The sequence below is a fragment of the uncultured Merdimmobilis sp. genome, assembly GCF_902471145.1.
Classification (GTDB): Bacteria; Bacillota; Clostridia; order Oscillospirales; family Ruminococcaceae; genus Merdimmobilis; species Merdimmobilis hominis.
This window is the reverse complement of record NZ_CABRJC010000001.1, coordinates 1-115343: the sequence shown is the minus strand read 5'-3', so window position 1 is coordinate 115343 and position 115343 is coordinate 1. Positions and strand designations below refer to the sequence as shown.

105 protein-coding genes, 1 tRNA gene and 2 riboswitches (1 of these 108 running past the window's edge) are annotated in these 115343 nt (G+C 57.1%); of the genes, 80 read left to right on the top strand and 26 right to left on the bottom strand.

Annotated elements, in window-relative coordinates; all coding sequences use genetic code 11:
* On the bottom strand, positions 1-568 hold the 5' portion of the coding sequence (locus RDQ42_RS00530) for a hypothetical protein (protein WP_054331608.1). 59 nt of this gene lie to the left of the window's left edge; only the first 568 of its 627 coding nucleotides appear in the window; its start codon is at positions 566-568; its stop codon lies off the left edge, out of view.
* Between the two features lie 171 nt (positions 569-739).
* Between RDQ42_RS00530 and RDQ42_RS00525 the strand changes: the two genes are divergently transcribed.
* The 4 genes from RDQ42_RS00525 to RDQ42_RS00510 all read left to right on the top strand — a co-directional run bounded on the left by RDQ42_RS00525 (position 740) and on the right by RDQ42_RS00510 (position 3753).
* Positions 740-1093 (top strand): DUF2752 domain-containing protein, encoded by a 354-nt coding sequence (locus RDQ42_RS00525; protein ID WP_308588142.1) that lies wholly within the window; start codon positions 740-742, stop codon positions 1091-1093.
* Between the two features lie 78 nt (positions 1094-1171).
* Positions 1172-1942 (top strand): alpha/beta hydrolase family protein, encoded by a 771-nt coding sequence (locus RDQ42_RS00520; protein WP_054331610.1) that lies wholly within the window; start codon positions 1172-1174, stop codon positions 1940-1942.
* 54 nt (positions 1943-1996) lie between these two features.
* On the top strand, positions 1997-3268 hold the full coding sequence (locus RDQ42_RS00515) for a replication-associated recombination protein A (RefSeq protein ID WP_054331611.1): 1272 nt from the start codon (positions 1997-1999) through the stop codon (positions 3266-3268).
* An 11-nt stretch (positions 3269-3279) separates the two neighbouring features.
* Positions 3280-3753: a pyridoxamine 5'-phosphate oxidase family protein gene (locus RDQ42_RS00510; RefSeq protein ID WP_308588062.1), complete on the top strand. Its 474-nt coding sequence runs from the start codon at positions 3280-3282 to the stop codon at positions 3751-3753.
* Positions 3754-3799: 46 nt separating this feature from the next.
* Here the strand turns inward: RDQ42_RS00510 and RDQ42_RS00505 are convergent, their stop codons facing one another.
* Positions 3800-4639: a GNAT family N-acetyltransferase gene (locus RDQ42_RS00505; RefSeq protein WP_054331613.1), complete on the bottom strand. Its 840-nt coding sequence runs from the start codon at positions 4637-4639 to the stop codon at positions 3800-3802.
* A gap of 227 nt (positions 4640-4866) precedes the next feature.
* Complete coding sequence (locus RDQ42_RS00500; protein ID WP_054331614.1) at positions 4867-5793, bottom strand: S1 RNA-binding domain-containing protein; 927 nt, start codon at positions 5791-5793, stop codon at positions 4867-4869.
* 670 nt (positions 5794-6463) lie between these two features.
* On the opposite strand from RDQ42_RS00500, the gene RDQ42_RS00495 reads away from it, so the two are divergent.
* The 15 genes from RDQ42_RS00495 to metK all read left to right on the top strand — a co-directional run bounded on the left by RDQ42_RS00495 (position 6464) and on the right by metK (position 27318).
* Entirely contained in the window at positions 6464-6649 is a 186-nt protein-coding gene (locus RDQ42_RS00495) for a DUF951 domain-containing protein (protein WP_054331615.1), read from the top strand.
* A 62-nt stretch (positions 6650-6711) separates the two neighbouring features.
* A complete protein-coding gene (gene prfA, locus RDQ42_RS00490) occupies positions 6712-7791 on the top strand; it encodes a peptide chain release factor 1 (RefSeq protein ID WP_054331616.1) in 1080 nt (359 codons plus the stop codon).
* Between the two features lie 45 nt (positions 7792-7836).
* Positions 7837-8865, top strand: a complete 1029-nt coding sequence (locus RDQ42_RS00485; protein ID WP_231358244.1) for an L-threonylcarbamoyladenylate synthase — start codon at positions 7837-7839, stop codon at positions 8863-8865.
* Entirely contained in the window at positions 8862-9494 is a 633-nt protein-coding gene (gene coaE, locus RDQ42_RS00480; RefSeq protein WP_231358245.1) for a dephospho-CoA kinase, read from the top strand. Before RDQ42_RS00485 ends, coaE begins: the two co-directional genes overlap by 4 nt.
* Before the next feature lie 14 nt (positions 9495-9508).
* Positions 9509-10090: a lytic transglycosylase domain-containing protein gene (locus RDQ42_RS00475; RefSeq protein WP_231358246.1), complete on the top strand. Its 582-nt coding sequence runs from the start codon at positions 9509-9511 to the stop codon at positions 10088-10090.
* Between the two features lie 17 nt (positions 10091-10107).
* Entirely contained in the window at positions 10108-11511 is a 1404-nt protein-coding gene (locus RDQ42_RS00470) for an aminopeptidase (RefSeq protein WP_071428143.1), read from the top strand.
* 645 nt (positions 11512-12156) lie between these two features.
* Positions 12157-15888 carry a DNA-directed RNA polymerase subunit beta gene (rpoB, locus tag RDQ42_RS00465; protein WP_071428145.1) on the top strand — a complete coding sequence of 1244 codons (3732 nt, stop codon included), beginning with the start codon at positions 12157-12159 and terminating at the stop codon, positions 15886-15888.
* A gap of 17 nt (positions 15889-15905) precedes the next feature.
* Positions 15906-19454: a DNA-directed RNA polymerase subunit beta' gene (gene rpoC, locus RDQ42_RS00460; protein ID WP_071428147.1), complete on the top strand. Its 3549-nt coding sequence runs from the start codon at positions 15906-15908 to the stop codon at positions 19452-19454.
* Between the two features lie 182 nt (positions 19455-19636).
* Positions 19637-20062 (top strand): 30S ribosomal protein S12, encoded by a 426-nt coding sequence (gene rpsL / locus RDQ42_RS00455; RefSeq protein ID WP_054331622.1) that lies wholly within the window; start codon positions 19637-19639, stop codon positions 20060-20062.
* 136 nt (positions 20063-20198) lie between these two features.
* Complete coding sequence (gene rpsG / locus RDQ42_RS00450; protein ID WP_054331623.1) at positions 20199-20669, top strand: 30S ribosomal protein S7; 471 nt, start codon at positions 20199-20201, stop codon at positions 20667-20669.
* Positions 20670-20767: 98 nt separating this feature from the next.
* Entirely contained in the window at positions 20768-22849 is a 2082-nt protein-coding gene (gene fusA, locus RDQ42_RS00445; RefSeq protein ID WP_054331624.1) for an elongation factor G, read from the top strand.
* A 107-nt stretch (positions 22850-22956) separates the two neighbouring features.
* Positions 22957-24156, top strand: coding sequence for an elongation factor Tu (gene tuf / locus RDQ42_RS00440; RefSeq protein WP_231358248.1), 1200 nt, complete (start codon positions 22957-22959; stop codon positions 24154-24156).
* A gap of 239 nt (positions 24157-24395) precedes the next feature.
* Positions 24396-24526, top strand: a riboswitch (FMN riboswitch).
* A gap of 94 nt (positions 24527-24620) precedes the next feature.
* Positions 24621-25223, top strand: coding sequence for an ECF transporter S component (locus tag RDQ42_RS00435; RefSeq protein WP_071428151.1), 603 nt, complete (start codon positions 24621-24623; stop codon positions 25221-25223).
* Between the two features lie 12 nt (positions 25224-25235).
* A complete protein-coding gene (locus RDQ42_RS00430; RefSeq protein ID WP_054331625.1) occupies positions 25236-25802 on the top strand; it encodes an ECF transporter S component in 567 nt (188 codons plus the stop codon).
* A 126-nt stretch (positions 25803-25928) separates the two neighbouring features.
* Positions 25929-26029, top strand: a riboswitch (SAM riboswitch).
* A gap of 95 nt (positions 26030-26124) precedes the next feature.
* Positions 26125-27318: a methionine adenosyltransferase gene (metK, locus tag RDQ42_RS00425; RefSeq protein ID WP_071428154.1), complete on the top strand. Its 1194-nt coding sequence runs from the start codon at positions 26125-26127 to the stop codon at positions 27316-27318.
* Positions 27319-27372: 54 nt separating this feature from the next.
* Here metK and RDQ42_RS00420 read toward each other — a convergent pair whose 3' ends face one another.
* From RDQ42_RS00420 to RDQ42_RS00410, 3 genes are all read right to left on the bottom strand, one after another.
* Entirely contained in the window at positions 27373-28197 is an 825-nt protein-coding gene (locus tag RDQ42_RS00420) for a VanW family protein (protein ID WP_231358629.1), read from the bottom strand.
* A gap of 1 nt (position 28198) precedes the next feature.
* Positions 28199-28720: an AAA family ATPase gene (locus tag RDQ42_RS00415; RefSeq protein WP_071428155.1), complete on the bottom strand. Its 522-nt coding sequence runs from the start codon at positions 28718-28720 to the stop codon at positions 28199-28201.
* 70 nt (positions 28721-28790) lie between these two features.
* Positions 28791-29357 (bottom strand): hypothetical protein, encoded by a 567-nt coding sequence (locus RDQ42_RS00410; RefSeq protein ID WP_054331628.1) that lies wholly within the window; start codon positions 29355-29357, stop codon positions 28791-28793.
* Between the two features lie 299 nt (positions 29358-29656).
* On the opposite strand from RDQ42_RS00410, the gene RDQ42_RS00405 reads away from it, so the two are divergent.
* The 4 genes from RDQ42_RS00405 (at position 29657) to RDQ42_RS00390 (ending at position 34127) form a co-directional block, all read left to right on the top strand.
* On the top strand, positions 29657-30031 hold the full coding sequence (locus RDQ42_RS00405) for a hypothetical protein (RefSeq protein WP_071428157.1): 375 nt from the start codon (positions 29657-29659) through the stop codon (positions 30029-30031).
* Positions 30032-30066: 35 nt separating this feature from the next.
* Positions 30067-32292, top strand: coding sequence for an ATP-dependent RecD-like DNA helicase (locus RDQ42_RS00400; protein ID WP_231358251.1), 2226 nt, complete (start codon positions 30067-30069; stop codon positions 32290-32292).
* Positions 32279-33004, top strand: coding sequence for a ComF family protein (locus RDQ42_RS00395; protein WP_231358252.1), 726 nt, complete (start codon positions 32279-32281; stop codon positions 33002-33004). Before RDQ42_RS00400 ends, RDQ42_RS00395 begins: the two co-directional genes overlap by 14 nt.
* Before the next feature lie 103 nt (positions 33005-33107).
* On the top strand, positions 33108-34127 hold the full coding sequence (locus tag RDQ42_RS00390; RefSeq protein ID WP_152916844.1) for a rod shape-determining protein: 1020 nt from the start codon (positions 33108-33110) through the stop codon (positions 34125-34127).
* Positions 34128-34241: 114 nt separating this feature from the next.
* On the opposite strand, the gene RDQ42_RS00385 is transcribed toward RDQ42_RS00390, so the two are convergent.
* Positions 34242-35054, bottom strand: a complete 813-nt coding sequence (locus tag RDQ42_RS00385) for a CAP domain-containing protein (protein ID WP_231358253.1) — start codon at positions 35052-35054, stop codon at positions 34242-34244.
* 384 nt (positions 35055-35438) lie between these two features.
* Here RDQ42_RS00385 and RDQ42_RS00380 point away from each other — a divergent pair, with 384 nt between their 5' ends.
* Both RDQ42_RS00380 and RDQ42_RS00375 read left to right on the top strand, forming a co-directional pair.
* Positions 35439-35624, top strand: coding sequence for a hypothetical protein (locus RDQ42_RS00380; protein ID WP_054331633.1), 186 nt, complete (start codon positions 35439-35441; stop codon positions 35622-35624).
* 12 nt (positions 35625-35636) lie between these two features.
* Positions 35637-35906 carry a spore coat protein gene (locus RDQ42_RS00375; RefSeq protein ID WP_054331634.1) on the top strand — a complete coding sequence of 90 codons (270 nt, stop codon included), beginning with the start codon at positions 35637-35639 and terminating at the stop codon, positions 35904-35906.
* A gap of 61 nt (positions 35907-35967) precedes the next feature.
* Here RDQ42_RS00375 and RDQ42_RS00370 read toward each other — a convergent pair whose 3' ends face one another.
* Entirely contained in the window at positions 35968-36798 is an 831-nt protein-coding gene (locus tag RDQ42_RS00370) for a mechanosensitive ion channel family protein (protein WP_083386474.1), read from the bottom strand.
* 443 nt (positions 36799-37241) lie between these two features.
* On the opposite strand from RDQ42_RS00370, the gene RDQ42_RS00365 reads away from it, so the two are divergent.
* The 27 genes from RDQ42_RS00365 (at position 37242) to RDQ42_RS00235 (ending at position 67244) form a co-directional block, all read left to right on the top strand.
* Positions 37242-39605, top strand: a complete 2364-nt coding sequence (locus RDQ42_RS00365) for an ATP-dependent helicase (protein ID WP_231358254.1) — start codon at positions 37242-37244, stop codon at positions 39603-39605.
* A 148-nt stretch (positions 39606-39753) separates the two neighbouring features.
* On the top strand, positions 39754-40287 hold the full coding sequence (locus RDQ42_RS00360; RefSeq protein WP_071428165.1) for a hypothetical protein: 534 nt from the start codon (positions 39754-39756) through the stop codon (positions 40285-40287).
* Between the two features lie 2 nt (positions 40288-40289).
* Positions 40290-40664 (top strand): CidA/LrgA family protein, encoded by a 375-nt coding sequence (locus tag RDQ42_RS00355; protein WP_231358255.1) that lies wholly within the window; start codon positions 40290-40292, stop codon positions 40662-40664.
* Positions 40657-41358: an LrgB family protein gene (locus RDQ42_RS00350; protein WP_054331639.1), complete on the top strand. Its 702-nt coding sequence runs from the start codon at positions 40657-40659 to the stop codon at positions 41356-41358. Before RDQ42_RS00355 ends, RDQ42_RS00350 begins: the two co-directional genes overlap by 8 nt.
* A 216-nt stretch (positions 41359-41574) precedes the next feature.
* Positions 41575-42897 carry a recombinase family protein gene (locus tag RDQ42_RS00345; protein ID WP_231358256.1) on the top strand — a complete coding sequence of 441 codons (1323 nt, stop codon included), beginning with the start codon at positions 41575-41577 and terminating at the stop codon, positions 42895-42897.
* Positions 42898-42925: 28 nt separating this feature from the next.
* The gene (locus RDQ42_RS00340) at positions 42926-43261 is read left to right on the top strand and encodes a hypothetical protein (protein WP_054331641.1); all 336 of its coding nucleotides are present in this window, start codon (positions 42926-42928) and stop codon (positions 43259-43261) included.
* A 448-nt stretch (positions 43262-43709) separates the two neighbouring features.
* Positions 43710-44384 (top strand): deoxynucleoside kinase, encoded by a 675-nt coding sequence (locus RDQ42_RS00335; RefSeq protein ID WP_054331642.1) that lies wholly within the window; start codon positions 43710-43712, stop codon positions 44382-44384.
* A 9-nt stretch (positions 44385-44393) separates the two neighbouring features.
* Positions 44394-45290: a DUF2156 domain-containing protein gene (locus tag RDQ42_RS00330; RefSeq protein WP_231358257.1), complete on the top strand. Its 897-nt coding sequence runs from the start codon at positions 44394-44396 to the stop codon at positions 45288-45290.
* 24 nt (positions 45291-45314) lie between these two features.
* A complete protein-coding gene (locus tag RDQ42_RS00325; RefSeq protein WP_231358258.1) occupies positions 45315-46169 on the top strand; it encodes a GNAT family N-acetyltransferase in 855 nt (284 codons plus the stop codon).
* A 27-nt stretch (positions 46170-46196) separates the two neighbouring features.
* A complete protein-coding gene (locus tag RDQ42_RS00320) occupies positions 46197-46814 on the top strand; it encodes a 5-formyltetrahydrofolate cyclo-ligase (RefSeq protein ID WP_231358259.1) in 618 nt (205 codons plus the stop codon).
* 132 nt (positions 46815-46946) lie between these two features.
* Positions 46947-48077 (top strand): endolytic transglycosylase MltG, encoded by a 1131-nt coding sequence (gene mltG, locus RDQ42_RS00315; RefSeq protein WP_231358260.1) that lies wholly within the window; start codon positions 46947-46949, stop codon positions 48075-48077.
* Between the two features lie 17 nt (positions 48078-48094).
* Positions 48095-49327 (top strand): U32 family peptidase, encoded by a 1233-nt coding sequence (locus tag RDQ42_RS00310; protein WP_231358261.1) that lies wholly within the window; start codon positions 48095-48097, stop codon positions 49325-49327.
* Positions 49324-49500: a DUF4177 domain-containing protein gene (locus tag RDQ42_RS00305; RefSeq protein WP_231358262.1), complete on the top strand. Its 177-nt coding sequence runs from the start codon at positions 49324-49326 to the stop codon at positions 49498-49500. The genes RDQ42_RS00310 and RDQ42_RS00305 overlap by 4 nt, the downstream gene beginning before the upstream one ends.
* Positions 49501-49665: 165 nt before the next feature.
* Complete coding sequence (locus tag RDQ42_RS00300) at positions 49666-51063, top strand: MATE family efflux transporter (RefSeq protein ID WP_231358263.1); 1398 nt, start codon at positions 49666-49668, stop codon at positions 51061-51063.
* Between the two features lie 595 nt (positions 51064-51658).
* Positions 51659-52078, top strand: coding sequence for a division/cell wall cluster transcriptional repressor MraZ (gene mraZ, locus RDQ42_RS00295; RefSeq protein ID WP_054331649.1), 420 nt, complete (start codon positions 51659-51661; stop codon positions 52076-52078).
* A gap of 28 nt (positions 52079-52106) precedes the next feature.
* Positions 52107-53060, top strand: a complete 954-nt coding sequence (gene rsmH / locus RDQ42_RS00290; RefSeq protein WP_054331650.1) for a 16S rRNA (cytosine(1402)-N(4))-methyltransferase RsmH — start codon at positions 52107-52109, stop codon at positions 53058-53060.
* Between the two features lie 67 nt (positions 53061-53127).
* Positions 53128-53616: a hypothetical protein gene (locus RDQ42_RS00285; RefSeq protein ID WP_054331651.1), complete on the top strand. Its 489-nt coding sequence runs from the start codon at positions 53128-53130 to the stop codon at positions 53614-53616.
* 97 nt (positions 53617-53713) lie between these two features.
* Entirely contained in the window at positions 53714-55963 is a 2250-nt protein-coding gene (locus tag RDQ42_RS00280) for a penicillin-binding transpeptidase domain-containing protein (protein ID WP_195254282.1), read from the top strand.
* Between the two features lie 211 nt (positions 55964-56174).
* The gene (locus RDQ42_RS00275) at positions 56175-57626 is read left to right on the top strand and encodes a UDP-N-acetylmuramoyl-L-alanyl-D-glutamate--2,6-diaminopimelate ligase (protein ID WP_231358265.1); all 1452 of its coding nucleotides are present in this window, start codon (positions 56175-56177) and stop codon (positions 57624-57626) included.
* Positions 57627-57639: 13 nt separating this feature from the next.
* Complete coding sequence (gene murF / locus RDQ42_RS00270) at positions 57640-58998, top strand: UDP-N-acetylmuramoyl-tripeptide--D-alanyl-D-alanine ligase (protein WP_231358266.1); 1359 nt, start codon at positions 57640-57642, stop codon at positions 58996-58998.
* Between the two features lie 74 nt (positions 58999-59072).
* On the top strand, positions 59073-60080 hold the full coding sequence (mraY, locus tag RDQ42_RS00265) for a phospho-N-acetylmuramoyl-pentapeptide-transferase (protein ID WP_231358267.1): 1008 nt from the start codon (positions 59073-59075) through the stop codon (positions 60078-60080).
* A gap of 129 nt (positions 60081-60209) precedes the next feature.
* Positions 60210-61301 (top strand): putative lipid II flippase FtsW, encoded by a 1092-nt coding sequence (gene ftsW / locus RDQ42_RS00260; RefSeq protein ID WP_071428459.1) that lies wholly within the window; start codon positions 60210-60212, stop codon positions 61299-61301.
* A gap of 72 nt (positions 61302-61373) precedes the next feature.
* The gene (murG, locus tag RDQ42_RS00255; protein ID WP_231358268.1) at positions 61374-62495 is read left to right on the top strand and encodes an undecaprenyldiphospho-muramoylpentapeptide beta-N-acetylglucosaminyltransferase; all 1122 of its coding nucleotides are present in this window, start codon (positions 61374-61376) and stop codon (positions 62493-62495) included.
* A 101-nt stretch (positions 62496-62596) separates the two neighbouring features.
* Positions 62597-63850, top strand: a complete 1254-nt coding sequence (gene murA / locus RDQ42_RS00250) for a UDP-N-acetylglucosamine 1-carboxyvinyltransferase (protein ID WP_231358269.1) — start codon at positions 62597-62599, stop codon at positions 63848-63850.
* A 9-nt stretch (positions 63851-63859) separates the two neighbouring features.
* Positions 63860-64759 (top strand): cell division protein FtsQ/DivIB, encoded by a 900-nt coding sequence (locus RDQ42_RS00245; protein ID WP_231358270.1) that lies wholly within the window; start codon positions 63860-63862, stop codon positions 64757-64759.
* A gap of 337 nt (positions 64760-65096) precedes the next feature.
* Positions 65097-66206: a cell division protein FtsZ gene (gene ftsZ / locus RDQ42_RS00240; RefSeq protein WP_054331705.1), complete on the top strand. Its 1110-nt coding sequence runs from the start codon at positions 65097-65099 to the stop codon at positions 66204-66206.
* Between the two features lie 87 nt (positions 66207-66293).
* Entirely contained in the window at positions 66294-67244 is a 951-nt protein-coding gene (locus tag RDQ42_RS00235; RefSeq protein ID WP_071428189.1) for a 1-phosphofructokinase family hexose kinase, read from the top strand.
* A gap of 94 nt (positions 67245-67338) precedes the next feature.
* Here RDQ42_RS00235 and RDQ42_RS00230 read toward each other — a convergent pair.
* Positions 67339-67414: transfer RNA gene (locus RDQ42_RS00230), tRNA-Val, on the bottom strand.
* 334 nt (positions 67415-67748) lie between these two features.
* Here RDQ42_RS00230 and ruvC point away from each other — a divergent pair.
* The 13 genes from ruvC to RDQ42_RS00165 all read left to right on the top strand — a co-directional run bounded on the left by ruvC (position 67749) and on the right by RDQ42_RS00165 (position 80689).
* Entirely contained in the window at positions 67749-68264 is a 516-nt protein-coding gene (gene ruvC, locus RDQ42_RS00225; protein WP_054331659.1) for a crossover junction endodeoxyribonuclease RuvC, read from the top strand.
* A gap of 31 nt (positions 68265-68295) precedes the next feature.
* The gene (gene ruvA / locus RDQ42_RS00220; protein ID WP_054331660.1) at positions 68296-68898 is read left to right on the top strand and encodes a Holliday junction branch migration protein RuvA; all 603 of its coding nucleotides are present in this window, start codon (positions 68296-68298) and stop codon (positions 68896-68898) included.
* Positions 68899-68940: 42 nt separating this feature from the next.
* Complete coding sequence (ruvB, locus tag RDQ42_RS00215) at positions 68941-69999, top strand: Holliday junction branch migration DNA helicase RuvB (protein WP_071428460.1); 1059 nt, start codon at positions 68941-68943, stop codon at positions 69997-69999.
* Positions 70000-70010: 11 nt separating this feature from the next.
* Positions 70011-71360: a phosphoglucosamine mutase gene (gene glmM / locus RDQ42_RS00210; RefSeq protein WP_071428193.1), complete on the top strand. Its 1350-nt coding sequence runs from the start codon at positions 70011-70013 to the stop codon at positions 71358-71360.
* A complete protein-coding gene (locus RDQ42_RS00205; RefSeq protein WP_308588050.1) occupies positions 71361-72224 on the top strand; it encodes a class I SAM-dependent methyltransferase in 864 nt (287 codons plus the stop codon).
* Between the two features lie 11 nt (positions 72225-72235).
* Complete coding sequence (locus RDQ42_RS00200; protein WP_071428195.1) at positions 72236-73114, top strand: energy-coupling factor transporter ATPase; 879 nt, start codon at positions 72236-72238, stop codon at positions 73112-73114.
* 15 nt (positions 73115-73129) lie between these two features.
* Entirely contained in the window at positions 73130-73999 is an 870-nt protein-coding gene (locus tag RDQ42_RS00195) for an energy-coupling factor transporter ATPase (protein ID WP_071428199.1), read from the top strand.
* Positions 73992-74804: an energy-coupling factor transporter transmembrane protein EcfT gene (locus RDQ42_RS00190; protein ID WP_071428201.1), complete on the top strand. Its 813-nt coding sequence runs from the start codon at positions 73992-73994 to the stop codon at positions 74802-74804. The genes RDQ42_RS00195 and RDQ42_RS00190 overlap by 8 nt, the downstream gene beginning before the upstream one ends.
* Positions 74805-74808: 4 nt before the next feature.
* On the top strand, positions 74809-75582 hold the full coding sequence (truA, locus tag RDQ42_RS00185) for a tRNA pseudouridine(38-40) synthase TruA (protein ID WP_071428203.1): 774 nt from the start codon (positions 74809-74811) through the stop codon (positions 75580-75582).
* A gap of 18 nt (positions 75583-75600) precedes the next feature.
* Positions 75601-76803 (top strand): DUF5711 family protein, encoded by a 1203-nt coding sequence (locus tag RDQ42_RS00180; protein ID WP_231358273.1) that lies wholly within the window; start codon positions 75601-75603, stop codon positions 76801-76803.
* 10 nt (positions 76804-76813) lie between these two features.
* The gene (locus RDQ42_RS00175; protein WP_054331664.1) at positions 76814-77539 is read left to right on the top strand and encodes a CvpA family protein; all 726 of its coding nucleotides are present in this window, start codon (positions 76814-76816) and stop codon (positions 77537-77539) included.
* A gap of 114 nt (positions 77540-77653) precedes the next feature.
* Positions 77654-78184, top strand: a complete 531-nt coding sequence (locus tag RDQ42_RS00170) for a CDP-alcohol phosphatidyltransferase family protein (protein WP_231358274.1) — start codon at positions 77654-77656, stop codon at positions 78182-78184.
* Positions 78185-78388: 204 nt separating this feature from the next.
* On the top strand, positions 78389-80689 hold the full coding sequence (locus RDQ42_RS00165; protein WP_308588047.1) for an ATP-dependent Clp protease ATP-binding subunit: 2301 nt from the start codon (positions 78389-78391) through the stop codon (positions 80687-80689).
* Between the two features lie 164 nt (positions 80690-80853).
* Here RDQ42_RS00165 and RDQ42_RS00160 read toward each other — a convergent pair whose 3' ends face one another.
* Genes RDQ42_RS00160 through RDQ42_RS00150 form a run of 3 tightly spaced genes read right to left on the bottom strand, consistent with a single transcriptional unit; the run spans position 80854 to position 84843 of the window.
* A complete protein-coding gene (locus RDQ42_RS00160; RefSeq protein WP_071428208.1) occupies positions 80854-82191 on the bottom strand; it encodes an ABC transporter permease in 1338 nt (445 codons plus the stop codon).
* Positions 82178-83968 carry a hypothetical protein gene (locus RDQ42_RS00155; RefSeq protein WP_231358276.1) on the bottom strand — a complete coding sequence of 597 codons (1791 nt, stop codon included), beginning with the start codon at positions 83966-83968 and terminating at the stop codon, positions 82178-82180. Before RDQ42_RS00155 ends, RDQ42_RS00160 begins: the two co-directional genes overlap by 14 nt.
* On the bottom strand, positions 83965-84843 hold the full coding sequence (locus tag RDQ42_RS00150; protein WP_071428212.1) for an ABC transporter ATP-binding protein: 879 nt from the start codon (positions 84841-84843) through the stop codon (positions 83965-83967). Before RDQ42_RS00150 ends, RDQ42_RS00155 begins: the two co-directional genes overlap by 4 nt.
* A 455-nt stretch (positions 84844-85298) precedes the next feature.
* On the opposite strand from RDQ42_RS00150, the gene RDQ42_RS00145 reads away from it, so the two are divergent.
* The 5 genes from RDQ42_RS00145 (at position 85299) to RDQ42_RS00125 (ending at position 91114) form a co-directional block, all read left to right on the top strand.
* Positions 85299-86519, top strand: coding sequence for an efflux RND transporter periplasmic adaptor subunit (locus RDQ42_RS00145; protein ID WP_308588045.1), 1221 nt, complete (start codon positions 85299-85301; stop codon positions 86517-86519).
* A gap of 25 nt (positions 86520-86544) precedes the next feature.
* Entirely contained in the window at positions 86545-87747 is a 1203-nt protein-coding gene (locus tag RDQ42_RS00140; protein ID WP_083386479.1) for an ABC transporter permease, read from the top strand.
* A gap of 123 nt (positions 87748-87870) precedes the next feature.
* The gene (locus tag RDQ42_RS00135; RefSeq protein ID WP_071428214.1) at positions 87871-88740 is read left to right on the top strand and encodes a radical SAM/SPASM domain-containing protein; all 870 of its coding nucleotides are present in this window, start codon (positions 87871-87873) and stop codon (positions 88738-88740) included.
* Between the two features lie 106 nt (positions 88741-88846).
* Positions 88847-89767, top strand: a complete 921-nt coding sequence (locus RDQ42_RS00130; protein ID WP_231358278.1) for a D-2-hydroxyacid dehydrogenase — start codon at positions 88847-88849, stop codon at positions 89765-89767.
* 36 nt (positions 89768-89803) lie between these two features.
* On the top strand, positions 89804-91114 hold the full coding sequence (locus tag RDQ42_RS00125; protein WP_071428216.1) for a hypothetical protein: 1311 nt from the start codon (positions 89804-89806) through the stop codon (positions 91112-91114).
* A gap of 125 nt (positions 91115-91239) precedes the next feature.
* Here RDQ42_RS00125 and RDQ42_RS00120 read toward each other — a convergent pair whose 3' ends face one another.
* Both RDQ42_RS00120 and RDQ42_RS00115 read right to left on the bottom strand, forming a co-directional pair.
* On the bottom strand, positions 91240-92706 hold the full coding sequence (locus RDQ42_RS00120; RefSeq protein WP_071428217.1) for a sodium:glutamate symporter: 1467 nt from the start codon (positions 92704-92706) through the stop codon (positions 91240-91242).
* Positions 92707-93549: 843 nt separating this feature from the next.
* The gene (locus RDQ42_RS00115; RefSeq protein ID WP_231358280.1) at positions 93550-94728 is read right to left on the bottom strand and encodes a hypothetical protein; all 1179 of its coding nucleotides are present in this window, start codon (positions 94726-94728) and stop codon (positions 93550-93552) included.
* A gap of 346 nt (positions 94729-95074) precedes the next feature.
* On the opposite strand from RDQ42_RS00115, the gene RDQ42_RS00110 reads away from it, so the two are divergent.
* The 8 genes from RDQ42_RS00110 (at position 95075) to RDQ42_RS00075 (ending at position 102369) form a co-directional block, all read left to right on the top strand.
* Positions 95075-95983, top strand: a complete 909-nt coding sequence (locus tag RDQ42_RS00110) for a substrate-binding domain-containing protein (protein WP_054331680.1) — start codon at positions 95075-95077, stop codon at positions 95981-95983.
* Between the two features lie 248 nt (positions 95984-96231).
* Positions 96232-97101 carry a phosphate ABC transporter permease subunit PstC gene (gene pstC / locus RDQ42_RS00105; RefSeq protein ID WP_308588043.1) on the top strand — a complete coding sequence of 290 codons (870 nt, stop codon included), beginning with the start codon at positions 96232-96234 and terminating at the stop codon, positions 97099-97101.
* 3 nt (positions 97102-97104) lie between these two features.
* A complete protein-coding gene (pstA, locus tag RDQ42_RS00100) occupies positions 97105-97974 on the top strand; it encodes a phosphate ABC transporter permease PstA (protein ID WP_054331682.1) in 870 nt (289 codons plus the stop codon).
* Positions 97974-98732, top strand: a complete 759-nt coding sequence (pstB, locus tag RDQ42_RS00095) for a phosphate ABC transporter ATP-binding protein PstB (protein WP_071428219.1) — start codon at positions 97974-97976, stop codon at positions 98730-98732. The genes pstA and pstB overlap by 1 nt, the downstream gene beginning before the upstream one ends.
* A 19-nt stretch (positions 98733-98751) precedes the next feature.
* A complete protein-coding gene (gene phoU / locus RDQ42_RS00090) occupies positions 98752-99408 on the top strand; it encodes a phosphate signaling complex protein PhoU (protein ID WP_071428220.1) in 657 nt (218 codons plus the stop codon).
* 18 nt (positions 99409-99426) lie between these two features.
* Positions 99427-100113 carry a winged helix-turn-helix domain-containing protein gene (locus RDQ42_RS00085; protein ID WP_071428221.1) on the top strand — a complete coding sequence of 229 codons (687 nt, stop codon included), beginning with the start codon at positions 99427-99429 and terminating at the stop codon, positions 100111-100113.
* A 3-nt stretch (positions 100114-100116) separates the two neighbouring features.
* Positions 100117-101835 carry an ATP-binding protein gene (locus RDQ42_RS00080; protein WP_054331683.1) on the top strand — a complete coding sequence of 573 codons (1719 nt, stop codon included), beginning with the start codon at positions 100117-100119 and terminating at the stop codon, positions 101833-101835.
* 126 nt (positions 101836-101961) lie between these two features.
* On the top strand, positions 101962-102369 hold the full coding sequence (locus RDQ42_RS00075) for a helix-turn-helix domain-containing protein (protein WP_231358283.1): 408 nt from the start codon (positions 101962-101964) through the stop codon (positions 102367-102369).
* 79 nt (positions 102370-102448) lie between these two features.
* Here RDQ42_RS00075 and RDQ42_RS00070 read toward each other — a convergent pair whose 3' ends face one another.
* The 10 genes from RDQ42_RS00070 to RDQ42_RS00025 form a co-directional block, all read right to left on the bottom strand.
* A complete protein-coding gene (locus RDQ42_RS00070) occupies positions 102449-102919 on the bottom strand; it encodes a GNAT family N-acetyltransferase (protein ID WP_231358284.1) in 471 nt (156 codons plus the stop codon).
* Positions 102920-102934: 15 nt separating this feature from the next.
* Complete coding sequence (locus tag RDQ42_RS00065) at positions 102935-103597, bottom strand: thymidine kinase (protein WP_074026332.1); 663 nt, start codon at positions 103595-103597, stop codon at positions 102935-102937.
* Between the two features lie 124 nt (positions 103598-103721).
* Complete coding sequence (locus RDQ42_RS00060; RefSeq protein WP_054331686.1) at positions 103722-104492, bottom strand: SDR family NAD(P)-dependent oxidoreductase; 771 nt, start codon at positions 104490-104492, stop codon at positions 103722-103724.
* A gap of 217 nt (positions 104493-104709) precedes the next feature.
* Positions 104710-105432 carry a hypothetical protein gene (locus tag RDQ42_RS00055; protein ID WP_231358285.1) on the bottom strand — a complete coding sequence of 241 codons (723 nt, stop codon included), beginning with the start codon at positions 105430-105432 and terminating at the stop codon, positions 104710-104712.
* Positions 105433-105447: 15 nt separating this feature from the next.
* Positions 105448-106152: a DUF5058 family protein gene (locus RDQ42_RS00050; RefSeq protein ID WP_269215286.1), complete on the bottom strand. Its 705-nt coding sequence runs from the start codon at positions 106150-106152 to the stop codon at positions 105448-105450.
* Positions 106153-106711: 559 nt separating this feature from the next.
* A complete protein-coding gene (locus tag RDQ42_RS00045) occupies positions 106712-107677 on the bottom strand; it encodes an ABC transporter substrate-binding protein (RefSeq protein WP_231358631.1) in 966 nt (321 codons plus the stop codon).
* Positions 107678-107761: 84 nt separating this feature from the next.
* Positions 107762-108574 (bottom strand): ABC transporter permease, encoded by an 813-nt coding sequence (locus RDQ42_RS00040; protein WP_308588040.1) that lies wholly within the window; start codon positions 108572-108574, stop codon positions 107762-107764.
* Entirely contained in the window at positions 108567-109331 is a 765-nt protein-coding gene (locus tag RDQ42_RS00035) for an ABC transporter ATP-binding protein (protein WP_054331687.1), read from the bottom strand. The genes RDQ42_RS00040 and RDQ42_RS00035 overlap by 8 nt, the downstream gene beginning before the upstream one ends.
* A 173-nt stretch (positions 109332-109504) precedes the next feature.
* A complete protein-coding gene (locus RDQ42_RS00030) occupies positions 109505-110011 on the bottom strand; it encodes a DNA-directed RNA polymerase subunit alpha C-terminal domain-containing protein (RefSeq protein WP_071428226.1) in 507 nt (168 codons plus the stop codon).
* Positions 110012-110236: 225 nt separating this feature from the next.
* Positions 110237-110482 carry a sporulation initiation factor Spo0A C-terminal domain-containing protein gene (locus RDQ42_RS00025; protein ID WP_054331690.1) on the bottom strand — a complete coding sequence of 82 codons (246 nt, stop codon included), beginning with the start codon at positions 110480-110482 and terminating at the stop codon, positions 110237-110239.
* Between the two features lie 523 nt (positions 110483-111005).
* Between RDQ42_RS00025 and RDQ42_RS00020 the strand changes: the two genes are divergently transcribed.
* Positions 111006-111161 (top strand): ribbon-helix-helix protein, CopG family, encoded by a 156-nt coding sequence (locus RDQ42_RS00020; RefSeq protein ID WP_054331691.1) that lies wholly within the window; start codon positions 111006-111008, stop codon positions 111159-111161.
* 351 nt (positions 111162-111512) lie between these two features.
* Here the strand turns inward: RDQ42_RS00020 and RDQ42_RS00015 are convergent, their stop codons facing one another.
* Together RDQ42_RS00015 and RDQ42_RS00010 are read right to left on the bottom strand one after the other, a co-directional pair.
* On the bottom strand, positions 111513-112658 hold the full coding sequence (locus RDQ42_RS00015; protein WP_054331692.1) for a DUF3810 domain-containing protein: 1146 nt from the start codon (positions 112656-112658) through the stop codon (positions 111513-111515).
* 111 nt (positions 112659-112769) lie between these two features.
* A complete protein-coding gene (locus RDQ42_RS00010; RefSeq protein WP_308588037.1) occupies positions 112770-114296 on the bottom strand; it encodes a hypothetical protein in 1527 nt (508 codons plus the stop codon).
* A 394-nt stretch (positions 114297-114690) separates the two neighbouring features.
* Between RDQ42_RS00010 and RDQ42_RS00005 the strand changes: the two genes are divergently transcribed.
* Positions 114691-115343: YibE/F family protein (locus RDQ42_RS00005; protein ID WP_308588036.1), on the top strand; the 653-nt coding region annotated here is incomplete at its 3' end.

Here is a 115343-nt window from a genome sequence, read left to right as displayed (position 1 = left end):
CCGGCGGGTTGGTGACAACCGTGGAGGATGCGGAGCTTGCAGCGTCGCCATCGCCTTCCGCAGGCTCATCCCCAGTTTCAGAGGAATCGCCCTCGGGGGTGGATTCCTCCCCATCCCCTTCATCGGATGTGCTGTCATCCAGGCTGTCCTCGGTTCCATCCCCATCGGGATTGTCCACTTCCCCGTTGACCCCAATGGAGGGATCGCCGGTGGGATCGACGGGCTTCTCCTTTTTGGGCAGGGCCAAAATTACGATCAGAACCATGGCCGCCGCTAAAACACCGATGTAGATGGTCCGCTCCTTTTTGTTGAGGACGCTGGGTTTGTTGGGATCGGGATACATGACCCGCCCCACCACCTGGCCGATGACCCAGCCCAAAAGGAGGGAACCTAAAATTACCGCCGCCGCAGTCACCGCCACCTGAAGCCACGAGGGCATTGTAGACATCAGGGTGCTGATCATTCCGCTTTCCTCACCGCCCATGCCGCCGCCTGACGAACCGCCCACATAACCGCCCCCAGCGTAGCCGCCGGCGACTACCATGCCTTTCACCAATAAACCGTTCATACGCAACCTCCGTCATTTCACATTCTCATCTATTGTAATCCCAAAGGGGTATATCAGCACGGAACACTCTTATTCTATAGCAAAACCTTCCAATTGTAAACTGCCCGATTTGCGCGCCGGCGGCAAAATTGCTATACTACAAGAAAATAGCATCCGAAAGGGGGGCTCACCATCCAATCCCATCGGTTTGACCAGCGGCATGGCTGGCTGTTTTTTGCAGCGGGTGCCCTGCTCATCCTCCTGCCAGGGGACTATAACTGCACCATCCGCCGCTTGACCGGTGTGCCCTGTCCGGGCTGTGGGATGACCCGGGCGGCCCTGTGCCTCTTGCGGCTGGACTTTGCCGGAGCATGGCGGCTGCAGCCCATGATTTACCTGTTGATCTTTTATATAGTGCTCCTTTCCCTGCGATCTATTGCAGGCCGCCCCATGAGAAATTGGCTGATTTTCTGCGGGGTGAGCTACTGCCTACTGGCTTTTTTCTTGTGGGGGTTCCGCTTTTTTGCGGGGACGCTGCCCTATTGATGGGATACCGCTGGATTTATTTGTCAAAACCAGGTATACTGAATACAACGATCGAGTGAAAAATGGGGGAATACAACAATGGCTATTTTTCGAGGGGAGATCCGCTCCCGCACCATGGAGATGGACACTGGTTTGGCGGTGATCCTGCCCTATGACAGCTTCCAGGAGATGCCGCCCGCCAAAACCCTGTACCTGCTCCACGGGTTGAAACAAAGCGCCGGCGCCTGGCTGAATATGAGTTCCATTGGCCGGTATGCCAAGGAGCATAACCTGGCGGTGGTGATGCCGGAGGTACAGCGCAGCTTTTACACCGATATGGAGATGGGCCTTGCCTATTTCACCTATGTGTCGGAAGAACTCCCAAAGCTCTGCCAAAAGCTCTTCCGCCTGAGCCCCAAAAGGGAGGACACCTTTGTGGCCGGCCTCTCTATGGGCGGCTATGGGGCGGCAAAATGCGCCCTGGCCCGGCCGGACGTCTTTTCCGCTTTTGGCTCCTTTTCCGGGGCGCTGGACATCGCCATGCTGAAGGAGGGGGCCAAATATGCCCCCCAGATGCTGCCGGAGATGCAGGCCGTCTTCGGGATGGATCTGGTGCTGAAAGAACAGGACGACCTGTTTGCCCTGGCACAGAAGGCCGCGGCCCTGCCCAAAGAGCTGCGCCCCCGGGCTTACATCACCTGCGGCAGCGACGACCATGGGGACTATATCATCGAACAGAACCGGAAGTTCCGGGATCACCTGTCCGCCCTGCCGCTGGAACTGCGGTATGAGGAGTTCCCCGGGGGCCACGAATGGCCGCTGTGGGACAAGTCGGTGGAGCGGGCCATCCCCTTCTTCCTGGGGGAGTAGGGGACATTGATGGAATACCAAAGACCTGAATTTTCTAGGAAAGGGGGAGGGCCTATGGAATCCCCATTGGCAGACCGCCTGCGCCCCACCACCTTGGATGAAGTGGTTGGCCAAAGGCACCTGCTGGCGCCCGGCCGGGTGCTGCGCAACATCGTGGACAGTGGCAACCTGCCCAATATGATCTTTTATGGCCCTTCGGGAGTGGGCAAGACCACCGTCGCCCGAATCATCGCCGAAAAAGCGGGCAAGCGCCTGCACAAGCTCAACGGGACCACCGCTTCCACCGCGGACATCAAAGGGGTGGTGGAGGAATTGGACACCTTCGCCGGCCGCAACGGGGTGGTGCTCTACCTGGACGAGATCCAGTACCTCAACAAAAAACAGCAGCAGACCCTTCTCGAGTTCATCGAAAACGGGTCGATCACCCTCATTGCCTCCACCACTGAGAACCCTTATTTCTATGTGTACAACGCCATCCTGAGCCGCTCCACCGTCTTTGAATTCCAGCCGGTGGAGCCCCAAGAGGTGGAAAAAGCGGTGGGCCGGGCTTTCCGCCTGGCGGGGGAGATCTACGGCGCCGGCATCCGGCGGGAAGAAGGGGTGGAGAAACACATCGCCTTGGCCTGCGGCGGGGATGTGCGCAAGGCCATCAACGCGGTGGAAATCCTCTCCCTCTCCGCCTTGCGGGGGAAGGAGGAGCCGGTAGTCACTTTAGAGGAGGCCCAGGAGGTATCCCAGCGGTCCTCCATGCGGTACGACCGGGATGGGGATGTCCACTATAATATCCTATCGGCGTTCCAGAAATCCATCCGCGGGTCGGATGAAAACGCCGCCCTCCATTACCTGGCCCGTCTGCTGACCGCCGGGGATCTTTTGTCCCCCTGCCGCCGGCTTTTGGTCACTGCCGCTGAGGACATCGGCTTGGCCTATCCCCAGGCCATCCCCATTGTGAAGGCTTGTGTGGACAGCGCCCTCCAGCTGGGCCTTCCGGAGGCCCGCATCCCCTTGGCGGACGCGGTGATCCTTTTGTGCACCGCGCCCAAGTCCAACTCGGGCATCTTGGCCATTGACGCCGCCCTAAAGGATGTGAAAGACGGCAAATACGGCGATGTGCCCGATTCCCTGAAGGATGGCCACTACGGCGGGGCCAAAAAGATGGGGCACGCCATCGGCTACCAGTATGCCCATGACTTCCCGGGCCACTATGTGGTGCAGCAGTACCTGCCCGATGCCATCAAGGATCGGGAGTACTACCGGTTTGGAGACAATAAAACCGAACAGGCGGCCCTTGCTTACCGCCAAAAAATCCGGTCGATGGACCGGTAGAGGAGGAGCCTATGCAGCACAAGATGAGAGAAAACCCCCTCGCCCCCGAAGGGGTGAACCGGCTGTTGGAGAGGGCTATGGTAGGGCGGGTCTCCACCAACGGATCGGACGGCTACCCTTATACGGTGGTGGTTCACTTTGTGTACCGGGAAGGGGCTGTCTACTTCCACGGCCTGCCAAAGGGGGAGAAGCTCTGCAACATCGCCCGGGACCCCAAGGTCTGCTTTGAAGTGGATGAACTGCTGGGCATCCGCAAGGAGGGGGTCACTGTCCCCTGCAAAGTGGGCTCCGGCTATGAGAGCGCCGTGTTGCGGGGGAGGGCTTCCCTGGTTGACGACCCGGGGGAAAAGGAGGACATCCTGCGGGCCATCACAGCCAAATACGCCCCGGAGCTTGGGGAGGCACCCATCCTTCCCCAGGCAGCAGCGGGCACTGCTGTGGTGAAAATCCAGGTGGAATCCTGCACCGGGAAATACCATACATAAGAAAAAACGCCTTTGCAACTGGTTGCAAAGGCGTTTTTGATGGGATCTAGCGGTACATCCCCATGGAGATAAAGTCGCTGGGGGCAGTTTCAAACCCCAGGGAGGCCAGCTTTTCCTCCAGCACTTGGTTGTCATAGGGGAACATCACCGTCAGCTGGGGAATGCCCCGTTCCCTGGCGATGGTTTTAGCAGCGGCGATGCAGCGGTCCACATCCCCCTCCACCAGCGCCACATGGAGGGCCTTTTTGTGTTGAAAGCGGGTGCCTGCCACCAGGATGGAGCCGGAAGCTTCCTCCCGGTAGACCTTGCCCTCATAGGCGAGGCCCCGGTATAAGGGCTCATTCATGGCGTAGAAAGTCCGGTTGAAGCAGAGGAACCCTCTCCAGGCGTCTGCCAAAGGGGCCAGCAGCCGGCAGGCGGTATCCTGGCCCACCCGGTGGAACCTGGTCTCCAAAATCGGGGAGTCGTCCAGCCGAAGGGTCATCTCCCGGCAGGTGCAGTGGATGGTGAAACCATGCCGCCGGGCAAGGCCGGCGCTCACTGCGTTTTTTACCCCGGTGTACATCCGAAGAGCGGGGGCGTTCAGTTCCGCTGCTTCCTCCAAGTACCGGCGATAGATGGCTTTGCCCACCCCGTTGCCCTGGTAGGCGGGATCGACCCGCAGGGTCTCCAGCCAGGCGGAGCCATCGTACAGAAGGGTCAGTTTGCCGATGCCTACAATTTTGCCGTCCACCTCTGCAACGGTCAGGTCGCCCACGGTGCCATTGAAGTAGAGGTCGGCCACGTCGGCCAGGTAGTGGTTTGCCTTCATGGCGGCGTGCTCCACTTCCAAGCAGGCGGGGAGGTCTGCCCAGGTGGCGGGCCGGGTCACAATGCTGTCATACATGAGGTTCAAACGCTCCTTTTCCCGCGCTGTATTATTTTAGGATAAACTGCCACGCCCCAACTGCGCGGAAGAAGGAGCGGTTTGGGGAGCCCTGTTTGCCGCGGAACCAGGGCGGCAAGAGTCCGAATGCCGGAGAAACTGCGCAAAACACGCAGAAAAATCCCCCCTGTAAGCTGCTTAACTAAACCGTAGCACAAACAGGAGGGACTTGTCAATTGGAAAAAGGATTAGTCGAACCGGCTTTCCAACAGCCGTTCTGAGGAATCGGGGGAATACTGCCACCGGCTGATGTGGCCGCCTTCGATGAAATACCGCGGGGGCTGGATGCGGTAGGCGGCGTCAAAGGAATCCACAATGATGAGTTTGACCTTCATCTTTTCGGGGATCAGGCTTTTTATGTAGACACTGGCGTGCTGGCCGGGAAAGACGTTCTCCTTGGGTTCGGCAAGGCCCGCCAAGTTGGGGGAGAGTTCCACAAAGATGCCATAACTCTCCACCGAGCGGACGATGCCAGCCACCGTCTCCCCAGCACAGAAGAGGGCGGCGTTCTCTTCCCAGGTGCCCAGCAGCTCTTTATGGGAGAGGGAGATCCTCCCCCCGGGCTCCACCTGGCGCACCACCGCCCGGATGTCCTGCCCCACATGGAACCGGTCCCGGGGATGGGAGATGCGGGAGACCGAAATGGAGTCGATGGGGATGAGGGAGCTGATGCCGCATCCCACGTCTACAAAACAGCCGAAAGGCTCCAGGTGGGTGACCCGTGCGTCGATGATGTCCCCAGGGCGCAGCTGGGTCAGATACTCCTCCATACAGGCTTTCTGCACCAGGCGGCGGGAGAGGATGGGCCGCGGCGCACCGTCCCCCTGCCGGTCGATGGCGATAACCTGGAAGGCCACCGGCTTGTTCACCCGGGAGATGATGGCGATGTCCCGGGTGGAGCCGTCCTCAATGCCCAGGGCGCCCTCCTCCCGGGGGATGATGCCCCGGGTACAGCCCAGATCCACATATAAATTGTGGGCGGAATCGCAGACCACAGCCCGGCCCTCCAGGCAGCGGCCTTCCCGCATGGCTTCTTCCAGGGCGGATATGCTTTTTAGATAGGCGCAGTTTTCCGGGGTGTCGATCAAAAGGCCCTCCGGCCGATAGGTTGTCATTTCAAATACCTCCTCTTTTGGGATACCATCCTCGGCCGGTGTTCGGCCTTTTTGGAACCGTTACCATGTATATTCACCGGGGGGATGGCTCATGCATTTTTCTTTTTGGGGTTTTGTTCCTCAAGATTTCATTTTGCAAGTGGTCTAGCAGGGCGCCTGGCACCCATGCATCCCGCGCTCCCTTTTTTTGTGTGAAAAAGGGGAGGGAGAAAGCGCATTTAAGAGGGGCCGAACTATTCGCGGTGCAGTTGAAGTCAGTGCGGTCAGCGTCAGCTAACTATGCCCCCTCAAAACTCCCACTGCTCCTGGGTGGGGCTATTTCCCCCAACTGTTTTTCAGATTAAGCTGCCCTATGTAGAGGGGGATTTTTAAGGGGGAATAGGCTTGCACCGTGTCGCGAGGGTTGCCTATTCCCCCTTAAATGTGCTTTTCGTCAAGGGTTTTTCACATAAAAACCCTTGCACGGGGGTGTGGGGGCGTGCAGCGCCCCATAAATCCAGTTCTAAGATGGAATCTTGAATAAGGGCCGGAGGTTCAAGGGGCCGGCACAAGGCCCCTCGTCCCTAAAAGTACGGGGGCTGAAAGCCCCAAGGATAAAAACAAAAAAGCGATTGCCAGGCTGGTGGGCCCTGTGGTAGAATAAGGGATGAATACAAAGGAGCTGATGGGGATGGATGTGCGCGTTGGGGATATTCTAGTGATGAAAAAACAGCACCCATGCGGTGAGAACACATTTTTGGTACTGCGCTCTGGCATGGATTTTCGCATCCGCTGCACCGGCTGCGGGAGAGAAGTTATGGTCCCCCGGGCCAAAGCGGAAAAGAACATCAAATCCATCATCCGCAAGGACGGTTAGCGCGCTGCGAGCCAGACCAGTGCTTTTTTGAAATAGAACCAGGACAACACAAGGAGAATTGTATGTTTGAGAAATTAAAGTTGACCGAAGAGCGTTACGAGGAGATTAACCAGCAGTTGGCCGACCCCAGTGTGGTCAGCGATAACGAACGGTTTAAATCCTTGATGAAGGAGCATAAAACCCTGACCCCCATTGTGGAAAAATACCGGGAGTACGCCAAATACCAGCAGGACTTTGAAGAAGCCAAGGAGATGCTGAATGACGGCGGCCTGGATAAGGACTTCAAAGAGATGGTGGAGGAGCAGTACAAATCCAGCCAGGAGTCTATTGAACGGTGCAGCGAAGAGCTGAAAATCCTCCTGCTGCCCAAGGACCCCAACGACGACAAGAACGTCATTGTGGAGATCCGGGGCGGCGCCGGCGGCGATGAGGCCGCCCTGTTTGCCAACTCCCTGTATCGGATGTACTCCATGTACGCCGAATCCAAGCGGTGGAAGACCGAGGTCCTTAACGCCAACCCCACCGAGTTGGGCGGCTTTAAGGAGATCAGCTTCTCCATCAGCGGCGAGGGGGCCTACTCCCGCCTGAAGTTTGAAAGCGGCGTCCACCGGGTCCAGCGGGTCCCTGAGACCGAGACCCAGGGCCGCGTCCACACCTCCACCGTCACGGTGGCGGTGCTCCCCGAAGTGGAGGATGTGGAGGTGGAGATCAACCCCGGCGACCTGCAGATCGATACCTACCGGGCCAGCGGCGCCGGCGGGCAGCACGTCAACAAGACCGAGTCCGCCATCCGCATCACCTACCTGCCCACCGGCCTGGTGGTGGAGTGCCAGGACGAGCGCAGCCAGTTCAAAAACAAGGACAAGGCCATGAAAATCCTGCGCTCCCGGCTGTATGAGGAAAAACTGCGGGAACAGAACGACAAAATCGCCTCGGAGCGCAAGCTTCAGGTGGGAACCGGCGACCGCTCCGAGCGGATCCGCACCTACAACTACCCCCAGAGCCGGGTCACCGACCACCGCATCGGCTTGACTCTGTATAAGCTGGAGCAGGTGCTCAACGGCGACCTGGATGAATTGACCGACGCCCTGATCACCTTTGACCAGGCGGAAAAACTGCAGGCACAGGGGGAGAATTACTAAATCCCCTTGCCGCTCCACCACAATTGTGACAGGAGATGTACCACGGTGGACACCAAACTTTTTGTTGTACAGGATATCGAGAAAGACGCGCCCCTTCTTCAGGAGGCGGCGGATATTTTAAAGAGGGGAGGCCTGGTGGCCATCCCCACCGAAACGGTTTACGGCCTGGCGGCAGATGCCCTCAACCCGGAGGCGGTGAAGAAGATTTTTGCCGCCAAAGGCCGCCCGGCGGACAACCCCCTCATCGTCCACATCGCGGAGTTTGAGGAGATCTACGGCCTGGCCTCCCAGGTGCCGGAATCGGCCAAGATTCTGGCCGAGCGGTTCTGGCCCGGCCCTCTCACCATGATCGTCCCCAAAGGGGAGAGCATCCCGGATATCACCTCGGCTGGGCTTCCCACCGTGGCCATCCGGATGCCATCCCACCCCATCGCCCGGGAGATCATCCGGAGGTCCTGCCCCTTGGCAGCGCCGTCGGCCAATCTGTCTGGCAGCCCCAGCACTACCACCGCCCAGCATTGTATCCACGACCTGGGCGGCCGGGTGGATGCCATCGTGGACGGTGGGGAATGCCGGTTCGGGGTGGAATCCACCGTCATCACTTTGGCGGGGAAGAAGCCCCGGCTGCTGCGGCCCGGCGCCATCACCTTAGAAGAGCTGCGGGATGCCTTGGGGGAAGTGGAGATGGACAAAGCGGTTCTCTCCCAGATTGACCCGGGGGAACGGGTATCCTCCCCTGGCATGAAGTACAAACACTATGCCCCCAAGGCCAAAGTGGTCATCGTGGATGGGGACAGCGAGAGCTTCCTTCGGTTTTTGAACGAGCAGACCGGCGAAGGGATTTTTGGCTTGGTCTTCTCCGGCGAGGAGGAGAGGGCAAACAAGCCCTGCGTGGTTTACGGCGAGAACGATGAAGACGTCACCCAGGCCCACCGGCTGTTCGCCGCCCTGCGGGAACTGGACGAGCGGGGGGCAAAACTGGTCTATGCCCGCTGCCCCCACAAGGAAGGGGTGGGCCTGGCGGTTTACAACCGGCTGCTGCGGGCGGCGGCCTTTGAGGAGATCACACTATGAGCAAGACTACGGTATTGGGCTTAACCGGCCAGACCGGCGCGGGCAAAAGCACTGTCTCCGCCATTTTCTCCGAGCGGAAAATCCCTGTTGTGGACGCCGACCAGGTGGCCAGGGATGTGGTGGATAACGGCAAGCAGTGCCTGGCCGATCTGTGTTTGGCCTTCACCATTGACATATTAAACGGGGACGGCACCTTGAACCGGCAGAAGTTTGCCGACCTTGTGTTTGGCGACAAAGCCAAGCTGAAAAAACTCAATTCGATTATTTTCCCCTACATTATCGAGGAGATTGGGGATACAATAAAACAATACCGCGAGGCCGGGGAGCCTTTGGTGGTACTGGATGCCCCCACCCTGTTCGAAAGCGGGGCGGACCGGTTCTGTGATCTGGTGGTCTCGGTGATCGCGCCGGAGAATGAGCGCCTCAACCGGATCATCGTCCGGGATAGGATCAGCGACACCCAGGCCAGAACGCGGATGAAAGCCCAGCACAACGATGCGTTTTACACCTCCCGCTCCAAGTATGTCATCGTCAACGACGGGGACTTGGACACTTTGCGGGAAAAGACGCTGGATGTACTGGATCATGTCCGGGTGGATGGCATCGACCTCCACCCGGCCGAGGAATAACCGGAGGAATGCCCATGAACCACCGTACAGGGGGGAAGCTGTCCCTGGCGCTGTTGACGGTTTGCACCCTTCTCCTGTTGGGGGCGATGGCCCAGGCGTTGGGTTTTTACCACCGGATGGCCTATCCCTTGGAGTACCAGGCCCTGATTGAGGCCGCCGCGGCCCAATACGACCTGCCGCCGGAACTCCTCTACGCGGTGACCCGCACCGAGAGCAGCTTCAACCCCCAAGTGGAATCCAGCGTGGGAGCCCGGGGGCTGATGCAGATCACCCGGGACACCGCCGATTGGGCAGAGTTCCGCAAGGGGACCGGCCAGGATTTGGACGTTGCCTATGACCGGCTGTTTGAGCCGGAGGCCAATATCCAATGCGGCGCCTTTATCCTGCGCCTATTGATTGACGAATTCGGGACGGTGGACAACGCTCTGGCCGCCTACCATGCAGGCTGGGGAAATGTCAAAAAGTGGCTGGCCGACGAGGAGCACTCCTCCGACGGGGTCAACCTGTCAAGTATCCCCTTTGGGGACACCGCCCGCTATGTAAAAAAGGTCAATGAGACCTCCCGCATCTACCGGGAGCTGTACCAATTTGAATAGAAAGGATGGGCCCTGTTATGAGCGAAGAGAAAACCCGGGGCGAACTGCTGAAAAAGGAACTGTTTTTGGAGAGAAAACACGCCGGTGAGCAGTTTTCCGAGAAACAGATGGAGCTGGCCGACCAGTTCTGCGAGGACTACAAAACCTTTTTGGATGAGAGCAAAACCGAGCGGGAAGCGGTGGCCTCTGCCGTCGCCATCCTGGAAAAAGAGGGGTACACCCCCTTTGACCCCAGCCGCAAGTATGAGGCGGGGGAGAAGCTCTATTACAACAACCGGGGCAAAGCCCTGATTTTTGCCACCATGGGCCGCAAGCCCTTGGCCGAAGGGGTCAAGATCCTGGTGAGCCACATCGACTCCCCCCGCCTGGATTTAAAACCCAACCCCCTCTATGAGGACAAGGAGATCGCCCTCTTTAAAACCCATTACTACGGCGGCATCAAAAAATACCAGTGGACCGCTATCCCCCTGGCCCTCCACGGGGTGATCGCCCTAAAAAATGGGGAGACTATCATAGTGAAGATCGGCGACAACGAGGAGGAGCCGGTGTTCTGTGTCACCGACCTGCTCCCCCATCTGAGCAAGGACCAGAACTCCCGCCCCCTCAAAGACGGCATCAAAGGGGAGGAGCTCAACGTGCTGGTGGGCTCCCTGCCTTTCAAAGACGACAAGGTCAGCCAGAAGGTGAAGTTGAACATCCTCAATCTGCTCCATGAGAAGTACGGCATTGTGGAGGAGGACTTCCTCTCCGCCGACCTGACTATGGTCCCCTCTTTCCGCGCCCGTGATATCGGCTTTGACCGCAGCATGATTGGCGCATATGGCCACGATGACAAGGTTTGCGCCTACACCTCTATGCGGGCGGCCCTGGAGGTCCAAGACCCCGCTTACACAGTGGTCACCGTCTTCGCCGACCGGGAGGAGATCGGCTCCATGGGCAACACCGGCCTCAACTCCGATTTTGTCCGCTTCTTCATCGAGGATTTGGCTGCGCCCCACGGCATCGCCGGGCGGACGGTGCTCTCCCGCTCCAAATGCCTCTCCGCCGATGTCAATGCGGCCTTTGACCCCACCTTCCCCGATGCAGTGGAGAAGAACAACATCGCTTACATGAACCACGGGGTGGTAATCACCAAATACACTGGCGCTGGCGGAAAATCCGGCACCAGTGAAGCCCCCGCCGAGTTTATGGCGGAGGTCCGCAAGGCTTTGGATGACGCCGGAGTGGTCTGGCAGACCGGCGAGCTGGGCAAGGTGGACCAGGGCGGCGGCGGCACCGTGGCCCAATATGTGGCCCATATGAATGTGGAAGTGGTGGATGTGGGCGTCCCCATGCTGTCGATGCACGCCCCCTTTGAACTGGTGGCCAAAACCGATGTGTATGAAACCTACCGGGCGTTTCTGGCCTACATCAGCTTATAAACCCGATAAAAAGCGCTGGGATGTTGTATTCCCGGCGCTTTTTTGCTGGGCTGCGGTAAAAACTGAAATATTTGGCTGTCAAGGTGCGCATGAATGGGGAGGTCTCGTCCCATCCTTAGCATAGGGGGGAGACTCCGTCTTTTCCGGTACAAAAAAACGGAGGCCGAAGCCTCCGTTTCAGATGATAACTGATTGTCTCCAGCAAAGGGAATCCCCGGCCAGTTTTGTCCGCCGAAATTACATAAAAAGGCGCCATTTCAAGGATACTCAAGGCGTTTCGCATGGGAGAAGGGAATGGGGAACCTCCCAAAAGGGGGAGGGAAGCGGGCCGGGCAATGGGGGAATTCCCCGTGCGGGTGTTTGGGCAACCCTACAAAAATGCAACGGGAAATGGAAATTTCAGTTAGATGCACAAAAATGCGAAAAAAAATACACCGTTTCCTACAAAAAAGTAGTTGACAGATGCACTTTAGTGTTATATAATATTATACTGTATCAAAATGGCTATTTATACCTCTTTTGAGAAGTATTATAGCACATGGAAATCAAGATGGCAATAGGTTTTTGCAGATTCAACGAAGCGAATCGCAATTCGCTTGTTGCAATTGCACAAGCGCATAGAGATAGAATGGAGTGAGTGAGCCTATGGTAAATGTCAAGCCTGTACAGCTGGGTAAAAATGTCCGGATGAGTTTCGCTCGGATCAACGAAGTCCTGGACATGCCAAACCTGATCGAGGTGCAGAAGAATTCCTACAAATGGTTCCTGGAAGAGGGATTGAAGGAAGTCTTCCACGATGTCTCTGCGATCACCGACTACCAAGGCAACCTGGTTCTTGACTTTATTGACTACCGCCTGGACGATACCCCTAAGTATTCCATCGCCGAGTGCAAGGAGCGGGATACCACCTATGCCGCCCCCTTGCGGGTCCGCGCCAGCCTCTTGAATAAAGAGACCGGCGAGGTCAAAGAGCAGGATATTTTTATGGGGGATTTCCCCCTGATGACCGACAGCGGCACCTTTATCATCAACGGCGCCGAGCGGGTCATCGTCTCCCAGTTGGTCCGTTCCCCTGGCGTTTACTACTCCTCCACCAGAGATAAGGCGGGCAAAGAGCTGTTTGCCGCCACCGTCATCCCCAACCGCGGCGCGTGGCTGGAATATGAGACCGATTCCAACGATGTGTTCTATGTGCGCATCGATAAGAACCGCAAACTGCCGGTGACCACCTTTATCCGCGCCCTGGGCCTTGGCACCAACGACGAGATTGTCAACTTCTTCGGCGAGGACGCCATGCTCCGCGCCACCCTGGACAAGGACAGCACCAAGAACACCGAGGAAGCCCTTCTGGAGGTCTACCGCAAGCTTCGCCCCGGCGAACCCCCAACGGTGGAGAGCGCCCAGTCCCATCTGGATGCCCTCTTCTTTGATGCGCGCCGGTATGACCTCTCCCGGGTGGGCCGGTACAAATACAACAAAAAATTGGCCATCAGCCTGCGCATCAGCGGCAGGGAACTGGCCGAGCCAGTCGCCAACCCCCTGACCGGGGAGCTGATGGCGGACAAAGGGGAAATCCTCACCCGGGAAAAAGCCCACGAGATCGAGCGCGCCGGCGTGGACACCGTCTACCTGCAGGTGCGGGACAGTGTCGTTAAGGTTATTTCCAACGGCATGGTGGATATTCGGGATTTTGTGGATTTTGATTGTGCCGAGCTGGGCATTAATGAGAAAGTCCGCTTCTCGGTGCTCTGCCAGATCCTGGAGGAGAATGAGGACGAGGAGTCCCAGAAGGAAGCCATCCGCCAGCGGATGGACGACCTGATCCCCAAACACATCATCAAAGACGACATCTTTGCCACCATCAACTACCTGCTCAACCTGAATTTTGAGGTGGGCACCAAAGACGATATCGACCACCTGGGCAACCGCCGCATCCGTTCGGTGGGCGAGCTGCTGCAAAACCAGTTCCGCATCGGCTTCTCCCGCATGGAGCGGGTCGTCCGGGAGCGGATGGCCACCCAGTCCCAGGATATGGAATCCATCACCCCTCAGGCGCTGATCAACATCCGCCCGGTGGTGGCCGCCATCAAGGAGTTCTTTGGCTCCTCGCCCCTGTCCCAGTTCATGGACCAGAACAACCCCCTGGCTGAGTTGACCCATAAACGGCGCCTTTCCGCCCTGGGCCCCGGCGGTCTGTCCCGTGACCGCGCCGGATTTGAGGTCCGTGACGTCCACTACAGCCACTACGGCCGCATGTGCCCCATCGAGACCCCTGAGGGCCCCAACATCGGCTTGATCTCCTACCTGGCTTCCTTTGCCCGGATCAATGAGTACGGGTTCATCGAGGCCCCTTACCGCCGTGTTGACAAAGAGACCGGCGTTGTCCTGGACGAGGTGGTCTACATGACCGCCGACGTGGAGGATGAATACATCGTGGCCCAGGCAAACGAACCCCTCACCGAGGATATGAAGTTTGCCCGGCCTAAGGTCACCGCCCGCTTCCGCGACGCGGTTATCGAGATTGAGAACAACAAAGTTGATTTTATGGACGTCTCCCCCAAGATGGTGGTTTCGGTGGCTACGGCCATGATCCCCTTCCTGGAAAACGACGACGCCAACCGCGCCCTGATGGGCGCCAACATGCAGCGGCAGGCTGTTCCGCTGCTGGTCACCGAATCCCCCATCGTGGGCACCGGCATGGAGTACAAGGCCGCCGTTGACTCCGGCGTCTGCGTGCTGGCCAAAGCCGACGGTGTGGTGGAGCGGGTTTCCGCCACCGACATTGTGGTCCGCCAGGACGACGGGTTTGTGGAGACCTACCACTTGATTAAATTTATGCGCTCCAACCAGGGAACGTGCGTCAACCAGCGCCCCATCGTGGAAAAAGGGGAGCGGGTGACCAAGGGGATGGTCATCGCCGACGGCCCCGCCACCTCCAACGGTGAGATCGCACTGGGCAAAAACGCCCTCATCGGCTTCATGACCTGGGAAGGCTACAACTACGAGGACGCCGTCCTGCTCAACGAGCGGATGGTCCGGGATGATGTGTACACCTCCATCCACATTGAGGAGTATGAAATTGAAGCCCGTGACACCAAGCTTGGGCCGGAGGAGATCACCCGCGACATTCCCAACGTGGGCGAGGATGTCCTCAAAGAGCTGGATGAGCGAGGCATTATCCGGGTGGGCGCCGAGGTCCGTGCCGGCGACATCCTGGTGGGCAAGGTGACCCCCAAGGGCGAGACCGAGCTCAACGCTGAGGAGCGCCTCCTGCGGGCCATCTTTGGTGAGAAGGCCAGGGAAGTCCGCGACACCTCCCTGCGTGTCCCTCACGGCGAATACGGCATCATTGTGGATGTCAAAGTCTTTACCCGGGAAAACAGCGATGAGCTCTCTCCCGGCGTCAATATGGTGGTCCGCTGCTATATCGCCCAGAAGAGAAAGATCTCGGTGGGTGACAAGATGGCAGGCCGCCACGGCAACAAGGGTGTTGTCTCCCGGATTCTGCCCCAGGAGGATATGCCTTATCTGCCCGATGGACGTCCTCTTGACATCGTCCTGAACCCCCTGGGCGTACCTTCTCGTATGAACATCGGCCAGGTGCTGGAGGTCCATCTGGGCCGCGCCGCCGCCGCTCTTGGCTGGAAGATCATGACCCCGGTGTTCGACGGCGCCCATGAGGAAGATATCCGCGATGCCCTGCGGGAAGCTGGCCTGAGGGAGGACGGCAAGACTGTCCTGTACGATGGCCGCACCGGCGAGCCCTTTGACAACCCGGTCACCGTGGGCTACATGTACTACCTGAAACTCCATCACCTGGTTGACGATAAGATCCACGCCCGTTCCACCGGCCCCTACTCTTTGGTCACCCAGCAGCCTCTGGGTGGTAAAGCCCAGTTCGGCGGCCAGAGATTCGGTGAGATGGAGGTCTGGGCCCTGGAGGCCTACGGCGCCGCTTATACCCTTCAGGAGATCATGACCGTCAAGTCGGATGACGTGGTGGGCCGCGTCAAGACCTTTGAATCCATTGTCAAAGGCCGCAACGTGCCCAAGCCCGGCATCCCCGAATCCTTCAAGGTGCTGATCAGCGAGCTCCAGTCCCTGGCCTTGGACGTCAAGGTCCTGGATAAGGAGGGCGAGGAGATCGACCTGCGCCAGAACTTTGATGAGGATGAGGATATGGGCCTGCCCCACGGCGACGAGGATTTGTTTGAATCTACCAACGTGGAGGTAGAGGGCGAGCTCAACGAAGGCTTTGCCATTGAAACCCCGGATCTTGATGATCTGGAAGAGCCGGAGACCCTGGACCCCGACCTGTTCGAGGGCTTTGACGACGATCTTGGGCTGGATGACGATCTGTCTGATGATAAATTCTAAAAGGAGGGGTCGTGTATATGGAATTTAACGTGTTTGACTCAATTAAAATCGGTTTGGCTTCGCCGGAAAAAATCCGGGAGTGGTCCTATGGCGAGGTCAAAAAACCCGAGACCATAAATTACCGCACCTTAAAGCCGGAGCGGGACGGCCTGTTCTGCGAGCGCATCTTTGGCCCCACCAAGGACTGGGAGTGCTATTGCGGCAAGTACAAACGCATCCGGTACAAGGGCAAGATCTGTGAGCGCTGCGGCGTTGAGGTCACCCGTTCCAAGGTGCGCCGGGAGCGGATGGGCCACATCGAACTGGCCGCACCGGTTTCCCACATCTGGTATTTTAAGGGAACCTCCTCCCGGATGGGTCTACTGCTCAACATGTCCCCCCGCCTTTTGGAAAAGGTGCTGTACTTCGCCTCCTACGTGGTGATCGACCCCGGCACCACCAACCTGAAAAAATACACCCTCCTCACCGAAAAGGAATACCGCGACATGCGGGAAGCCTATGAGGATGACTTTGAAGCGGGCATGGGCGCCGAGGCAGTCAAACGCCTGCTGGAGGATCTGGACCTCGACAAGCTGAGCGAGGACCTTCAGCTGGAGCTGAAAACCGCCGCCGGCCAGAAGAGGGCGAAGCTCCTCAAACGGCTGGAGGTGGTAGAGGCGTTCCGCACCTCTGGCAACAAGCCCGAGTGGATGATTCTGGATGTGGTCCCGGTCATCCCCCCGGACATCCGCCCCATGGTCCAGCTGGACGGCGGACGCTTTGCCACCAGCGACCTCAACGACCTGTACCGCCGGGTGATCAACCGGAACAACCGCCTCAAAAAGCTGCTGGAACTGAGCGCACCCGATATCATTGTCCGCAATGAGAAGCGGATGCTCCAGGAGGCGGTGGACGCCCTGATCGACAACGGCCGCCGCGGCCGCCCGGTCACCGGCCCCAACAATCGTCCCCTGAAATCCCTCTCCGACATGCTCAAAGGTAAGCAGGGCCGCTTCCGCCAGAACCTGCTGGGTAAGCGTGTCGACTACTCCGGCCGTTCGGTTATCGTGGTCGGCCCCGAGCTGAAAATGTATCAGTGCGGCCTGCCCAAGGAGATGGCCCTGGAGCTGTTCAAACCCTTTGTCATGAAGCGCCTGGTGGATCAGAAGGTGGCCACCAACATCAAAAACGCCCGCAAGATGGTGGAGCGGGCCACCGTCAAGGATGTGTGGGATGCGCTGGAAGTGGTCATCAAGGACCATCCCGTCCTGATGAACCGCGCCCCAACGCTGCACCGCCTGGGTATCCAGGCCTTTGAGCCCATCTTGGTCGAGGGCCGCGCCCTGAAGCTGCACCCTCTGGTGTGTACCGCTTACAACGCCGACTTTGACGGTGACCAGATGGCCGTCCACGTGCCCCTGTCCGCTGAGGCCCAGGCCGAGGCCCGCTTCCTGATGCTGGCCGCCAACAACCTGCTCAAACCCTCCGACGGCCGCCCGGTGGCAGTGCCCTCTCAGGATATGGTGCTGGGTTCTTACTACCTGACCATGGTCCGGGAGAACGAGAAGGGCGCCGGCAAGGTGTTCCGCGACTTCAACGAGGCGTTGATGGCTTACCAGTCCGGTGTGGTGGGATTGCATGCCCCCATCAAAGTCCGCGTCTCCCGGGAGATCGGCGGCACCAAGGTGACCAAGATCATCGACGCCACCGTGGGCCGGATCATCTTCAACGATCCCATCCCCCAGGACCTGGGCTATGTGGACCGCACCGATTCCGACAAGCAGTTTAACCTGGAGATCGCTTTCCTGGTCCGCAAAAAGGAGCTGGGTAAGATCATCGACCGCTGCATCCGGGTCCATGGCACCAGCCGCACCAGCGAGGTGTTGGACCGGGTGAAAGCCCAGGGCTTCAAATACTCCACCCGCAGCGCCCTGACCGTCGCGGTCTGCGACGCCATCATCCCGCCCACCAAGAAGGATCTTTTGGAGCAGGCGGAGAAGCAGGTGGACAGCATCCGCCGCCAGTACGAGCGCGGCTTCATCTCCGACGATGTGCGGTATGAACGGGTCGTCAAGACCTGGAACGACACCACCGCCAAGGTCAAAGACGAGCTGGGCAAATACTTCGGCGAGGATAACCCCATCTACATGATGGCCGACTCCGGTGCCCGTGGTTCTATGGACCAGATCCGCCAGCTGGCCGGTATGCGCGGCCTGATCGCCAACACCTCCGGCCGGGCCATCGAGATCCCCATTCGATCCAACTACCGGGAAGGCCTGAACATTTTGGAATACTTCCAGTCCTCTCGAGGCGCCCGCAAAGGCTTGGCTGATACCGCTCTGCGTACCGCAGACTCCGGTTACCTGACCCGCCGCCTGGTAGACGTCTCCCAGGATGTCATCATCCGGGAGCACGACTGCGGCACCCATGAGGGCATTGTCGCCGTGGATATCATCGACAGCGGCCGTCCCATTGAGGAGCTGTCCGAGCGTCTCCTGGGCCGCTATGTGGCTGATGACGTGGTGGATCCCAAAACCGGCGAAGTGCTGGTCACCCGGGATAAGATGATGGATGAAAACGACGCCAAACGGATTGTAGCCGCCGGCATCACCGAGGTGAAGATCCGCTCCATCCTCAACTGCGAGGCGAAAAACGGCGTCTGTGCCAAGTGCTACGGCTCCAACCTGGCCAACGGCCAGCCGGTGGCCATCGGCGAGGCAGTGGGCATCATCGCCGCCCAATCTATCGGTGAACCCGGTACCCAGCTGACCATGCGTACCTTCCACACCGGCGGTATTGCATCCGCTGCGGATATTACCCAAGGTCTGCCCCGCGTTGAGGAGCTGTTCGAGGCGAGAAAGCCCAAGACTTCCGCCATCATCAGCCATTTGGACGGCGTGGTTTCCTTTGAGAAGGACCCCAAGGGCAACGATTTTGTCTATGTCACCAACCCTGAGACCGGCGACGTCTTTGAGCGTCAGGTTGTCTACGGCTCCACCCTGCGGGTGAAAGAGGGCGACCGTGTCAAGAAGGGCGACCAGATCACCGAAGGCTCCATCGAGCCCAACGAGATCCTCTCGGTTATGGGCGATTTGGCGGTGCAGGATTACCTGATCAAGGAAGTCCAGCGCGTCTACCGCACCCAGGGTGTTGACATCAACGACAAGCACATCGAGGTCATCGTCCGCCAGATGATGCGCAAAGTCCGCATCGACGACGGCGGCGACACCAGCCTGATCGCCGGCAGCCAGGTGGAGAAATCCGAGTTCCTGCGCATCAACCAGGAAATCGACCAGCTCAACGCCCAGGACGGCGGCAACCGCCAGAAGGCCACCAGCACCCCTGTTCTGCTTGGTATCACCAAGGCCTCCTTGGCCACCGAGTCCTTCATGTCTGCGGCCTCCTTCCAGGAGACCACCCGCGTGCTGACCGAAGCCGCCATCAAGGGCAAGGTCGACCCGCTGATGGGCCTCAAAGAGAACGTCATCATTGGTAAGCTGATCCCCGCCGGTACCGGACTTGTGGACGAAGAGGATGTCTATATCAAGACGCAAAACGATCCCGTGGCCTCTTTAATCGGCGAATAGGCGAAATTTACCAAAGAAAATCAGTATTTTAACCAAAAGATAGGGCGATTCCCTGTTGACAAGCACTGCTGCACAATGGTAGAATAGCAGGGTGAGAGTGCTCATATCTGGTCAAGCGCGGCCATGGGCAATCTGTCCATGGCCGCTTTTGATATATATTACAGATGCAAGGAGGTGCAAATATGCCAACCTTTAACCAATTGGTCCGCAAAGGCAGAGAGGTTATCGAGAAGAAATCCACCGCTCCCGCTCTTCTGAGAGGATGGAACTCCAAAAAGAGAGTTGCCATTGAGCAGAATTCTCCTCAAAAGAGAGGCGTTTGTACAGCAATCAGAACACAGACACCTAAGAAGCCCAACTCCGCTCTTCGTAAAGTTGCAAGAGTTAAACTGACCAACGGCATCGAGGCTACCGCTTACATTCCTGGTATCGGCCACAACCTGCAGGAACACAGCGTGGTGCTGATCCGTGGCGGCCGTGTAAAGGACCTTCCCGGTGTGCGTTACCACATCATCCGTGGTACTCTGGATGCGCAGGGCGTAGCCAAGAGAATGCAGGCCAGATCCAAATACGGCGCCAAACGTCCAAAGGCTGGTGCCAAGAAGTAATAAAACCTCGTATTAGATGAATAAAGTCATCTGCCGCAAGGCATTTTATGAATATAAAATGGCCTTTTTGCGGTGCAACGGGAGTTTTGTCGCTTTCGAGTACCTATGATATCATTCTATGAAGGAGGGAAGCGAAGTGCCAAGAAGAGGTCAAACAGCAAAACGTGATGTTTTGCCAGATCCACTGTACAATTCCAAAATGGTGACCCGCCTGATCAACAACATCATGTATGATGGCAAAAAAGGCGTCGCCCAGAAGATTGTATACGGTGCATTCGACATTGTCCGTGAAAAAACAGGAAAAGAGCCCCTGGAAGCTTTCGAGCAGGCTCTTGAAAACATCATGCCCGTGCTGGAGGTAAAAGCCCGCCGTGTCGGCGGCGCCACCTACCAGGTTCCCATGGAGGTGCGTCCTGAGAGAAGACAGACCCTGGGTCTGCGCTGGCTCACCACCTACTCCAGAAGCCGTTCTGAGAGAACCATGAGAGAAAGACTTGCCGGCGAGATTATGGACGCTCTGAACGGAGCGGGCGGCGCCTGCAAGAAGCGTGACGACACCCACAAGATGGCTGAGGCCAACAAGGCTTTTGCTCACTACAGATGGTAGTCGTATCCCGCTAATAGCAATTGCTTTATGGTATGCTGCCTCATGGACCCATGGGGCAGCATATCGTAAAATTGAGTCGAGATTTTAAGGAGGACTATATGCCAAGAGATGTCTCTTTGGAAATGACACGTAACATCGGCATAATGGCCCACATTGACGCTGGTAAAACCACCACCACTGAGCGCATCCTGTATTACACAGGCATCAATCACAAGATTGGTGAGACCCACGACGGCAGCGCGACCATGGACTGGATGGTTCAGGAGCAGGAGAGAGGTATTACCATCACTTCCGCTGCTACCACCGCCTACTGGAATGGCCACCGCATTAATATCATCGACACCCCCGGTCACGTTGACTTTACCGTAGAGGTTGAGCGTTCTCTTCGAGTACTCGATGGTTCTGTAACAGTTTTCTGTGCCAAGGGTGGCGTTGAGCCCCAGTCTGAAACCGTATGGCGTCAGGCAGATAAATATCAGGTTCCCAGAATGGCCTATGTCAACAAGATGGACATTATGGGCGCTGATTTTTACAACGTAATTAAAATGATGAAGGCCCGGCTGAAATGCAACGCTGTCCCGATCCAGCTGCCCATCGGCTCGGAGCAGTTCTTCAAAGGCATCATCGACCTGGTGGAGATGAAAGCCTATGTGTACTACGATGACCTGGGCAAGGATATCCGTGTGGAAGAGATCCCCGAGGATATGCTGGAGCAGGCCAACGAGTACCGCGCTGCTATGATCGAAGCCGCTGCTGAGCAGGATGAAGAGTGCATGATGAAATACCTGGAGGGTGAGGAACTCACCGTCGAGGAGATCAAAGCCTGTATCCGCAAAGGCACCCTGGCCAACACCATGGTCCCCGTTTGCTGCGGCACTTCTTACCGCAACAAGGGCGTTCAGAAACTGCTGGATGCCATTATCGACTACATGCCTTCTCCCACCGACATTCCCGCCATCAAGGGCGTGAACCCCGAAACCGGTGAAGAGGAAGAGCGCCACGCTTCCGACAAAGAGCCCTTCTCCGCTCTGGCGTTTAAGATCGCAACCGACCCCTATGTGGGCAAGCTGTGCTTCTTCCGTGTCTACTCCGGCACCATCAACGCCGGCGGCAGCGTGTACAACTCCACCAAGCAGAATCCTGAGAGAATGGGCCGTATTCTGCAGATGCATGCAAACCACCGGAAGGATATTGAGGTTTGCTACGCAGGGGATATTTATGCCGCAGTTGGCCTGAAAAACACCACCACCGGCGACACCCTCTGCGATCCCAAATACCCCATCATCCTGGAGTCCATGGAGTTCCCCGAGCCGGTTATTGACCTGGCTATCGAGCCCAAGACCAAAGCCGGCCAGGAGAAGATGGCCATCGGCCTGGCCAAACTGGCTGAGGAAGATCCCACCTTCCGGACCTACACCGACCAGGAGACTGGACAAACCATCATCGCCGGTATGGGCGAACTACATCTGGAAGTTATCGTGGACCGTCTGCTCCGCGAGTTCAAGGTGGAAGCCAATGTGGGTAAACCCCAGGTTGCCTACAAAGAAACCATCCGCAAACTGGCCGACGTGGATCACAAATACGCCCGTCAGTCCGGTGGTAAAGGCCAGTACGGCCATGTAAAAATCAAAGTCGAGCCCAACGAGTCCGGCAAGGGCTACGAGTTCGTCAACGCCATCGTGGGCGGTGCTATCCCCAAAGAGTACATTGGCCCCATTGACCAAGGTATCCAGGGCGCTATGCAGGCCGGTGTTTTGGCTGGCTACCCGGTGGTTGATGTCAAAGTCACCCTGTACGACGGCTCTTATCATGAGGTCGACTCCTCTGAGATGGCGTTTAAGATCTGTGCGTCCATGGCCTTTAAAGAGGCTTGCCGCAAGGCTGACCCCTGCATCCTAGAGCCCATCATGAAGGTGACGGTCAACGTCCCCGAGGATTACATGGGCGACGTCATCGGCGATCTGAACTCCCGCCGCGGCCAGATCCAGGGCATGGAAGCCGTGTTCGGCGCCCAGGAGATCCGTGCGTTCGTTCCTCTGTCTGAGATGTTTGGCTACTCCAACGACCTGCGTTCCAAGACCCAGGGCCGCGGCCAGTATGTCATGGAGCCTTCTCATTACATTGAAGTGCCCAAATCCATCGCAGAGAAAATCATCAGCACCCGAACCAAAAAAGACTAATTCTGTGTTTTGGGCTTGCTTTTTTAGCGCATACTTGCTACAATACAAATTGTAGTGCAATCCTGAAACGGAAGCTATTTTTACCTGATATAAGGGAGGAAACATTCATGGCAAAGGCACATTTTGAAAGAACAAAGCCCCATGTCAACATTGGTACCATTGGCCACGTTGACCACGGCAAAACCACTCTGACCGCTGCTATCACCAAGACCCTTGGTCTGCAGGGCAAAGCGGAGTTCGTTGACTATGCGAACATCGATAAAGCTCCCGAAGAGAGAGAGCGCGGCATCACAATTAACACCTCTCACGTTGAGTATGAGACTGACAAACGTCACTATGCTCACGTTGACTGCCCCGGACATGCTGACTACGTCAAGAACATGATCACCGGTGCTGCTCAGATGGACGGCGCTATTCTGGTTGTTTCTGCGGCTGACGGTCCCATGCCTCAGACCCGTGAGCACATCCTGCTGTCCCGTCAGGTAGGTGTTCCCTACATCGTCGTATTCATGAACAAAGCCGACCAGGTTGACGATCCCGAGCTGCTGGAGCTGGTTGAGATGGAGATCCGCGAGCTGCTGTCCTCCTACGACTTCCCCGGCGACGATATCCCGATCATCAAAGGTTCCGCTCTGCAGGCTCTGGAAGCTCCCAACGATCTGAGCGATCCTGCTTACAAACCGATCCTGGAGCTCATGGACGCTGTCGACGCTTACATCCCCACCCCTGAGCGCAAAGCCGACCTGCCCTTCCTGATGCCCATCGAGGACATCTTCACCATCACCGGCCGCGGCACCGTCGCCACCGGTAGAGTGGAGAGAGGCCAGCTGAAAACTTCCGATGAGGTTGAGATTGTTGGTCTGACCGATGAGAAGAGAAAAGTTGTCGTTACCGGCATCGAGATGTTCCGCAAGATCCTGGATTACGCTGAGGCTGGCGACAACATTGGTGCCCTGCTCCGCGGCGTTCAGAGAACCGAGATCCAGAGAGGTCAGGTTCTGTGCAAACCCGGCTCCATTCATCCCCACACCAAATTCCGTGGCCAGGTTTACATCCTGAAAAAAGAAGAGGGCGGCCGTCATACCCCTTTCTTCAACAACTACAGACCTCAGTTCTACTTCAGAACCACTGACGTTACCGGCGTTGTCGCTCTGCCCGAGGGCGTTGAGATGTGCATGCCTGGCGATAACGTGGAGATGGATGTTGAGCTGATCACCCCCATCGCTATTGAGGAAGGTCTGCGTTTCGCTATCCGTGAGGGTGGCCGCACCGTAGGCTCCGGCGTTGTCATCAAGATCAACGAATAGTCTTTGGATTTTCAAACAGGCGTCCCATTTGGGGCGCCTGTTTTCTTTGTTCGCGGCTGTATCTTTGGATGTAAAGAAAGGGCGGAAGAGTGTCACGGGGCGGGGGATTGCCCCGCCTCCACATATGGCGAGAGAGGCAGAATAGAAGAAGACGCACCAGAAAAATTTCCAGCAGCGGGGGAAATACCTGTTGACAACAAGGCGGGAAAAGGCTATACTGATAGCCGAAATACATATATTGTCTGTTTCAGGGCGGGGTGCGATTCCCCACCGGCGGTGATGGGCCGATGGCCACAAGTCCGCGAGCTTTTTAGCAGGATTCGGTGCGATTCCGAAACCGACGGTACAGTCCGGATGAAAGAAACAGGTGCATTTTTGCATCCATGGCGCCTGGGAACTTTTGGGTTTCCAGGCGCATTTCATTCCCCCGAGCAGACCTCTTATCAGAAAGGGGTTTTATCCAAATGACAAACACCGTTTACTCCTCAAGGACCCGGAAAACCCGCAAGATGGTGATGACTGCCATGCTGGCGGCTGTCTCGTCGGTGCTGATGTTTTTCAGCTTCAATGTGCCGCTGATGCCCGGCTTCATCAAGATGGACTTCTCCGAATTGCCGGCTCTGATCGCCTCCTTTGCCCTGGGTCCTGTCTCCGGCGTGGCCGTCTGCCTGGTGAAAAACCTGGTCAACCTCTTTTTCACCACCACCGGCGGGGTGGGGGAACTGTCCAATTTCCTGCTGGGTTCGCTGTTCGTGGCGCCCGCCGGGATTGTCTACCGCAAAATCAAGGGCCGCAAAGGGGCGCTGGTGGGCTCCCTCATCGGGGCGGCGGCTATGGCGGTGTGCAGCGTCTTTTCCAACTATTATGTGGTCTACCCCATCTACACCGCCTTCATGCCCATGGAGGCCATTCTGGGGATGTACCGGGCCATCAATCCCCATGTGGAGAACCTGTGGCAGGCTCTTCTATGGTTTAATATGCCGTTTACCTTTCTAAAAGGGATGTGCAGTGTGGCCATTACCTTCTGCATCTACAAAAAGATTTCACCCATCATCAAAGGACAATAGGAGGGGATTTATATGGACCGGACTACACAGAAACACACCTCCAACCCCATCCGCAGGCTGACCACTATGGGAATGATGGCCGCCATTTCGGTGGTTCTGGTTTACCTCGTCCATTTTCCCATCTTTCCCGTCGCCCCTTACCTGGAATATGACCCGGCAGACATCCCGATTTTCATCTGCACCTTTTTGTATGGGCCGGGGGCCGGTTTCCTGCTGACCGTGCTGGCGAGCACCATTCAGGGGGTGACAGTCAGCGCCGCCAGCGGATGGATTGGGATTTTGATGCACATCTTTGCCACCGGTTCCTTCACCCTTGTGGCCGGCAACATCTACCGCCATGGCAAGAGCAAGCGGACAGCGGTCCTGGCTCTGGTGGCCGGGGTGCTGACCATGACGGGGATGATGGTGGTTTGGAATTTGGTCTTCACCCCCATCTTCACCGGTATGCCCCGGGAGGGGGTCTTGGAGATTCTGGTGCCGGTTATCATCCCCTTCAATTTGATAAAGGCGGGGGCCAATGCAGGGATCACCATGCTGGTGTACAAGAAGATTTCCGGCATTATCGCCCATGGGGATTAAAATAGAGCGGGTTCCTTCCCATTTTTTGGTGGAACCCGTTCCCTTTAGGGAGAAGAAGAGGAAAAGTTTTCCCTTGACAAATGCCATAAAATCTTGTAGAATATTGTCTTGTAAATTGAATATTGCCCCTTATCAAGAGTGGTGGAGGGAACAGGCCCTATGATACCCGGCAACCTGCACAGTGTGCAAAGGTGCTAAATCCTGCGGATAAAACCGAGAGATGAGGATTCTGATAGATGCTCGGTTTTTGCCGGGCATTTTCTTTTGCCCGGGGAAACAGGAGGCAATTTCACAGGCTTTTTAAACCAAAAAGGAGGACCCCATGGCAAAATATCTATTTACATCCGAATCGGTGACCGAAGGCCACCCCGATAAAATCTGCGACCAAATCTCCGATGGCATCCTGGATGCCATGCTGGAAAAGGACCCTTACGCCCGGGTGGCCTGCGAGACCACCTGCACCACCGGCCTTGTCTCCATCATGGGCGAGATCTCCACCAGCTGTTATGTGGACATCCCCAAGCTGGCCCGGGAAATTGTCAAGGAGATCGGCTATGACCGCGCCAAATACGGCTTTGATTGCGACACCTGCGCGGTGATCACCACCATCGATGAGCAGTCCACTGACATCGCCTTGGGTGTGGACAATGCCCTGGAGGCGAAAAACGCCCAGATTCAGGACGACCTGGTCACTGGAGCCGGCGACCAGGGGATGATGTTCGGTTATGCCTGCGATGAGACCCCGGAATTGATGCCCATGGCCATCAGCTTGGCCCACAAACTGGCCAAACAGCTTGCAAAAGTCCGCAAAGACGGCACCCTCTCCTACCTGCGGCCCGATGGCAAGACCCAGGTCACCGTGGAGTATGAAGATGACCGCCCGGTGCGGATTGACACCATTGTCATCTCCAACCAGCATTCCCCCGAGGTCACCCTGGAACAGATCCGGGAGGACATCCTCAGGGAAGTGATCCGACCCATTATCCCCGCAGAACTCCTGGATGGGGAGACCAAGTACTACATCAACCCCACCGGCCGGTTTGTCATCGGCGGGCCTCAGGGGGACAGCGGCCTCACCGGCCGGAAGATTATTGTAGACACTTACGGCGGATACGGCCGCCACGGCGGCGGTGCCTTCTCCGGAAAGGACCCCACCAAGGTGGACCGCTCCGCTGCCTACGCCGCCCGTTATGTAGCCAAGAACATTGTGGCGGCCGGCTTTGCCCATAAGTGTGAGATCCAGCTGGCATATGCCATCGGCGTTGCCCATCCCGTTTCCATCAATGTCAACACCTTCGGCACCGGCGCCGTATCCGATGAGATCTTGGAAAAGGCAGTCGCCCAGGTGTTCGACCTGCGCCCAGCGGCCATCATCAAGGACTTGGACCTGCGCAAACCCATTTACCGCAAACTGGCGGCCTACGGCCACATGGGCCGGGAGGATCTGGGTGTTGCCTGGGAAAACCGGGACAAGGTGGACGCCCTGAAAGAGGCAGTTGCCGCCCTGACCAAATAGTATTTGACAGCACAAAGCCCCCTGTTCCCAGCTGGGAACAGGGGGCTCTTTGGTTTACTGCACAGAGAGAAACCGTTCCGGGTCAACAAGCCCTGGGTCGTACAGCACCCGGGAATGGTTTTCCAGCAACAACTGGTCAAACAAGATGCTGCCGGTGGCTTTATCCACCCCTCTGCGGTAGACCTTGTTGTGGCGGTAGACCCCATCCGCCTCCCGGGTGAAATAGCTTTCCTCCTCCCGGATGTGGTATTTCACTGGCAGAGGGAGGCTGCACCGCAGCTCCCCGCACAGATACTCCCCCTCCACCCAGGCAAACAGTTGGAAGGTGGCATCGGTGGGGTTGTACAGCCGGTAATCCAGGTAGTTGTAAAAAATGCTGGTGCCCACCCCAAAAGGCAGCTGCCGCCCAAAGTCGGGGAAGAGGTCGATCCCGTTGTGGTGATGGTGTTCCGCCACCTCCAAAGGGCTGTGGAGGGCCATCCAGTGGATAAGGTTGGTAAACTGGCACATCCCGCCGCCGATCCCTTGGGAGGGGACGCCGCTTTCGATGGTCAGCCCTTCCCGGTAGCCTTTTTTGGCGGTCAGGCTCCCCACCAGATGCCAGAAGGAGAGGGTCTCCCCCGGGCGGATAAGGATGCCGTTCACCTTGGGTGCCGCCAGGGAGAGATTTACCGCCTTGTTCTCCTGAAGCTGTAAATCCACGTTTTGCAGCCGCCGCCGGATCAGCGACCGGTGGCTGTAGCAGCAGTAGGGGAGGGGCCGCAGGGAATAGTTTTTAGCAAAATGGACGTGGGAAAACAAGTCCTTGAGGTTGCGAAGGAAAATCCCCTTCTGTACCGAGATCTGATAGGTGAGGGGGGAGATCTGGCAGAACAGCATCCTACCCACAGGTGCCATCCCCTTCCTGAACAAAGGAAGCGATCCATTGGGCAGCTTCCTCAGGGGTGCGCCGGCTCACATCCAGGTGGACGGTGTCCATCTTCTCATAGAGGGGCAGGCGGGCGAGGCTCCGCTCAATGACGTCCTCCTGCCGCACCCCGGCCCGTACATCCCCCAGGAGGCGCTGACACAGGGCGCCGGGGGAGACATCCAGGGTGATTTTCACCGGCTGGTATTCCATCCCCTCCAGGCGGGAGAAGATCTCCTCAAATATTTCCTCCTGGTGGATCACCCAGCAGAAGATGACATATTGGTACCCGGAATTGGACAAAAAGGACCGCAGTAAATAGGCGATGTTGTCAAGCACCATCGCCTTATTTTCCCCATTTGCCACAAAGGGGTTCATATTCCAGCACCAGTCCCCATCCAGGTAAACCGAAGGGGCCAGCAAGCGCAGAAGCTGATTGGATACGGCGCTTTTCCCCGCGCCCATAGTCCCGTTTATGAGGATGAGCTGTTTCACGGCCATCGCCTCCCTTTGTTTGATTCCCTTTCATTTTACTAGAAAGGGATAGTTTTGGGAAGGTGGGGGACTACCTGGTCAGGAAGCGGAAACTTTCCGACACCGCCGCCAATTCTTTAGGTAGCTGGTTAAAGAGGTCATACGCTTCCTCCGACTCGCTGAACGGATTGGATTGGAGGGTGGTCATAACCGCTACCCGCCCATCCTCGGAGGTGGTCAGTTCGGTGCCCAAGGGGCCGCCTTCTGCTTTTGTTTTTTCCCAGCACTGCTGGCTCATGATTTCGATGGTTAGGATGTGGACATCCGATTCCGGGAGGTTCGGCCCTTCCATGTAGTAAAGGGAAACAACATCCACCGTTTCCCCATAGGCTTCCCGTTGGCTCGTCAGGATTTTGGAATGGCCGCGCAGTATTTCCGGAAGGCTGAAGGCGATGCCTAGGTCATCGCTGGAATAGGTGAGATCCGAGGAATCGGACTTGCCATCCTCTTGCGGTTGTTGGCTGCTGCCGGAGGAGACATCGGCCTCGCTGGACTGGGGCAGGGAGCTGGATGAATTCCCCCCGCTGGGGTTGGAACAAGCGGCAAGGCCCATGGTTAAAATAGCTGCGGCAATCAGTGTAGTGATAAAACGTTTCACAAAAATTCCTCCTTTTTATGAGAAAGGTTTCCCCCCTACTTTGGTGGAAAGGGGTAGTTTCTTATATGGTGGGCAAAAATAGACCGATTGCTCCCCGGCGAATTTCCCAAAAAGAAGGGCCTTCTGTAGGGGATTTAGACCAATGGCCATAGCCCAAAGAAAAAGGCATTTTCCCAAGATAGGGTGGTGTTTTTCCGCAAAACGGTGGATTTTTCAAAAACAGCCTTTTTCACCAAAGGGGATGCCCCCTCATAAGATGCACCACAGGGGATTTTTTCCCCGAGAATGGAGGAAACGGTATGACCGAACTCATTTTTTGGCTGACAGTGGGCATCCTCTTCTGCCTGGGCCTGGTGCAGGTGATCGGCTATGTGTGCCAGTGGATGCTTCGCCCCAAAGGGATGCACCGGTTTTACACCATGATCCCGGTCAGCGGCCACATGGAGGATGCGGAGCAGGTGCTGCGGTGGGCCTTTTCCACTATGCGGTGGGATTATTGGGCCAATGCCAACTGGCTGCTCATCCTGGACATGGGGGCGGATGAGGAAACCCTGGCGATTTGCCGGGCGTTCTGCACCCAGGAGAGCGGGGCCCGCATCCTGACACCCCAGCAGCTGTTGGAGCTGATGGAGGGAACAGAGGTTTGCAAAACCTTCCGAAGTATACTATACTAGGGAAAGAGCAAACGGAATAAAGGGGAAAAAGCGGGATGGCAGAGAGCAAAATTACAACAATTGAGGGCAGCGTGGAGGAGGTTGTCTTCCACAGTGAAGACACCGGCTTTACTGTGTTGGAGCTGGCCACCGATGAAGAGCTGCTGACGGTGGTGGGGGAACTGGTCCAGGTGGACATCGGGGAGGCTTTAAAGGTCACCGGCCAGTTTGTCACCCACCCCACCTATGGCAGCCAGTTCAAGGCCGCCATTGTAGAGCGCACCCTGCCCGCCACCTCTGGGGCGATTTTAAAGTACCTCTCCTCCGGGGCGATCAAGGGGATTGGCCCGGCCATCGCCCGCCGCCTGGTGGACGCCTTTGGGGACCAGACCCTGGAGGTAATTGAAAAACAGCCCCGCCGCCTCACCGAAATCCGGGGCATCTCCCCCAAAAAGGCAGAGGAGATCGAGGAGGAGTACAAGCGGATCTTCGGCATCCGGGCGGTGATGCTCTTCCTCTCCCGCTTCCGCATCGACCCCGCCGCCTCCATCCGGGTGTGGAAGCTGTGGGGCACCCTGGCCACCGACATCATCTCCGAGAACCCTTACGCCCTCTGCTGCGAGGAGATCGGACTCAAATTTGAGGAGGCCGATGCCATCAGCACCCAACTGGGCTTGCCTATGGACAGCCGCTGCCGGATGGCAGGGGCCATTTTGTATGTGCTGCGCCACAACACCTTCAGCGGGGGCCACTGCTGCCTGCCTCAGAACAAGCTGCTGCGGGCCACCCGCTCCCTCTTGGGAGATGAGGAATTGGAGCTGGATTCCCTGGTGGACGAGCTCGTGGAGGAGAAGAGCCTGGTCAGCGACACGGTGGAGGGCCAGCGGTTTTTGTACCTTCCCCAGTTTTACCAGGCGGAGACCTACGTGGCCGGTCGCCTTGCCATGATGGAGCAGCTGACCATGAACCCCCCGGAGGATTTGAACAAAGACATCGACGCCTTGGAGAAAAAGCTGGGCATCGCCTATGCCAAGCTGCAGCGCAAGGCCATTGAGACCGCCTTTTTCCAGGACGTTTTGATCCTCACCGGCGGCCCCGGCACCGGCAAGACCACCACCTTAAACGGGATCATCACCCTATTGGAGCAGCGGGGGTTCAAGGTGGCCTTGGCCGCCCCCACCGGCCGGGCCGCCAAGCGGATGAGCGAGGTCACCGGCCGGGAGGCCAAGACCATCCACCGGCTGTTGGAGGTGGACTTCCAGGATGAGAGCGGAAAAAATAAATTTAAGCGCAACCAGAAGAACCCCCTCCCCTTTGACGCAGTGGTGGTGGATGAGATGTCCATGGTGGACATCCAGCTGTTTGAATCGCTGATCAAGGCCCTGCGCCTGGGCAGCAAGCTGATCCTGGTGGGGGACCCAGATCAGCTCCCCTCGGTGGGGGCAGGCAACGTCCTCAAGGATTTGATCGACTCGGACGTCATCGCTGTGGTCCACCTCAGCGAGGTGTTCCGCCAGGCGGCTGAGAGCCTGATCGTCACCAACGCCCACGCCATTGTAAGCGGGGAACTACCCGACCTCTCCCACAAGGACAACGATTTCTTCTTCCTCCCCCAGCCCTCTTCTGACCGGGCGATGGCCACAGTGCTGTCCCTGTGCAGCGTCCGTCTCCCCAAGGCCTACGGGTGCTCCCCCATGTGGGATATCCAGGTGATCTCCCCCAGCCGGGTGGGCGCCCTGGGGACTGTGGAACTGAACCGCCAGCTCCAGCAGGTGTTAAATCCGCCCTCCCCGCAAAAGACCGAGTTTAAGTTCGGTTCCTCCATCTTCCGGGAGGGGGACAAGGTGATGCAGATCCGCAACAACTATGACATCGTCTGGAGCCGGGATGACGGCGATGAGGGCATGGGGGTGTTCAATGGGGACATCGGGGTAATCGAGATGATCGACCGGCCTTCCCAGTCCATTTTGGTGCGGTACGACGACCGGATGGCCCAGTATGTCTTCGACATGGCCGACGAGCTGGACCTGGCCTACGCCATCACCGTCCACAAGAGCCAGGGCAGCGAGTTTGAATCGGTGGTGATGCCGCTGATGGGCTACCACAGCAAGCTCCACTACCGGAATCTGCTCTACACTGGGGTCACCCGGGCCAAAAAGAGGCTGATCCTTCTGGGACAGGCATCTACTGTGGCACGGATGGTCCAGAACGACAAAAAGACTCTGCGCTACACCAATTTAAAGACCTATTTGATCCAGGCGGCTGGCCATGGGGAAGGATAACCGGCGCGGGCTGTGGTCCCGCTTTCTCGATGCCCTGTTCCCGCCCCGGTGTGTGTTCTGCGGCCGCTTGACCACCCGGGAAGAGCCCTCCTGCCCCCGATGCCGTCCCTATCTGCCTTGGCTGGGCGAAGGGGAGTGGGACAACGCCAGATACCAGGCCTTTGACGGCTTCTGCGCCCCATTTTATTATGAGGGAAGGGTGCAGCGGGCCATCCTCGGGTTTAAAGACACCGGCCGTGATTGGGAGGCGGACTGTTTTGCCAGCCTGATGGTGGATGCCTTAAAAAGGGCTTACCCAGAAGAGGCGTTCACCGCCGCGGTGCCGGTGCCCACCACCATGGAAAAGCTGATGAAGCGGGGATTCAACCAAACCGAGCTTCTCTCCCGCCGGGTGGCGGAGGCGCTGGGAATTCCAAACCTGCCCCACGCTCTCCTGCGGCTGGAGGAGACCCGGACCCAGCACCATCTCTCCGCCCTGGGGCGGCGGCTCAACGCGGTGAGCAGCTACCGATCCGGAGAGGGGAAATTGGAGGGTTCGGTGCTTTTGATTGACGACGTGGCCACCACTGGGGCCACTCTCCACGCCTGTGCCCTGGCCCTGAAAGAGATGGGCGCCCAGAGGGTGGTGGCCCTCACCTTGGCGGCAACCTTAAAGAAAACGGGAAATCCAGTTGAAAAACTGGACAAAAACCAGTATAATGATCTTTTGTGAATAGGTTGTTTATACAAGCTGGGCTGGCGGCAAAGAAAGCCGTGGATTGCCCAGGGCCTTCTTTGCAGGGAACAAGCGCCGCTAGGTGGAAAGGATGATAGATATGGCTTCTGTAGATCTGGGAATTGACCTTGGCACCGCGACTGTCGTGGTCTATGACAGCACCCAGGGCATTGTGCTCAAAGAGCCTTCGGTGGTGGCCATCAACACCAAAACCGACGAGGTCCTCAGTGTAGGGGAAGAAGCGTACCGGATGTTGGGCCGCACTCCGGATAAGATTCGGGCAGTCCGCCCCTTGCAGGATGGGGTCATCAGCGATTTTAACAGCACCGAGAAGATGATTCAGTCCTTCCTGCGCAAGGTGGGGGGAAACCAGATCATCCGGCCCCGGGTGGCCATCTGCGTCCCCTCCGGCATCACCGAAGTGGAATCCCGGGCTGTGGTGGATGCCGCTGTGGCCGCCGGCGCCCGGAAGGTCTATTTGATTGAGGAGCCGGTGGCAGCTGCCCTCGGCGCGGGGATCGACATCTCCAAGCCCAACGGACACATCATTGTGGACATCGGCGGAGGAACCACCGACATCGCCGTCCTCTCCCTCAACGGGGTGGTGTGCAAAACCTCCCTCAAGGTGGCAGGGGACAAGTTCGACCAGGCCATTGTCCGGTATGTCCGCTCCACCTATGACGTGCTCATCGGGGAAAAGATGGCCGAACGGCTGAAAATGGAGATCGGCAGCGTTTTCTTTAACGAGGACGAGGATATCTCCACCGACATCAAAGGCCGCAACCTGCGCACCGGCCTGCCCCAGAAGCTGACCATCACCCGGTCAGAGCTGAAGGAAGTGCTGCTGGAACAGGCGATGAACATTGTAGTGGCCGTCCAGCAGATTTTGGAGAAGACCCCGCCGGAGCTGGCAGCGGATATTTCGGTGAACGGCTTGGTGATGACCGGCGGCGGATCAATGCTCCATGGCTTGGACCGGCTGATCTCCCATTACACAAAGGTAAACGCTTTCCTGGCGGAGGACCCGGTGGACTGTGTGGCCATCGGCACCGGAAAGGCCTTCCAATACCTGGGGGATTTTTTCGATGGTTTTGTCACCTCCTCCACCCACAAACACTGATTGCGGCAGCCCTGGGGGAATTCCCTTGGGGCTGTTTTGGCGTTTGGATGATCGAAGGCAAGAGCCCCCTTCCAGCCGGAAGGGGGCTCTTTCACTACAGGGAGGTATCCAAAGTTAGTAGGTGAACAGCTGGGTCCAATAGAGGGTGCCACCAGCGCCCTGGTAACAGCCAACGCCGATGGAGGTGTAGCTGCTGTTTAGGATGTTGGCGCGGTGGCCGGAGGAATTCATCCAGCCCTCCATCACTTTTTCGGGGGAGGACTGGCCATAGGCGATGTTCTCACCGGCGCCGCGGAAGCTGACACCAGCCTCTGTCAGGGCAGAAGAAAAGCTGCTGCCGTTGGGGCGGGTGTGGGAGAAGGAGGAGACGATCTCCTTGGCGCGGACCTGAGCCGCAGATTGTACAGTGACATCCACCTTCAGCGGGGAGAGGCCGGCCTTGGCCCGCTCCTGGTTTACAAGGTCCGCCACCTGTTTGGCATAGGCCGCCAAGGTGTCGCCATCGTCGGGGACATTGGGTTTATCCGGTGTTTCCGGTGTCTCCGGCTTGTTCGGCACATCGGGAACCTCTGGCCGATCGCCGCCGATGATGTCATCATCGCCGGGAAGCTGGCCACAGCCCGGATAGCTTGGCCGGCAGGAACCCCAGTGGTTGCCGCTGCAATTGGAATTCCCAGTGCAGCCGCTTCCAATGATGTTCTGAACCCAGCCGAACCCGCCTAGTTGGGGACGGCAGTTTTTCAAAAGATCCTGTAGGGAGGATGTATTGTACCCACTGCCTTGGTAGGTCTGGGTGGAATTAGAAAAAATGGTCGTACCCCATCGGAAGTCGGCCACCTGAGGCTGTGCAAATGCGGTGACCGCCATAGAGGAGGTTGCCAGAGCCGCACAGCCCAGCAGGAGCAGTTTTTTTGAAATTGGTTTCATTTTTTTCCCTCACTTTCCTAGGTTTGTTGCCATTATACCGTCCAAAAAAGGAATTTTCAAAGTTAAGTTTTGGTAAGGGAAATCTTGGCCCAATCCCTTGGAAGGCCTTAACCAAAACTTATGTCAGATGCTGGAAGGGGAGGGGAATCCCACCAGATTCACGGCTGGTTCCAGCGGGATTGGCAAAGCCTTTGCAAAGATCTGGCAAATCCTCCAAAGGGCGGAGGAAGGGGAATTTTTTGTCTCGGCTAGCTGCGCTTTCAAGGGGAAATCTAACAAAGCGGCGCTGTGCGGCCGAATCGACTGCCAGGGAAGACCGTTCCCGCAACCGAGTGTTTTCGGCGGCAAGGTGGCGCAATTCCAAAAAAATTGGGAGGGACCGATATGGCCAACCTGACTTCCAAAGAACTCTCCGCCCTTGAAGATCAGCTGTCGGTGGAGCAAAACCTGGTTAAGAAATACAAGTTGTATGCACAGCAGTGCACCGATCCCCAGATCCGCACCAAGTGTGAGGAGATCGCCTCCAAACACCAGAGCCACTTCTCTCGCCTGCTGAGCCACTTGAACTAGGAGGGAAACCAAATGCCGAACAACTGCAATTTTTCCGACCGTGAAATGATGGATGACGCCCTTTCTTCCCAGAAGTTTATTACCGATGGGTACAACGCCTTTGCCAACGAGTGCGCCACCCCCGCTTTGCTTGCCGAGTTTATGAACCTCCTGGATGAGGAGCATCAAATCCAGCACGACGTGTTTGCCGAGATGCAGAAACGGGGCTGGTACGCCACCGAACCCGCTGACCAAAACAAGGTCAACCAGGCAAAACAGAAATTCCAGGGGATGACCCTCTAGTTTTAGGGAATAAAGGCAAAATAAAAGGGATGGGCAGACGCCCATCCCTTTTATTTTGCCTTTATTTCGTTTCATTATTTTTGATGTGCACATCCATTTGCGGGTAGGGGATATTGATCCCCGCAGCGTCAAAGGCCAGTTTGACCTCCTCCAGCAGGAAGAAGTGGAGGGTCCAGTAATCCGCGCTGTTGACCCACACACGGCAGGTGAGATCGATGCTGTTTTCCCCGTGTTTGGAAACCCGGATAAAAGGAGCGGGATCGGTGAGAGCCAGGCCGCTCTTCTCCACCTGCTGGGCAATAATCGCTTCCGCCTGCTTGAAGTCATCCCCATACCCGATGGAAAAGGTCAGATCCAGCCGGCGGGTGGGTTCGCTGGAAAAGTTGGTGATCTTCGCCTTGGCCACATCCCCATTGGGCAGGTAGACCCGTTTGTTGTCCACTGTGGTCAAGATGGTGTGGGTGATGCCGATCTCCTTGACGGTGCCGTCAAACCCGTCGGCGGCGATGTAATCCCCCACGGCAAAGGGCTTGGTCAGCAATACTTGGATGCCGCCCGCCAGATTGGAAAGGCTGTCCTTGACCGCCAGGGAGATGGCTAAGCCGACTGCGCCCAAAGCGGTGAGCAGGGTGGTGATCTCAAACCCTAGAATCTGCAAACAGGTCAAAGCCAACAGTACAATCAGTGAGATGCGGACAATCGACAAGATGAAGGCATGCAGTGTGACGTCGATCTTGGAGCGGCGCAGCAGGTTCTGCACAAAAGAGATGGCCGATTTGATCAGCGCCCAGCCAATGGCGAATACCACAACGGCCTTTAAAAGGCTGAAAAGGAAGGGGAGAAGCATGGCCCCTAAAGTGGCCCCCGTTACATTCCATGCGAAGGAAGACATAATTTCACCTCATTGTAAAATATTAGTAGTTCTTGCCGATTTTTAGTATAACGATTTTCTTTGCAAAAAGCAACGGCCCACCGGGAAAAAATCCGGGCGGCGGTCCGGCAAAAAAGAGTGTGGATTGGCAAAACTCCTGCTGGAATGAGGGCTGCGCTCTTTCAATTTGCCCTGTTTTGTGTTATAATAACGGCAATGGCAATTCGTATGCCTTTTCTAGGTTCGCCGGCCTGCCTTTTACCCCACAATCGAGGCGAAGGAGGCATGGGGACCATTTGCCGGACCTCCCGCTCTGCCCTTTGGGGGTAGGCGCAGCCCAATGCAGAAAAGAGGGAGGGCCCCTGAACCGGGATGCGGGGAGAAGTTCCGCTGCATCTCTTTTTTTGAGCCAGGAAGCCATAGGACTTGGCTGCCCATGCAGCCGCAGCAAGGGAGTTCCATCTATGATCACAGAATGTTCCAATCGTTTTCAATTGTATAAGCAGAAAATCCTGACCCAGCGCTTTGCCCGGATGAACGATATGCAGCGTCAGGCGGTGTTCCAGGTGGAGGGGCCGCTGCTCATCCTAGCGGGTGCGGGCAGCGGCAAAACCACTGTTTTGGTCAACCGGATCGCCAATCTGGTGGAGTTCGGCAACGCCTATTGGGAGGAGGACGTCCCCCCCTATATCACCGAAGAGGACATGGACTTCCTGGAGCGTGTGGCAGACGGCTCTGAGGAGGACGACGGCCGCCTGCGGGAGCTGATCGCCTGCCGCCCAGCTAAGCCTTGGCAGATTTTGGCCATCACCTTCACCAACAAGGCCGCCGGGGAGCTGAAAGAGCGGCTTTTTGCCATGCTTGGGGAGGATGCGGCGGACATCCAGGCGTCCACCTTCCACTCTGCCTGCGTGCGGATCCTGCGCCGGGAGATCGAGCACCTGGGGTATGGACGGAGCTTTACCATCTATGATACCGACGACTCCATCCGGGTGATCAAAGAGCAGCTCAAAGCGCTGCGGGTGGATGAAAAATCCTTCAGCCCCCGGTCGATCCTCTCCTTTATCGGCCAGGCCAAGGACCGGATGACTACCCCGGAGGAGATGCTAAGTGCCGCCGGCGGGGACTATCGCAACGAAGTCATGGCCAAGGTTTACGACGGGTACCAAAAGCAGCTGAAAGCCGCCAATGCCCTGGATTTTGACGATATCATCACCTTGACGGTCCGCCTGTTTTTGGAGAACCCAGAGGTTCTGGAACACTATCAGAACCGGTACCGTTACATCATGGTGGACGAGTACCAGGACACCAACCACGCCCAGTATATGCTGGTTAGTCTATTGGCCCAGCGCCACCACAATATTTGCGTGGTGGGGGATGACGACCAAAGCATATACAAGTTCCGCGGGGCGACCATTGAGAATATCATGAGCTTTGAGAAGCAGTTCCCCGGGGCCAAGGTCATCCGCCTGGAGCAGAATTACCGCTGTACCCAGACCATCCTGGACGCGGCCAACGCGGTGATTGAAAACAACACCGAGCGCAAGGGCAAAACCCTGTGGACCGACAATGGGGCCGGGGAGAAGGTCACCGTCTACCGGGCCAATGACGAGCTGGAGGAATCCAAGTTCGTGGCGGAGACCATCATGGCTGGGGTGAACGAGGGCGGCAAATTCTCCGACAACGCCATCCTTTACCGGATGAACGCCCAGTCCAATGCCATTGAGCGGGCCTTTGTCAAATCCGCCATCCCCTACCGGATCATCGGCGGGGTGAAGTTCTATGAGCGCAAGGAGATCAAAGACGTCATCGCCTATTTGAGCGTCATCAACAACCCCCGGGATACCCTGCGGCTGAAACGGATCGTCAACGAGCCCAAGCGGGGCATCGGCGACGCCACCTTGGCCACCTGTGAGGAGATTGCCGCCCAGCTGGACATGGGCCTCTTTGAAGTGATGGCGGAAAGCGACCAGTACGCCCCCCTCTCCAAGAAATCCCGGCCGCTGTTGGAATTTGCCCGGATGATGCAGGACCTGATGGCCCAGGTGGATGAGGTTTCCCTGGTGGAGACCCTGGACGGCCTGCTGGAGAAGACCGGCTACCTCACCATGCTGCGGCAGCAGGGGTTTGAGGGCCAGGGCCGGATCGAAAACATCGAAGAATTAAAATCCAACATGGTCAAATACATGGAGGAGAACGAGGACGCCACCCTCTCCGGCTTCCTGGAGGAGATCGCCCTTTACACCGATTTGGACAGCTATAACGCCGACACTGACGCGGTGGTGATGATGACCCTCCACTCTGCAAAAGGGCTGGAGTTTCCCAACGTCTTTATTGTGGGGATGGAGGAGGGGATCTTCCCCGGTATCCAGGCCATGCACCACCCCGCCGAAGTGGAGGAGGAGCGGCGCCTTGCCTATGTGGGCATCACCCGGGCCAAAAAGCGGCTCTACCTGTGCAACTCCTCCCAGCGGCTGATCTTTGGGCAGACCGCCCGCAACCGGCCAAGCCGCTTCTTAAAAGAGGTGCCCCAAGAGCTGTGCGACGTCCACGACCAGACCCTTCTGGCCCGCAAGTTGACCGGCAGCAACAAGGTGGCCCCCAAGCGGCCCCAGCACGCCCAAAACAACATCGGCGTGGCCGCCCAGCACACCGGGACCACTATCGCTCTTTCCCCGGGGGACCGGGTAAAGCACAAGGTCTTCGGGGAGGGGATGATCCTCTCGGTCACCCCCATGGGCAACGACCATCTGGTGGAGATTGCCTTTGAAAAGGTGGGCACCAAAAAGATCATGAGCAACTTTGCCAAGCTGACCAAGCTGTCCTGACCTGGGTGGGGAAAATCCCCTATTTCCGGCCGAACGCTGGCTGCCTGGGCCCTTCCAGCGGGCTTTTTTCCAGAAGCTGTCACAAAATCCCCCTACATTCATACAATGATATTGAGCAAAACTCAAATCTATGAGTAGGAGGATTTCTATGGCTGTTTCAAATGAATACCAGGCACAGAGCGCGGGCTCCGGTTGCTTTAAAGAAGCGGTCTGCATCGATACCAAGCGGATCTATGACTCTTGCAGCGACAAGGACTGTTTGGAGGATTTGCAGGTCTTTTTTACAACGGCCCAGCAGCCCATTGTCGACCAGGCCATCTCGGTAAAAGCGCGGAAGGTGGAGGTTCTCAACGTATACTTAGCAGTGGAGCCGGTCCCCTTTAACAAAGGGTTCTATTCGGTGGATATGACCTTCTTTTTTGGGGTCAGCTTATCCTGCTACACCTCACCCCTCTCCCCGTCGGTACCAGTAGAAGGTTTGGCTACCTTCTCCAAGAAGGTTATCTTGTACGGCAGCGAGGGCAATGTGAAGGTATACACCTCAGATCTGACCCGCAGCGACGACTGCCGCGTCAACAACATGCCTAAGGCAAGTGTACAGGTGTGTGCCCACAAACCGCCGTTTTCCCTTGGAAATATCAGTTTGGGGAGAGGATTTTCCCCGCAATTTGGAGGGATTTGAAGTTGAAATATCTGAAACAGTTTGGACTCATCTGCGCCATCGCCCTGTGCGGGGATCTGGTCAAAGAGGCCACCGGCCTGCCCATCCCCGGCAACATCATCGGGATGCTGATGCTCTTTTTCCTGCTGCTCACCGGCTTGGTGAAGCTGGATGCAGTGGAGGACACCGCCGAGTATCTGATGAGCATTATGTCGGTGATGTTCATCCCATTGGGGGCGGGTATCCTCACCAACTTCCACCACATTCAAAACGACCTGCTGGGCATTGTGCTGACCCTGGTGGCCACCACGGTGGCCACCTTTACCGTCACCGGCCTGGTGGTGGAGTTTTTGAGCCGTGCCAAAGAGAAATCCAAGGGGGAAACCGCCCATGAATAACCTGTTTGCCTATCTAACCACCAACCCTTATTTTGGACTTGCCCTCACCTTTGGGGCGTTCTTCCTGGCGGACTTCCTCTGCAAAAAGCTGAAGATCACGTTTTTAAACCCCCTTTTAATCGCCATTGCCATAGTAATTGGGGTGTTATTGGCCTTTGACATCCCCTATGAGGATTATAACCTAGGCGCTTCCCAGTTCTCCTTCCTGTTGGGGCCGGTGACGGTGGCTTTCGCCGTGCCGCTGTACAAACAGCTGGATGTGCTTAAAAAGAACTTCGCCGTCATCATGACCGGCATCGTCTCCGGGTGCTTGGCCTCGGTGGCCAGCGTCTTTGCCTGCTGCAAGCTGCTGGGCCTCTCTCCGGTGATCTACTACTCCCTGATCCCCAAATCCATCACCTCTTCCATCGCGGTCAGCGTGTCGGAGGAGATTGGCGGCATCTCGGCGCTGACGGTGGCGCTGGTGGTGCTCACCGGCCTTCTTGGGGCGGCCATCGCCTCCGGAATGGTCAAGCTCCTCCATCTGAAGAACAAGGTGGCCATCGGCCTTGCCATCGGCACATGTTCCCACGCCATCGGCACCAGCCGCGCTATGCAGATGGGCGAGGTGGAAGGCGCCATGAGCAGCCTGGCTATTGTGGTGGCTGGCGTGGTGACGGTGTTCCTCGCCCCGGTTGCGGCCATGCTGCTGTAGGGAAGCCAGAATCTTTTCTCCCTTTTTTCCATACAAGTAAAGCGTATACCCCCTGTGGGGAGGTATGCGCTTTTTCCTTTTATATCGCTTGAAAGGGGGAATCCTTGTGGAAACAAAGAAAGAAGAGACGTTGGAAATCCGCTTTGAGGACCCCAACCCGCCCGGCAGGCTGGAACAGCTGCTGCGCAAACTTCTGCGGGGGGAGGAGCTATGAGGATGGCCGCCTATTGCCGGGTCTCCACCGACCGGGAAGCCCAGCTGGAATCCTTGGAAAACCAAAAGCGGTTCTTTGAGGATTTTGCAGAAAAACAAGGCCACCAACTGGTGAAAATCTATGCGGATGAGGGGATATCCGGCCGGCAGATGAAGGGCCGGGAGCAGTTTTTGCAGATGCTGCGGGATGCACAGGAAGGGGCCTTTGACCTGGTGACCGTCAAGGATATCAGCCGGTTTTCCCGCAACACCGTGGACTTTTTAAACGCTTTCCGGCGGCTCAAATCCCTGGGGGTTGCCGTGTGGTTCCTCTCGGGGAGCCAGGGGCTTTTGGGGGACTCTGAGTTTGTCCTCACCATTTTTGGGGCGCTGGCCCAGGAGGAGAGCGCCAACCTTTCCCGCCGGGTGAAGTTCGGCAAGCAGGAAGGGGCAAAGCGGGGCAGGGTCCCGCCGGAACTCTACGGCTATGACCGGGTGGACGCCTTCACCCTGCGGATCAACCCGGCGGAGGGGGAGACGGTGAAGCGGATCTTCCATTGGTACACCGGGGAGGGCATCGGCTGCCGGGCCATCGCCCTGCGGCTCACTGCCCTGGGCATCCCCGCAAAACGGGGCGGCGATTGGAATGCCAAAGGGGTGCGGCGGATTTTGGGCAACCCGGTTTACGCAGGGGAACTGGTCAACAACCGGTTTGAGACGGTGGACTTCCTCTCGGGGAAGACGGGGACCCGCCCCCAAGGGGAGTGGCTCCGCCACCCAAGACCGGAACTGGCCCTGGTGACCCGGAAGGAGTTTGACGCCGCCCAGAGGATACTGGAAAGCCGGGCTGTCCCCAAGGCGGGATCCCCCAAGGGGAGGTACCCTCTCAGCGGACTCCTCTGCTGTGCCTCCTGTGGGGAGCCTCTTGTCCGCCGCAAGCGCAAGGCGGGGGCCCGGTGGCTCTGCCCTACTCCCGGCTGCCCCGGCCACCCTTCGGTGGGGGAGGAGGAGCTGAACCGGGCCTTGGGAATGTATTTTTCGGCCCGCCTTCCGGGGGAGACGCCCCGTCCCAACCGGGGAGAGTCCGCCTCCGCGGCACTGCACCAACGGGAAGAACGGGTGAAGACCCTGTTCCAGGCGGGGATCATCTCCCTGGAGGAACTCAAAGAGCGACTTGCCCAGCTGGAGAAGATGGGGGAAGAGCTGCAAAAATGGGAGGGGATTAACCGCCCGGTTTTCTCTGCCGGGGAGCGGTTTTCCCATCTCACCCGGCCGGAGCTCCACCGGCTGGTGGAGCGGATTGACGCAGATCAAAACAGGGTGACAGTACATCTCAAACAGCTGTGACGGCGGCGATGGAGGGGCAAAAACACAGGTGGTTGACCCCATCTGCCTCTCCTGCCGCATCTGCGAATGCCCCCAGTATAACTGCGAGCCCTTAGGCGTCCTGCCCGATTGCATCACAGCCCAGTTTGACGGGGTGTTCCAGGGCGTCACCCCCAGCCGGGTAGTGTATATCAGCCTGGGCCTGTTCACCATCGTGCAGATCGAGCGCTGTGTCCAGATGATGATCCCCGCCTACGACTACTGCGTGCCGGATAAGGAGAGCGTCTGCACTACCGACGACCCCTGCGAGCTTTTCAAACGGATCAAATTCCCCACCGATGAATTTTTCCCGCCCAAGCTCAGCGACCTCACCTGCGAGGAGTAGTCCCCCACAGGCAAAATAGCGGCGAGCCGCCGCGGGCAATTGGCGCACTCGCTTTTGTGGGTGCGCTTTGCTTTTGTACTCGCGCTATAAATCGGGATTTTAACTGTCCTTTCCCCATCCCCCAAAGGGTGAAACAGCCGCGGCAGGCCAGAGAGGTGCCATGCCGCGGCTGTTTTGCGGGGCCAAGGGGAGTGAAACGGTGGAAGGAGGATGGATTTACCCAGGAAAGGGCAGGCTCCCCTTTTTAGGTCCGAGCCGGCCATGGCCTTGTGCGGGCTTCTATTTTTTTCAGGGGAAAGCAAGGGGGAGAAACGCACAAAACGAAAAAGAGAGTTTTTTGTTCCCTGGTGGTTTTTTTTGGACTTATATAGTATAATATTTCTGTATGAATTGGCTAGGCTTTTCTATTTGGGCCAAAACTTGCCAAAGAAACAAGGGAAGTGGCATATTGAACACGCACAAGGGAAAACTGATTGTAATTGAAGGGCTGGATGGCAGCGGCAAAGCGACCCAAAGCGAGCTGTTGTATCAATCGCTTCTGGAAGTGGGCGATCCGGTCCGCAAAATCTCCTTCCCCGATTATGGGCAGCCCTCCTCCACCTTGGTGAAAATGTACCTCTCGGGGGAGATCGGCAGCTTAGAGGAGGTCAATGCCTATGCGGCCTCCAGTTTTTACGCAGTGGACCGGTATGTCAGCTACCAAACCCAGTGGAAAGACGATTACTTGGGAGGGAAGCTGATCATCGCAGACCGCTACACCACCAGCAACGCCGCCCACCAGATGGTGAAACTCCCCAAGGAACAATGGGACGGGTTCCTCTCCTGGCTGGAAGAGTATGAGTATAACCTCCTGGGCATCCCTTGGCCGGACGGGGTCATCTATCTGGATATGGAGCCGGAGACCTCCCGAAGGCTGATCGAGGGCCGGTACCAGGGGGATGAATCCAAAAAAGACATCCATGAGGCCAATTTTCAGTACCTGCTGCGCTGCCGGGAAGCTGCGTTGTACGCTGCCCAGCGCCTGGGGTGGAGGACGGTCCGCTGCTGCGACGGCATATCCCCCCTGCCTATTGAGAAAATTGCGGAATCTGTTCGCAGAATGTCGGTAGAAATTTTAAAATAAGGTGATATTATGGTAGAGTTCCATCCAATCCAGCTTTCCGACCGCACATGGATCGGGGAGCTGTTCCACCTCTCCCAATACCGGGGGAGCGAATATTGTTTTTCTAACAGTTACAACTGGCGCAAGGCCTATCAAATTGAATGCACCCGCCTGGGGAACCGGGCGCTGATCCGCTCCGATGGGGGGCATGGCCGAAATTACCTGTATCCAGCCGGCGACGGCGATTTAAAAGAGGCTATCCTCGCCATGAAAGCGGATGCGGACAAAGACGGCCTGCCCTTCCGCCTCAACGGGGTCACCGATGAGATGCGGGACTGTCTGGAGGAGAACTTCCCCGGCGCGTTTGAATTTAGCGAGCGCAGGGATCAGTTTGACTACATTTATTCGGTGGACAAGCTCTCCAGCCTCTCGGGCAAGAAGCTCCACGGCAAGCGCAACCATATCAACCGGTTTTTGGAGACCTACGACTGGCGGTTTGAACCCCTCACCCTGGACAATCTGCCCTACGCCTTTGAGATGAACCAGCAGTGGAAACAGATCATCGCACAGGAAGGGGAGGACAACCAGAGCCTGGATCAAGAGGGGGAGGCGGTGAAGAGCGCCTTTGACCACTTCACCGACCTGGGGCTCAAGGGGGGCCTGCTCATCGCCGATGGCCGCCCGGTGGCCTACACCATGGGAAGCCCCTTGACCGAGGACACCTTCATCGTCCACATTGAGAAGGCGTTCTGGGATGTGCCCGGCGCTTACCCCATGATCAATCAGCAGTTCGTCCGGTATGCCTGCGAGGGGTTTACCTACGTCAACCGGGAGGACGACACCGGAGATGAGGGCCTTCGCAAGGCCAAACAATCCTATTACCCTGACATCCTGCTGCGCAAATTCCACGCCGTCTGGCGGGGATAAACGCGCCCGAAAGGAGACGACGCCATGATCGCATTTGCCGACCGGTCGATGGTACCCGCCCTCAAGGAGCTGTGGAAACTCTCCTTCGGCGACCCCGAGGGTTACATCGATCTGTTTTTTGAACACCGCTTCCGGGATAAGGAATGCCTGGTGGATGTAGAAGGGGAGAGGGTAGCGGGAATGCTGTTCCTATTGCCCATCACAGTCATCACCCCCCTGGGCGAGATGGATGCCCGGTACATCTACGGGGTGGCCACCCATCCGGATTTCCGGGGCCGGGGGATCAGCACCCGGCTGCTCCACCGGGCCCACCGGGAGATGGAAAAGGAGGATGTCATCCTCTCCATCCTGGTGCCGGCCACCAAAGAGCTGTTCCAGTTCTATGAGCACCGGGGTTACGCCATCGAGTTTAACTGCCGCCGCATGGCCCTTCCTGCCGGCGAGATCCCCCCAGGGGAAGGGGTACCTCTCGCTGAAAGTTCCTTTGCAGGGGAGGCGGCCCTGCGCAACCGGTATTTCAATCGGTGCCACATGTTCGGCCGGTGGGATACCAGGGCTCTTTCCTACCAGGATATTGAGGCCGGGTACACAGGGGGAGAAGTCCTCTCCTTCCCCGGGGGATACGCCTACTGTCTCCCCGATGGGGACAAGGTGCTGGTCAAAGAGCTGGTGCTGCCCAAGGATGTGGATTTTTATGAAGTGGCCAAAGCCGTCCACCGGCGCTATGGGGCCAAGGAGTACCAGTACCGGCTGTGGGAGGACATCCCCGCCGGGGAGCTGGCCCCCTATGCCATGGCCCACTGGATCAAAGAAAAACGACAGAAGAAGCTGGAAGACGTAGAGGGCCGCGCCTCCTATCTGGGACTGACCTTGGATTAAGCGGCCCCGACAGAGAGGTAAAACAGGATGAAAAACATAGACTTACGGGAATACAAAGGGGCCTTGCGCCGGGAATCCAAGGCGTACCGGCAATCCCTTCCCGCCGAGGCCAAGGCCAAAAAAGACAGCGCCATCCTGCGCCGGCTGCTGGCGCTGCGGCAGTATCAGCAGGCTTCTTTGGTGCTGACCTATGTGTCCACTGCCATTGAGGTGGACACCCGGGAGCTGATCCGCCAGGCGCTGGCAGACGGCAAGCGGGTGGGGGTCCCCCGGTGCATCGACGGCACCCGGCTGATGGAGTTTTACGAGATCGGCTCGCTGGACGACCTGGAAAAACGCACCTTCGGGGTGCTGGAGCCGGTGCCGGAACGCTGCGCCCTCATCACCGATTTTTCCAAGAGCATCTGCGTGGTGCCCGCCCTCCTCTACGATCTGTCCGGCTACCGCATCGGGTATGGCGGCGGCTACTACGACCGCTTTTTGGCCCATTACCCGGGGTATAAAGTGGGGGTGACCTATGTGAAGTGCATCCGCAGGCGGATTCTCCACGGGCGGTATGACGTGCCGGTCAGCGCCTTGGTCACCGAACGGTATGTCAACTTTTTGAAAAGCCCCGCCCTGCGCAGAGGTTCCCCTCGGGAGTGAGAGGCAGGTACGGGCTACATACTACTGCCTACGCAATCCGGCAATTGATTCTCATGAAAAAATGCGGTATGATACCAACATAAAATCGAATCCGGTCGAATAGCCGGGAAATGGTACCGCAGGAGGAATGTTATGGATAGAAACAACCAAAATCCCCAGGATAGGCGCCGCCGGCCCAGCCGTAAGCCCAGCAAGGTGAGCCGCCGCTTACTTACCATCGCCGCCGTGGTGGGGGTGTCCATCTTTTTGGCGGTCTTTGCCTTGCAGAGTTTTTCTGACCTGTTTGGGCTCAACCAAAAGGACCAGCAGATTGAAATCACCGTGGAGAGCGGCATGTCCTCCAGGCAGATTATCAACCTGCTCAAGGACGAAGGGGTCATCTCTCAGAAGCTGACCTTCCAGCTGTACGCAGGCCTTCGCAACTCAACCTCCAAGTTTAAACCGGGGGTCTACCTGCTCAACTCCAATATGAGCTACGACGAAATCATTGTGGCCTTGCAGACGGGCAACGAAAAGCAGAATACCGTCCGCATCACCTTCCCAGAGGGGATGACTTTGCGGGAGATCGCCAACCTCCTGGAGGAGAAGGGGGTCTGCAAAGCCCAGGATCTATATAACTACTTGGAGACCGCCAATTTGGAGGAGAAGTACGATTTTGTGGAGAAGATCCCCAAGGAGGAACACCGCTTCCGCCGGTTTGAGGGGTATTTCTTCCCCGACACCTACGACTTCTTCCTGGGGGAGAGCCCGGAGAGGGTCACCGCCCGGTTCTTGGACAACTTTGAATCCAAGATCACCGATGAGATGTACGCCCAGATGAAAAACCAGAACCTGACCCTGGATGAGACCATCACCTTGGCTTCGATGATCCAGGAGGAGTCTTCCGGGCATGAGGAGATGGGGCGGGTGTCCTCGGTGTTCCACAACCGCTTGGATAATTCCGTCACATACCCTCGCCTCCAGTCCGATGTGACCATCTTCTATGTCAACCGGGATATCAAACCCTTTTTGCAGGTCAACGATCAGGAGATGTACGACGCCTACAACACCTACAAATGCACCGGCCTGCCGGTGGGTCCGGTGTGCAATCCGGGGATTGACGCCATCAAGGCCGCCCTTTACCCGGAGGACACCGACTACTACTTCTTCCTGACCGATGCGAACGGCAAGTTCTATTATGCGAAAACCGCAGACCAGCACTACCAGAATGAGCGGATCGCCGCCCAGACCGGCGAGGTCCACGGAACCGATACCCAGGATTAGAAGGGGGACAGTTTAGGATGACAGACCCAATCAAAAAGCCCGAGGTCCTCGCCCCCGTGGGAGATTCGGAGCGGCTGGAGGCAGCTATCCGCTATGGGGCGGATGCGGTGTACTTGGGGGGCAAACAGTTCGGCATGCGGGCGAATCCCGCCAACTTTGACCAGGATGAACTGCGGGATGGGGTGGCCCTGGCCCACAAGCATGGGGTGAAAGTCTACCTGACTTGCAATACCCTGCCCCTGAACAGGGAGATCCCGGAGCTTCCAGACTTCCTGCGCTATGCCAGGGATGTGGGGGTGGACGCCCTCATTGTCGCCGATGTGGGGGTGCTGATGGAGGCCAAACGCACGGTGCCGGAGGTGGACATCCACATTTCCACCCAGGCAGGTGTGGTCAATTACCTCACCGCCACCGAGCTGTACCACCTGGGGGCTAAGCGTGTGGTGCTGGCCCGGGAGCTCTCCATCGAGGACGTGAAATACATCCGGGACCACACCCCGCCGGAGCTGGAGATTGAAGCCTTTGTCCACGGGGCAATGTGCATGTCCTTTTCCGGCCGGTGCCTCCTGTCCAACTACATGACCGGGCGGGACGCCAACCGGGGCGAATGCGCACAGCCCTGCCGCTGGTCCTACCACCTGATGGAGGAAAAGCGCCCCGGCGAGTATTTCCCCGTGTTCGAGGACGAGCGGGGCAGCTACATCCTCAACGCCAAGGACTTGTGTATGATCGAGCATATCAAGGAGTTGGTGGACGCCGGGGTAAGTTCCCTCAAAATCGAAGGGCGGGCCAAATCCGCCTACTATGTGGGGGTGATCACCAACGCCTACCGGGCGGCGGTGGACTTGTATGCCCAAAACCCGGGGGAGTTCCAGCTTCCCCAGTGGATTGCCGATGAGACCCGCAAGGTCTCCCACCGGGAGTATTCCACTGGGTTTTACTTTGGCCGGCCGGACCAGTGTTACAAGAGCGGCGGCTATGTGCGGGAGTGCGACATCGTCGCCAATGTGGATTCTTGGGAGGAGGGCCTTTTGACCCTGACTCAGCGCAACTACTTTAAGCCCGGCGACCGGGTGGAGGTGCTGGAACCCAAGTCCCAGCCGGTGGAACTGACGGTGAAAAAAATCCTTTCCCTGGAAGGGGAGGAATTGGACGCCGCCCGCCACCCCATGCAGAAGGTTCGGATTCCATGCAGCCGGGCCTTTGCCCCCGGCTCCATTGTCCGCAAAGACAAGGAGGAGTCCCGATGAAACGGTTTGAATACAAAACGGTGGATTTGAGCCCCACTTGGTCTTTGGACCCGGAAAAAAAGAACGCGGAGCACCTGGAACGCCTAGCTAAGCTGGGCCAGGAGGGATGGATGCTGGTCTCCGGTAATGAGAATTGGAAATACTCCCTATTTGTGCGGGAGATTGAAGAATAGCTGTAGAGACAAGGGCCTTTCCCTATTGGGGAAAGGCCCTTGTCTTATTCTCCCCCCAAGGGACATCCCCTTTTGCGCTGCGTTTTTGGGAGAATTTCCCACGGCAAATCGCCCCATTCGGTGGAACGCTAAACAGGATGAACCATTTAAAAGGGGAGTGATTGGATGAGCAAAGACCACAGCCGGTCAAAAACCGGGGTGGATCTGGGGAAAGACAGCATCGGCAAACTGCTGCTGCGGCTGTCCTTGCCTGCCATTTTAGCCCAATTGACCAATGCGCTGTACAGCATTATCAACCGTATGTATCTGGGCAACCTCCCGGGGCAAAGCCATTTGGCCCTCTCTGCCCTGGGGGTCTGCATGCCGATTTTGATTTTGATCACCGCTTTCAGCTCCCTGGTGGGGATGGGCGGTGCGCCGCGGGTCTCCGCCCGTATGGGAGAGGGGGACTATGCCGGTGCGGAGCGGATTCTCGGCAGCTGTTTTACCACCATCCTGCTGATCTCCGCCACCATCACCCTGGTGCTGCAGCTGTTTATGGCCCCCATTCTGCAGATGTTTGGGGCCAGCGGCGAGACCCTGCCCTATGCCATGAGCTACCTGCGGATCTACTCCCTGGGTACCGTCTTTATGCAGATTAGCCTGGGGATGAACTTTTTCATCAGCGCCCAGGGGTTTGCCAAAACCAGCATGATCACCATTCTGTTGGGTGCAGGGCTCAACATCGTCCTGGACCCCATCCTGATCTTTGGGCTGAGAATGGGGCTGCCGGGGGCTGCGCTGGCCACAGTCATCTCTCAGGGGGTGGCGGCTGCCTGGGTGATGCGGTTCCTGCTGGGGCCCAAAACCCAGCTGAAAATCCGCAGGGAAAACATGCCCATACGCTGGAAGATCCTAGCCCCGGTGCTTCTTTTGGGGCTTTCACCCTTTGCAATGCAGTCCACGGAGGGCATGGTCAGCATCGCCTTTAACATCCGCCTGCGGGATATGGGCGGCGATGTGGCCGTGGGGGCGATGACCATCCTGACCAGCATCCTCCAGGTGGGGATGATGCCGGTTTCTGGCATGAGCCAAGGGGCCCAGCCCATCCTGAGCTTCAACCTTGGCGCCCGAAAAGCCGACCGGGTCAAGGAGGCATTCCGCATCCTGCTGTTTTCCAGTCTGGGGTGGTCAGTCACTTATTGGGCCGTCTTAATGTTGTTCCCCGGGTGGTTTGCCGGCCTTTTTTCCAGCGACCCGGCCCTCTTGGAAACGGCGGTCTGGACCATGCGGATTTATCTGGCCGCCCAGTTTATCAGCGGGGCACAGATCGCCTGCCAGCAGACGCTGGTGGCGGTGGAGCAGGCAAAAGCTTCGCTGTTCCTGGCACTGCTGCGCAAACTGTTTCTGCTGGTGCCGTTGATGTTCATCCTGCCAAGCATTGCTGGACTGGGGCTCACCGGTGTGTTCCTCGCCCAGCCCACCGCCGACCTGGTGGCCTTTACTATCACGGCCCTGGTGTTCTACACCAGGTTTAGCCGAGTACTCCGCGGGCTTCGGGAGGGGCGCGTCCAGGAGGAATAGGGGACTGCTATCAAATTTTAGCAAGCATTTTGGACAGGCGCGTGAAAACGCGCCTGTCTTTCTGTTTCCAAGCCTTGCTGAGGGCCCCTGTTTTTCAGCGCCCAATTGCCAGGCTGCCACTGCACAAAGCCGAGGGACAGCCTCTTCCGGCACCAGGGTCCGTTTGCGGCAAGAGGTTGCCGCGACTGGATGCAAAGAGCACTGTGGGAATGCCAGTTTTTCCACACCGCGCGGTGGGGAAAATCCCCAATGGATGGGAGGGGATCCAACCTTTAGGTGGTTGTTTCTAAACAATTTGAAAAGGAATATTTTCCCAAATTTGGTAAAGGTGGGAGAGGGATAATTGCGAAAAAACAATAAAATTCGACATATGGTTTGAGGCGAATGAATGTTCTTGCATGTCCATTTTATGCGGGTTGGCATGGTTTTGCACCCAATCTGCTCCAGGAAGGGGGAAGGAAAAAAAGCCCGGGATTTTTTTGGGAAAAGTGTGGACACACTATTGCAATTTCCTTATACCACATGTATAATTAGAACAACAGTGGTGAAAAGTGGGTAAAAGTGGTTTGAAAATTGCAAGAAGGGGGCGGAAAGAATGTTGATCGGCGAGTACCAGCATACGCTGGATCCCAAAGGCCGCGTCAACTTCCCCGCCCGTCTGCGGGAATCGCTGGGCTCCACCTTTATCATCACCAAAGGGCTGGACAACTGCCTGTATGTCTATTCCATGGAGGAATGGAAGGTGCTGGAGGATAAGATCCGTGCCCTGCCCATGAGCAAATCCCGCAACTTGCAGCGTTTCTTTTTTGCTGGGGCCGCTGAAGCGGAGCCGGATAAGCAGGGCCGGGTGCTCATTCCCGCCCATCTGCGGGAGTACGCCGGCCTCACCAAAGACGTAACGGTGATCGGCGCGTCGGTGCGGGCGGAGATCTGGGACAGCGAACGTTACCAGTCCAGCTGTGAGGAACTGACCAGCGACTCCATCGCCGAGTCGATGGATGAACTGGGATTTTAACAAACGAAGGGAAAACGGAGGGGAAAAGATGGAATTCAGCCATGTGCCGGTGCTCCTGGAGGAGTGTATTCAGGGCCTTGCCATCCGGCCCTCCGGCATCTATGTAGACGGGACCGCCGGCGGGGCAGGCCATTCCCGGGAGATTGCCAAGCGCCTGGGGCCCCAGGGGCGGCTCATCGCCATTGACAAGGATCCGGACGCCGTCGCCATCGCGGGGGAGCGGCTTCGGGAATTCCCCCAGGCCACAGTGGTGCAGAACGATTTCGCCAACATCCCCCTGGTTCTGGATGAGCTGGGTATTGACCGGGTGGACGGCATCCTCTTGGATTTGGGGGTGTCCTCCCACCAGCTGGACACTGCGGAGCGGGGCTTTTCCTACAACTTTGACGCCCCGCTCGACATGCGGATGAGTCAGAGCGGCCTATCTGCCTACGACATTGTCAACACCTACTCGGTGGAGGACATCACCCGCATCCTGCGGGAGTTCAGCGAGGAAAAATTCGCCTACCGCATCGCCCAGAACATTGAGAAAGCCCGGCAGCAAAAACCGGTGGAAACCACCTTTGAACTGGTGGAGATCATCAAGCAGTCCATCCCGGCGGCGGCGCGCAGGGAAGGGGGCCATCCGGCCAAACGGACTTTCCAGGCGCTGCGGATCGCTGTCAACCAGGAGCTGGATCACCTGTCCATCTGCCTGGACGACGCTTTTGAACGGCTTGCCCCCGGCGGCCGGTTCGCCGTCATCACCTTCCACTCCCTGGAGGATAGGATGGTGAAGCAGAAATTCGCCGCCTTGGCCAAAGGCTGTATCTGCCCGCCGGACTTCCCGGTGTGCGTCTGCGGCCACAAACCCCGGGCCAAGCTGGTCAACAGAAAGCCCATTGAGGCCACAGCGGAGGAATTGGCTGCCAACAAGCGCAGCCACAGTGCCAAGCTGCGGGTCTGCGAACGGCTCCCGGAAGGGGAAGAGCAACAAGGATAATAAGTGCCTGGACACAACCTCCAGGGACGTATCATAATCATTCGGATGAGAAAGAGAGGGACTTATCTTGGATTACGCAAGACAAAGCACGGCTTATGATCTATCCCGCTATGAGCAGCATCTGCGGCCTCAGCCGCCGGAACTTCATGTGGTTGGCAGGGGCAATTCCCGGGCGGCGGCCAACCGCGCCCTCGGCCTGCGGCTCGCCTGCACCGCGCTGGCGGTGGTCTCAATGCTGGCGGTGATGCTGTATAACAATGCCATCCTCACCGAACTCACCGAGGAATACAACGCCCAAAGCACCAGATATGAGGAGCTGAAAAGCGAAGGGGTGCGCCTGCAAAGTGAATTGGAAGGGAAGATGAGCCTGCGCAACGTGGAGGATTACGCCTCTGCCAACATGGGCCTTTCCAAAACCGAAGCTTACCAGATTGAATATGTCCAGCTCAACAAAGGCGACCGGGTGGTGCTTGCCCAAAGCCCGGCAAATGCGGGGCCGTGGGGACGGATCCAAGAGGGGTTCCAAGCTTTTTTGGAATACCTGATGCCAAATTAAAATACCTATGATACAGCTAAGAGTTAAGAGACTTTCATCTTAGCTCTTAATTTCTTTTTGGCGGAAAACGCTCTCACCGCCCAATGGAGGAACGAACATGGCAAATGCTCCCAGCAATAAAATGCAGCGTCGGATCCAGGTGATCTTGTTTTGTATGGCGGTGGTGGGATTTTCCATCCTGCTGGGCCGGCTTTATTATTTGCAGATTGTCGAAGGGGATAAATATCAAAAGCTGGCCCTCTCCCAACAGATGCGCTCCACCACCATCAGCGCCGAGCGGGGGGAGATTTTAGACACCAACGGCAAGGTGCTGGCCCGCAGCGCCCAGGTGTGGAACGTGATCCTCTCCCCGGCGGATGTGAAGGACGATGCCCAGCTAAACCAAGTGGCGGACTTTTTGTCCGAGCTATTGGATGTGGATCGGCAAAAGATCATCGACAAAGGCAAAAACAAAAAAATGTACTACGAGCGGGTCAAATCCAAGGTGGAAAAGGATGTGGCCGACCAGATCACCCAGTTCTGCGTCGACAACAAGATCACCTGCATCAACCTGGAGGAGGACACCCGCCGCTACTACCCCTATGGCCATTTGGCGTCCACTGTGCTGGGCTTTACCGGCAGCGAAAACAAGGGCGCCTATGGCCTGGAAGCCTATTATGACAAGTATTTGAGCGGTACCCCCGGCCGTGTGGTGGCAGCGAAAAACGCCTGGGGCTCCGACCTGCCCTACCGCTACCAACAGCTTTACGACGCCCAGGATGGATGCTCCATCGTGCTGACCATCGACGAGGTGGTTCAGCACTTCCTGGAGAAACACCTGGAGACCGCCGTCACCGAGCACAACGTCCAAAACCGGGCGGCGGGGATTGTGATGAACGTCAAAACCGGCGAGATTTTGGCCATGGCCACCAAGCCGGACTTCGACCCCAACGAGCCGCTGGTCATCGCCGACCCCAAAACCGCGGCCGCCTTGGAGGAACTGAAAAAGACCGCTACCGATGAAGAGTATGCAAAAGCCCTCCAGGAAGCCCAGTTTGTCCAGTGGAACAACAAGGCGGTCCAGGAGCCCTACGAGCCCGGTTCGGTGTTTAAAATCATAACCGCCGCTGGGGCTTTGGAATCGGGCGCGGTCCACGGCGGAGATGTGTTCAACTGTCCAGGTTACCACATTGTGGCGGGCCGCAAGGTCCACTGCTGGAAGAACGGCGGCCACGGGACCATCACCTTTGTGCAGGGCATCATGGGTTCCTGCAACCCCACCTTCATGATGGTGGGGGAAAAGATGGGCGCTGAGACTTTCTACGAATACTTTGAAAACTTCGGCTTAACCGAGCCCACCGGCATCGACTTCCCCGGCGAGGCGGACAGCAACTACCACAGCATGGAGCGGCTGCGGGACGAAGGCTCGGGGGCGTACCTGGCCTCCAGCTCCTTTGGCCAGACCTTTAAGGTGACCCCCATCCAGCTGATCACAGCGGTTTCCGCAGCGGTCAACGGGGGAAAACTGATGCAGCCCTACTTGGTCAAACAGATCCTGGACGCCGACGGGAACGTGATCAAAACTACCCAGCCGGTGGTCAAGCGCCAGGTGATCTCTGAGAGCATCTCCAAAGAGCTGGCCGGCTACTTGGAACTGGTGGTCTCGGGGGACGGCGGCTCCGGCAAATCCGCCAAGATCCCCGGCTACCGCATCGGCGGTAAGACCGGTACCTCGGAAAAGCTGGATAAACTGGATGAGTATGGCCAGGTTCAGGAACGGGTAGCCTCCTTCTACGGCTTCGCCCCGGCCGACGACCCTCAAATTGCGGTGCTCATTCTCCTCGATGAGCCCCACATGGACAACATCTACGGCTCAGTTATCGCCGCGCCGGTCGTCCAGGGTATCCTGGCCGATGTGCTCCCCTATATGGGCATCGACCCGGTTTACACCGCCGAGGAATTGGAGAAGAAAGAGGTTTCTACCCCCTACCTGTTGGGCTACCGGCCCCATGAGGCCACCAGCGAGCTGATCCAACAGGGCCTGAAGAGCAAAGTGGTGGGCGATGGGCCCACCGTCCTCAAACAGATCCCCGCCGTCAGCCAGCCCATCCCCAAGGGCGGAACAGTCATCCTGTACACCGACGAGTCGGAACTCTCCAAGACGGTCACCGTCCCCAATGTGGTGGGACTCTCCGGCCAACAGGCCAACCGCACCATCCTCAACGCCGGCCTGAACATCAGTGTCAGCGGGGTGGAGATCGACAGCGCCGGCTGCATAGCCGCCAGACAGAGCCCGGAGGCGGGCACCGAAGTGGAGATCGGCACGGTGGTCACCGTGGAATTTATCAACAAGGATTTGGCGGGATAATCTGCCTGTTTTTGCCGATGCTAGTGTATATTGGAAATCCCTGCGCCGCTGAAGCTGCGGCATGGGCAACTGCGGGGAGGGGCCATTGTTTGGCCAAAATCCCGCTCGCATACATGAAATATCATCTTATCAACCCCGTACTTCGCGTGATGAGATGAGCGATTCCCTCACAAATATGTGCCGGCGCGAAGCGGCGGAATGGATGATCAGCATGAACCTCTATCGTCTGTTGGAAGGGCTGGAATGGAAAGGCAGCGTCCCGGACCAGGATATCCCTTCCCTCACCTGCGATTCCCGCCAGGTGGAGCCTGGAAGCCTCTTTTTCTGTATCAAAGGCGGCCAGTCTGACGGCCACGATTTCGCCAAGGCCGCCTGTGAAGCCGGCGCCGCCGCCGTGGTGGTGGAACGGGATTTGGGCATCCCAGGCCAGATTTTGGTGGGAAACAGCCGGCTGGCCTACAGCATCGTCTGCGGCAATTATTTTGGCAACCCAGCCCGCAAAATGAAGCTGGTTGGCATCACCGGGACCAACGGGAAGACCACGACAACCTATTTGATCAAACATATTTTGGAGACCACCGGGGCCAAGGTGGGGCTGATCGGCACCATCCAGATCGAGGTGGGGGACCAGCCCCTGCTGGCCAAATACACCACCCCGGACCCCTACCAGCTGCACACCACCTTCGCCCAGATGGAAAAGGCGGGCTGCGAGTACGTGGTGATGGAGGTTTCCAGCCATTCCCTGGATCAGAATCGGGTGGCGGGCCTCACTTTTGAAGTGGGGGTCTTTACCAACCTGACCCAGGACCACCTGGATTACCACGGCACCATGGAGAATTATTACCAGGCCAAACGCAAGCTGTTCGACCACTGCCGCGCGGCGGTGGTGGATGTGGATGACGCCTATGGCAAGCGCCTGGCCGGGGAATGCCCCTGCCCGGTGAAGACCTATTCGGTCCAGGGTAATCCGGCGGATTATATGGCCGGGGAGATTGTCACCTTTGCCGACGGCAGCGCCTATATCCTGTCCGCGAAGAACCGCCGGGAGCAGGTGAAAATCGCCATGCCGGGGGCATTTTCGGTGGCAAACGCAACCGGGGCTGCCGCTGCTTGCCTCGCCTTGGGGATGGGGTGGGAACGGGTGCTTTACGCCCTTTCCACCTGCCCAGGGGTAAAGGGCCGTCTGGAGGTCCTCCCCGCGCCAGGCAAGGATTTCACCATCCTGCGGGATTACGCCCACAGCCCCGATGGATTGGAGAAGATGCTCACCGCTGTGCGGAATTTCGCCCCGGGGCGGATTCTCTGCCTCTTTGGGCCGGCCGGCTGCCGGGATCGCACCAAGCGGCCGAAGATGGGCAAAATTGTCGCCACCTTGGCGGACTTTGTCATCCTCACCTCCGATAACCCCCGCACCGAGGACCCGCAGCAGATTCTAAACGACACCCTGCCCGGCATCTTGGAGGTGGGTACCCCCTACAAGATGATCGTCAACCGGTATGACGCCATCGAATGGGCGCTTCACAACGCCCAGAAGGACGACATCCTGGTCTTGGCGGGCAAGGGACATGAGGATTACCAGGTGCTGGATTACGGCACCATCTACTTCGATGAAAAAGAGGTCGTCGCCCGGCTGCTGGCCGAGGAAGCGGCCGATGCCAAATAGACGAGGATTTGCCATGGAAAAACTACCGATCAACACCATCGCCCAGTGGATTGGGGCGGATTTTCACGGGGAAGGGGAAATTGACACCTTCACCAACGACTCCCGGGCCGTCACACCAGGCTGTCTGTTTGTGGCGATGGAGGGGGAAGTGACCGACGGCCACAAATACATCAACCAGGCCCTTGCAAAGGGGGCGGCTTACGCCGTGGCCCACAAGCCGGGGGATTACCGCCCTGCGGACCGGGTGCTCTATGTAAAAAACACCCGGGAGGTGCTTCTCTCCATCGCCTCCCATTACCGGGACAGTTTTGACCTGAAGGTGGTAGGGGTCACCGGCAGCGTGGGAAAAACCACCACCAAGGAGTTTATCTGGACGGTATTGAGCGCAAAATATCACACGTTGAAAAACCTGGGAAACCAGAATACCGAGGTCGGCCTGCCTCAGACCATCTTCCGGCTGGGGCGCAGCCACCAGGCCGCGGTGCTGGAAATGGGCATGTGCGCCCTGGGGGAGATCGAGGAACTGACCCGGGTGGCCAAACCGGACATTGGGGTAATCACCAATGTGGGGGTCGCCCATCTGGAGAAGCTGGGCAGCCGGGAGAACATCCTCAAAGCCAAAACCGAAATCGTGCTGGGCATGCGCCCAGGCTCCCCCCTCATCCTCAACGGGGACAACGACCTGCTGGGCACTTATGAAAACCCGGATTTTGAGATCATCCGCTATGGCGTCCACAACCCGGCTTGCCAGGTTCGGGCGGAGGGGATCGTCCAGGAGGGGACCTCCACCCGGTTTCTCATCCGGCGGGGGGAGGAGTCCATCCCTGCGGTGATCCCCATCATCGGGGAACACAATGTCCTCAACGCCCTGGCCGCCTATGCGGTGGGCCGGGAATTGGATATTTCGCCTGAGGACTGCGCAAAGGCCCTTTCTTCTTACCAAACCGCCGGAATGCGGCAAAAAATCGTAGAACACCAGGGCTATACTGTAGTGGAGGATTGCTACAACGCCAACCCGGATTCCATGCGGGCTGCCCTCACTGCTTTTGCCGCCTATCCCTGTAAGGGGCGGCGGATCGCCCTGCTCTCCGACATGCTGGAGATCGGACCCAACTCCTATGAGGATCACAAGGAGATGGGCCGCCTCTGCGCCAAGCTGGGCATCCAGCAGGTATGGGCCGCCGGCCGGGACGCCAAAGGCTATGCCGAGGGCGCCCAGGAAGCCGGTGTGCAGGAGAGCTGCTTCTACCCGGATAAAATGGAGTTGGCCCGCGCCTTAGCCCCCACTCTGCGGGAGGGGGATCTTGTGTGGGTCAAAGGAAGCCGCGGGATGGAGATGGAGGAGATTTTCCCCATCCTATACCGCCCATAAATCGAGCCGGGCACTTGCCCGGGGAAGGAAATTTTGCCCGCCCCAGGGGCGGTGCAGCCTGGAGGTTTCACACCATGGATGGATTGACAACGGCGATTGTGACGGTGACCGCCTTTGCGGTGACTGCTGCCTTGGGGATTTGGATGATCCCCTTTCTGCACAAGTTGAAGTACGGCCAGACCATTTTGGACATCGGCCCCAGCTGGCACAAGAACAAACAGGGAACCCCCACTATGGGGGGATTGATGTTCATTGTGGGGATCTTAGTCGCCTGCGCGGCGGGGTTTGCCCTATACGCCACCCGCAGTGGGGGGTTTACCCCCATCCAGCGGATGGAGAACGCCAAGTTTGCCGCCGGCCTCCTGATGGCCGCCGCCTTTGGGTTCATCGGTTTCCTGGACGACTATGTAAAGGTCTCCAAAAAGCAGAATCTGGGCCTTACACCCAGCCAAAAACTGGTTCTACAGTTTGGGGTGGCGGCCTTTTACCTGGTGAGCATCCGCCTTTCCGGGGACGCCACCACCGCCCTGCCCATCCCATTCTTCGGATATTTTGACTTTGGCATCTTCTATTACCCCCTGGCAGCGGTGGGAATTGTCTACATCACCAACTCGGTCAACCTGACCGACGGGCTGGATGGCCTGGCCTCCTCAGTAACTTTGATGGCCTCCTTGGGCTTTTTGGTCATGGGCCGGATGCTGGGGGTGGTCCCCGCCGAGCTGATGGCTGCGGCCACCGCCGGCGGCTGTGTGGGCTTTTTGGTGTGGAATTTCTACCCAGCTAAGGTGTTTATGGGGGATACTGGCTCCATGTTCCTGGGGGGCCTGGTAGTGGCCATGGCCTTTTCCATCGGCAGCCCGCTGATTCTCGCCTTTGTGGGGATCATCTACATCGTGGAATCCCTGTCGGTGGTGCTCCAGGTCATCAGCTTCAAAACCACCGGCAAGCGGATTTTTAAAATGAGCCCCATCCACCACCATTTTGAGATGTCCGGCTACAGCGAAGTGCAGATTGTGGCCGCTTTCTCTCTGGTGACTGCCGTAGGGGCGGCCCTGGCCGTCTTCTCCATTGCACGGCTGTAGTCCCATACCAACCTAAGAGGCCATTTGAAAGAGGTGAGTCCAATTCGACAGACAAAACAGGAGAGCCGCAGAAAGAAGAACGGCTTTGCGAAGCTTTGGGAAGATCTTTTCGGGGAGACCCAAGGCCCCATGGATCTTACCTTTTTGATCTTGGTGCTGATCCTATTGACCATTGGGCTGATTATGCTGTTTTCAGCCAGTTATGCCAACGCCTATTACCTGATGGGCAACAGCTTCCACTACATTTCCCGCCAGATGGCCTTTGCTGTGGTAGGGGTGATCGCCATGCTGGCCGCATCCAAAATCGACTACCACTTTTGGCGGAGATTCGCCATCCCCATGATGGCTCTCTCCATCGTCCTCCTGCTGGTGGTGTTCGCCATGCCGCCGATCAACCATGCCCACCGGTGGATTTTCATCGGTTCTTCCTTCAACTTCCAGCCGTCGGAGGTGGCGAAGTTCGCGGTGGTGCTGTTGTTCAGCCATTTGATCGACGTCAACTACCAGCGGATGCACAAGTTTGAATACGGCATTCTTCCCTTCGGCGCTATCCTGGGCGTTTTGGCGGTGCTGCTGATCGCTGAGCCCCACTTGTCCGGCACCATCCTCATCGTCGGCCTGGGTGTCATCATGATGATCGTGGGCGGCATCCGCCTTTCCCACCTGTTTTTGGCGGGGGGCGCCGGAGGAACCGCGCTGATCCTTCTGGTCCTCGTGCTGGGCAAATGGGACCGTATGATGGGCCGGATCGAACACTGGCTCAACCCTTTCCTCGACCCCCGGGGCGAGGGGTTCCAGACCATCCAATCCCTGTATGCCATCGGTTCTGGCGGGCTTTTAGGCTCCGGCATCGGCAACAGCCGCCAGAAATACCTCTACCTGCCCGAGCCTCAGAACGACTTCATCTTCTCCATCGTCTGCGAGGAGCTGGGGCTCATCGGGGCGGCGATCATCATCATCCTGTTCGCCCTTTTGCTGTGGCGGGGGTTTGTTATCGCCCTGCGGGCCAAGGATAAATTCGGCTGCCTCATGGCAGTGGGCCTCACCGCACAGGTGGGCTTGCAGACCATTTTAAATATTGCGGTGGTGACCAATACGGTGCCCAACACCGGCATCGGCCTGCCGTTCTTCTCCTATGGGGGAACCGCCTTGATGATGCTTCTGGCCCAGATGGGGATCGTCCTCTCCATCTCCCGGCAGAGCTCTCTGGAACGGGAATAGCCCCCAGCCCCCTTTGATCGGCGCAGAGCTGGGGCAGTGGGATAGTACCGCCGAAGAAATGGAAACAGGATTATGAACATTCTTTTTGCGTGCGGCGGAACCGGGGGACACATCAACCCGGCCATCGCCGTAGCGGGGACTTTAAAAGCCCGCCACCCCGAGGCCAACATCCTCTTTGTGGGGAACCCCCGGGGGATGGAGGCAAAACTGGTGCCAAAGGCGGGGTATAATTTTTACCCGATCCGCATTATGGGGTTCCAGCGGCAGCTCAACTGGTTCAACATCAAGTACAATCTGCGGTCGATGGGCTGCTTCATCTCCTGCGGGCCAAAAATCCGCAAGTTGATCCGGGAATTCCAGCCCGATGTGGTGATGGGTACCGGCGGATACGTCAGCGGCATGGTGTTGGAAAAAGCCCACGCTATGGGGGTAAAGACCATCTGCCATGAGCAGAATGCCTATCCGGGGGTTTCCAACCGGATGACCGCCAAATTTGCAGACAAGGTGCTTTTAGCGGTTGAGGATGCCAAAGAGCATATGCCGCCCTCAATGGATTACGCAGTCACCGGCAACCCAGTGCGGGAGGACATCATCTTTGCTGACCGGGAGCGGGCCCGCAAGGCCCTGGGGGTGGGTGACCGCTTCTGCATCCTCACCTTTGGGGGGAGCCTGGGCGCCCGGCGGATCAACGAAGCGGTGGCCGACCTGATGGCTTGGCACTGCGGCGGGGACCGGATTCACCACATCCATGCCACTGGCTCTTACGGGGTGGAACTGTTCCCCCAGCTGCTGAAGGAGCGGGGGGCACAGGTGGAGGGAAACCGCCACATCGATATCCGGGAATACATAGACAACATGGCCCAATGCCTGGCTGCCGCGGACCTGGTTATCTGCCGGGCGGGGGCCTCCACCATCAGCGAACTGGAGGCGGCTGGACGGGCCTCGGTGCTCATCCCATCGCCCAATGTGGCGGCCAATCACCAATACTACAACGCCTTGGTTTTGGAAAAGCGGGGGGCGGCCATCCTCATTGAGGAGAAGGACCTGACAGGGGAACTGCTCTGCCAAAAGGTCGGGGAGCTGGTGGATGATCCCGGGCGGCTGCGGCAGCTGGGTGAGAATGCCCAGCGCCTTGCTATCCTGGATGCAAACCAGCGGATCTACCAGGAAATTATGGCGCTTTTGGCCCGCTAATCCCCCCTTTTTCACCCTTTGCCTTATGCCGGCATACACTGCTGTTGCAGGAGCGGTTTGGCACAAAAACCGTTTTTGACAGCGTGAAAGGGTGCGAGATGATGGCAAACTTTTTGATAGAAGGCGAAAACAGAATCGGCGGGGAGCTGCCCATTCACGGTGCGAAAAATGCCGCGCTGCCCATTTTGGCTGCGGCGCTGCTGACCCGCCGCAGCGTGCTCCACAACTGCCCGGATCTTTCGGATGTGCGGGCGGCTGCCCATATTTTGGAACACCTGGGCTGCACCGTAGAGCGGGAGGGGGACACCGTCATTGTGGAAAGCGACGACGGCGTCTACTGTGATATCCCCGACGGGCTGATGCGGGAGATGCGGTCCTCGGTGGTGTTTTTGGGGGCGATCCTCACCCGGTGCGGCCGGGCGCGGGTTTCCTTCCCCGGCGGGTGTGAGCTGGGCCCCCGGCCTATCGACATCCACCTCGCTTCTTTGGAGCGGATGGGGGTAAACATCAAGGAGGATCACGGAGACCTGGACTGCACCATCGATGGAAAGATGGTGGGCACTGAGCTCAACCTTCCCTTCCCCAGCGTAGGGGCCACCGAGAACATCCTGTTGGCGGCGGTTTTGGCAGAGGGCACCACCGTGATCCACAACGCGGCCCGGGAGCCGGAAATCCAGGACTTGGCTGGGTTCCTCACCGCCATCGGGGCAAAAATCCACCTAAAGAACGACGGGACTATCGTAGTAGAAGGGGTGGAAACCCTTTTGCCGGAGGTGGAGTACCGGGTGATCCCCGACCGGATTGCCACCGCCACCTATCTGTGCGCAGCTGCTGCCACTGGGGGTGAACTGCTGGTGACCAAGACGGAACCAGAATATCTGGCTGCCGTCCTCCCCATGTTTGAGGAGATGGGCTGCCAGGTGAAAACCGGTCCAGATCTCATTTATTTGAAGGGCCCCCGCCGCCTGCGCCCTGTGCGGATGGTGCGGACTATGCCCTATCCAGGGTTCCCCACCGACGCCCAAGCCCCCTTTATGGCCTTGTCCACCTTGGCCCAGGGCACCAGCGTCTTTGTGGAAAACATCTTTGAAAGCCGTTATAAGCACGCCGCAGAGCTGATGAGGATGGGGGCACGGATCAAAGTAGAAGGCCGGGTGGCTGTGGTGGAAGGGGTTCCGGCCCTGCACAGCGCCCAGGTTCGGTGCACCGATCTGCGGGGCGGCGCCGCTCTGTGCATCGCCGCGTTGGCGGCGGCAGGGGTCAGTCGGGTCAGCGACATCGCACACATCGAACGGGGCTACGAACGGTTGGAAGAACACCTATCTAGCCTCGGCGCAAAAATCACAAGGGAGTAGAATCGGGACGTGAAGAAAAAGAAGGATCAAAAACGGGAGTCTGCCTCGGCGCGGCAAGCCAACATGGACCGCCGGAAAAAACGCCGTCACGGCCGCTATATCCTCCACTACATACTGATCGCGGCCTTTGTGCTTTCGGTGGGGGCGGCGCTGTCGATGACTGTATTCTTCAAAATTGAAAAGGTGGAGGTGGCCGGCAACACCAAATACCCCCCGGAGGAGATCATCGCTGCCAGCGGCATCGCGCCGGGGCAGAACCTCTTCCGGGTCCACGGCGACCAGGTGAGCGAAAAGCTGACCCAGCAGTTCGCTTACATTGAAAGCGTCAAGGTGGAGTACCGCTTGCCGCCCCGGGTGGTGCTGAAAATCACCCAGGCCACCCCCTTGGGGGCGCTGGAATCCGGGGAAGGGGAGTATATCCTCATCAGCCGGGAGGGCAAGGTGCTGGAGAAGAACACCGGCGAGCCGGAGGGCCGTTACCCCTTGGTCAAGGGAATCCAGGTCGGGGAGGCTCAGGTGGGTTCCACCCTGGGGCCGGAGGCTGAGGAGCGGCTGCGGATGCTCACCTATCTGGTGGACGCCTTGGAGAGCACCGGCTTCCCCGATGTCACCCAGGTGGATTTGACCGACCGGCTCAACATACAGATCGTCTATCAGGACCGGCTGCTGATCCAGCTGGGCAGCGAAGGGGATTTGGAGTATAAGCTCCAGTTTGTCACCTATGCCTTGGAAAATTCGGTGGAAGATGGGTTTGAGGGGGTATTGGATGCCTCCATCCCCAAGGAGCTGCACATTTTGCCCAAGTCCATCAAGGGAGATGCCTCCAATCCGCCGCCTGCCCCAGGGGAGGAAGAAGGGGAGAGCCCGCCGGAGGAAGCCCCCTCTGACAGCGGGACTGACAGCCAGTGAGATCGAGCATTTCCAAGAGGAAAAAATGTTTTTCGAACAGCACAGTTTTAAAGTTGGGCAAAAGCCGCCTGGATTCCCCAGTCCCCGCCTAAAACGGCGGCAGGGAAAAAGCAGAGGTGGCAACCAAGGGTGAATTTTTAGAAAATACTTTGCAATCTGACGAGATTCGGCTTGCTAAAAGACGGGAAATCTGTTAAATTATTAAGTATGGATCTTTCTGCCCGCCTGAACCTTTCTGCGGGGCGAAGGCGGCTTGGTTTTCATATTTTACCTATTCCGCTTCGGAAGAATAGGTCCCATTTGGATCATTCACATATAGGGGGAAGTTTGGATGCAGATGAATTTTAACATGGACAACGATTTTGAACGCGAGGTCGCCATCAAGGTGATCGGCGTGGGCGGCGGCGGCGGAAACGCGGTCAACCGCATGGTCTCTTCCGGCATGAAGAGCGTAGAGTTTATCTCGGTCAATACCGACAGCCAGGCTTTGAAATTTTCCCAAGCCAGCTATAAAATCCACATCGGTGACAAACTGACCAAAGGCAAAGGCGCCGGCGGTTCTCCGGACAAAGGCCAGCGGGCCGCTGAGGAGAACCGGGACGAGATCGCCGGCGTCCTCAAGGGCACCGACATGGTGTTTATCACCGCTGGCATGGGCGGCGGCACCGGTACCGGCGCAGCTCCCGTTGTGGCGGAGATCGCCCACGATATGGGCATCCTCACCGTGGGCATTGTGACCAAGCCCTTCACCTTTGAAGGCAAGCGCCGCATGGAACAGGCCGAGGTGGGGGTCGCCAACCTGCGGGAGCATGTGGATGCCCTGCTGGTCATCCCCAACGAGCGGTTAAAGAGCATCTCAGAGCAGAAGATCACCCTGCAAAACGCCTTCTCCGCTGCGGATGAAGTCCTCAAACAGGGTGTGCAGAGCATCTCTGACCTGATCAATATCCCCGGTATTGTTAACCTGGACTTCGCCGATGTCACCTCCATTATGAAGGATGCCGGTTATGCCCACATGGGCGTGGGCCGGGCCAGCGGCAAAGATAAAGCCGAGCAGGCCGCCGCCGCCGCCATCGCTTCCCCGTTGCTGGAGACCTCCATCAACGGCGCCCGGGGTGTGATCGTCAACATCACCGCATCCTCCGATGTGGGCTTGGATGAGGTGGATGTTGCTTCCAGCATGATCCACGCCTCCGCCCACCCCGATGTCAACCTGATTTGGGGCGTCGCCTACGACGAGAGCATGCAGGATGAAATGCAGGTCACCGTCATCGCCACCGGCTTTGACAACGACAAGAATTTCGACATCCCCGCATACACCTTTAAGAGCCCGGCTAAGAGCGCCGCTGCCCCCGCCCCCCGTCAAGAGGAGGCAAAAGAGGTGCAGGATGACGACGATGACAACGGGTTCATCGATATCATGGAAATTTTCCGCAGCAAGAAGTAGTGTTCTGCATGCGGCTCTCCAGGACGGCGCCAGCAACGGCGCCGTTCTTTGTATGGAGAGGGTGAGATGTGTTTTGGAGGTGAAACCATGGCTTTTGACAGGATCATCACCCTGTCCCTCAACCCGGTGATCGACACCACCCTCCACCTGGACGGCCTCAACATCCGGGCGGAAAACCGGGTTTTGGAGGAGCATTTTGAGGCGGCAGGCAAAGCGGTCAACGTGGCCAGGGCGCTCAAGCGGGCCGGGGTGGAATCCACCGCGGTGATCGCTGCGGGCCGGGACAACTGGGGCCGTTACCTAAAGGCTTTTTCCCGGGATGAGATCCCCTTTCGGGTGGTGTTCTGCCCCGGCAACCTGCGGGAGAACATCAGCCTGGTCATCGATGGGGTGGAGGATGTCACCCGGCTGATGCGCAGCGGCTTCTCCCTGGAGGAGGGGGCCCTGGATGAGGTCATGGGCCATCTTTCCCAGCTGGTGACCCCACACAGCCTTGTGGTGGCCGCTGGGCGGCTCCCAGGCGGTATGGATGGGGATGCCTTCAGCGATTTGTGCCTGCGCATCCAGGAGATGGGGGCGAAAATCGCCCTGGATACCAGCTCCCTCACCTTGGAACAGGTGAAGCGGATCCGGCCCTGGATGTTTAAGCCCAACCTGGATGAATTCGAGGACTTGATGGGCTGCCGTTTCCAGGACGAGGACGGGGTGGCTGCGGCTGCCCGGGAACTGCGCAGGGTAGGGGTCAGCCATGTGCTGGTCAGCCTGGGCAAAGATGGGATGTTCTATTCCGGCGAGGCGGGGGCCATGCGGCTCACGGTGCCTTCCCTGACGGTGAAAAGCGCTGTGGGGGCAGGGGACAGCCTGACTGCTGGGTTCATCGCCGGATACCAGGCGGGGCTGGATTGGATCGACTGCCTGCGCCAGGCCTGTGCTTTCGGGTCGGCGGCCTGCCTGGTGGATGGCACCAATCCCCCCAACGAGGAGGATGTAAAGCGGATTCTCCAGCGGGTGCAGGTGTTTCGCCGGGATGCGCTGTGATAAAAAAGCCGGGGGAAGTGGTCGCTTCCCCCGGCTTTTTCCTGTGAAAAAAGGCAAAAAAATGCCGCCTCCACTATTGCAGAGACAGCATCATTGGTGGACGGTAAGGAACTCGAATCCCTGACCCCCTGCACGTCAAGCAGGTGCTCTACCAGCTGAGCTAACCGTCCAAATATTTTGTAACCTCATCGGCCAACGAAGTGTATTATAGCTTATCTTTTCCTAAAATGCAAGCATTATTCACAACTTTCACGATTTATACAAAATAATTACCCGATATATAGAAATTTTGTCGGAGAAAATCGAATGGTTTCCACCGGAAGAAGCTGATTTGTCGGCGGTGGAACTTGTGGGCTCCGCACATTTGTGCTATAATGTCCACAGGGTATGCCCATGGAAAACTGCCGTGGGGAAACCAGAAGATTTCGGGGGTTTCCGCCGCAAAAAGGGAAGAGCCCCGTGCTTTTTTCTCGGGCGGCCGCGCCCCCAGCAGAGTGAGGAACTATGATCGTTTTAGGAATTGACCCCGGCTATGCCATCGTAGGGTATGGGGTGGTAAATTACGACCGGGGCAGGTTTTCCACCATCGCCTACGGCGCCATTACCACCGAGGCCCACACCCCCTTTGAAGACCGCCTGCTGGTGATCTTTGAAGATATGTGCGCCCTTTTGGACCGGTACCAGCCGGCAGCGCTGAGCATTGAACAGCTGTTTTTCACCAACAACAAGACCACCGGCATCGCCGTGGCGGAGGCCCGGGGGGTGATCCTCCTGGCGGCCCGGATGAAGCACGTGCCGGTGTATGAATACACCCCCATGCAGGTGAAACAGTCGGTAGTGGGATACGGCAAAGCGGTCAAAGCCCAGGTGATGGAGATGACCCGTTCCATACTCGGGCTGGAAAAGATCCCCAAACCGGATGATGCCGCCGATGCCCTGGCCTTGGCGGTCTGCCACGCCCATGCGGCGGGTTCCATCCTCTCCAGCTCACGGCTGAAAGAGCGGCTGGAACTGCTGTAATCCATCTTAGGCGAGCAAAGGAAGATTTTGTATGATATATTCTGTCCATGGAAAACTGATCCACACCGAATCCGGGTTTGCCGTGGTGGAGTGTGCGGGAGTGGGCTATAAATGCCTGACCACCCTCTCCACCCTGTCCCGGCTGCCCCGGCTGGGGGAGGAAGCCACCCTCTATACCCACCTCAACGTGCGGGAGGATGCGGTGGACCTCTTCGGCTTTTATGACCAAGGGGAATTGAGCTGCTTTAAGATGCTCATCTCGGTGTCCGGGGTAGGGCCGAAGGCGGCCCTTTCCATTTTGTCCTCTATGAGCCCGGAGAAGTTTGCCCTCTGTGTAGCCACCGGCGATGTCAAGAGCCTTAAATGCCCTGGCGTCGGGCCCAAGATCGCTCAGCGCATCGTGCTGGAACTGAAGGATAAGGTCTCCAGCGAGGCGGTGGCCCAGGGCTTCCAGGCGGAGCTCCCCGCGGCGGCCCTGTCCGCATCCGGGCCGGCGGCGGAAGCCATCAGTGCCCTGGTGGTGCTGGGCTACAGCCAGTCGGAAGCCGCTGTGGCGGTAGGCCAGTGCGACCCCGCCCTCCCGGTGGAAGAGATGATCAAATTCGGCCTCAAAAAACTGGCCACCAATTTGTAAAGTGGGGAAAGGAGGCCTTCTCCCGTGAGTTTCACCAATGAAATGGACTTTGAAAACCGCATTGTCGCCCCGGAATTTTCCGGCGAGGACGGCGATGTGGAATATTCTTTGCGCCCCAAAACATTAAATGAGTATATCGGGCAGGAAAAAGCGAAGGAAAACCTGTCGGTGTTCATCGAGGCGGCTCGCCGCCGGGGGGAGGCACTGGACCATGTGCTGCTCCACGGCCCGCCCGGTTTGGGCAAGACCACCCTCTCCAATATCATCGCCAACGAGATGAATGTCAGCATCCGGGTGACCTCCGGCCCCGCCATTGAGAAGCAGGGGGATTTGGCCGCCCTGCTGACCAACTTGGCCCCTGGTGACATCCTGTTTATCGATGAAATCCACCGCCTCAACCGCAGCGTGGAGGAGGTGCTGTACCCGGCAATGGAGGATTTTGCCCTGGACATCATCATCGGCAAAGGGCCCTCTGCCCGGTCTATCCGCATCGATCTGCCAAAATTCACCCTCATCGGGGCCACCACCCGATCTGGGCAGCTGTCCGCCCCCCTGCGGGACCGGTTTGGGGTCATGCTCCGGCTGGAGCTTTATACGGTGGAGGAGCTTGCCACCATCATCCGGCGCAGCGCCGAGATTTTAGACATCTCCTGTACCCGGCAGGGTTCCATTGAGCTGGCCCGCCGTTCCCGGGGGACCCCGCGGATTGCCAACCGCCTCCTGAAACGGGTGCGGGATTTCGCCCAGGTCATCGGGGACGGGATCATCACCGATGAGATCGCCGCCCACGCCCTGGATCGGCTGGACATCGACCCCTTGGGCTTAGATGCCATCGACCGCCGGATGCTGACCACCATCATCCGCAACTACGGCGGCGGGCCGGTGGGGCTGGATACCCTGGCGGCGGCGATCAATGAGGAATCGGTGACCTTGGAAGACGTGTATGAACCCTATCTGATGCAGATCGGGTTTTTGACCAGGACCCCCCGGGGCCGGTGCGTCACCCATCTCGCGTATGAGCATTTGGGGATTCCCCAGCCCATCGGGCAGATGAAGGACTTGGAACAGCTCAATTTGATGGATCTCAACACCAACAAGTAAGGGGATACGACATGGGCAGAATTTTTGGAACCGACGGCGCCCGCGGGGTTGCCGGAAGAGACCTGACCATCCGCCTGGCTGCTGATATTGGCCGGGCCGCCGCCCTGGTGGTTGGCAGGAATGTGAAACGAAAACCCCGCATCCTCATCGGCAAGGACACCCGCATCTCCTCGGATATGCTGGAAAGCGCCGTCGCCGCCGGACTTTGCTCGGTGGGGGCGGATGCTGTTTTGGTGGGGGTCGTCCCCACACCGGCGGTGGCCTACCTGGTTCGCCGCTATGGCATGGACGCGGGCATTATGCTCTCGGCCAGCCACAACCCCTATGAATACAATGGCATAAAGATCTTCGGCCCCCAGGGCTTTAAGCTGCGGGACGAGGAGGAGGCCGCCATCGAGGAGATCATCCTGGACGGGGTCACCGAAATCCCCAGCCTATCCGGCGGGGACCTGGGCCGGGTGGAGCGGCTGGAAAACGCCCACGCCGACTATGTGGCCCACCTGGCTTCCACCGTGCCAGGCGGCCTCTCGGGCATGCGGATCGCGGTGGACTGCGCCAACGGCAGCGCCAGCGCCACAGCGGCGGAGCTGTTTGCCCAATTGGGGGCCGAAGCGGTAATCCTCTGCGACCGGCCCGATGGCCTAAACATCAACGAGGACTGCGGCTCCACCCATTTGGAGCGGCTGAGCCAGTTTGTCAAGGAGCATAGCCTTGCGGGCGGCGTGGCCTTTGACGGCGACGCGGACCGGTGCCTTGCGGTGGATGAAAACGGCGACCCGGTGGACGGGGACCAGCTCCTTGCCATCTTCGGCACCGCCTTGCGGGAGGAAGGGAGGCTCAAAGGGGACTGCATCGTCGCCACGGTGATGAGCAACCTGGGCTTCTTCACCTTTGCCCGGGAAAACGGTTTTGCCACTGATACCACCCGGGTAGGCGACCGGTATGTGCTGGAGAGCATGGTGAAAAACGGCTATTCCCTTGGAGGGGAGCAGTCAGGCCACATCATCTTTTTGGAATATATGACCACCGGGGACGGCCAGCTTTCGGCCATTCAGCTCCTTTCGGTGATGAAAAAGACTGGCAAGCCCCTTTCGGAATTGAAAAACCAGATGAAGAAATTTCCCCAGACGATGGTCAACGTGCTGGCCACCCCGTCTATGAAGGCGGAGTGGGATAACTGCGAAGCCGTTTTGGCAGCCATCGCCGGGTATGAACATACATTGGGCGGCCGCGGGCGGATTTTGGTCCGGCCTTCGGGCACCGAGCCATTGATTCGGGTTATGGTGGAGGGAGAGGAGCTCTCGGTCATCCGGGAGGCGGCCCAAGCCATTGCGAACGCCATTAAGGAGAACGTAAAGTAGATGAGAATTGCATCGGATTGGAAGGACTTTGAGGTGATCGACTGTTCCGGCGGCGACAAGCTGGAGCGGTGGGGGGAGGTGCGGCTGATCCGCCCAGACCCCCAGGTCATCTGGCATACCCCCAAGGGCCGGGAGTGGGAAAAGGCCAACGCCCACTACATCCGCTCCTCCAGCGGCGGGGGAAGATGGCAGGTGAAAAACATGCCGGTCCCCGAGTGGGAAATCGGCTATAAAGAGCTGCGGTTCCACATCCGGCCCACCGGGTTTAAACACACCGGCCTGTTCCCGGAGCAGGCGGTCAACTGGGATTTTATGGCGGAGAAGATCGCCTCCGCCGGCCGTCCCACCAAAGTGCTCAACCTGTTCGCCTATACCGGAGGGGCAACCTTGGCCTGCTCTAAGGCGGGGGCGGAGGTGGTTCATGTGGACGCCTCCAAGGGGATGGTCTCCTGGGCGCGGGACAACGCCAAGCTCTCTGGGCTGGAGGGGCGGCCCATCCGCTGGATCGTGGACGACTGCGAGAAGTTTATCCAGCGGGAGATCCGCCGGGGGAACCGGTACGACGGCATCGTCATGGACCCGCCCTCCTATGGGAGAGGGCCGGGGGGCGAGGTCTGGAAGCTGGAGGATCAGGTCTACCACCTGGTGGAGCTCTGTGGCCAGCTGCTGTCGGACAACCCCCTCTTTTTCCTCTTAAACTCCTACACCACCGGCCTTTCCGCCTCGGTGATGGAATACATTCTGGGCGTCTGCCTCACCCCGGGACACGGGGGCAAAGTCTCCTCCTCGGAGATCGGGCTTCCGGTCAAGCTGTCCGGCTACAACCTGCCCTGCGGCAGCACCGCCATCTGGCAGAAAGGTTAGGGGGAAAAGCCATGGAACAGGATGTCATTCTTTTGGCCGACCACATCTCCTTCCACTACTTCGACGACAACGAGAGGCCCATCCCAGTGCTCAAGGATTTGAGCTTGACGGTGAACCGGGGGGAGTTTGTGGCGGTTTTGGGCCACAACGGGTCGGGGAAATCCACCCTGGCCAAACACTTCAACGCCATTTTGCTGCCCGAGACGGGGAACTGTATCGTGGATGGCATCAACACCCGGGAGGAAAACCGACTTTACGACATCCGCCAGCGGGTGGGGATGGTCTTTCAAAATCCGGACAATCAGATCGTCGCCACCATCGTGGAGGAGGATGTGGCCTTTGCCCTGGAAAACATGGGCGTGTCCCCAGCCGAGATCCGCAAACGGGTGGACGACGCTTTAAAGTCGGTGGGGATGTATGAGTTCCGGGAGCACGCCCCCCACCAGCTTTCCGGCGGGCAGAAGCAGAGGGTAGCCATTGCGGGGGTCATCGCCATGCGGCCGGACTGCATTGTGCTGGACGAGCCCACCGCCATGCTGGACCCCCGGGGCCGGTGGGAAGTGATGCGCACCATCCGGCAGCTGAACCGGGAATTCGGCATCACAGTGGTACTGATCACCCATTATATGGACGAGGCCGCCCAGTGCGACCGGGTAGTGGTGATGGACGATGGCAAAATCCTCTTCAACGCCGCCCCCAAGGAGGTCTTTTCCCACGTAAAGGCCCTCCACGCCGTAGGGCTGGACGTGCCCCAGGCTGCCCAACTGGCGGATGAACTCATCGAGCTGGGGTATTCCCTCCCGCCGGATGTGATCTCGGAGGAGGAATGTGCCGACGCCTTGGCCGCCCTCCTGGACGGGGCGGGAATCCACCCACAACACCAAGCGTAAAGGAGGCTGCCTAGTTTGTCCATTCTGCGAACCGAACACCTCTCCTATGTCTATTCCCAAGGCACCCCCTTTGAGAAAATCGCCATAGAGGACGTAAACATCGACATCGAGGAGGGGGAATTTGTCGGGGTTATCGGCCACACCGGGTCCGGCAAATCCACCCTGATACAACACTTTAACGGCCTTTTGCGGCCCACCAGCGGCAAGATTTTTGTGGACGGACAGGATATTTGGGCAAACCCCAAGGAGATCCGCAAATTCCGCTTTATGGTGGGTCTTGTGTTTCAATATCCCGAATATCAATTGTTTGAGGAGACGGTCTACAAGGACATCGCCTTCGGCCCCACCAACATGGGCCTGACCCCCGACGAGATTGACCGCCGGGTCAAGGAAGCGGCCCGCTTTGTGGGCCTAAGCCCCATACAGTTGGAAAAATCCCCCTTTGAGCTCTCCGGCGGGCAGAAGCGCCGGGTGGCCATCGCCGGGGTACTGGCCATGCAGCCCAAGGTTTTGGTGCTGGATGAGCCCACCGCCGGCCTGGACCCCAAAGGGCGGGACAGCATCCTCTCCCAGATCAAGGAATACCACCAGGAGAATGGGACCACCGTCCTTCTGGTTTCCCACAGCATGGAGGATGTGGCTCAGTACGCCCAAAAGGCCCTGGTGATGAACAATGCCAAGGTGTTTCTCCACGACGATGTGGAAAAGGTCTTTTCCCACGCTGCCGAAATGGAGGCGATGGGCCTCTCCATCCCCCAAGTTTCCCGCATCTTTTTGGATCTGGCGGGCCGGGGGTACCCGGTGACCCCCAATGTCTTTACAGTAGAGGGCGCCAAACAGGAGATCCTCCGGGTTTTGGGGAAAGGGGGGAGCGCCCATGCTTAAAGACATCACCATCGGGCAGTATTTCCCAGGCAAGTCCCTGGTACACCGGATGGACCCCCGGATGAAGATCATCTTAGTGATCCTCTACATCGTCATGCTGTTCACCGGCGACAATGTGGGGAGCCTCATCGTGGGCATCTTCTTCCTGCTGATCGCCTACCCGGTTTCTAAAATCCCCATGAAGATGGTGGCCAAAGGGGTGAAGCCGGTCATCCCAATCATCCTCTTCACCGCTGTGCTCAACATGCTGTTTGTGGACGGCAAGGTGCTGTGGAGCTGGTGGGTGTTCAAGCTCACCCAGGAGGGCATCCAGCTGGCGGTGATGATGGCGGTGCGGATTGTCTGCCTTATCGCGGGCACCTCCCTCTTGACCTACACCACCAGCCCCATCGCCCTCACCGACGCCATCGAGCGCCTTTTGTCCCCCCTCAAAAAGCTGAACTTGCCGGTCCATGAACTGGCTATGATGATGACCATCGCCCTGCGGTTTATCCCCACCCTCATCGAGGAGACCGACAAGATTATCTCTGCCCAGAAGGCCCGGGGCGCGGACATGGAATCAGGCAGCATCATCGACCGGGCCAAGGCCATGATCCCTATTTTAATCCCCTTGTTCGTCTCGGCTTTCCGCCGGGCGGAGGAGCTGGCCCTCGCCATGGAGTGCCGCTGTTACCGGGGAGGGGAAGGGCGCACCCGGATGAAGCAGCTCCACCTGTGCGGCATCGACTTTGTGGGCCTTGCCTTTGTGGTGTTCTGCTTTGCCCTGACCTTGATCACAAACACCCTATTGCCCAGTATGTTTTAAGACTATGCGAAATTTACTGCTGACCATCCGGTACAAGGGAACAAAATACCATGGGTTCCAGGTGCAAAAAAATGCCCTTGCCGTGGCCACTGTATTTCAGGACGCGGTGGAGGCGGTGTTCCACCAGCGGCTGGACATCAAAGGCTGTTCCCGCACCGACACCGGCGTCCATGCCAACCGGTTCTGCGTCTCCCTAAAAACCGAGAGTACCATCCCCTGTGACCGGCTGGTCAAGGCGCTGAACATCAACCTCCCCTGGGATGTGGCGGTCCTCGCCTGCCGGGAGGTCCCCCTTGATTTCCACGCCCGCTACAACTGCAAGGGCAAGCGGTATGTGTACAAAATCCTCAACTCGGAGATCAAAGACCCCTTTTTGGAGGGGCTTGTCCACCAGCACCGCTACCCCTTGGATGTACAGGAGCTGAACCGGGCTGCCCAGGATTTTGTGGGCACCCACGACTTCAGCTCCTTTTGCAGCGCGGGCAGCAAGATCGAAGATATGACCCGGACCATCTACGCCGCTTCGGTGCGCCGGGAAGGGGATCTGGTCCTGTTCACGGTAGAGGGGGACGGCTTTCTGTACAACATGGTGCGGATTATGGCTGGCACCCTCATCGACATCTCCAAGGGGCTGATTCCCCCAGACGGCATCCCAGCGGTGATTGCCGCCCGGGACCGGGAGCGGGCCGGGTTTACAGCGCCGGCCTGCGGGCTTTACTTAGATGAGGTGTTTTATGAAGAAGGGGAGATGGCTCTGCCGTCCCCGGAAAGCAAATAGGCAAAGGAGGAAGTCGCCGTGGGCAAGCTGACCCAATTGGAAGAAGTCCGCCGGGAGCGGAAGCGCAAACGGCTGGTAAAGCGGATCACCGGTTTGGCGGTGGGATTGGCTCTGCTGGTTGGGGTTGCCTTTTTTTGGCAGCAGATTGCGGATTTGGATTTGGCCACCCAGGTGGAGGATCTGATCGCTTCCTTTGGCTCCGGTTCCGGCTACCCGGTGGAGACCCCAGGCGGTATCGTCAAAACCATGTTTGACGCCGACGGCCAGGTTGGGGTGCTCAATGACACCAACCTGTATGTCTACAACAAAAGCGGCAAGCAGGTGAAAAACATCCTCCACGGGTACAACAACCCGGCCCTGCGGGCAGAGGGAGGGCGCATCCTGGTTTTTGATCGGGGCGGCAACGGCCTGCGGGTGGAATCCAAGAGCAAAAACCTCTTTTCGATCACCTATGACAACCCCATCACCAGCGCCGATCTCTCCTCTGGGGGGAACCTGGCGGTGGCAGTGGGCTCCAGCCAGTACCAGGGCCAGGTCATTGTCTACAACAAGCGGTTTGAAGAGATCTTCCGATGGCTGTCCTCTGACACCGTGCTGGATGTAGCCCTCTCCGACAAGGGCAACACTATGGCTGTGGCCAGCGTCACCACTGTGAACGGGCAGATCGCCTCCACAGTGCGGCTGTTCAAGTTCAATTCCGAGCAGCCGGTGGCGGAGATCCCCCTCACTGGGGAACTGGTGGTTGCCCTGCGCACCGGGGACGGCGGGCTCTTCTATGCCGTGACCGACCAGGGAATTACCGCCATTACCTCCGGCGGCAAGGTGGAGGCCAGCTATTCCTTTGGCGGGGACCCTTTGGCGGCTTTTGACTGCTCCGGCGGCAAGGGAATCGCCGTGGTGCTGGGGGATTTTAAGGAGAACCGAAGCCTGACCGCCTATGTCCTGGATGAAAAGCTGAAGGTGAAGGGAAGCGCTGTACTGAATGTCCGGCCAGAACTGCTGCGCCACGACAGCAAAGGCGTCTATTTCCTGGCGGACAACAAGGTCTACTGCTACACCAACACGATGGATCTGGTGGACACAGTGGACACCCCAGACGCCCGCTGCGCTTACATCCAGGGGAACCGGCTTTATTACACCACCAGCAAGAAGATGGACCGGGTGTCGGTCAGCCGCCCCGAAAAGCTCCCCAAGGAGAGCAGTCCATCCAGCGCTGGATAAAGGAGGCAGTATGGAACAATACGTACCCATTTTATTGGATGTTCTGGTGGTGGTTGTCATCATCAGCATGGTCAAAGCCTCCGCCCGGCGGGGGTTTGTGCGCACCGTCATCCAATTTGCCGGCTATCTTGTCTCCCTGGGGATTTCCTCAGTGGTGAGCCGGATGGCTGCCATTTTTGTCTACGACTCCTTTGTGCGGGATGGGATTGTGGATTTCCTCTCCCGCAACATCCAAAATGTCACCGACCAGGAGATGGTGATGGAGGAACTGATCGCCGCTCTGGAAAGCCTGCCTGCCATCCTGCAAAGTGCCCTCTCCCAAGCCGGGGTGGATTTGACCAGCGCCCTTTACGGCCTCACCGGGGATTCGGTGGGGAAGATCGCCGCCGCCGTGGCGGACACGGTGGTGGGGCCTGCGGCCATCGGCCTTTTGCGGACCATCTTCTTTATCCTGGCCTTCTCCACCTGCATGCTGTTTGTCAAAAGCTTTGCCCGGCTGTTCCGGGGGCTGTACCGGGTTCCGTTGCTGGGCCCGGCCAATGCCCTGTTGGGCGGCTTGGTGGGCGGCCTGGAGGCGGTGCTGGTCCTCTATGTCGCTGCGGTGCTGGTCAGTTTGCTGCAAACCCTGACAGGGGATACCTTGCCGCTCCTCACACAAGAGGCAGTGGCCAGGACCTATCTGTTCCGGCTGTTCTTTGACCTCAACGGAATTATCGGGATATTAGGGGTTCAATAACGGGAAAAATGACAAATATCGAAAGGCATTGGCAAGATTTTATTGGATTTTGTCAATGCCTCTTTCCTTTTTCAGCAAGAATTGATATAATGTTCGGGAAAGAGGTGTTAGCCGTTGAGTATACCAAATATCCTATCCATCTTCCGTATGGCATTGGTGCCGGTGTTCCTCCATCTGTATCTGAATGCCGCTACGGGCAGGGAATACCTGCTGGCCGCCGGAATCCTGGTGCTTTCTGCTTTGACCGATGTGCTGGACGGCTTTATTGCCCGCCGATATCATATGATCACCAAATTGGGACAAATTTTGGATCCTGCTGCTGATAAAATGACCTTGGCGGCAGTGACCCTTTCCCTTTGGCATAAAATCCCCGACCTGTGGCCGCTGTTTGCCATCTTTATCACCAAAGAACTGCTGATGGTGGCTGGCACGCTAAAATTAATGCACAAAAAGACCGACATCGCCGGGGCGAAATGGTTTGGCAAACTGTACACCGTCATTTTTTACCTGGTCACAGTCAGCATTGTGGCTTTCCCTAACTTAAACCACCGGCTGGTGTTTGGCATGCTGGCGTTTATGGGGATTTTCACCGTGTTTTCCTTTGTCATGTATGTTCCGGTTTTTTTGGAACTCAACCGCAAATAGGTTGCCTGGAGGGATGGGGAAAGCCCCGTCCCTCCTGTTTTTTCCTTGGCTGAGGGGAGAAGCAACAGGGGGAAAGAATTCTCTCCTAATTTTGTACAGAAAGGGAAGAATTCTTCATACCTGGTTCACAAACCCCCGCTATAATCAGATAGAACGCCAGAGTGCTAAAACACCCTGGTTTACCCTGCGAATGAGGTGTATGGTATGAACAATTTACTTTGCAGCCGCTGCAAAAAGCGGATGGCAGTGATCTTTATGAGCCGCATTGAAAACGGAGAGACCATCAATGAGGGACTCTGCCTCCAGTGCGCCAAGGAACTGGGCATCCCCCAGGTGAAGGACTTGATTGACAAAATGGGTATCACCGACGACGACATCGAGTCGATGAACGACCAGATGCTGGAGATGATGCAGAATGGCGACTTCGGCGGCATGAACCCGGAAGGCGGGGAAGAGGAGGACGGTTTTGAGATGGGCGGTGCCCAGCCGTTCCCCTTTATGCAGGGCTTCTTTGGAGGCAGTGACCTGCCGGAAAAAGTCCCCCAAAAGGAGAAAAGCGCAAAAGAGCCCACGGGGCGCCCGAAAAAAGAGAAGAAATACAAGTATTTAGACAATTACTGTGAGAATTTGACCCGCCGGGCCCGGGAGGGCGGCATCGACAACATCGTCGGCCGGGAGCAGGAGATCTACCGGGTGATGCAGATCCTCAACCGCCGCACCAAAAACAATCCCTGCCTCATCGGCGAGCCCGGTGTGGGCAAAACCGCTGTGGCCGAAGGGATCGCCAAACAGCTGGCCAGCGGCGAAGTTCCCCCCCGACTGGCGGACAAAGAGCTGTACATGCTGGATCTGACCGCCCTGGTGGCTGGTACCCAGTTCCGGGGCCAGTTTGAAAGCCGGGTAAAAGGCTTGGTGGAGGATCTGAAAAACGCGGGCAATGTCATCCTTTTCATCGACGAGGTCCACAACCTGGTGGGCGCTGGGGATGCGGAAGGCTCGATGAATGCCGCCAACATCCTAAAACCCGCCCTCTCCCGCGGGGAGATCCAGGTGATCGGTGCCACCACCTTCAACGAGTACCGCAAACATATTGAAAAAGATGCGGCCCTGGAGCGCCGGTTCCAGCCGGTGACCGTCAACGAGCCCTCCATTGAGGATACCGTACAGGTGCTTATGGGCATTAAGGAGCACTATGAGCAGTTCCACCGGGTCAAAGTCGCAGAGGAAATTTGCCGCCGGGCTGCCGTCCTCTCAGAGCGGTATATCACCGACCGATTCCTGCCGGACAAGGCCATCGACCTGCTGGACGAAGCCTGTTCCTGTTCTGTGCTGGCAAACCAGTCCCTGGCCCAGTACGATGAAAGCAACCGCCGCCTCAAAGAGCTGATCGCCAAAATCAGCGATATGGAGCAGTCCACCGAGCCGGATTATGAAAAATTGGCCCAGATGCGGGCAGAGCAGCTCCGTTTGGAGGGCAAGATCAAAGAGATGGAGCCCCAGGCCCTGAATCATGAGGTGACTTTGGAGGATCTTGCCAAAGTGATTGAATTGTGGACTGGCATCCCAGCCAGCCGGGTGCGGGAAAGTGAGCTGGGTAAGGTAGCCCACCTGGATGAGGCGCTGAAAAAGCACATTGTCGGCCAGGACGAGGCGGTGGAACTTGTGGCCGCCGCCATCCGCCGCAGCCGGATGCAGATCAGCCCTCGCCGCCGCCCGGCCTCCTTCCTGTTTGTGGGACCCACCGGCGTCGGCAAAACCGAGCTGGTCAAGGTCCTTTCCCAGGAGCTGTTTGATGACGCCGACCCGCTGATCCGCCTGGATATGTCCGAATTTATGGAGAAGCACGCCGTCTCCCGGCTGGTGGGGTCCCCTCCCGGCTATGTGGGGTACGATGAAGCGGGGCAGCTCACCGAAAAGGTGCGCCGCAAACCCTACTCGGTGGTGCTGTTCGACGAGATTGAAAAAGCCCACCCTGACGTGCTCAACATCCTCTTGCAAATCTTGGACGAGGGCCGGGTCACAGACGCCCACGGCCGGGTGGTCTCCTTTGAGAACACCGTGGTGGTGATGACCTCCAACGCCGGCAGCGAGGTCAAGGAAGGGGTTGTAGGCTTCAACACAGTACCAGGCCAGGTGGCCAAGGACAAAGCCATGAAGGCCCTTTCAGGCTTCTTACGGCCGGAGTTTATGGCACGAATCGATGAGATTGTAGTCTTCCGCCCCTTGGACGAGAAGGACTTTGAGAAGATCGCCGCCCTGATGCTGGATGAGCTGAAGGCTCCCTTGGACGAAAAGGGGATCAAGTTTGACTACGCCCCGGAGGCATTGACCCTCATCGCCAAGGAGGCTTATGGCCGCCGCAGCGGTGCCCGGGATATCCGCCGGATCATCCGCAAACAGGTGGAGGACCCCATCTGTCTGCGCCTGCTGGAGGATTTGGACCATCAGCCCGCCCTCATCAAGGCGGTGGACCAAGAGGGAAAAATCGGCCTTTTGACCGCATAGACTTGTTTGGAAAGGGGAGGCGTCATGCCTCCCCTTTTTTCGACTGGTGAATGGGTCCCTCTAAAAATATGGGGGTGGGGGAAAGAAGCCCCCAACTTGCCTGCAAAATTCCGGACACAGAAAAACCTCCCGAGGAACTTCCTCGGGAGGTATCTTTTTATCGCTTAGTCGTGTTTGATGGCTTCCAGGGCAGAGATGCGCACCGCCCGGTTGGAGGGGAAGAACCCGGACAGCAGCCCAACCAAAGTGGCAAAGACAATGCCGCCCAAAGCGAGCCACGGCGGAATGATGGACATGGAGCTTCCGCCGCCTCCGCCCATCATGCCCCCCATGCCGCCCAAGCTGAACCCAAAGTAGTTGGACAGGAAGGAGAACAGGTAGCTGATGAGCACCCCGATGATGCCCCCGCAGAAGCCGATGGTCCCGGCCTCCAGCAGGAATTCGGAGCGGATATCGGTGACAAAGCAGCCCACAACCTTCATGACGCCAATCTCCCGGGTGCGCTCGTAGATGGACATGTACATGGTGTTGGCGATGCCCACAGCGGCAACAAACAGGGTCATACCGCCGATAATGCCATAGAACAGCTGTTGCTGCTGCACCCAGTCCTCCAAGGGCTTGCGCTGGCTCTCCTGGGAGTAGGTGTTAAATCCCATGGCCTGGATGGCCTCCTCCACTTGGCCCACCATCTTGATGTCAGTGCATTTGACCTTGGCTTGTTCGTAGCCCTTTTTCTCTTCCTTTTTCAAGCCGTTGGCCTTGTTGTAATCCGCTTCCATCCTCTTTAAGTCGTTGATATCCATAAAGATGCCGCGGCTGGTCTCATACCCTTTGCCCCAGTCCTCTTTTAGGATACCGGCAGGAGTGACTTTGTATTCATACTGCTTGGCCCCTTCTTTGTTGGTGTTGGTGCGGATGATCAATTTGTCGTGCATCACGTCCACAAAGGGGTCTTTGATCTTTCCGTTGGCGTCGGGGTAGGGGTCCACCCGGTTGAAGCCGGGCTTTTTTTTGTTGTCCCGGAACTCATATGCGGCATATTGTCCGAACACCACGGTATAAGGCGGGGAATTTTCGGTGAAGCCGCTGCCCTCCAGGTATTCATACCCCAAGTATTGCAGCGCTTGGGGGTAGACGCCCACCACATTATACATATTCATCTGGTAGCGGTCCTGCTTGCCCGAGACCATGAGCAGGTCGGCATTGGCGTTGTAGAAGGGGGTAGCCACCAATACGCCGTCCATGGCCTGGATTTGGGCCATAGCTTTGTCGTCCAGCACCGCCTGGTTGGCGCCGCCGCCGTAGTTGTAAATTTCAATGATGGTCAGGTCGCCCATGCCTTCCAGCATCTCTTGGATGCTTTGCTGGGCGCCCAGACCGAGGGAGACCATGAAAACCAGCATCCCAGTTCCCGCCACCACCCCGATCATCGTCAGGATGGTGCGCATTTTGCGGCGGGAGAGATTCTGGAGCGCCATGGTCATCAAATCATAAAATTTCATCCTCGTCGCCGCTCCTCTTCGCCTTGATCTTCTTCACCGTGACGAAGGCGGTCATACCGGTGATCACCGCGCCGGCGAAGCCCAAACCGATCTTGGTGCCATCTATCTTTTTGGGTTCTTCCGGGTTGACCGCAGGGATTTCCGGCGTCAGGCCGGGGTCCTCGGTGGGGTAATCAAAGCCCTGTACCATGGCCTCAAATGGCATGGAGACCTCTTTGATATTCATGTTGGCGTCCTCGTAGGTGATGACCACCTTGCCCTGCAAAGTGCCTGGCTCTTGGGGGGTGATGAAAAAGTCGGCGGAGTTTTCACTGCCGGATTCCATGTTGCCCACAAAGGACTTCTGACCGTTGTTGGAGACGCCATCGCACTGGAGCTCCGCGGAAACGTTATACACTACGGTGCGCCCTTTGTTGACAAAGTTGACGCTCAGGGACATTTCCTCCCCCACATAGATGTAAGGGGAGACCTCGATGGGGTTAACTGAGAACCGGTCCACCTGGGAAACCGGGATGGCGATGCTCTCCTTAGAAGTGCTGCTTTTCCGGGCGTCGTTGGCGATGTATTGGAAGGTGTATTCGATATCCACGTTGTGGGAGCCGGGTTTGGCATCGGCCAGGGCGCGGAAATCGATGGTGCGGGTGATGGAATCCTTCCGGTTGAGGCCGGCGATGTAATAGGTGTTGGAGGAGCTGGCAATGGTCAGTCCTTCGCCAGTGCTGACCTTCATAATGATGTTTTCCAGGTCATAGCCGGGGCTGGTGTTGGTGAAGGTGATGGTCAGGGGGAAGGTCTGGCCGGCGGTCACCTGGGTGTCGCCATAGCTGTAGTTCTCCACAATAATGTTGGGCACCAGGGGGTCCAGCTCGGTTTCCTCATCTTCGTCATCCTTGTCCGGCTTTTTGACGTACTCTTCGCACTCGGGGAAGGTGACGCTGGCGTTGTACTCCACCTTTTCACCGTCTACATAATAACCGAAGGTAAATTTAAGGGTGTCGCCTGAGCCAGTATAACGCAGCCGAATAATGTCAAAGGAGAGTTTTACATTGCCATTATCATCACTGCCAATCGTTTTCCCCCGGATTTCGGTGCCTTTATTGACCGAGTTGCTGCTGACATCATCCTCCGAGACCTGCTTGAAGGAGCCGGATTGAATGATAATGTAGGGATCGGTAAAGGAGCTGGGGTTGTCACTATATGAGTAGTTGGGGTCGACGATATCCAAAAAGATGTTGACATCCCGGTTGCGGGTGATTTCGCTGATAGAAGACTGATCTCGGCCGTTTTCGTCCTTGCTGCTGGAAGAATAGCTCTGGTAGCGGCTGGCCTTCTGATATGTAATAATGGGGTCGCTGCTGCCGGAGGCCACCGTCTTTTGCTTCACTTTGGCAAAGGAGAAGGATTTGTTACTGTCACCGGTTTCCCATTTCGATCCGGCGGTTTTGGTAATGCTGTAATCCTTGTTGCCAAGCTTTACAGAAAGAGTTTTATCACTATCCAATAAATTGAAGCCATCTATTTCGTCTTCCTCCCCGGAAGGGGTGGTGATCTTCAGCTTGTTTCCTGAAAAATCTGTTATTTTTAAGGAGTAGGTTCCAACTTCGTCGAAATAGCTGCCCAGTTCTTGGGGGGAGAGTTCGGCGTCCCCTTTAAAGCTGTCGTCAAATACCAGCACAGGCGCCGCGTATACCAGGGTGCTCAGGGCCCCGGCCACCGTGCCAAGGATCATCAGCAGCGCCAAAAGCAGCGGGATGGCTCGTCTCAGGATTTTCTTCATGGTTTGATCTCCTTCTCTTGTGTATTCTCAGCCGACCCGCTGTCGGGCTCGGTTTCTGCAATAGGTTCAGGGGCCTCCTCCTGTTCTGGAGGCTGGGGAGCCTGCGCTGTCCCCGGCTCCTCTTGAGAGGCGGATCCCTCAGCAGGGCTTTCTTCCGGGGGATCCACAACCGTGCGGTCAATCAGTGAAACGTTGGGCTGATCGCTCACCACCCGGCCGTCGATCAAGGTGATGATTCGGTCGGCATATTGGGAAAGCTCCTGGTCGTGGGTGACCAAGATGAATGTCTGGTTGTTCTCCCGGGCCAGGCGGACCATCATCTCCATCACTTCGATGGTGGTTTTGGAGTCCAGGTTGCCGGTGGGCTCGTCGGCAAAGACGATGGCCGGCTTGGAGACAAACGCCCGGGCGATTCCGACCCGCTGCTGCTGGCCGCCGGACATCTGGTTGGGCCGGTGTTTGCACCGTTCCCCCAACCCCACTCGGTGGAGCATTTGAAGGGCCAATTTTTCCCGGGTGCGTTTGTCCACGCCGCGGAACATCAGCGGCATGCTGACATTTTCCAGCGCGGTCTGGGAATTGAGCAGGTTGTAGGACTGAAAGACAAATCCCACATTTTTTTGGCGGAACCGGGCAAGCTGGTCCTCACTCATCCGGGAGATGTTCTTTTTGCCGATGTACACCCCGCCCCGGGTGGGCTTTTCCAGCCCGGCCAACTGGTTGAGCAGGGTGGATTTGCCGGAACCCGAGGTGCCCAGGATGCAGAGGACCTCCCCTTTGTGGATCTCCAGATTGATGCAGTCCAAAGCGACCACCTTTTCAGACCCCAATTTATAAACCTTTCGCAGGTCCTTGACACGGATTATGGTTTCCAAGACGATCCCTCACCTCACAATACAAAACGATCTTCTCTTACTATAGTTCACCGGGCCTTCACAATTACTGCATCTATTTGCAATATTTTCTAGTTTTCCTGGGCGAATCAGCCTGCCGTTAAGGGATGCGGCCGCTGTGGGGATACCTTACCCCACAGGTGGGAAATCTGTTGTTTCCACACGTCCTCCCTCAGCGGGAAAAAGGACCCCAGGAAAAAATTGTTATCGGTTCCACTATAGCATACTTGGCCCCCCAATTCAATTCCAAGGCCAGGGGAAACAGAAATTCTGTCAAAAGAAAAAAGACAGTTTATAAAGTTCCTGACGATTTTCTTACGATGTGATGACATTGGGCAAATTCACAGAATATTGTTTGACTTCGACTAGTGGGGGGCATATACTATTGACATTGTGACGAGGACTATCGAGAACGATAAAAGAAAGCGGTGTATAGAGTGTCCAAATTAACCAAGGGTAAAAAGAAACTGATTGTCTTTGCAGCGGTGGCCATCTTGGCGGCAGCCGGAGTTGGCAGCTGCATGCTCAACTCCATGAACCAGACACCCATGCTCATGGCCTCAGGGGTTTCTATGCAGGAGATTCAAAGCTTCCTCTCTACCAGCGGAACCATCAAACAGGGCAACCTGGAAGAGCATATTATGGCGGCCACCACCGAGGTGGGCAACGTCTATTTTGAGGTGGGTGACGAGGTGAAAAAAGGCGACTTGATCGTCAGCTTTGACAACGCCGAGGCCATGCGGGAGTACAAATCCGCAGCTATCGCCTACGAAAAGACCCGTTTGGGACTGGATGAAACCGAGCGGAAGTACTTTGAGACCATGGAGGACATCGCGGAAATCGAAGACAACATGGAATTCCACAAAAAGAAGATGGAAGAATATGAGGACAGCACCGACCCCGACGAACGCGCCCTGTTTGAACGGTATCAGGCCAAATACGAAAATGCCAAATCCCGCAAAGAGGGCTTGGAGGACACCATCCCCAGCGAGGAGCAGCTGAAAATCGACCAGCTCTCCTTTGAAGAAGCGAAGATGAAGTTCGAAGAGGCCCAGGAGAAGGTGAACTCCCTTCCCGGCAATATTATCGCCGGCCAAGACGGCACCATCGAAGAGCTGAACGCCAAAAAGCTCAACACCATCTCCAAAGGCACGGTGGCGGTTGCGATCAAGACCTCCGAAACCCAGACGGTGGAGATGAGCGTGGGCAAATACGACATCGTCAAGGTGGCCCTGGGCCAATCCGCTGAAATTACCTTGGGCAACAAAACCTACCAGGGCACCGTCACGGAGATCGGCACCGCCGCGGATGAAAAATCCAACGTCAAGGTGAAAATTCAGGTGGATAACCCGGATGAAAGCTTTATCCCCGGCATGGAAGTGGACGTGGATGTACTGACCTATTCCACCCCCTCTGCATTGGCACTGCCGGTGGAAGCGGTCAAGACCGACCGGGGCGGGGATTACTGCTACACGGCGGAGCTGACCGACCCGGAGAAACAGATTTACCAGCCGGTGAAGACCTATATCACCCTGGGCAATTCCACCGACCAATACATAGAAGTTACCAGCGGGCTGACCGAGGGCCAGCTTGTCATCGACAATCCGCCCACCAACATCGACAGCATCCTGGCTTGCATCATCAGCCAGCCGGCTTAACCACCGGCGGGAGGCGGGAAAAACAATGATCAAAGAAAACCTGAAAATGGCGCTGGAAAGCATCAAGTCCAACAAGATGCGCTCCTTCCTCACCATGCTGGGCATCATCATCGGTATTGCGTCGGTGATCACCATCGTCTCGGCGGGCAGCGGCGCCAAACAGTACATGATGCAGCAGTTCGAGTCTCAAACCACCACCGTGTACATCAATGTGGACAGCAGCGAGGCTCTGGACAGCGAGTACATCACCATGGAGGATATTTCCGCCCTGAGCAGCATGGGGGACTATGTGCGGGGTGTCACCCCCTATGTGGGGACCACCGGCGACGCCATCTTCCGCGACAAGCGCCACGGGGTGTGGATTAACGGCGGCACCCAACATATCGCCTTGGTGGACGGGGTGAGCGAGCTTTACTCCGGGCGGTTCTTCAGCGAAAGCGACTACCTGGGCGGCAAAAATGTGGCAGTCATCGACGACATCTTAGCCCAGGATTTCTTTGGAACCACCGACTGTGTGGGCATGGATATCGAGCTGCGGGTCAAGGACAAGCGGACTACCGTCCGGGTTGTGGGCGTCTGCAAAAACATGTATGGAGATTTCGCCACCCAGGACTTGCAAGGCAATGTCTACGTGCCCATGGGGGTAGTACAAGAACTGGACGAAGAGAGCAGCGGCAAGCTGCGGGGGGTATACCTGTACTCCTTTGATAAGAAGGATGTGGAGACCATGGGCAACGCTGCCGTCCGCCTTCTGGAGAACCGGCACGGCAACCGGGGCCGGAACATCTACTATGCCAACAACGCCAAGGCCCAGCTGGAGTCCATCAACAGCAGCATGGATATGATCCAGAGCTTTATCGCCGCAGTGGCGGCCATCTCCCTCTTGGTGGGGGGCATCGGCGTTATGAACATCATGCTGGTGGCAGTCACCGAGCGCACCCGGGAAATCGGCATCCGAAAGTCCTTGGGGGCGAAAACGGGGGCAATCCTTTTCCAGTTCCTCACCGAATCGGCCATTTTGACGGTGATCGGCGGCCTTATCGGGTTGGGGCTGGGGTGTGTGGGTTCCTACGCCATCTGCTCGCTGGCAGGCATCACCCCGGTGTTCACCCTCTCCGCCGTGCTGGGAACGGTGGTGTTTTCCGGGGTGGTAGGCCTCTTCTTCGGCATCTACCCGGCGCGCAAAGCGGCCCGGCTCAACCCCATTGAGGCGCTGCGCCACGAATAACCAAGCAGAAAAACTCCCCATTATGGGGAGTTTTTCTTTTACCCTAGCTTGCCGAAGCTATGGAAGGTGTGGTATGCTGACAAAACAGGGGATGTTTCCCCTCAAGAAAGGAGGGGGATTCCCATGAAACGGTTGAAACGGGTTTATGTGGAGATCACCAATGTCTGTAACCTCCATTGCAGCTTCTGTTCCCCCATGAGGCGGGAGCCCCGGTTCCTCAGCCGGGGGGAGTTTGCGTCCATCCTGGAACAGGTGGCCCCCTATACCGGTTACCTCTACTTCCATGTCAAAGGGGAGCCGCTGCTCCATCCCCAACTGGGGGAGTTTTTGGATCTGAGCGGCCAGGCTGGTTTCCAGGTCAACCTGACCACCAACGGCACCCTGCTGCGCCAGAAACTCCCCCAGTTGCTGGATAGGCCCGCCTTGCGGCAGGTGAACCTCTCGCTCCACAGCTTTGAAGGGGACCAGCCCCAGCGCCTTCAGGAGTATTTGGACAGTGTGCTGGAAGGGGTGAATGCCCTGCGCCAGGAGACCGGCGCCTACCTGGTGCTGCGGCTGTGGAACCTTTTGGCCGGCGACGCCATGCCAAAAAATAACCGGGTGATCCTGGAAAGGCTGTCCCGGGAGTTTGCCATCGACCTGTTTGAGGAGATCACCCACAGGGAGAAGGTGCGCAGCATCACCCTGGCGCCCCGGGTCTTTTTGAGCCAGGAGGAGGAATTCGACTGGCCCAGCCTGCAAAATCCCTTTGTCAGCGAAACCGGTTTCTGCTATGGCCTCGGCACTATGGCCGCCGTCTTGGTGGATGGCACCGTCGTGCCCTGCTGTCTGGACGGGGATGGGGAAATCGCCCTGGGGAACTTGTTCCAACAGCCCTTTGGGGAAATCCTAGAGGGACCCCGGGCCCAGGCCATCCATCAGGGCTTTACCAGGCGAAGAGCTGTGGAGGAGCTCTGCCGCCACTGCACCTACCGCACCCGCTTTGACCGGTAGCCGCCTCAATTGCAATTGGCCCCTCAACGGATTATACTGAGGGAAGAGCTATAGAAGGGCCGCCCTATCGGCCGCCAACTTGAAATAAAAAAAGGAGGACCCCAGTATGAAACTTTTGCTCAACTACCCCTTTGGCTGCAAAGACCAGCTGCCCCAGGTGGACTTCCTCACCATTGAAGAGGCGTTCCAAAACCCTGCCGGTGTGGAGGCGGTCATCGCCCCCGGCGGCTTCCTGCGGGCTGAGAATCTGGACCGGCTCCCCGATCTGAAGTGGGTGCAGATCAACAGCTCCGGCTACGACATGCTGGACCTTAACTACTTCCGCCGCCGGGGTCTCACCCTGACCAACGGCAAATCCATCTTCTGTGTCACCGTGGCCGAGGACGTGGTCACCAAAATGCTGATGCTGGCCCGCCAGAGCCGGACTTATTTTAAATTCCAGGAGGAGCGGGTCTGGGCCAGCCGCAGTTACTACAACTCCTCCCGAAGCCTCTATGGAAAGACAGTGGCTCTTATCGGAGTGGGGGCCATTGGCTCCGAGATCGCCAAGCGGGTCGAGGGCTTTGGGATGAAGGTCATCGGATACTCCCGCAGCGGCCGCCCGGCCCAGGGGGTGGAGAAGGTCTACACCGGGGAGGAAGGCATGAAGGAAGCCATTTCCCAGGCGGATTTCGCCGTGTTCCTGACCCCGTATTCCCCAGAGACCCATCACCTCATCAACAAAACCACCCTGGGCTGGATGAAGCCCTCCGCCTATGTGATCAATGTCTCCCGGGGGCCGGTCTGCGACCAGGAAGCCCTGGCCAGCTGCTTGAAAGAAGGGGTCATCGCCGGAGCGGCCATCGATGTCACCGACCCGGAGCCCCTGCCTTCTGACAGCTTTTTGTGGGACATCCCCAACCTGATCCTCACCCCCCACCAGGCCAGCGCCGGCGATATCATCGACCAGCGGGCGGACGAGCTGTTCCTCCACAACATAAAGGCGTACCTGGAGGGAGAGGAACTCTGGAACCTGGTGCGCTTCTAACTATCGGACCCAATCGTTGCGGAAAGGAGGAGCCTTATGCGAATCGCCATCATCGCCGCCCAGAATTCCCTCTCCCGCATCCGGGAGATCGACCCGGTCATCTCCCACCTCTGTGAGCCCCAATACCTGCCCTATGCCGATTTAGAGGAGATGCTTTCCCTTTGCCGGGTGGCCCAGGCGGATGGCATCCTCTTTTCCGGTCTTTTGCCTTACAACACCGCCCAGGACGCCTTGGGCCCTTTTCCCCAGCCCACCGCTTACCTGGATGTGAGCCAGCGGGATTTTTACAAGGCGCTGACCCGCATTGCACTCAACAACCGGGGGATGGATTTTTCCCGGGTTCTCATCGACGCCACCAACAAGTCTTTTGACCTGGGGGGGATCTTCCCTCCGGGGAAGGGGCCTCTCTACGGCCCGGAGAGCGATGTCCGGGGCAGTGACATCTACCAGGACTACCTCTCGGCCTACCGCAACGCCTGGCAGAGCGGAAGAATCGACCTGGTGGTCACCCGTCTGACCAGCCTCAGCAGTGCCTTGGAGCGGGAACACATCCGCCATGAGATCCTTTTCCCCTCCAAAACCTCGATGATCGACACTTTCCGCCGGCTGGTGAGGGAGGTGGAAGCCCAGCAGATGGCCGACTCCCTATCCGCCTTCATCCTGGTTTCCCCATCGGAACCCGGCGGTATGAAAGGGGTGCTCCTGTATAAGGCCCTGATGGACTTTGGCCGGGAACAAGGGGCTTCCTTTGTCATCCGCCAGAGCCAGGAGCGGTTTGACGTAGTCACCTCCAGTGGGGTGGCCCGCCGCCTCACCCGGGGATACACCTTCTGCCCGCTGGAAGAATACCTGCGGGAACAGCTGGATTTCCCGGTGAACATCGGGTGGGGGATTGGCGCAGATGTGCTCAGCGCCCGCCGGAACGCCGCCCGGGCCCTGGGGGAATCCCAGCACAGCGGGGGACGGGGTTCCTTCCTGGTTACCCAGGAGAACCAGGTCATCGGCCCCTTGGGGGAGGAGAATGCCATCGCCTATACCGGCTCCCCCAACCACAAGGCGGAGGTGCTCAGCCGCCTGCTCTCTATGTCGCCGCTGGCGGTGCAGAAAATCCTTTCTGTGCTGGAAAAGCTGGGGAGGGATCAGCTCACCAGCCAGGAGCTGGCGGAATACCTGGGCATCACCCAGCGCAGCGCCAGCCGCTTATTGGGGCAGATCACCCAGAGAGGAGGCGCCCAGGAGGTGCTCTCTGACGGCCCTTCCAGGCGGGGACGGCCTCAGAAACGGTACCAGATCACCTTTGACGCCCTGTTGGCAGGGGCGGAGGAGGGCGCTGGGCACCGGGAATGATCTTCCTCCAGTGGGGAGAAGCCTGTTTCCGGCGTGGTGCGGGCACCTTATAGAGACGCAAAAGAAGGCATCCAAACGGATGCCTTCTTTTGTCGTTTTGGGTAAGGGGAGATGAAATATCAGTGCTAGTTCCCAGAGGAGCCAGAAGAGGGGGTATCGCCTGCCAAAGCGGGCTCCGCCTTGCGGGAGAACATTTTGGAAAGACCGCCTGCCGCAGAAGTAATGACCATATAGATCAAAAAGAGGATTGCAGCCAGGGTGAAGTTGCTCATGGTGGAGCCGGTGGCCAAGACGCCTAAGGTGATGGGCTGGGTGATCAGCCCGGAGAGGGAGATCAGCGAGAAGCCCATGGAGAAATCGGCCAATGCAGGGGTGTCGTAATCGGGGTCGCAGATTTTCAGGAGCATCATGCCGGTGATCATAACGCCGGTGGCGGTGCCCCAGCAGATGATGGCCCGCTCAAAGGAGTAGTCGCCCTTGAAAAAGACGTCGTGCATTTTGAATACAAAGACATAGGTGGCTACCATGCCGACGGCCATCATGACGATCAGGGGGACGGCGTAGGCGAGAACCGCTTTTACCGGCAGGCTGGCGATGGCTGCGACGATGGCGAAGTCGCTCATGGCGCCGGTGATTTTGGCCTTGACTTTGGTGTCGATCATCCAGTTGAGCTTCAATTTGATGAGCAGGGCGTTGATGCCGAACATGATGACCATGGCGTAGATCCACACGGGAAGGCTGGCAAATGCGGCGATGCCGGTGCGTTTAAGCAGATTGAGGGCCGCATAAGCGAGGCCGCAGCCGCCCAGCATCAGGGCCAGGTGGAAGGTGGTCGTCTCAATGGAGGAGTTCATAAAGGTCTCCCGGCCCATGGAACCCTGCTTGGAGATGTCGGTAGTATACCCTTTCGCCATGGAGGCGGGGATGTCGCCTGGCTTTTTCAGGATGGAAGTTTTGCCTTGTTTGGCCGCCATGTTAATGGCGATAATGCCGATGATCATGCCGCCGATGATGCCGACGGTGGCAGTGGTGACGGCGATGCCCTGTGCGGTAGCCCAGTACTCGATGCCCAGGCCCTCCAAAATTTTGCCTACGGCACCGGCAGTTCCATGGCCGCCGGTGTAGCCTGCGGAGAGCTCATACCCAAAGGTGCGGTACAGCTGATATTTGCCGCCGCCAAAGTAGGTGAAGAAAAGGTTGGTGCCGTAGCCGATCATGTTTTGCAGGGCGCCAATGGCGGCGAACAAACCGAAGGCTTTGAGCACATTGGGAGCGGTCTTGCCGCCCATGCCAGTGGTCTTGCCGCTGCTGTTCATGAACATGCCCAGAGGTACCGAGGCGAAAACCGGAACAATCAGGATGCCGGGGAGCAGGGACCAGGTGTTGATCCAATCCTGGGAGACGCGGATGATGGCGTGATCCCCCATGACAATGGGGCCAAACAGCAGGCCGATGAATCCGCCGATGACCGATGCTGGCAGGAAAAGTTGCTGGAACAGTTTTACCTTAGCTCTCAAGAAGGTGCCCAGCAGCAGAAGGCCGCTGAGAACGGCTAGGCAGCAGAGAAGATCGGTTAGCAGAGCGGATGTCATAGTGTGTTCCTCCTTGTGGAAGCAGCCAGTGAATGATGGGTTGCTGCAATGTTTTGCATAATTATTTTTTATTGGCTGCATTTAAGATGGCCTTATCTTACATCCCAAAGTCTTAATTGTCAAAGGTTTTTTCAAAATCTCGCCACAAATTGTTAAAATGCTTGTATTTACAAATATACAGAGGTTTATTATGTGTAATTTATATAAAATATAAAGAATAAATACTGATAAAGAGGAGGAAATTGGGACAAAATACGATCAATTTCTAGTGGAAAAAAATCAAAAAATGGCGTATAAATGTCCGAAAATAGAGATAAAATAGGCGATTTAGTATCCTATTTCAGACATAAATATATTTATTTATGAGATATTAAATGGATTTAACTTGCAAATTAAGCTTGGATTTCCGAATGTAACTCTAGATGAGGCGAAAATGCCTTAAGCAAACGGAATTTGGGTTTTGATAGTTTCAGACATTTTATTAATAAAAGACATTTACTTTGATCGCTTTTGGGAGAAGCCCGCTGCTAGCATAATCCCCAAAGCATGTACCGGAACCTTCGGCCAGCCCTCTTTGACGCTGATTTCCTCTTTTTCCTTTGCCTCGCAGGCTGCTTTTCACCTGTCAGTAAATGCACAAACAGCTCAGTCGAGGAAGGAGCATCCTTCCTCAGCTGAGCTGTTTGTGCGCTTGGTTTCTGGATCTGCGGCCTGGTCAGCCAATGGGCGTTTATACCGGCCGGTTTCTTCGTTCCCGTGGGCGGCAGTATGCGATCAGCATTTGATTTTAAGCGGGGAAAGGTTTTTTGAGCGGCTTGTTTCTCACTCTGCGGTGCATGGAGATTATTCAGCCTTCATGATAACCTTCAGCCGGTGTCCCAGCTGCCCATGTTTCAGTTCTTCCAGGTCGATCACGGCGATTCCCAGCTGGGCGGCGCGGTGCCGTGTAGCAGCATTGCAGCGACTGGTGGAAGCAATGACCGCCTTTGCACCTTTCCCGCCGAAGCGGTCCCGGAGGATGGCCAGTTCATTGAGGGCTTCCGTCTTGATATCGCTGACTTTGCAGCTTATAAACAGGGGTATGACACCTCGCGTTGCTATCACATCGATCTCATTGGTTACGCTCCCATGCCCTAAAACATCATCCCATCGAACGACGGCGCTGCTGATGACATCTCCAAAGATGTTTGTCTCCAAACATGCTTTGTAGACATATAATTCCAATACACTGCCTACATCACGCAGCCAGACACGTGTATTCCTGTCCCGGAAGCGGAAGGACACCGATTTTCCGGGAATGATGGAGAGGGCATGGATAAAGCCTATGCGCTCAAATTCCTGAAGAGCATCCTCATTGGCAGAGATTTTCCCGCCATGCTCCCCTTTTACGGTGTAGCTGCCATGAATGGATAACGAGGGGGACTGTCCATATTCAGTCGGCGAAACCCGCTGTATATAGGTAATGATATTGGCCCACTCGCGCCGAAAACGCATAAAGCAGGAGAAAAATGGATCGATGTCGCCAAGGTACCTCTCAAGAATGGCGTTGTCCACCCGCCCGGGAAGCAGCGCGCCTCCTGCCATCAGGAAAAAATCCTCTACGGAATAGGAGAGATGACAGGGTACATTGTCTGCAAAGGATGCGTCGAAGATATCGTAGAAGCGATTCTTTTTGCGGGAGTAGGTGAAGGCAGGCACGCCTGTTTGAGCCGTAAACATGCCAGCGGCAAATAGCGCAGCATCGCTGCCCCCTGTGACATCTAGCGCGCAGTCGGGATACTGCTCACTGATTGAGAGAAGCTGACGCAGTATATGGTCTGCCTTAAACATGCTGCTGTCTAAAAATGTCAGTTTTGGTTCCCAGCCTCTGTGCAGGAAAAATTTCCGAAGCGTTTCCTGCCAATGTCGGCTTTGGGCGATCTTACCCGGACAGAGATAGACGATGCGCTGGGGCCGAAACATATCAGCTGCCAGGATATTTTCGATGGCTCGTTCATCATACAATTCAATTAACGTGTTCATGTACCGCGCCGCCTTTCTGCTCGTTCTATTATACGGCACAATTCTTCTGTTCGCAACAGGAACATAACGGTGCATCCTATTGATGCCTGTAAAATTGAGTGAGAAAGAAAACGCCGGGGGCAAACCTTTACAAAAACCGGCCTTTGTGAGGGGAAATAGGGGAATTTAGCGGAAGAGCAGGCTTTACAAATCAATTTTTACAAAGTCGCTTCTCCATCTTCCAAAAAATTTACATAAGAAAATGGGATGTTTACCCAATCTTTACGATAGGGGGCCTTGCATCTTTACACAAGGGATTTATAATCCGGTTGTAAACAAAAAAGGTTATATCAAAGGAGATTTTAAGATGAAAAAGTTTCTTTCCATTGCAGTGGCTTCTCTTTTAGCAGCAAGCGCCCTGGTGGGCTGCGGCGGACAGGGAACCTCTTCCCAAGGGGGCAGCTCCTCCAGCACTCCCAGTGAGGATTCCTTCAAAACCTCTAGCGCCATCACCGTCATCGCACGGGACTCCGCTTCCGGGACCCGGGCCGCATTCCATGAGCTGATGGGGGTCATCCAGAAACAGGACGGCACCACTGTGGATAACCTGGTGGTGGGCGCCCTGGAATTTGATGGCACCGACAAGGTCATCACCGCTGTGGAGGGCGATCCTTATGCCATCGGCTACATCTCCTTGGGGTCGGTCAGCGACCGCATCAAAGCCGCTAAGGTTGACGGAGTTGCCCCCTCTTCTGAAACAGTGAAGGACGGCAGCTACCCAGTGGCAAGACCTTTCCTGCTGGTGACCAATGGGGAAGAAAATGAACTGGTCCAAGATTTCCTTGCCTACATCGCTTCGGCGGAGGGCCAGGAGATCGTCACCTCCAAAAACTATATCTCGGTGGAGGAATCCCCTGCCCCTTACACCGGTTCCGGAAAGTCCGGCACCATCAAACTGGCCGGTTCCACCTCGGTGGAGCCTCTGATGCAGGTGCTCACCGAAGGGTACCGCAAGGTGAACCCCGGCGTCACCTTTGAAATCCAGGCCCAAGGCTCCAGCCAGGGCATCAAGGCGGCCATGGACGGCACCTTTGACATCGGCATGAGCTCCCGGGAATTGACCGACGAAGAAGCTTCGGCTCTCAACAGCCACGTCATCGCCATGGACGGCATCGCGGTCATCGTCAACAACGAAAACCCTGTGGAGGGTTTCACCTCTGAAGACCTGACTGCCATCTACACCGGTGAGATCACCACCTGGGACGAGATAAAATAACCTTCTTCCGCTCACTCCTCAGGGCCCTTCCCATCCCTTGTCCAGAGCCGGGGGATGGGGACCCTTTTGAAACCGGTTTGCAAAATGTCCATACCGTGTTTTGCAAGCTCCTTTTTTCCCGCTGGCTGGCGGTGTGCCGCATCCACATGCCGCACATCGCCATTTGGCGTTTTTCGGGCCTTTTTCCTCCAGGCCATTTCCCTATGGGGGAGGGGAGGCCCGCTGCGTAAGTTTATCAGGAGGCGACTATGAACCACAAAACATTCTCGGAACGGCTGATGGAGCCGCTATTCCTCCTTTCGGCTGCCGTGTCCATCGCATCGGTGGTCATGATCTGTGTCTTTTTGTTTGCCAGCGGCCTGCCCGCTATCGCCGAGATCGGACCCTTAGAATTTCTCTTTGGACAAAGGTGGAAACCGGTGGACGTCCCACCTTCCTTCGGCATCCTGTCGATGATTGTGGGAACCTTGTATGTCACCGGCGGGGCCATTGTCCTGGGGGTGCCGGTAGGCATCCTCTGCGCCATCTTTTGCGCTTGCTTCTGCCCCAAAAAGCTGCACAAGGTCATCGGGCCTGCGGTGGGGCTGCTGGCAGGCATCCCCTCCATCATCTACGGGTTCTTTGGCATGCAGTTGGTGGTGCCCTTTGTGCGGACACACTTTGGCGGGAACGGGTTTTCCATCCTATCGGCAGCTATTATCCTGGGAATCATGATCCTTCCCACCATTATTTCCATCAGCGAATCCTCCCTGCGGGCGGTGGACCCCTCCTACCTGGAGGCGGCCTTGGGATTGGGCGCCACCTATGAGGAGGCGGTCTTCCGGGTGGTGCTTCCCGCGGCCAAATCCGGGGTGTTGACCTCTATCATACTGGGGATCGGCCGTGCGGCTGGCGAGACGATGGCGGTTGTCATGGTAGCGGGCGGCGCGGTGATGCCCCTGGATAAAATCGAGCTTTTAAAACCCATCCGCACCCTGACCGCCAACATTGTCACTGAGATGAGCTATTCCTCTGGCCTGCACACCGACGCCTTGATTGCCACCGGGGTGGTGCTTTTTGCCTTTATCATTCTATTGAACCTGCTGCTGGGCGTGCTGCGGGCCAAAAAGGAGGGCTAAACCATGGAGAATACCTTCAAGCAACAGGCGATGATCTACCGCCGCAAACCCTTATCCCTGGTGTTGCGGGGAATCGTATGGGCATGTGGGATCTTCACTGTGGGCATCCTTCTGTTTTTGCTAGGCTTTATCCTGGTAAACGGCCTGCCTTACATCAACTTGGACTTCCTCACCCAGGAGTACAACAGCGAGAACCTCTCCGCCCTGTCCTCCATTGTGGCAACTTTGGAGATGATCTTCTTTTCCCTGCTGTTCTCGGTGCCTGTGGGGGTGTTCAGCGCCGTCTACCTGGTGGAATACGCCCGGCGGGGGAGCCGTCTGGTCAAGATGGTCAAATTGGCGGTGGAGACCCTGGCGGGCATCCCTTCCATTATTTACGGCTTGTTCGGCATGATTCTGTTTGTCACCATGCTGGGCTGGCAGACCTCCATGCTGGCGGGCATCTGCACCTTGTCTATCATGGTGCTGCCGGTGATCATCTCCTCCAGTGAGGAGGCTTTGCGGGCGGTACCGGACAGCTACCGGGAGGGGAGCTATGGCCTGGGGGCAAGCCGGCTGCGCACCGTCTTCGGCATTGTGCTGCCCACTGCGGTGCCGGGCATCCTCTCCGGGGTGATACTGGCCATCGGGCGGATTGTGGGGGAGACCGCCGCCCTCATCTTCACCAGCGGAACCAACGTGGGCAATGTGACTGTGGATGTGATGAAATCCCAGCGGACCTTGGCCATCCACATGTACATGCTGGCCAACGAAGGGCTCCCCCACTCCCGGCAGATGGCCTTTGCCACCGGTTCGATCTTGATCCTGGTGGTGTTGGCTGTGAACCTGGCCGCCTCCAAATTGGCGGCAAAATTGAAAATGGAGCAAAAATAATGAGTGAACCGATCAAATTTTCCATTCAAGATGTCAATCTGTATTACGGAGACTTCCAGGCCCTCCACCACATCTCTTTGGATGTGCCGCAGAACAGCATCACTGCCTTCATCGGCCCCAGCGGCTGCGGAAAGTCCACCATGCTTAAGTCCCTCAACCGGATGAACGACCTAGTGGAGGGCTGCCGCATCGAAGGGGACATCCTGCTGGACGGGGTGGACGTCTACCGCCAGATGGACGCAGTGGAGCTGCGCCGGCGGGTGGGGATGGTGTTCCAGAAACCCAATCCTTTCCCCATGAGCATCTACGACAACATCGCCTACGGGCCCCGCACCCACGGGGTAAAAAGCCGCAGCCAGCTGGATGAGATCGTGGAGGAGAGCCTGCGGGCCGCCGCCATGTGGGACGAGGTGAAAGACCGGCTGAAAAAAAGCGCTTTGGGCCTTTCCGGCGGGCAGCAGCAGCGGCTGTGCATCGCAAGAGCTCTTTCGGTGAAGCCGGAGGTGCTGCTGATGGATGAGCCCACCAGCGCCCTTGACCCCATCTCCACTATGAAAATTGAGGATTTGGTGTTGGAGATCAAGAAGAAATACACTATAATTATAGTGACCCACAACATGCAGCAAGCCACCCGCATATCCGACCGGACGGCGTTTTTCCTCCACGGGGAGGTTGTGGAATACGACGACACCGCCAACCTCTTCTCGATGCCGAAAGACAAGCGCACCGAGGACTATATCACCGGCCGGTTCGGTTAAAGAAAGGGGAAATGGGACGATGAGAACACGGTTTGACCGGGAGCTGGAGACCCTCAACCTGGAAATGATCCAGATGGGGAGCCTTATTGAACGCTCCATTGAATCCACAGTGCAGGCCCTGATTGAGAAGGACGTAGAACTGGCCCAGGAGGTCATCGGCTATGACAAGGACATCGACGATATGGAGCGGGAGATTGAAACCCGCTGCCTGCGCCTTCTTTTGCAGCAGCAGCCGGTGGCGGCAGACCTTCGGCTGATCTCCACCGCCCTCAAAATGATCACCGATATGGAGCGGATCGGCGACAACGCCGCCGACATCGGGGAGATCACCTGCCGCATCGCCCGGGAGGATTACATCAAGGAGCTGCGGCACATCCCCATGATGGCAGAGGCCACCATCCGGATGGTGAAGGGGAGCGTGGACGCTTTTGTCCACCGGGATTTGGAAAAAGCCCAACAGGTCATCGACACCGATGACGAGGTGGATGACCTGTTTGAAGAGATTAAGGCGGAGCTGATCGGCATGATCCACCAGGATGCGGACTGCGGCGCCCAGGCGGTGGACTTTTTGATGATTTCCAAGTATTTGGAGCGGATTGGCGACCACGCGGTCAACATTGCCGAATGGGTGGTGTTCTCCCTGACCGGGGAACACAAGAACCACCGGATCTTATAAAACCAAAGGAGGCGCAACATGGCGCTGATTTATTGTGTGGAAGACGATTTGGGCATCCGGGAACTGGTTCTCTGCGCCCTCGGCACCGCTGGCCATGAGGCCAAGGGATTTGAGAATGCCGACCAGTTTTTTGCCGCAGTGGGGGAACGCCGGCCCCAGATGGCAATTTTGGACATCATGCTGCCGGATACCGATGGCATCACCATCTTAAAAAAGCTTAAAGGGGACCGGGCCACCGCTGACATCGCGGTGGTGATGCTCACTGCCAAAACCTCCGAACCGGATAAGGTGGCGGGGCTGGAGCTGGGGGCGGACGATTACATCGCCAAACCATTTGGGGTGCTGGAGTTCCTGGCCCGGGTGAAGGCGGTGCTCCGCCGGACTGGCAAAAAAGGGGAAGGGGACGGCAATGTCCTCTCCTGCGGGGAGCTGACCTTGGATGTCGACAAGCGGGAGGTTTGGTACGGCAGCCAGGAGATCAGCCTGACCTACAAGGAGTTTGAACTGCTGCGGTACCTTCTGTCCAACCAGGGGTTTGTCCTCTCCCGGGACCAGATCACCGAACGAATCTGGGGATTTGACTTTGAAGGGGAAAGCCGCACCGTCGATATGCACATCAAGGCGGTCCGCCAGAAACTGGATGAGGCCGGATGCCCCTCCATCATCAAGACGGTCCGGGGCGTAGGCTATAAATTGGAGGGATAACCAGTGAAACGACGTATTTTTGGAAGCCTGGTCCTCCTTTCCACCGTTGCAGCGCTGTTGGCGGGGGCGTTCAGTTCGGTTTTGTATTACCGCCTGTATGCTAGGCAGGCAAAATTGGAGCTGCGCACCATCGCCTCCCTGGTCACCCGGGATCAACATCTGGTAGGGGGGGATTATTCTGACCTCATCCGGGAGGCGCTCTCCGCTGTGGAGTACGACCTGCGGGTCACAGTGGTGGATTCCAGCGGCAAAGTGCTGGCAGATTCCCACGCCGACCCCTCCACATTGGAGGAACACGGCAGCCGGCCGGAGATCCGGGAGGCTTTGGAGTCCGGCACAGGGGAAGAACTGCGCCATTCGGACACCCTCTCCCAGGACACGTATTATTACACCTTGCGGCTGCCCGATGGGCGGGTGGCCCGGTTTTCCCGCCCCATCAACAGCATCTATGCCATCTTTTTCTCCACTCTGCCCGCCTTGTGCTTTGTTTTGGCGGCGGTGTTCCTGCTGGCCTGGGCAGTGGCCCGGATGCTGACAGGGCGGATTCTCGCCCCGGTGGAAGGGGAGGCACAGCACTTGAAGGACAGCCTGCTGGATGGAGTGGAATACCGCGCTACCCCGGGGATTTATGAGGAGCTCTCCCCATTTGTGCTGACCATTCGGCAGATCAGCCAGGAGCTGGACCAGCACATCGATGAACTGAAACGGGAGCGGGACGCCATTGGGGTGATCACCGAGAACATGCACGAGGGGCTGATCCTCCTGGACCGGGAGATGAAAGTCCTCTCCATCAACAGCGGCGCCCGCCAGTTCCTCGGGGAAGAAACGGCTGTAGACAAAGGCCGGCACATCCTGGAGTACACCCGGGATTTGGAGTTGATCGACCACATCCGCACGGCCATGGAGACAGGGGACCCCCTCTCCTTTGACCAGCAGAGGGATGGCCGGTACGACCGGTATTTCATCAGCCCAGTCCAAACCGAGGACGGAGCCCTCTCCGGTGCGCTGGTGCTCATTGTGGACATCACCCGGGAAAAGCAGGCGGACATCGCCCGGCGGGAGTTCACCTCCAATGTCTCCCATGAGCTGAAAACCCCGCTGACCACCATCAAAGGCTTTGGGGAGATGCTAGACGAGGGCCTTATTACCAAACCGGCAGATGTGAAGAAATACGGCGGCCTGATCAATCAGGAATCGGTGCGCCTATTGGGGATGATCAACGACCTGCTGCGCCTCTCCCGCATTGAGGAAGGGGCGGGGGTCAGCCTTTCTAAAGTCAACTTGAGGGACTGCGCCCAGCGGGCGCAGCAACAGCTGGCCCGCCAGATCGAGGAGCGCGGAGTGACTGTCACGGTGGAAGGGGATGCCGTCCTCCGGGCGGATGGCGGCTATCTGGATGAACTGGTCTTCAACCTGCTGGAAAATGCAGTCAAGTACAACAAAGCCGGCGGCCGGGTGGAGATCCAGCTGGGGACAGAAGGGCGGTCGGCCGTCCTCACGGTGAAGGATACCGGCGTGGGCATCCCGGAAGGGGATCAGGCCCGGGTGTTTGAACGATTCTACCGGGTGGACCCCAGCCGCAGCAAGGACCGGGGCGGATCGGGCCTGGGGCTTGCCATTGTCAAGCACATTGTGGAGCTGTTCGGCGGCGCCATCGACCTGCAAAGCCAGGTGGGGGAAGGCACCGAAATCACCGTCCGCATCCCCATCCGGGAGGAGTAGCGGTAATTCCCCTGTCCTGGGAAACTGGGGGGAAACCAGCAGTCGGCCGCTGGAAACCATTGGTCGGTTGCGCAATTGTCCTGGGAATGGTATGCTGTAGTCATCAAGCGGACGGAGGGCAATGGGATGAACAACCAAACGATGGGAGCTATGGTTGCGGCGTTGCGCAAAGAAAAGGGAATGACCCAGGCGGATCTGGCGGCCCGGATGGGGGTCACCGACAAGGCGGTCTCCAAATGGGAGAGGGACCTCTCCCTGCCGGATGTCCACTCCATCCCTAAGTTGGCCCAGGTTTTAGGGATCTCGGTGGAGGAGCTGATGGGGAGCGCTGCGCCAAGCGGGGAGGGGAGGAAGCCCCTCCAGCCCCTGGTTCTCCTGGTGGTCAAAGCGGTCGCCTTGGCCATGGGGGTCAGTGTCACAGTGCTGTCCATCCTGGGAAATCTCAGCACATCCACCGGGTTCATCCTATTGGGCATTGGCCTGACCTGCGTTGGCATCTGCCTTTTGCAGGAGAAAAACAGACCAGGGCAATAACTGAGGCTTACAAATCCATACAAAAAAGGACCAGCCTTCCCAAGGGGGAGGGATGGTCCTTTGCCGTGTATATGGGATTCTAGTTTTGTCCCAGGGGGAGGCGCATAGTGGTCATCACCGGGGAAAAGCCCTCCCGTTCATAGAGTTCCGCTGCCCGAAGGTTGCTGTTGAGAACCCCCAATTCCAGATAGGCGTGGCCGCGTTTTTCACTCCAGCGGCGGGCGGCCCGGATTAACTGGGTGCCGATCCCTTGGCTCCGCTGGCCGGATTCCACCACCAAATCCATGAGATAGCCGTAGGTGTGGGGCACCAGGCAGTCGTATGGGGCGGTGTGCATCTCGGTCAGCAGCACCAAGCCCAGGACCTCCTCCCCCTCCTTGGCGACCAATAGGGCGGAAAGGTCATGCTCCAGTATTTTCTCCAAAAATTCCTGGTTTTGATCCGCAGGCTGAAAATACGCAGGCTCTAAGAGGGCCATGCGGCAGAACAGCTCCCGGTATAGCAGGCGAACCCCCTCCAAATCCCCCTTTGTGGCGGCACAGATCTCCATGGGAAAACCCCTCCTCTAATCCAGTTTGACCAGATTTTCTTTCACAACGCACAGGCGGCAGCGGGGCTCATAGGATTCGCTGTCCCCAATGACCACCAGCCGCTCATCCTCTTCCGTACGGGAGATGGGCTTGCCGTCCACCAGCCGCTGGGTGTACATAGCGGGCCGGCCGCAGCATTTGCAGAAGGCGCTTTTGGTGACAATTTCATCGGAAAAGAGAAGCAGGGTGCCGATGCAGCCAAAAGGCCTGCCTAGGTAATCCAGGTTTAGGCCCGCTACGATGACGTGTTTGCCCTCTTGGAGTAGAAGCTCTACAATCCCCACCAGCTCCTGGGAGAAGAACTGGGCCTCGTCAAAGGCGACCATATGGGCATCCTGGCAGGGGGCGAGGATCTCCCCAGGAATATCCACCTGGGAGAGGTCTTGGTGGATGGAATGGGCCTTCATCCGCAGCCCGATCCGGCTGACCACCTCATCGTCGCTAAACCGGTTGTCCAGCCGGGGCTTGAACACCTCCACATGTTTGTTTTGGTATTCCCTAGCCTGGAGGCAGCGTTTGATGAGCTCACCGCTTTTCTCTGAGAACATCGGACCAATGATTGTGGTCAAAAATCCAGCTTTTCCATCGTTGTACAACAAAACGTTTCTCTCCTTCTGGGAAAATCGGCAGGAATCCACTGCAAACTTCCTCCAGTTTACCACATTTTGCGGATGGAATCAATGACGGCGCCTTTGATCTGGATGGAAAAGAGGCACCCCCGAAATTTGGGAGCACCTCTTAATTGGAACAAAAAGAAGAAGGCTATGGCCGGCGGCCGCTTCCGCCTTGGAGGGAGATGGTTTCGCCAGTAATATAGGCGGCATCTTCAGAGGCGAGGAATACGCAGACTCGGCCGATATCGGTTTCCGGATCGCCGAAGCGCCCAAGGGGGATATCCGAGATGGTCTTTTCATACAAAGCGGGGTAAGCTTCTCTCCACTGCTCCAGACTCTTGGTCATGGCAAGAGGGGCGACAATGTTGACCCGGACGCCATCAGGGCCCCACTCTGCCGCAGCTACCCGGGAGAGACCGCGGATACCCTCTTTAGCCGCAGCATAGGAAGACTGGCCTACTTTTCCGACGATTCCGGCGCCGGAGGCAAAGTTGACCACAGAGCCTTTGCTCTCTTTGAGATAGGGGTAACAGGCTTTCATATAGAAGAAAGTGGCGTACAGGCCGGAGTAGATGGCCTGGTCAAAATCTTCCTTGGTGTGGTCCACCAGCAGGACGCCTGATTTGGAATTCTGAGCATTGTTGACCAAAGTGTCGATACGGCCGAAAGCCTCCATGGCTTTCTCTGCCACAAGCTGTGCAGAAGCCTCATCGCCGCCGTCGGCGACAACAGTCAGCACTTTGATGCCGTAGTCTTTCTCCAAGGAGTCTTTTGCCTTTTCCAAGGTGGAAGGGGTGCGCCCAGTCAGCACAAGGTTCGCTCCCTCTTTGGCGAATGCTGTGGCCACGCCAAAACCGATGCCTTTGCCTCCTCCGGTGATAATGACCGTTTTATTGTGCATTTTGCCTTTGCAATCCATAAATTCACATCCCTTTATTGGATAATATTTTTATTTGATTGTAGTGTACCATAAAAGTATAAATTTGAAAATAGATATTTCAAAAAAAATTTAAAAACTCAGATTTTTATAGGAGCCTCTAAAAAAGAATCAGTATTATTGGTTAATATATTAACGGATAGGCGGAAATAAAAAACCGGCCTTCCAACAGAAAGCCGGTTTTTGGAAAAACAGAAACTTAATCTTTTTTGATGGGGGTGACTTTGATCCAACCCTTTTTAAAGAAGACATAAGCGCTCAGCAGGGTCAGAGGGATACAAGCCAACAGGGCAAAACCTTCTTTACCTTTGATGGGGTGAATCAGGTAGTTGAACAGGATGATGGCGATCAGAGGAGGAACCATAGCCAGAGGCTTATTCTGAATCATATAGTCACCGGATTTTTTACCTAGGATGGTACCGACAACCAGGCTGCCAAATAGAGCGGGAAGCATATAGGCAGTAGCGGTCTTTACCAGGGGGTGGGTCAGAATGGGCTGCAGGGGGGTCAGCATAACGACACCGAGGGCAACCACGATCATAGTGACCATAGAGGAAACGGCAACACCGATGCAGGAGACGGCGTCGCCAAGGTCGGTACCCTGGGAAGCGCCAGTCAGATCCAGAGCATTGAGCACACAGGGGATCTTCAGGTTCTGTACGTTACCGGTGATAAAGCAGATGTAGCAGGAAGAACCCAGCATGGGGGTGAAGCTGATAACCTCCGAAAGGGCGGTGGGCACATACATCGTCAGAAGGCCCATAGCGCCAACGACTACTTGGTTGAAGCTGGGCATAATGTCATAGATGGCGCACAGAACTAGGGGAATGCCAAGCATAAAACCAATGGCGATAACGGTGCCGATACGGCCTATATTATGGGCTGTATTTACATATTCACTGATACCAGGATGTTTGCTCATTGTTCACTTACCTCCTTAACCCAAAAGTTTGGTCCACAGAATAGCGCTCGCCATACCGACAATCAGCGAGTCAGCCATAGTGAAGTTGCTCAGCCAACGGATGCCGTACTTTTTGACAGCCCAGTTGTGCAGGTAGGTACACAAAGCCGAGGTTAACAGGGTAGCAGTGGCGACCGAACCCATGAAGATGCTTCGGGCAGGCAGGAATACAGAGTGCATAGCCATGGTGAAGCAAGCCATCATCAGCGCGCCCCACTCACCGTTGGATGCGCTGTATTCCATGGTGCTGAGGTGGATTTTCTTACCAATGAACAAGCAGCCCACAACGCCGCCGATGATGCCGATACTCATAGAGAGCATAACCGAACCGACAACCGATACGTCGTTGGCGGCGACCAGGGCAGCCAGGGAGTCATACCCGGCGCCGATGGCGGCCATATCTGCAGCGACCAATTCGTAACTCACCGAACCGATGACCGACAGACGGAACCAGGACCACGGAACGCCCAAAACGGTGGACAGGGAGAACAGGCCGATGACAACAGACAGAGAGGGGATGATGGTGTAAATTGTGGAAGATTTCACAATATCCATCAACTGGCTTTTCGTCATTCCCAAAGACAAGCAGTGTTTCCATGCACGCTGCATCATAAACACGCACATCAGGAATACATAGCCCAAGCCGATCATTACCATTATGTAAAGCGGCTTGCTGTTCATTACTTCTAAGAATCCCATTACAATTCATCTCCTTACTGATTAAATGCCTCTCTTCGATAGCTGGATTGTAAAGCTTGGACCCCCCTTTCTCCCTTGGCCTCATTGGCGTAAAGAAATATTTTCACACTAATAACAATTTACCTTATTGTAGCATGATTTTTTTGGAATGGGTAGTATTTATTGAAAAAAAATAGCTTCTGATCCATTTTTTATAGATTCTGACAATAATTTCAAAATAAATCGTTATTAGTTTACAAATACTTCATACTTTTCTCCGCCCACAGAGGGTGAAGAATGAGAAAAATTTCTCAATATGGGAATGTTGTCCGAAAATTAGGAATGGGGACTGGCACTTTTACAGAAACTTTTGGACAGGATGCTGCAAATATTGCATTGAGAATCAGAAAATAGTTACAGACAAGCACAGGCCCCATCCTTGTTTTACCTGAAACCATCTGTTGATCCGGTTAAGCGGGACATATGTAGGCTCCTACAGGTAAAGGGAATGAAAAAATCCCCCTGCGCCGTAGCACAAGGGGATTTTCTGCAAGAGGGTATTTTATTTGCCGAGGGCCTCTACCGCAGCCTTGGCAAAACAGTTGTTGACAACTTTGTCATAGGAAGCTTTCTGGTCCAGTTCCCCAGCGGAGGTCATCACCGTCTGGAGCAGGTCGAAGGAGCTCTCCTTCATGATGGGATCAGTGCTCCAGGCGCCAATCTCCTGGTACCGGCGGGCGACGGTGGCCAAAAGGGCTTCGTCGGTGTCGGGGAAGGAGGGGGCGATGGCTTTGGCGATCTCCTCCGGGGTGTGGGTGGCAACCCACTGCTGCCCTTTGTAAATGGCGTTGGTGAAATGTTGGATTAGGGCAGGGTCTTTCTCGATCAGCTCTTTGCTGGCAAAGTAGGCGGTGTAGGGGATCTCACCAGCCTCTTCGCCCACCGAGGCGACGATGTAACCTTTGCCTTCCGCCTCAATCATCGAGGCAGTGGGTTCGAACATGGTGACATAGTCGCCAGTGCCCGCGGTGAAGGCGCCAGTCATAGCTTCGAACTTGATGCTGTCGTCAAAGATGACGTCCTCACCGGGGGTGAGGCCCTTGCTCTTCACCACATATTCCAGAGCCATGTAGGGGACACCGCCCTTCCGTCCGGGTAGGATGGTTTTTCCCTCCAGCTGGCTCCAGTCAAAATCCGGCTCCGGCTGCCGGCCCACCAGGAAGGAACCATCCCGCTGGGTCAGCTGGGCGAACACCTGGGGGTGGTTTTCCCGGCCTTCGTTGACCACATAGATGGTGGCTTCCGGCCCGGCAAAGCCGATGTCGATATGTCCAGACAGCACCGCCGACATGACTTTATCGGCACCCTGGCCGTTGGAAAGCTCGATTTCAATGCCCTCTTCTTCAAAGAAGCCCAGGTTGATGGCCGCGTATTGGGGGGCGTAGAACACCGAGTGGGTCACCTCGCTGACTGTGACCTTGGTCAGAGGGGTTTCGGTTTCAGAGGGCTGCTGGGAACATCCCATCATGGACGCGCCTACAAAGGCGGCTGCCAGCAGCATTGCCAGAGGTTTTTTGAACTGTTTCAACTGCAAAACTCCCTTCGGTTGGAATCAGCCCAGGTGGCTGATTCGTTTGGATACATATTTTTCAAGGATTACCACCGCTTGGTAGAGGACGGCGGCCATCACTGCCAAAATAATGACGCTGGTCATCACAAGATCCAGCTTGAACCCCTGCCCGCCGTAGACGATCAGGTACCCCAGCCCCGCTTTGGAGACTAGGAACTCCCCAGCGATGACCCCTACCAGCGACAGGCCGATGTTGATCTTTAGGGAATTGAAAAGGGTGGTCAGATTGGAGGGAAAGACGATCTTCTGCAAAATTTGCATCCGGCTGGCCCCGAAGGTGCGGGCCATTTTGATCTTTTCTGGGTCGGTGGCGAGAAAGCCATTGAGCATTTCCAGCACGGTTACGATCAGCGAGATGGCCAGGGCCATGACGATGATAGCTTGGGTACCCGCCCCCACCCAGATGATGATCACTGGGCCCAAGGCGATTTTTGGCAGGCTGTTGAGCACCACCAGATAGGGTTCCATCACTTGGGAGAGGAAATCCGACCACCACAGGGCAACGGCCAATAAAGTGCCTCCGCAGGCCCCCAACAGGAAGCCGGTGAGGGTCTCATAACAGGTGACCCCCAGGTGAAGGGGCAGGTCGTTGGCGGAGAGGTTCAAAAAGGTTTTGACGATCCGGCTGGGCTGGCTCATGAGGAAGCTGTCGATGACGCCCAGGTTTGCGAGGATCTCCCAGCTGGCAATGAGCGCTGCCAGGATAAAAATCTGGGTGAAGAGGACCGACGTCTTGCGGATTTTTTTCTTCTTAAGATACTCCCTGCGCTCTTTGGAGAGTGTGGCGTTAGACATGGACATCAAGCTCTTTCCAGATTAAATTGAAGTATTGGTTGAATTTTGGGTCGTCCCGGCAGGCCAGGGGGGAACGGTTGGGGCCGAAATCAATGGCGTGGATGTTTTTAATTTTTGCCGGACGCCTAGTCAGAACAAGAACCCGGTCGGACATACTGATGCTCTCCGGGATGTCATGGGTCACCATGATAGCGGTGATATTCTCCCCCTTTAAAATGCGGTAGACATCATCGGTCACCGCCAGGCGGGTTTGGTAATCCAAAGCGGAGAAAGCTTCATCCAGCAGAAGGAGCCGGGGCCGGGTGGCCAAGGTGCGGATCAGCGCAGCCCGCTGGCGCATCCCGCCGGAGAGCTGGGCTGGGTATTTGTCCCGGAATTCCCACAAACCATAGGTTTTCAAAAGCTCCTCGGCATAGGCTACCGATTCTTTATCCAGTTGATGCTGAATTTCCAGGCCCAACAGGACGTTTTTATAAATGGTCCGCCAGTCCAGCAGGTTATCCCGCTGAAGCATATATCCCACGTTGGGGTTGATCCCATCCACCGGTTTGCCCGCCAGGGTCACGGTGCCGTGGGTGGGGGTGAGAAGACCCGAGAGAATGGACAACAGGGTGGATTTGCCGCAGCCGCTAGGGCCGACGACACTGATAAATTCGCCTTGCTGCACGGTAAAACTCAGGTCGTCAATGGCGGTTATCTCTCCGTTGGCGGCCTGATACTTTCCTACTATTTTATCGACTTTGAGTATTTCCTGCATTTGCATCACCTCGCTGTGTCACCTGGGAGGAAACCAGGTGTTTGCTACCATTGGTATGCCAAAATGGAAAGATGGGTGCATAGGGAATGTGGCTTACCGGCTATCCTATGCCGGGGGGAAGGGAAGAGTTCACCCCGCTGCCGGGCAGCAAAAAAGGGAGCCGAAGCTCCCGATTATGTATTCAAATACCGGTTGTGCAGCTTGCGGGGATACTGTTCATCGTAATGGCCGATGGCAAAGGCCACTGCCTGCCAGCTTTTGCCCTCCAGATACCGCTTGGCAAAGATAAGCCGCAACCGGCTGTCCGGGATGGTCTGCAAAAAATCCTCCAGCCACTGTATCTCCTTGAGGCAGCGCATCCTGGCTTCCCGGCACTTCTCCCGGATTTTTTCCATCTCCACTGGGTCGGAAGCGGTGTCCTTTTCCAGTTCCCGCAGCCGCTTTTGGTAGCTCTCCGCCTCTTTTTTCAGGGCCAGAAATTGGGAAAGCTCCTGTTTCGTTGGCTTGCGGGGTACGGCGCTGCCCTTCCTTTGGATCTCCGCTGCTGCCCGGACGCCAATCCCCCGCAGGGACAGCAGTTCGCTCAACCCCAATCCCTGCAGCTGTTCCATCCGGTGGATGCCATTGCGCTTTAATGCGTTTTGTGTTCGAGTCGAAAAGCCCATTTCTTCTACATTCATCGTCATTCCTCCTTGTCCCTGTTGCAGCGGCAGTTTTGCATGATATAAACTGAAATGGAAAATTACTTTATGTGATAATTATACCAGTACAAAGAGGGAATGTCAACCACAAAATGAAATAAAATTTCTGTACGTGTTTGACGAACCATACGAAAAAGCCGTCCCTAGTGCGGCCCAGGGACGGCTTTTTCGTTATATTAGGGTAGGTAAAAGTGGTGGGGCATGTTAATGGATGGGTTTTGTATCCTGTTCGCGGAGATGGGCGACAAAACTCGCCAAGTATGGGATAAACTCCTCCACGGTGGGGATTTCCCCCTTGTGGGGGATGTTGTCCAACATGGAGCGGATCAACGGGCTTTGATCCTGTTTGCTGTATATGTCCAGGATGGCAAGCTGCATCTGTTCCCGCACGTATTCCGGGGACACCTTGTCTTTCCGGGCGATCTCTTTTAGAATATCATCTATATACATGGCGATGCCTCCTTTTTTAAGATTTTATGGGGCGCTGCACGGCCCCAAACCCTAGCTACAAGGGGCTATGCCTGCCCCTTGAACCCCAGGTCGGGTGGGTTTTAACAAGATTCCATCTTGCAATAGTTTGTGGGGGCACGCACCCCCAAAGCCTAGCTACAAGGGGCTATGTCTGCCCCTTGAACCCCAGGCCCTCCTTTCTTACAGAAGAAAGGAGGCGAAAGACTGCCGGGGAGACCCCGGTCCCCCACTTCGCGGCAACTGGTACGCTCGGAAGATTTCCCTTAGAGGCTCTCCACGCCTCGAGCGGGAAATCTTTCCGCTAACGCGGATGCCCTCGCGGCACGATCGAAGTCAGTACGGTCAGCATCAGCTGACTGTGCCCCCTTAAAAATCCCCCTGCGCGTTTAGGAGGGGGAATTGAATCATTCAACGATATTATTTTATATTACTTTGTATTAAAAGTCAATACTTAGGATCATATTATAGTATTATCTTATTGATGAAAAAAGGGGGGATTACTATGAGACCGCTAAAGCAGAGGGTTAGCCTTACTTTGGATGAGGATGTCATTGAAAGCGTCAAGCTTTTAGCGGAGGAATGTGATCGCTCATTTTCTCAATATGTAAACTTAGTTTTGAAAGAGCATCTTGCACAAAAGAAGGAAAAACAACAATAAAAAACAAAACCCATTCATGTAGTTGAATGGGTTTTTCTTATACAACTATAGTTCCCCTTGGCAGAGGGGGTTTTTTAAGGGGGGCCGGACTTCGACCGTGCCGCGAGTGGTTCGGCCCCCCTTAAATGTGCTTTTTCCCTCCCTTTTTTCACACAAAAAAGGGAGCGCGGGGTGCAGGGGTGCGCAACGCCCTGCATATCCACTGCAAGATGGAATCTTGTTCTGCACCGGGGTGCAGGGGTGACAGGCGCCCTGCATAACCTCGGGGGTGTGGGGGCTGGAAGCCCTAGGAAATCAGGGTCATAGGGTGACAAGCCCTAGAAAATGGGTTGTAGGGGTGAAAGGCCCCTTTCACTCCACCCCATGCTTGGCCCGGTAGTTGGCCAGCAGAAGATCCACCATCCGGCCGTAGCTGGCCACCCCGTCGGTCTGGCGGTTGGCCTTTAAATAGGTGTCGTTGACCTTGTCGGAGACCTCCGCCACTGGGCCTTCAAACTGGGCCCAATAGCGGGATTGAGCGGCAAAATCCCGCTGCACCCCAGGGGAATAGGTGGCGTAGAGTTCACAAAACCGCTCATAATCCGCCTGATACAAGGTGTTCATGGCATACATGGCCGCCATGGAGGCCCCGCTGTATTGGATGGCTTGGTCCTCCGACTCCATGCAGGCCAGATAGGCGATAAAGTTGGCTTCATCTTCCCGCATAAAGCCCCGCAGATGCGCTTGTTCATGGCACATGGTGAAAGGGAGGGTGAAATCCGGCACGTCGATGTTGACATTGGCCTCCATGCTCCAACAGGTGAACACCCCAGTGATTTGGGTATAGGACCACAAATGGGAGAGCAGCACCGGTTTGGGCGGGCTGTAATCCCCTCCGAGGGCAGGGATTTCCTGTGCCAAGCGGTGGAATCCAGTCCGGCTGGCTTTGCCGGTGGCAAAGACCGATTTTTCCAGCTGGAACACCCCTTCTTCGTCTTCGGGGAGGCCTTCCCGCAAGCGGTTGGCGTCAGCGATCAAATCCACGCAGGCGAGGGCCAGTTCCTCTGCACTGCTGGGCCGGACGGTGAGCCCTGCATGCCAGGCAAAGGGCATCCGGCTGTAATTGACCCCACAGGTGACGACAAAAATAAAATAGAAGCCTGCGGCCACTGCCAGCAAAGTGGAGAGGAGGTTGAGAAGCCTTTGCCGTTGTTCCCCAGGGGAGCGCACCGCCTTGCGGATGGAGAGAACCACCCAGGCAACGGCGGCGGGGATGCCAAGCACCACCGTGAACTCCGCCAAGGAGAGGGGGACAAGGCCGGTGATCCGGTTGAACATTTGGGATAGGATGGGGTAATACCCCCCGCTGAAAAGCCGCTCAGTCCGCTCCGGATCCTGGCTGGCAAACTGGGAAAGGCCCATCCCCAGGGGGACCAGCAGAAGGAAGAGAAGCCTCCGGGGGAGGCGCAGTTTTTCCCGGAGAGGAGCGCTGGGGGTAGATGGATGGGAAATGATCACAGAAAAGCCCTCCGTTTTTTAGGAATCTACTTCTTATTCTATCAAAAATTAGAGGAGAGGAAAAGACAGAAAAAAACCGCCCGGGAAAGCCCCAGGCGGGAAAAAAGCGGTTTATACAGCAGCCAAGGTGAAAAAGGCCGCCAGCAGGAGGCCGCCGCACAGGCCGCTGGTCACCAGCGATCCGGACAGGTACTGCACCACCCGGCAGAGGAGCAGCACCGCCCATAAAGTGGCGAGGCCGATGACACAGATGAGCACCCCGGACCAGTAGTTGATGGGGACACAGAATGCGCCAGCCGCCGCAAGGGGCAGGAACTGGACCAGCTGCAACCCAATCCGCACTGGAAGGGAGATTTTAAACTCCTCCATCACCAGGGATTCGTAGGTGAAAAGGCCGGAGGCCAGCCCGCAGATGGGCAGGGCGATGGCAAAGGCGATCCAGTGGGGGAGGGAAGCATCCCAACCCATGAAGCCGCTGCGGGCGAGGACAACACCCCACAAAAAGGTGACAGCGGTGAGAAGGAGGCTCAAACCGACCCTCTTGCCGCCCAACGGGGCGAGGGGAGGACGGGCAAGGGTAGAGACTCCAGGCATTTTCCCAGACCGGTACAGGTAGCAGGAGAGCCCTGCGTTGGCCGCCAGCCAGGAGAGAAAGGCGATGGAAAGCAGGGGGAGCTCCAGAGGGAGCAGCCACAGCACCCCAAAGATCACCGCTGCAAGGGGGAGAGCCAGCTGCCAGTACAGGGATTTGCGGGTGATATAACGGCCGGAAGGGGCCCCTTTCACCGACAGAAGGGAATAGCTGACCTCCAGGGCGCTGTGGGAGAGCTGGCGGTACAAAAAGACCATGGCAAGCCCCCAGAAAAGGTAAAGGCCTGCCCAGAGGAGAGGACGCACAGTGGAGCCGGGGGAGACCTCTGGGATTTGAATGGCGTAGGTGTCCCACAGCCACTGGGAGAATGCAGTGGTGATTTCCCGGGAATAGGTGTTGTGGGCGTGGAATACCCCGGAGACAATTCGAAGGGAGATGTCTTGCTGGTCCGCTTTGATGCCAAAACCGGTGGCCAAAATCTCATCCCCGGAAAGGCTGTTGTACAGCTGAGCCAGCTGTTCCGGAGGGGCAACGTCGTCAGAAGTGGTGCCCAAAATCAAGGTGGGGAGGGTGATTTCCCCCGGTTCAAAAGCTTCTGGGCTGGTGAGCGGGGCAAAGAGGGCCAAACCCGCGCCGGCTTCGCCACCCTCCAGATAAGCGGCCTCCTCCAGCAGGGTCTGGGAAGCTCGTCCATAGGCGGCCAAAAGGATGTCCTCCTCCTCCACTCCCGCGGTGTTGGAGAGGGCCTCCATGGCAAAGGCCAGGTCTACCTCCTCCAGGTTGAGGGTAAGCACCGGAAGATCCGCCTCCTGGGCCAGACGGATGATGGGTTTGAGACGGTACCGCTCCGAGCCCTCCGGCTCCGCCAGCAGCAGTGCAAACCCTTGGGAGGGGGAAGCAGGGTAATAAGAGCCGATGCTCTCCCCTTGGTAGGATAGGCTGCTCCGCCCCTGATCAAGGGGCAGGTCGAGGATGACCAATGCGGCGGCGACCAGCACGGCCAGGGCGATAAGAAGGGTTGATAGGTGTTTATCTTGCAGTTTCATAACAATCTCCTGTCAAGCAGTTGTCTCGTATTACATTGAAATTAGATTAACCGGTTTGGGGTCAACTATGATAAGGCGGAAGAATCCTCAGACATTTGACGACTCTATTATATCATATTGCGATATAGTTGACCAGGGGGAAAACCCCTTCCTTTGGGGATTCCCCCACCGGATTGGAGGGGTGTGTTTTCAGCTTATTGTACAAAAGATTTGTCAAAAAACACAAAAAGACCGCAGTTTCCCCGTCAAGGCCGGCCAGGCAGGGCTTGGTTAAGATGCAATCCACAAAAGCCCGCGGAGCGCAAAAACCGCCATCCGTAGAAAACCTGCATCCCCTGCCTCCCTTGCGCAATGGGGCGATTTGTGTTATTTTAGCAAAGAAAGGGATGAGATTTTGAAGAAAAAAACTGTACAATACACCGCACTGATCCTTGTTTCCATCCTTCTTTTGCTAGTTGGGAACCGCGTCGCCACCAGCGATAACCCCTATTTTGGCGGGGGCTATTCCTCCGACAGCTACTACCGGGCCAAAATTCTCCGGTTCACCAAGGTGGAAAGCCAGGTGGAGGAATTTGGCGGCATGCAGAACCACTACACCCAGCTGGAAATGGACGTCCTCCTACTGGAAGGGGTGATGAAAGGGGAGACGGTTTCCATCTCCCATCGGGTGGACGAGGATTTGACCGCCAAGCCCTACCCCTACACCGAAGGGGAAAAGGTGTTGGTCACCTTTGACTTTGATCAGGATGACAATGTGGTCTGGTACCTGGCTGACCACCTGCGGGAGGGGTACCTCTTCGCCTTGGTGGGGGCGTTTTTGTTCCTTCTCATCCTGTTTGGCCGCAGGCAGGGGGTCAACACCGTCCTCTCCTTGGCCCTTACAGTGGCGGCGGTGTTTTTTGTGATGCTGCCCGCCATTATCAAGGGATATAACATCTATTGGGTCACCTTTTTGGTCAGCTGCTACATCATCGTCATGACACTTGGGGTGGTCATCGGCTTCAGCCCCAAAAGCTTCTCCGCGGCGGTGGGATGCATCGGCGGGGT

Bases quoted from the DNA above. Each gene is read 5' to 3' on its own strand.
- RDQ42_RS00520 (WP_054331610.1), top strand. From the start codon at position 1,172: ATGGCTATTTTTCGAGGGGAGATCCGCTCCCGCACCATGGAGATGGAC.
- RDQ42_RS00515 (WP_054331611.1), top strand. From the start codon at position 1,997: ATGGAATCCCCATTGGCAGACCGCCTGCGCCCCACCACCTTGGATGAA.
- RDQ42_RS00510 (WP_308588062.1), top strand. From the start codon at position 3,280: ATGCAGCACAAGATGAGAGAAAACCCCCTCGCCCCCGAAGGGGTGAAC.
- RDQ42_RS00505 (WP_054331613.1), bottom strand. From the start codon at position 4,639: ATGTATGACAGCATTGTGACCCGGCCCGCCACCTGGGCAGACCTCCCC.
- RDQ42_RS00500 (WP_054331614.1), bottom strand. From the start codon at position 5,793: ATGACAACCTATCGGCCGGAGGGCCTTTTGATCGACACCCCGGAAAAC.
- RDQ42_RS00495 (WP_054331615.1), top strand. From the start codon at position 6,464: ATGGATGTGCGCGTTGGGGATATTCTAGTGATGAAAAAACAGCACCCA.
- prfA (WP_054331616.1), top strand. From the start codon at position 6,712: ATGTTTGAGAAATTAAAGTTGACCGAAGAGCGTTACGAGGAGATTAAC.
- coaE (WP_231358245.1), top strand. From the start codon at position 8,862: ATGAGCAAGACTACGGTATTGGGCTTAACCGGCCAGACCGGCGCGGGC.
- RDQ42_RS00475 (WP_231358246.1), top strand. From the start codon at position 9,509: ATGAACCACCGTACAGGGGGGAAGCTGTCCCTGGCGCTGTTGACGGTT.
- RDQ42_RS00470 (WP_071428143.1), top strand. From the start codon at position 10,108: ATGAGCGAAGAGAAAACCCGGGGCGAACTGCTGAAAAAGGAACTGTTT.
- rpoB (WP_071428145.1), top strand. From the start codon at position 12,157: ATGGTAAATGTCAAGCCTGTACAGCTGGGTAAAAATGTCCGGATGAGT.
- rpoC (WP_071428147.1), top strand. From the start codon at position 15,906: ATGGAATTTAACGTGTTTGACTCAATTAAAATCGGTTTGGCTTCGCCG.
- rpsL (WP_054331622.1), top strand. From the start codon at position 19,637: ATGCCAACCTTTAACCAATTGGTCCGCAAAGGCAGAGAGGTTATCGAG.
- fusA (WP_054331624.1), top strand. From the start codon at position 20,768: ATGCCAAGAGATGTCTCTTTGGAAATGACACGTAACATCGGCATAATG.
- tuf (WP_231358248.1), top strand. From the start codon at position 22,957: ATGGCAAAGGCACATTTTGAAAGAACAAAGCCCCATGTCAACATTGGT.
- RDQ42_RS00435 (WP_071428151.1), top strand. From the start codon at position 24,621: ATGACAAACACCGTTTACTCCTCAAGGACCCGGAAAACCCGCAAGATG.
- RDQ42_RS00430 (WP_054331625.1), top strand. From the start codon at position 25,236: ATGGACCGGACTACACAGAAACACACCTCCAACCCCATCCGCAGGCTG.
- metK (WP_071428154.1), top strand. From the start codon at position 26,125: ATGGCAAAATATCTATTTACATCCGAATCGGTGACCGAAGGCCACCCC.
- RDQ42_RS00420 (WP_231358629.1), bottom strand. From the start codon at position 28,197: ATGCTGTTCTGCCAGATCTCCCCCCTCACCTATCAGATCTCGGTACAG.
- RDQ42_RS00405 (WP_071428157.1), top strand. From the start codon at position 29,657: ATGACCGAACTCATTTTTTGGCTGACAGTGGGCATCCTCTTCTGCCTG.
- RDQ42_RS00400 (WP_231358251.1), top strand. From the start codon at position 30,067: ATGGCAGAGAGCAAAATTACAACAATTGAGGGCAGCGTGGAGGAGGTT.
- RDQ42_RS00395 (WP_231358252.1), top strand. From the start codon at position 32,279: ATGGGGAAGGATAACCGGCGCGGGCTGTGGTCCCGCTTTCTCGATGCC.
- RDQ42_RS00390 (WP_152916844.1), top strand. From the start codon at position 33,108: ATGGCTTCTGTAGATCTGGGAATTGACCTTGGCACCGCGACTGTCGTG.
- RDQ42_RS00385 (WP_231358253.1), bottom strand. From the start codon at position 35,054: ATGAAACCAATTTCAAAAAAACTGCTCCTGCTGGGCTGTGCGGCTCTG.
- RDQ42_RS00380 (WP_054331633.1), top strand. From the start codon at position 35,439: ATGGCCAACCTGACTTCCAAAGAACTCTCCGCCCTTGAAGATCAGCTG.
- RDQ42_RS00375 (WP_054331634.1), top strand. From the start codon at position 35,637: ATGCCGAACAACTGCAATTTTTCCGACCGTGAAATGATGGATGACGCC.
- RDQ42_RS00370 (WP_083386474.1), bottom strand. From the start codon at position 36,798: ATGTCTTCCTTCGCATGGAATGTAACGGGGGCCACTTTAGGGGCCATG.
- RDQ42_RS00365 (WP_231358254.1), top strand. From the start codon at position 37,242: ATGATCACAGAATGTTCCAATCGTTTTCAATTGTATAAGCAGAAAATC.
- RDQ42_RS00360 (WP_071428165.1), top strand. From the start codon at position 39,754: ATGGCTGTTTCAAATGAATACCAGGCACAGAGCGCGGGCTCCGGTTGC.
- RDQ42_RS00350 (WP_054331639.1), top strand. From the start codon at position 40,657: ATGAATAACCTGTTTGCCTATCTAACCACCAACCCTTATTTTGGACTT.
- RDQ42_RS00345 (WP_231358256.1), top strand. From the start codon at position 41,575: ATGGCCGCCTATTGCCGGGTCTCCACCGACCGGGAAGCCCAGCTGGAA.
- RDQ42_RS00330 (WP_231358257.1), top strand. From the start codon at position 44,394: ATGGTAGAGTTCCATCCAATCCAGCTTTCCGACCGCACATGGATCGGG.
- RDQ42_RS00325 (WP_231358258.1), top strand. From the start codon at position 45,315: ATGATCGCATTTGCCGACCGGTCGATGGTACCCGCCCTCAAGGAGCTG.
- RDQ42_RS00320 (WP_231358259.1), top strand. From the start codon at position 46,197: ATGAAAAACATAGACTTACGGGAATACAAAGGGGCCTTGCGCCGGGAA.
- mltG (WP_231358260.1), top strand. From the start codon at position 46,947: ATGGATAGAAACAACCAAAATCCCCAGGATAGGCGCCGCCGGCCCAGC.
- RDQ42_RS00310 (WP_231358261.1), top strand. From the start codon at position 48,095: ATGACAGACCCAATCAAAAAGCCCGAGGTCCTCGCCCCCGTGGGAGAT.
- RDQ42_RS00305 (WP_231358262.1), top strand. From the start codon at position 49,324: ATGAAACGGTTTGAATACAAAACGGTGGATTTGAGCCCCACTTGGTCT.
- RDQ42_RS00300 (WP_231358263.1), top strand. From the start codon at position 49,666: ATGAGCAAAGACCACAGCCGGTCAAAAACCGGGGTGGATCTGGGGAAA.
- mraZ (WP_054331649.1), top strand. From the start codon at position 51,659: ATGTTGATCGGCGAGTACCAGCATACGCTGGATCCCAAAGGCCGCGTC.
- rsmH (WP_054331650.1), top strand. From the start codon at position 52,107: ATGGAATTCAGCCATGTGCCGGTGCTCCTGGAGGAGTGTATTCAGGGC.
- RDQ42_RS00280 (WP_195254282.1), top strand. From the start codon at position 53,714: ATGGCAAATGCTCCCAGCAATAAAATGCAGCGTCGGATCCAGGTGATC.
- RDQ42_RS00275 (WP_231358265.1), top strand. From the start codon at position 56,175: ATGAACCTCTATCGTCTGTTGGAAGGGCTGGAATGGAAAGGCAGCGTC.
- murF (WP_231358266.1), top strand. From the start codon at position 57,640: ATGGAAAAACTACCGATCAACACCATCGCCCAGTGGATTGGGGCGGAT.
- mraY (WP_231358267.1), top strand. From the start codon at position 59,073: ATGGATGGATTGACAACGGCGATTGTGACGGTGACCGCCTTTGCGGTG.
- ftsW (WP_071428459.1), top strand. From the start codon at position 60,210: ATGGATCTTACCTTTTTGATCTTGGTGCTGATCCTATTGACCATTGGG.
- murG (WP_231358268.1), top strand. From the start codon at position 61,374: ATGAACATTCTTTTTGCGTGCGGCGGAACCGGGGGACACATCAACCCG.
- murA (WP_231358269.1), top strand. From the start codon at position 62,597: ATGGCAAACTTTTTGATAGAAGGCGAAAACAGAATCGGCGGGGAGCTG.
- ftsZ (WP_054331705.1), top strand. From the start codon at position 65,097: ATGAATTTTAACATGGACAACGATTTTGAACGCGAGGTCGCCATCAAG.
- RDQ42_RS00235 (WP_071428189.1), top strand. From the start codon at position 66,294: ATGGCTTTTGACAGGATCATCACCCTGTCCCTCAACCCGGTGATCGAC.
- ruvC (WP_054331659.1), top strand. From the start codon at position 67,749: ATGATCGTTTTAGGAATTGACCCCGGCTATGCCATCGTAGGGTATGGG.
- ruvA (WP_054331660.1), top strand. From the start codon at position 68,296: ATGATATATTCTGTCCATGGAAAACTGATCCACACCGAATCCGGGTTT.
- ruvB (WP_071428460.1), top strand. From the start codon at position 68,941: ATGGACTTTGAAAACCGCATTGTCGCCCCGGAATTTTCCGGCGAGGAC.
- glmM (WP_071428193.1), top strand. From the start codon at position 70,011: ATGGGCAGAATTTTTGGAACCGACGGCGCCCGCGGGGTTGCCGGAAGA.
- RDQ42_RS00205 (WP_308588050.1), top strand. From the start codon at position 71,361: ATGAGAATTGCATCGGATTGGAAGGACTTTGAGGTGATCGACTGTTCC.
- RDQ42_RS00200 (WP_071428195.1), top strand. From the start codon at position 72,236: ATGGAACAGGATGTCATTCTTTTGGCCGACCACATCTCCTTCCACTAC.
- RDQ42_RS00190 (WP_071428201.1), top strand. From the start codon at position 73,992: ATGCTTAAAGACATCACCATCGGGCAGTATTTCCCAGGCAAGTCCCTG.
- truA (WP_071428203.1), top strand. From the start codon at position 74,809: ATGCGAAATTTACTGCTGACCATCCGGTACAAGGGAACAAAATACCAT.
- RDQ42_RS00175 (WP_054331664.1), top strand. From the start codon at position 76,814: ATGGAACAATACGTACCCATTTTATTGGATGTTCTGGTGGTGGTTGTC.
- RDQ42_RS00165 (WP_308588047.1), top strand. From the start codon at position 78,389: ATGAACAATTTACTTTGCAGCCGCTGCAAAAAGCGGATGGCAGTGATC.
- RDQ42_RS00160 (WP_071428208.1), bottom strand. From the start codon at position 82,191: ATGAAATTTTATGATTTGATGACCATGGCGCTCCAGAATCTCTCCCGC.
- RDQ42_RS00155 (WP_231358276.1), bottom strand. From the start codon at position 83,968: ATGAAGAAAATCCTGAGACGAGCCATCCCGCTGCTTTTGGCGCTGCTG.
- RDQ42_RS00140 (WP_083386479.1), top strand. From the start codon at position 86,545: ATGATCAAAGAAAACCTGAAAATGGCGCTGGAAAGCATCAAGTCCAAC.
- RDQ42_RS00135 (WP_071428214.1), top strand. From the start codon at position 87,871: ATGAAACGGTTGAAACGGGTTTATGTGGAGATCACCAATGTCTGTAAC.
- RDQ42_RS00130 (WP_231358278.1), top strand. From the start codon at position 88,847: ATGAAACTTTTGCTCAACTACCCCTTTGGCTGCAAAGACCAGCTGCCC.
- RDQ42_RS00125 (WP_071428216.1), top strand. From the start codon at position 89,804: ATGCGAATCGCCATCATCGCCGCCCAGAATTCCCTCTCCCGCATCCGG.
- RDQ42_RS00120 (WP_071428217.1), bottom strand. From the start codon at position 92,706: ATGACATCCGCTCTGCTAACCGATCTTCTCTGCTGCCTAGCCGTTCTC.
- RDQ42_RS00115 (WP_231358280.1), bottom strand. From the start codon at position 94,728: ATGAACACGTTAATTGAATTGTATGATGAACGAGCCATCGAAAATATC.
- RDQ42_RS00110 (WP_054331680.1), top strand. From the start codon at position 95,075: ATGAAAAAGTTTCTTTCCATTGCAGTGGCTTCTCTTTTAGCAGCAAGC.
- pstC (WP_308588043.1), top strand. From the start codon at position 96,232: ATGAACCACAAAACATTCTCGGAACGGCTGATGGAGCCGCTATTCCTC.
- pstA (WP_054331682.1), top strand. From the start codon at position 97,105: ATGGAGAATACCTTCAAGCAACAGGCGATGATCTACCGCCGCAAACCC.
- pstB (WP_071428219.1), top strand. From the start codon at position 97,974: ATGAGTGAACCGATCAAATTTTCCATTCAAGATGTCAATCTGTATTAC.
- phoU (WP_071428220.1), top strand. From the start codon at position 98,752: ATGAGAACACGGTTTGACCGGGAGCTGGAGACCCTCAACCTGGAAATG.
- RDQ42_RS00085 (WP_071428221.1), top strand. From the start codon at position 99,427: ATGGCGCTGATTTATTGTGTGGAAGACGATTTGGGCATCCGGGAACTG.
- RDQ42_RS00075 (WP_231358283.1), top strand. From the start codon at position 101,962: ATGAACAACCAAACGATGGGAGCTATGGTTGCGGCGTTGCGCAAAGAA.
- RDQ42_RS00070 (WP_231358284.1), bottom strand. From the start codon at position 102,919: ATGGAGATCTGTGCCGCCACAAAGGGGGATTTGGAGGGGGTTCGCCTG.
- RDQ42_RS00060 (WP_054331686.1), bottom strand. From the start codon at position 104,492: ATGGATTGCAAAGGCAAAATGCACAATAAAACGGTCATTATCACCGGA.
- RDQ42_RS00055 (WP_231358285.1), bottom strand. From the start codon at position 105,432: ATGAGCAAACATCCTGGTATCAGTGAATATGTAAATACAGCCCATAAT.
- RDQ42_RS00050 (WP_269215286.1), bottom strand. From the start codon at position 106,152: ATGAACAGCAAGCCGCTTTACATAATGGTAATGATCGGCTTGGGCTAT.
- RDQ42_RS00045 (WP_231358631.1), bottom strand. From the start codon at position 107,677: ATGATGGGATGTTCCCAGCAGCCCTCTGAAACCGAAACCCCTCTGACC.
- RDQ42_RS00040 (WP_308588040.1), bottom strand. From the start codon at position 108,574: ATGTCTAACGCCACACTCTCCAAAGAGCGCAGGGAGTATCTTAAGAAG.
- RDQ42_RS00035 (WP_054331687.1), bottom strand. From the start codon at position 109,331: ATGCAGGAAATACTCAAAGTCGATAAAATAGTAGGAAAGTATCAGGCC.
- RDQ42_RS00030 (WP_071428226.1), bottom strand. From the start codon at position 110,011: ATGAATGTAGAAGAAATGGGCTTTTCGACTCGAACACAAAACGCATTA.
- RDQ42_RS00025 (WP_054331690.1), bottom strand. From the start codon at position 110,482: ATGTATATAGATGATATTCTAAAAGAGATCGCCCGGAAAGACAAGGTG.
- RDQ42_RS00020 (WP_054331691.1), top strand. From the start codon at position 111,006: ATGAGACCGCTAAAGCAGAGGGTTAGCCTTACTTTGGATGAGGATGTC.
- RDQ42_RS00010 (WP_308588037.1), bottom strand. From the start codon at position 114,296: ATGAAACTGCAAGATAAACACCTATCAACCCTTCTTATCGCCCTGGCC.